This is a genomic window from Scandinavium sp. UTDF21-P1B (assembly GCF_040750395.1).
GTDB lineage: Bacteria > Pseudomonadota > Gammaproteobacteria > Enterobacterales > Enterobacteriaceae > Scandinavium.
The window spans coordinates 57672-172535 of the sequence record NZ_JBFLVD010000025.1; the positions used below are offsets into that span (position 1 = coordinate 57672).

Sequence of the window (114864 nt, forward strand, 5' to 3'; positions counted from 1 at the left end):
AGTTTCTTCCACGCCACTTCATTACGTAAATAAACAGGTTCAGCCTGTTCGACGGCAACGGTTTTGCGCGCGGCGAAAAGCTGACAAGCCAGCGGCAACATGTCTTCTGCTTCCGGCAACAGCGTATCGCCGTTTACCCGCGTCACAGCGGTGTCATTCGCCATATCCGGCCAGGCCTGCCAGCCTGTACCCACTGTAGCCCACTCGCCGTCAAGCTGCTTCAACCGGGCGTTAACGGCTTCAGGTTTCAGCACGGCTTCGGTCGCTTCGCCGTGCCAGACGCCTTGTTCATCACGCTGATACTCGGCCCAGTAGACTTCACCCATGCGGGCGTCAATGGCAGCCAGCACGCGGGTTGCCCCCGTTTTACGGAATGCACCCTGCGCCATAGTCGCCAACGTCGACACGCCAATCATCGGCAAATTTGCACCAAGCGCCAGTCCCTGGGCGATGCCGATGCCGATACGGACGCCGGTAAAGCTGCCTGGCCCACGGCCAAACGCCAGGGCGTCGAGGTCGGTCAGGGCAGTAGCGGTTTCGGTGAGAATATCCTGCACCAGCGGCAGAATACGTTGAGTGTGTTCGCGGGGGCAAAGCTCGAAGTGAGCCGTGGTGGCACCGTCATTCCACAAAGCCGCAGAACAGGCTTCTGTGGCGGTATCAATAGCCAGAATTCGCATAGGACGTCGCGCTCTCGCAATAGCGGGTCAACAAAATGGCGCGCATCTTATCACAGTTCGCCGTAAATTACCCCACAGAGAGACCGGCGAGAAAACGCACGGCCCGGCTGATATCACGGGTGCGCGGGGTCGGTGGCAGGCTGGATAAGAACACCGCGCCGTAGGGGCGCATCACCAGGCGGTTATCGCAGATGACCAGTACGCCGCGGTCGTCAATATCGCGGATAAGGCGCCCGACGCCCTGCTTGAGGGTAATCACCGCATCCGGAAGCTGCACATCATCGAACGGATCGCCGCCCCGCAGACGGCAATCTTCCATTCGCGCTTTCAGCAGCGGATCTTCCGGCGAGGTAAACGGCAGTTTGTCGATGATCACCAGCGACAGCGCATCGCCGCGTACGTCCACCCCTTCCCAGAAGCTGCTGGTCGCCACCAGCAGGGCATTCCCCGCGCTGACGAACTGCTGTAAAAGCTGACCCTTGCTGGTTTCCCCCTGCAACAGCACAGGCAGATCGAGTATTGAACGGAACTGTTCAGCAAGGTCACGCATCATGGCGTGCGAGGTGCAGAGCATAAAGCAGCGGCCGTTGTTGGCCTCAATCATTGGGCGCAGCATCGCGGCCAGCTGTTTCGCACCGCCGGGCTGATTAGGCAGCGGCAAATTTCGCGGCACGCAGAGCAGCGCCTGTTTTTCGTAATCAAACGGGCTCGGCAACAGCAGAGATTCAGCCTCATCAATCCCCAGGCGCGCCGTGAAATGGTGCAGATCGTCGTTTACCGACAGGGTTGCCGAGGTGAAGATCCAGCTCCCCTCTTTCTGCGCCATCACTTCTTTGAATTTATCGGCCACCGTGAGCGGCGTGAGCGCCAGGGTGAAATGCCGGGACGTACACTCATACCAGTAGCTGTAGCCCGGCTGGTTAATCTCTTTCAGTCGCTTGAGGCGGGCGCGGTACAGCGTGGCTCGCTCAAAGGCGGCGTCGAGCAGGGCCGAACGGCCAAGTGAGAGTTTTGCCACGTCATAGCAGAGCTCAAGCGCATCATCGAGCAGCAGCAGTGCGCGTTGAATGCCGCTATCTGCCAGCAGTTCACGCAGGTTGCCGCGATAGCCCGGTTCGCCGAGCTGCAGGCGGAAATCCTGCGTCGCCTGGGCCAGACGATCGGCACATTTTTGCAGCTGCTGGGTGTCTTTCACTTCGGTGCGGTAAGCGATAGTGATGTCTTTCGCCATGTCGAGCAACTGACGGCTGGAGAGCGACTGACCGAAATACTGGCTGGCGATGTCCGGCAGCTGATGGGCTTCATCGAAAATCATCACTTCCGCTTCGGGAATCAGTTCACCAAAGCCCCCCTCTTTCACCACCATGTCGGCGAGGAAGAGATGATGGTTGACCACCACCACGTCGGCATCCATCGCCTTTTTACGCGCTTTGACCACAAAGCAATCTTTATACAGTGGGCAGTCGCTGCCGAGGCAGTTGTCGTTGGTACTGGTCACCAGCGGCCACGCCTGGGAATCTTCCGCCACGCTGACGCAGGTGCTGATGTCGCCGTCTTCGGTCTGGTTCACCCAACTTCGCAGAATAATGACGTCGCTCAGCGTCTGGACGGGGAGATCGCCCCCGGCAATCGCCTGCTGTTCGAGACGCTCAAGGCACAGGTAGTTGGAGCGGCCTTTCAGCAAGGCCAGCCTGCCGGTAAATTTCAGGGCTTTGGCGACGGTTGGCAGATCGCGGCTGTAGAGCTGATCCTGTAGCGCTTTAGAGCCAGTGGAGATAATGACCTTCTTCTTTGCGCGCAGCGCAGGGGCCAGATAGGCGTAGGTTTTGCCCGTGCCGGTACCCGCTTCCACCACCAGCGGACGCGTTTCTTTGATGGCCTCCGCCACTGCCTGCGCCATCTGACGCTGCGGTTCACGCGGTTTAAAACCGGGTATCGCTTTGGCTAACTGCCCGTCTGTTGCAAAATCGTCCGTCACACTGCCCCCTGTAAATCTGGACAGTGATTATGTCAGCGCGGGGCGAGTTGTACCAGCCTGAAGGATGACGTGATGTCGACATTGTGGCAATCTTGCGGGCGTTTGAAGGAAAACCGACGAAGGAAACTAAGATGACAATCGTACGAATTGATGCCGAAGCCCGCTGGTCTGACGTGGTGATCCACAACCAGACTCTCTACTACACCGGCGTGCCGGAAAATCTCGACGCCGATGCGTTCGAACAGACCGCCAATACCCTAGCGCAGATTGATGCGATTCTGGAAAAACAGGGCAGCGATAAATCACGCATTCTGGATGCGACCATTTTTCTCGCCGATAAAGCGGATTTCGCTGCAATGAACAAGGCCTGGGACGCGTGGGTGGTTGCCGGGCATGCGCCAGTGCGCTGCACCGTGCAGGCCGGGCTGATGAAGCCACAGTATAAGGTTGAGATTAAGATTGTAGCAGCCGTATAAATCGCAGCCCTGTTGCCCGCAACAGGGTTTTATGTTTGCGCCCTCTCCCTGTGGGAGAGGGTTGGGGTGAGGGCATCAGGCCGCACGGTATTCTATTACTACTCGTCTTCGTCCTCAAAGCGCGCCACTATCCGCTCACCGGTGTGGCTGGCGCGTAGCTCTTCGGCCACTAACGTAATTGCCTGTCCGCTACTCATCCCCTGAGACATTAACTCCTGGATACGTTCGACCGCTTTCTGCTGCTGGTCGTGACTCAGTGAAGGTAATCCTGCAAACATGGTGAACTCCTGATACATTGTGGGCGCTTATTATTTCATGCCGCCTGCACATTAGCCAGCGGGCGGCGTCAGATGGATTGAGGTCGATGTTGTCCCCTGCTGTGATTACGCTGCCCTGGCGTGCCGACGCCGCTGAACACTATTTCACTCCCCTTTCCGCTCAGCCCTGGGCGATGCTGCTGCACTCAGGGTTTGCCGAACACGCTCATAACCGGTTTGATATTCTCGTTGCCGATCCGGTTGTCACGCTGGTAACGCGAGGAGCACTCACGCTGATTACCCACGATGGAGAGCAAACAGAGTCGCCAGCCGATCCGTTAGCGTTGTTAAAACAGACGCTGGCAGCCTGCGAATTACCGGTTGCCTCACATCCCGAGCGCCCCTTCCAGGGCGGCGCGCTGGGCCTGTTCGGCTACGATCTTGGCCGACGTTTCGAAACGCTGCCTGAAAGCGCAGAGGCTGATATTCACATGCCGGACATGGCCGTCGGCATTTATCGCTGGGCGCTGATTGTCGATCATCAGCGTCAGCGCGTGTCGCTGCTGAGTCACGATGACCCTCATGTCCGCCTCAAATGGCTTGAAGCACAGCAAGTCACCGATGCTAAACCGTTTACATTGACCTCGGCCTGGCGCTCAAACATGACGCGCGAAGCCTACGGCGAGAAATTTCGCCAGGTACAAGCGTATCTGCAAAGCGGCGACTGTTATCAGGTCAATCTGGCACAGCGCTTTGAAGCCCGTTATTCCGGTGACGAATGGCAGGCGTTTTGCCGGCTCAATCAGGCCAACCGGGCGCCATTCAGCGCCTTTATTCGCCTGAAGGAGAGTGCCATTCTGAGCCTTTCCCCTGAGCGCTTTATTCAGCTTGAAGGTCAGCAAATTCAGACACGCCCCATCAAAGGCACGCTGCCGCGCCAGGCCGATCCCGGCGCAGATGCTGAGCAGGCTGAAAAACTTCGCTCATCGCCAAAAGATCGGGCCGAAAACCTGATGATTGTCGATTTGATGCGCAACGATATTGGCCGCGTGGCGGTACCCGGTAGCGTGCGAGTACCGGAGCTCTTCGTGGTTGAGCCGTTCCCGGCAGTGCATCATCTGGTGAGTACGATTACCGCCAAACTGCCGGAATCGCTCCACGCCACCGATCTGCTGCGCGCGGCGTTTCCCGGCGGCTCCATCACCGGCGCGCCTAAGGTCCGGGCGATGGAAATCATCGATGAACTCGAGCCCCATCGCCGCAATGCCTGGTGTGGCAGCATTGGCTATATCAGCCTGTGCGGCAATATGGACACCAGCATCACCATTCGTACGCTGACGGCAACAGGCGGCAGAATCGTCTGTTCCGCGGGCGGCGGCATTGTGGCTGACAGCGACGAGCAGGCGGAATATCAGGAAACTTTTGATAAAGTGAACCGCATTTTGCAGCAACTGGAGTCGTAACCGATGGCACACCCGGACCTTAAGCTTGACGATTTTATCTCCCGCTTTCAGCTTCTGCGCCCACAGCCAACGAAAGCCTCGCTAAATCAGCGCAAAGCCGCGGTGCTGATCCCAATAGTGCGTCGTGAGGTACCGGGCCTGCTGCTGACCAAACGCTCCTCGCAGCTGCGCAAGCATGCCGGACAGGTTGCCTTTCCCGGCGGAGCCGTTGACAGCGGTGACGCCTCCCTGATCGCAGCTGCCCTGCGCGAGGCGCAGGAAGAAGTGGCGATTCCCCCGGAATCGGTTGAAATCCTTGGCGTACTGCCACCCGTAGACAGCGTGACGGGTTTTCAGGTGACCCCCGTCGTCGGCATTATTCCGCCCGATTTGCACTATCACGCCAGCGTCGATGAAGTTTCTGCCGTCTTCGAAATGCCGCTGGCCGAAGCCCTGCGCCTTGGGCGCTATCATCCGCTCGATATCCACCGTCGCGGTAACTCACATCGCGTCTGGCTCTCCTGGTATCAGCATTATTTTGTCTGGGGAATGACCGCCGGGATTATTCGTGAGCTGGCCGTGCAAATTGGCATGAAACCTTAACTATACTGTGGATAACGGCTTATGCGATCCACCCCACGCTATTAGTAAAATCGGGGTGAAGCATTAGTTTAATTCATGTGAATAGTTAAGCTGCGTTACCGGTTCCCTCTTACACTATGCGCAGTTATTACATCGTTATCGGAGCTTTCCGGTAACCCTGTCAGGAGTGTTAAAGTGATTAGTCTATTCGACATGTTCAAGGTGGGGATTGGCCCCTCATCTTCCCATACTGTTGGCCCAATGAAGGCCGGGAAGCAGTTCGTCGATGATCTGGTCGAAAAGGGAATGATCGATGACGTGACCCGCGTAGCGGTTGACGTTTATGGTTCACTGTCATTGACCGGTAAAGGCCACCATACTGATATCGCCATCATTATGGGTCTGGCGGGCAACATGCCGGACACCGTAGATATCGACGCTATTCCGGCGTTTATTCGCGACGTGGAAACCCGCGGACGTCTGCTGCTGGCGAACGGTCGCCGCGAAGTTGATTTTCCGCAGGACGACGGCATGCGCTTTCGAAGTGACAACCTTTCGCTGCATGAGAACGGCATGTCCATTCACGCTTTCGCGGGTGATAAGGTTATCTACAGCAAAACCTACTATTCCATCGGCGGCGGTTTTATCGTCGACGAAGAGCATTTCGGCAAGGATACCAGCGGTGATGTCACCGTGCCTTACCCGTTCAACTCCGCCAAAGAGATGCTCGACTACTGCAAAGAAACCGGCCTGTCGCTCTCCGGCATGGTGATGCAGAACGAACTGGCGCTGCACAGTAAGAAAGAGATTGAAGACTATTTTGCGAACGTGTGGCAGACCATGCAGGCCTGTATTGACCGCGGTCTGAATACGGAAGGTGTGTTGCCTGGCCCGCTGCGCGTACCGCGTCGCGCCGCTGCACTGCGCCGTATGCTGGTGAGCCAGGACAAGACTAACAGCGATCCGATGACGGTAGTCGACTGGGTCAATATGTTCGCGCTGGCGGTGAACGAAGAAAACGCCGCCGGTGGCCGCGTAGTAACGGCTCCGACCAACGGCGCCTGCGGCATCGTTCCGGCCGTGCTGGCTTATTACGATCACTTTATCGAACCCGTCAGCCCGGAAAGCTATATTCGCTACTTCCTGGCCTCCGGAGCGATCGGTGCCCTGTACAAGATGAACGCCTCTATTTCTGGTGCTGAAGTTGGCTGTCAGGGTGAAGTGGGCGTCGCTTGCTCAATGGCCGCTGCGGGTCTGGCCGAGCTGCTGGGTGCCAGCCCTGAACAGGTTTGCGTGGCGGCTGAAATCGGGATGGAACACAACCTCGGCCTGACGTGCGACCCGGTTGCCGGGCAGGTTCAGGTGCCGTGCATCGAACGTAACGCCATCGCCTCCGTGAAGGCAATTAACGCCGCGCGTATGGCAATGCGCCGCACGAGTGAGCCGCGCGTTTCGCTCGATAAGGTCATCGAAACCATGTACGAAACCGGCAAAGACATGAACGCCAAATACCGCGAAACGTCGCGGGGCGGCCTGGCCATCAAAGTACAGTGTGACTAATCCCTCCTCGCCCATCTCCTACAGATGGGCGATTTTTTTACCCTCCCCTCTTTTTTTATCCGCAGAGCACTACACTTGCTCTGTTGACGCTAACAATTGAGTTGGCGGTCGCCAAGTGAGCGTCAGTCATGCATACAGCCCAGAATCTGATTAAGGGATACCGCCGCAAGCGAATCATCATCTCTCTGATGGTGGCGCTGATCGTTTTGCTGCTGACGTTTGGCCTGCGATTTATTTCACAGCGCGACTTAAATCAGCTGCGCATTGATGCATACGCACGTCATGCCGTAGACAGCTTCGACAAGATTTTGATGCCGATTGCAGGCAAACGCCATGAGCTGGTCAGCCTCGTCGGTCAGCCCTGCGACAACGTTCATCTGCCGCTTCGTAAACAGGCGGCAGCCATGCAAACGCTGCGTTCCATTGCGCTGGTTAAATCCGGCGTTCTCTATTGCTCCAGCGTGTTTGGCGACCGGGACGTCGTCCTGCGTCAGCGCCAGCTTTCGCTGCCCGATCCGCAACCCAGACTGCTGCTGGCAACGGATGAAACGCTGCTTAAAAACTCCCCTATTCTTATTCAGTGGTATCCCGCCTCGCAGGACGGCGAAGATGGCGTCATGCTGACTATCAATATTCATCTGCTGAGCTCGCTGCTGCTGGAACCCCAGGAACCGATAATCCGTCGGGTGGTAGTGTCCGTTGGACACCGCTATTACAGCGAATCACAGGGCATCAGCGACACGTTTCGGCTGGCCGATGACGAGCAGATGGTCACACGTCAGTCTGAACTTTTTCCTTTCAGCATCAGCGTGACCACGCCCGGTGCGGGCATGCTCGCACTTGAAGACCTTCCTTCCCAGGCGCCGCTGGCGGTGATCCTTGCCCTGCTTTTGAGTTCCGTAGCATGGATTGCCACCGCCGGACGGCTCAGCTTTACCCGTGAAATCATCCATGGCATGGCACAGCGCGAATTTGAGCTTTATTGCCAGCCGCAGCTGGATACCCGTAGCCAGCAGTGCACCGGCGTGGAAATTCTGCTGCGCTGGAAAAACCCACGTCTTGGCTGGATTTCACCAGAGGTTTTTATTCCTGTCGCCGAACGCGAGAACCTCATTGCACCACTGACCCGCTATGTGTTCGTGGAAACGATTCGTCAGATCGATTATTTTCCGGCCGACCCGCAGTTTCATATCAGCATTAACGTCGCCTCCAGCCATTTTTTGCAAGGAGTGCTTCTGCGCGACGTGAACCAGTACTGGTTTACCGCTCATCCCAAACAACAGCTGGTTCTGGAAGTTACCGAACGTGACAGCCTGCAGGGCGTTGATTACCGACTTGTACGCGAGCTACACCGCAAAGGCGTGCGTCTGGCGATCGACGATTTTGGCACCGGGAACAGCGCCCTGTCGTGGCTGGAACAGCTGCGCCCCAACATCCTCAAAATCGATAAATCCTTTACCAACGCGATTGGCACCGATGCGGTGAATTCCACGGTAACGGATATTATTATTTCGCTCGGCCAACGCCTGAATATCGAGCTGGTAGCAGAAGGTGTGGAAACGCCGCAGCAGGCACATTATCTGCGTCTGCACGGCGTGCATGTTTTACAAGGATATCTTTATGCGAAGCCCATGCCGCTGGCGGAGTTTCCGCACTGGCTGGCAGGCGGAACTCTGCCGCCGAAGAAACATAACGGGCATGTGCTGCCCGTTATTCTTTGAGGATTACTCTTCTTCGTCGTACAACGAAGGTTGTTTCACCACCCGAACCAGATCCACGCGGTAGTTGTTCGCTTCGACGATGGTGATGTCCAGCGGGCTCAGACTCAGCACATCGCCCACCTGGGGAATATGGCCGTTGTGGGCAATCACCCAGCCCGCCACGGTGGCAATGTCATCGTCATTGCTGAGCAGCGTGTCCAGACCCAGTGTTTGCTGTAACGCATGGAGATCCGTTCCTCCCTTCACCAGCCAGCCATCGCCGTCAGTGACGATCTCAGGCGTTTCATCGGCATCAGGGAACTCACCGGCAATGGCTTCCAGGACGTCCAGCGGCGTCACCAGCCCCTGAATCATGCCGAATTCGTCGGTGACGATCACGAAGCTTCCACGGGCACGACGCAGCACGCCAAGCAGGTTAATCGGATCCAGCGTTTCCGGCACCACAATCGCAGGCGTTGCAGAGGCCATCGCGGCAACGTCTTCACCCGCTTCGAGCGCTACCAGCATTTCTTTGGCGCGTACGATACCGATAATTTCATCCAGTTCACCGCGACATACCGGGAACAGACTGTGCGGAGAGGAGAGCAACTGCTGGCGAATTTCATCGTCGCTGAGACTAATGTCCACCCAGCTGATTTCACCGCGTGGCGTCATGATACTGCGCAGTGAACGGGAAGCCAGGGTCAGCACGCCGTTAATCATGTAACGTTCTTCATCGGCAAACGCCCCTTCCGGCACGGGTACCGCGACCGGGTTTTCAGCATCATGCTGCACAACGGTCTGTTTGCGGCCGCCCATCAGGCGCAGGATTGCATCTGCAGTGCGGGCACGCAGCGGCACGTTCGACTGGTGCTTAATAAAGTTGCGACGGGCAATCTGATTGAACAGCTCGATGACGATCGAGAAGCCAATCGCCGCGTACAGGTAGCCTTTCGGAATATGGAAGCCAAAACCTTCCGCAACGAGGCTCAGGCCAATCATCAGCAGGAAGCTCAGACAGAGCACTACCACCGTCGGATGCTGGTTGACGAAGTTCGTCAACGGCTTCGAGGCAAGCAGCATCACGGCCATTGCGATCACGACCGCCGCCATCATCACCGGAAGATGGTTCACCATACCGACAGCCGTAATCACCGCGTCGAGGGAGAACACCGCATCAAGCACCACAATCTGTGCCACAACCACCCAGAAACTGGCATAGCCTTTGCCGTGGCCAGCGTCATGCTGACGGTTTTCCAGCCGTTCGTGCAGCTCCGTTGTGGCTTTGAACAGCAGGAAGATACCGCCGAACAGCATGATTAAATCACGCCCCGAGAAGGCATAGTCCCAGACGCTGAACAACGGCCGGGTCAACGTCACCATCCACGAGATAACCGACAGCAGAACCAGGCGCATGACCAGCGCCAGCGACAGGCCGATCAGGCGCGCTTTATCACGCTGCTTTGGCGGCAGCTTGTCGGCGAGAATGGCGATAAACACCAGGTTATCAATACCCAGCACAATCTCGAGGACGACCAGCGTCAGCAGGCCAGCCCAGATTGAAGGATCCATTATCAGTTCCATGAATGACTCCTGCTAAAGGCAATGCCTGTCATCGCCCTGTCAAAAACAGACGTGACTATCTCGGTGCGGTAAAAAAGGGGTGAATGCGTGGCAGCAGCGTGCCTGAAGGGAAGCTGGCGTCGGTGACGGTCCATATTGCGGGCTATGCCCTATACTCCTGAGTGTTTAAACGGAACGTAAACATATCAGACAGACCGGATAACTGGAAAAATATTTACGTCTTTTTGCATTCATCCGAAGGGTTTACGCGATGATTTTTTGCGCTCCAAAATTATCGTTTCCGGATGAGTAAATTACGGATCTTCATCACATTAATTATTTTTTCACTATCTAAAATAATTCACGGATGTAATGAGTTATTCATCTCTAACCCCTATCTGAATCGATTCGGTGAAAGCCAGCGGTTCATTAAACGGCAGTGGTTTTGTCGTAACGATAATAAAGGAGGTAGCAAGTGACGATTGCTATTGTAATAGGCACACATGGTTGGGCTGCAGAACAGCTTTTGAAAACGGCAGAAATGCTGTTGGGCGAGCAGGAAAACATCGGCTGGATCGACTTCGTTCCAGGCGAGAATGCAGAAACGCTGATCGAGAAGTACAACGCGCAGCTTGCAAAACTGGATACCAGTAAAGGCGTGCTGTTTCTCGTCGATACATGGGGTGGCAGCCCGTTCAACGCTGCAAGCCGTATTGTCGTCGATAAAGAGCATCATGAAGTTATCGCGGGCGTAAACATTCCTATGCTGGTCGAAACGCTGATGGCGCGTGACGACAACCCAAGCTTCGACGAACTGGTGGCGCTGGCGGTCGAAACCGGCCGGGAAGGCGTGAAAGCGCTGAAGGCAAAACCGGCGGTGAAAGCAGCACCTGTGGCTGCGGCCCCGAAAGCGAACGTGCCAGCTAAACCGATGGGCCCGAATGACTACATGGTCATTGGCCTTGCGCGTATCGATGACCGTCTGATTCACGGACAGGTTGCGACCCGCTGGACCAAAGAAACCAATGTGACCCGCATTATCGTTGTCAGCGATGAAGTTGCCGCCGACACAGTGCGTAAAACGCTGCTGACTCAGGTTGCGCCTCCAGGCGTGACGGCACACGTGGTTGATATCGCGAAAATGATCCGCGTATACAACAACCCGCAGTATGCCGGTGAGCGCGTGATGCTGCTGTTTACTAACCCGACTGACGTCGAACGCATCGTTGAGCAGGGTGTGAAAATCACCTCCGTCAACATCGGCGGGATGGCATTCCGCCAGGGCAAAACGCAGGTCAACAACGCCATTTCGGTTGATGAGAAAGATATCGAAGCGTTCAAGAAGCTGAATGCCCGTGGCATTGAGCTCGAAGCACGTAAAGTGTCTACCGACCAGAGACTGAAAATGATGGATTTGATTGGCAAGGTTGGCAAATAACCTGCCCTGTCGCTCGCTGAATTTTCTCACTTAAGGCTTACGTTATAGGAGAAGTACAATGGAGATTACCACTCTTCAGATTGTGCTGGTGTTCGTCGTCGCGTGTATCGCAGGTATGGAATCCGTACTCGATGAATTTCAGTTCCACCGTCCGCTGGTGGCCTGTACCCTGATTGGTGCAGTCCTCGGTGACATGAAAACCGGTATTATCATCGGTGGTACCCTGGAAATGATCGCCCTGGGCTGGATGAACATCGGTGCAGCCGTTGCGCCGGATGCAGCACTGGCGTCCATCATCTCTACCGTTCTGGTTATCGCGGGTCACCAAAGCATCGGTGCCGGTATCGCGCTGGCTATCCCACTGGCCGCAGCAGGCCAGGTTCTGACCATTATCGTGCGTACTATCACCGTTGCCTTCCAGCACGCGGCGGATAAAGCAGCAGATAACGGCAACCTCACGGCCCTTTCCTGGATCCACGTATCATCCCTGTTCCTGCAGGCGATGCGTATTGCAATCCCTGCAGTTATCGTCGCTATCTCTGTCGGTACCAGCGAAGTTCAGAGCATGCTGAATGCGATCCCTGAAGTCGTGACCGGCGGTCTGAACATCGCAGGCGGCATGATCGTGGTTGTTGGTTACGCAATGGTTATCAATATGATGCGTGCCGGCTACCTGATGCCGTTCTTCTACCTCGGCTTCGTTACCGCGGCATTCACCAACTTCAACCTGGTTGCTCTGGGTGTGATTGGTGCAGTTATGGCAATTCTGTATATCCAGCTGAGCCCGAAATACAATCGTGTTGCAGGTGGCCCGGTACAGGCTGCTAACAACGATCTCGATAACCAACTGGACTAACAGGTGAGCGAAATGGTTGATATGACAAAAACGACTCCTGAGAAAAAACTGACTCAGAGCGATATCCGTGGCGTGTTCATTCGTTCTAACCTTTTCCAGGGCTCATGGAACTTCGAACGTATGCAGGCGCTGGGCTTCTGCTTCTCCATGGTGCCGGCTATCAAACGCCTGTATCCGGAAAACAACGAAGCGCGTCGTCAGGCAATTAAGCGTCACCTGGAATTCTTTAACACCCATCCGTACGTTGCCGCGCCGGTTCTCGGCGTAACACTCGCGATGGAAGAGCAGCGTGCTAACGGCGCAGAGATTGACGATGGTGCCATAAACGGTATCAAAGTCGGTCTGATGGGTCCGCTGGCTGGCGTGGGTGACCCTATCTTCTGGGGTACCGTGCGTCCGGTCTTCGCCGCGCTCGGTGCGGGTATCGCGATGAGCGGTAGCCTGCTCGGTCCTCTGCTGTTCTTCATCCTCTTCAACGTTGTCCGTCTGGCAACCCGTTACTACGGGGTGGCTTACGGCTACCGTAAAGGTGTGGACATCGTTAAAGATATGGGCGGCGGCTTCCTGCAGAAGCTGACTGAGGGGGCGTCAATCCTCGGCCTGTTTGTCATGGGGGCCCTGGTTAACAAGTGGACGCACGTGAACATTCCGCTGGTGGTGTCGACCATCACCGGCCAAGATGGGCAAACTCGTGTGACCACCGTGCAGACTATCCTTGACCAGCTGATGCCGGGCCTGGTGCCGCTGCTGCTGACCTTCGCCTGCATGTGGCTGCTGCGTAAGAAAGTGAACCCGCTGTGGATTATCGTTGGCTTCTTCATCATCGGTATCGCGGGCTATGCTGTAGGCCTGTTGGGTCTGTAATTCTGCTGTCCATAACCGGGGCCTTTTTGGCCCCGGTTTTCATTTCTGGAGGGGTAATGACTATCACGGACTGGGTGCTTGTCCTGTTTATCGTGGCGCTGCTGGCCTGGGCCATTTACGATCAATTCATCATGCCGCGTCTGAAAGGTCCCGTTCTGCTGGCAATCCCCCTGCTCCGCCGCGGCCGCGTCGACGGGATTATTTTTGTCGGCCTGGTGGCGATTCTTATTTATCAGAACGTTAATGCCCACGGTCAATTAATAACCACATGGTTATTATGTGCGCTGGCGTTAATGGGGTTATATCTGTTCTGGATCCGCACGCCAAAAATCATTTTTAAACAGGATGGCTTTTTCTTTTCCAGCGCATGGATTGCGTGGCCACGCGTCAAAGCAATGAATTTATCTGAAGACGGTGTTCTGGTGATGCAATTAGAACAGCGTCGTTTACTGGTACGTGTAAGGAATATCGACGACCTCGACAGAATTTACAAACTTGTTTCAAATCAGTAAATTAAAATTATAGCAATGGCTATATATGCCGTTATTGTGCGCAGCGCGTATTATAGCCATGGCTATATCCCCTCCTTTTTCCACCTCATATTAATTAACGTTTTCATCACCGTTAAATTCAAATGAAAATCGTTATCACTTGACAATTTTAATAACCGTTTTTTGTTATTGTTTTATTTTCTCAAATTATGTTAAGGTTGCGCCCGTCGTTGGGGAGTAGCCGATTTCCTTTCCCGGAAATGTACGTGTCAACATACTCGTTGCAAAACGTGGCACGTACGGTTCATCACAAGATGAGCAGGCGAGACCATAGACATATCACTGCTATACGTCGGATGTGACGTATTTTTACTGGGGGCAGCGGTATGTCATATGGATATTTCCCCGGTCAGGACAAGCGATGAATCTCTCAGCCACTATCCTCTTAGCCCTCGGTATGTCGATGGACGCGTTCGCCGTCTCGATAAGCAAAGGCGCTTCGCTGCACAAACCCAAATTCTCCGAAGCACTGCGTACAGGCCTGATTTTCGGCACAGTAGAAGCCATCACGCCGCTTGTCGGCTGGGGTCTTGGCATGCTGGCCAGCCAGTTCATCCTGGAGTGGAACCACTGGATTGCCTTCGTGTTACTGGTCTTCCTCGGCGGGCGAATGCTGATTGAGGGCTGGCGCGGTAACGAAGATGAAGAAGAAAAAGCCCCAAGCCGTCACGGTTTCTGGCTACTGGTGACCACGGCCATCGCCACCAGCCTGGATGCAATGGCCGTGGGCGTCGGCCTTGCCTTCCTGCAGGTCAATATTATCTTCACCGCGCTGATGATTGGCTGTGCGACGCTTATCATGACGACCATCGGCATGATGGTCGGCCGTTTTATCGGCCCGCTACTGGGTAAACGCGCCGAAATTCTCGGTGGTCTGGTACTGATTGGGATTGGCGTGCAGATCCTCTGGAGCCACTTCTACGGTTAGTCCTTTCTCTGCCAGACCTGAATAAGAAAATCGGTCTGGCAGTCAAACGCCTCAAGCCCTGCCAGCTTTTCCCACACTTCTGGTTTTGCTCGCCATGCAAAAGGCGTCATCTGCAATAGTGCCACCGCCTCGCTGCCCGTTAATCGCATCGGATACGCCACCTGGTGCTGTGCGACTTTTTCAAACCCGGGCAACGTTTCGCTGTTCTCCTCATGCAGGCGGATTTCATCATAAATCAGTCCTTTCAGCTCCATCAGATGGCGCGGCCCAGGCGTTGCGGTGATGACCACTCCGCCCGTTTTGACAACGCGCTCAAGTTCCTGCGGGTTGCAAGGGGCGTAAATTCGCACCACGGCATCAATGCAGGCGTCGCTGAAAGGTAGGCGCTGGCTTGAGGCCACGCAAAAATCGACCTGCGGATAACGTTTCGCGCCATAGCGCACGGCGACCTTCGACACATCCAGCCCCCACGTTTGTTTGGCAATAGCCGCGAAAGCGTGAGTGTAATAGCCTTCCCCGCAGCCAATATCCAGCACCGATTCAGGCTCAGCCTCTCTGAGTATTTCGCAGATGGCTTCCCGCAGCGGCAGATAATGACCGGCGTCGAGAAACGCACGGCGCGCCTGCATCATCTCTGCGCTGTCACCCGGATCGCGCGACCGCTTATGCTGCACAGGCAACAGATTAATGTACCCTTCTTTCGCCAGATCAAACTGATGACGCTGAGGGCAAATATAGCTGTTGTTATGGCGAGCAAGGGGCGCGTGACAGAGAGGACAACTCCAGGACATGATGACTCCGGTCTGATTGAAAGGGCGAAAGTGTAACGCTATTCGCCCTTCAGGTGAATGAATTACAGCGCTGGAGCGAGCGAGTCGTTATGGTGCATGACGATTAAGTTGTCAGAGCCCGGAGCAATGCCGTCCGGCATAACATTTTCCAGGCGCAGAACATCCCCCATGATCTGGCTGAATACCGGAGCAGATACAGCCCCACCGTAATACTTACCGTTTTCAGGATCGTTAATCACCACGACCAGCGCATATTTCGGGTTACTGGCCGGTGCCACACCTGCCGTATAGGCGATGTATTTATCGATATATTTCCCATCAGGGCCAATTTTTTTCGCTGTTCCGGTTTTCACGGCGACGCGATAGTCATGAACCGCCGCCTTGGTACCGCCGCCGCCCGGAAGTGCAACACTTTCCATCATGTGTTCAACTTCATGCACGATTTCGTCCGACATCACGCGATGCCCCAACACTGGCGGGTCGATACGGGTAATCGACAGCGGGCGAGAAATGCCGAAGCCGCCAATCGTTGCGTATACGTGTGCCAGCTGGAGTGGCGTGACCATTAAACCATAGCCGAAAGAGAACGTAGCGCGGTCAAGCTGCCCCCAGTACCGGCGCTGCGGCAACAGCCCCTGGCTTTCGCCGGTCAATCCTAACCCCGTTGGTTGCCCAAACCCAAAGCCCTGATACGTGTCCAGCAGGCGCTGAATCGGCATGGCCAGCGATAAATGCGACACGCCGGTATCGCTCGATTTTTGCAGGATCCCCGTCAGGCTCAGTTCAGGGTAGAAACCGACGTCGCGAATGCGATGACCATCGAGAGTATAAGGATGCGTATCGACCACGCTGTCCGGCTGAACGATGCCCTGCTGAAGTGCCGTCATGATCACCAGAGGTTTCACCGTTGAGCCCGGTTCGAACGTATCGCTGATGGCACGATTGCGGAAATCGTCCAGCGTGGCTTTCTCCCGGTTATTCGGGTTGAAGTCGGGATAGCTCGCCATGGAGAGAATTTCGCCCGTATCAATTTTAATCAGCACCGACGCGCCGGATTCCGCTTTATTCCAGCGCACCGCATTATCGAGCGCATCTTCCGTGACCGTTTGCAGACGTTCATCGATACTGAGCTGAAGATTATGCGCGGGGACAGCGGCCTGCTCAGTAAGATTCTCAATCACGCTTCCGTGGCGATCTTTTCGCACCAGCCGAAGCCCGGGCTTGCCCTGGAGCTGGGTATTGAAGCTTTTCTCGACCCCTTCTATGCCCTGATCGTCGATGTTGGTAAAGCCAATCAGGTTTGCCGCTACATGTCCGGCGGGATAGAAGCGACGGGATTCATCGCGCAGATTAATACCCGGCAAATGCAGCTTATCGATCCAGTCCGCCTGCTGCGGATCGACCTGGCGGGCGAGATACAGGAACCGGGAATGCGGGTGTTGCGAAATGCGGGTCGTCAGATCGGCAAGCGAGGTGTGCAGCGCGGTGGCAAGAGCCTGCCAGCGGTCGTCGTAGCCGACGCCACCTTTTGACAGAAGCGTTTGGGGATCTACCCATATCGCGCTGACGGGTACGCTGACGGCTAAAGGTCGCCCTTCCCGATCGGTAATCATTCCGCGCGGTACTTCAATCGGCTCCTCACGAAGTGAACGCATATCCTCCTGCTTCACCAGGTTATCGGGGGAAATAATTTGCAGCCAGCCCACACGGGCCAACAGCAGCCCCAGACAACAACAAATACCTAAGCACACCAGTCCAAAACGGACGGGGGTGAAATGACGGCGATGGTTTTGCACTCCGGCTCCAGATTTTGAATTACAACCTGATGATTTAACGTGAAAAGAGGCCGGGATAACCGCGAAACAATGCTAATAATGATGTGGTTTTGCAACCAGGTGCGACCAGGAAGGGATACGGAAACATTTTGTTATAAACGTAAAAAGCCCCACAGATGCGAGGCTTTATGGCTGACGTCAAATGAGATCAGTGGATTCGTAATCAGATAGCAGTAACGTTAACCGCTGCAGGGCCTTTCTGGCCATCCTGAATTTCGAACTCAACGTTCTGGCCTTCAGCCAGAGTTTTGAAGCCATTACCCTGGATTGCAGAGAAGTGTACGAACACATCTTTGCTGCCGTCAGCAGGAGTAATGAAACCAAAACCTTTAGACTCGTTGAACCACTTAACTTGACCTTTAATCTTTGCCATTTGCAAAATTCCTTAGAGTGTTTTCTTCGCCCGTGGGCACTTACAGAGATAAAACTGAGACATTACTGCATGAGGCACTAATATAAGGTTCGGCAGAGAAGCGGTATTCAACGACAACGTGTTTACTCAGGACTTCTTTACTGAAAATGCCACACATAGACAGAACTGTACCTCGTTTAACCCAAAACGTGTTATCACATACAACGTTAATAATGGCAAGCCATTTTTAAACATGTCTCGATCGGTCGCACAGATCGCCGAACGGAGTGTCGATCGCCTGCACAATTATGCGAACGTTCAGGCCCCGCCTGCCTGCTAATGCCCAGAGTAAATACCACGCAGGCTGGTTACTTTTGCGACTTTTTTACGATAGCTCAACGGCTTCGCTTCCGCCAGATTACAGGCGCTTAAACGCAAGATTTTTCTAAACTCAGGCTTTTTGTGCATAACTATGCTTCATCTGAAGAACCAATAGCTTATAAATGGCAGTCTGGTCGTGAATATTAAATATAAATGACGCTGCGCCAGAATAATGAAAATATGCTGGTGCTGCCTCATCATGAGGCAATAAAAACGTTTCGCTGATTTACCGGAAGAGATTGTCAGATGATTCTTTAAAGAATTAAATTTTTTTGACAACTTTCGGGAGCAAATAGCAAGGAAAGTGTGAGATGAGTTTGTGCTAGCTCATAATAAACGGTTATAGCAGATGAGTATCCCGGCAGTAACCTGCGCTGCCGCCGGGAAGACGATCAGCGCTCCGCCACCAGACGGATAAAATCATCATCCTCGTCCTGCGCCTTATCCTGTTCCACCGCTTTCACCGGCTCTTCTTTATCCGGTTCATTTGCTTCACAAAGACGACGCAGTAAGGCGTTTTGACGTTTCTGCTGATCCAGCAGAGCTTCCAGAAGTTCAATCTGCTCGTCCGTTCGCGAGCTCGCCCGGTTAACAAAAAACCATAGCACCAAGCCAACAACCAGCACCAGCAGAGAGACCGCCAGGGAGGCCAGATTCAACATTCCGGCATTCATTAGATCAACCATTTCACCACCTCAAATTGGAGCCATCATTCTATCACTCGGCCTGAGGAAGGAAATGTCCTGTAAGAAAAAAGCTTACCAGGGAATGAATTTATTGATGGTGCAGATACCGCTGAAAAACTGGACATCCTGATCGCAAAGCACGTTGATCGTCTGAGTCCACAGCAAAAGACAAACAACCAGAACAACAACAATCAGAACAGCCCACCTTAATTTTTTCACTCCACGCTCCGCTTTACCTGTTTGTGAACAGATTAGCACGCTAACCTTAAACGGCGGCTAACTGTAAAGGAGTCAGTTCATTTTCGGAATCATCGACTTGTTTCAGAGCGTGAACAAACTAACCTAATGCCCATAAACAGCACTAATACTGAGGCTAATGATGCGCTTTACTCTTCGTACAATTATTGTACTGGCAATACTCTGGATCGGCTTACTGTTAACTGGCTACGGCATATTGATTGGCAGCAATGAAAATGTGGGCGGTCTGGGTCTGCAATGTAAATACCTGACGGCTCGCGGCACCAGCACTGCGCAGTATGTTCATAGCGACAGCGGTATCATCGGCCTGACCGATTGCCCATTACTGCGCAAGAGCAAAGTTGTGGTAGATAACGGTTAATCGTCATCGCTATCCCTAAAAAAACGCCGCTCACTGCGGCGTTTTTGCATTCTGCCTGCGAATCAGAACGGGTAGTGGTTATATCCCATTTGTTCAGAAATTTTACGCGCCGCCGTGTGCAGCATGCCGACATATTCGTGCAGTCGTTCTTCGGAGAAGCGCAGCGTCGGGAATGAAATACTCAACCCGGCAATCACCACGCCAAAACGGTCAAAGACCGGCACCCCAATGCAGCGCAGCCCTTCTTCCTGCTCTTCGTTATCTTCACCGTATCCCTGCTCGCGAACTTTATCCAGCAGCGGAAGCAGCTCTTCAGTGTTGGCAATGGTGCGCTCAGTGCTGCGCTTGTACTCAACATGTTCAAGAATTTGCTTCACTTCTTCGCGGTCACGCCAGGCCAACAGCACTTTGCCGATAGCCGTGCTGTAAAGCGGGTTACGACGACCAATGCGCGAATACATACGCAGGTTGTACATTGAGTCGATCTTATGGATATAGACAATGCTGTCTTCATCCAGCGCGCCCAAATGGATCGTCTCTTTAGTCAGGCGTGAGAGCTCACGCATCTGAATATCCGCACTGCGGATCAGGTCGACGTTTTGCAGTGAACGAGCACCCAGCTCAAACAGCTTAAGCGTCAGGGAGTATTTTTCAGACTCGCCTTCCTGCGCCACGTAACCCAAAGACTTCATGGTCTGCAAAAAGCGATAAACCGTACTTTTCGACATCATCACGCGCTGCGATAACTCAGTAATCCCTATCTCACGCTCTTCACCAAGCGCCTGCAGAATGCCAAAAACCTTCAATACAGAAGAGACAGAATCTGGCTGTTTATCCAAATCTGCAACTGCCATTAATCACCTCACCGTGACTGTTTTATAAAAATCAGAACTGGTTTTTATTATAATTTCACGCCCCTTCCACCGCAATCACTCTTCTGTCACTTCGTTACAAATCTGCGACATACTGCCGAATAATCAATGCTAAAATCATTACCTGCATAATGATTTCATCGAAGATGTATTTTTCACATGGATAAAACAGCCCCTGATGGCCTGCCGTTGCCGCAACGTTATGGCGCCATTCTGACGATCGTGCTCGGTATTTCGATGGCGGTTCTCGATGGCGCTATCGCCAACGTTGCGCTTCCCACGATCGCCAGCGATTTACACGCGTCTCCTGCAGCGTCAATCTGGATTGTGAACGCCTATCAGATAGCGATTGTTATATCGCTTCTGAGTCTCGCTTTTCTCGGCGATATGTTTGGCTACCGGCGCATCTATAAATATGGCCTGGTGGTGTTTACCTGTACCTCGCTTGTTTGTGCTTTGTCGCATTCGCTTGAAATGCTGACCCTGGCTCGAGTCGCGCAGGGTCTCGGCGGTGCTGCGCTGATGAGCGTGAATACCGCGCTAATACGCCTGATTTATCCGCAGCGCTTTCTGGGCCGCGGGATGGGCATCAACTCATTTATCGTTGCCGTCTCCTCAGCGGCAGGGCCGACTATCGCCGCTGCGATCCTCTCTGTGGCATCGTGGCAGTGGCTGTTTCTGATTAACGTGCCGCTGGGGATCGTCTCGTTTATTCTGGCGGTACGTTTTTTGCCCGCCAACCCGGCCCGCAGCCAGGCCTCACGTTTTGATCTGCCCAGCGCCATTATGAACGCCCTGACATTCGGGCTGCTCATCTCTGCGCTGAGCGGATTTGCTCAGGGTCAGTCAAAAGCGCTGGTTCTGGGCGAACTGGCCGTGATGCTGATTGTCGGATTCTTCTTCGTTCGCCGCCAGCTACGGCTCCCCGTTCCACTGTTGCCGGTAGATCTGTTGCGCATCCCGCTTTTCTCGCTTTCAATTTGCACCTCAATCTGCTCTTTCTGTGCACAAATGCTGGCGCTGGTTTCTTTGCCCTTCTTCCTGCAATCCGTGATGGGACGAAGCGAAGTCGAAACCGGCCTGCTGCTGACGCCATGGCCGCTCGCGACGATGGTGATGGCTCCGCTTGCCGGGTATCTCATCGAAAAAGTGCACGCGGGCCTGCTCGGCGCATTGGGACTGGCGGTGATGGCGAGCGGTTTGTTTGCCCTGGCGCTTCTGCCCGCTTCGCCGCACGATGTGGATATCATCTGGCGCATGATGCTCTGTGGCGCAGGCTTTGGTCTGTTCCAGTCGCCGAACAATCACACGATTGTCTCCGCCGCGCCGCGCCATCGCAGCGGCGGTGCCAGCGGTATGCTCGGTACAGCGAGATTGTTAGGACAGAGTACCGGCGCAGCGCTGGTGGCGCTGATGTTCAACCTGTTTGGTACTCATGGTACACACACATCGCTTTTGCTCGCGGGAACGCTTGCGGTTGTCGCGGCAATTGTCAGCGGGCTGCGCGTCACTCAACCCCGCGTATCTGCCTGAATACAAACGTAAAAAAAGCGCCTCAATTGAGGCGCTTTGCTTTAGTGTCGTGCTGTGAATTCGGTTATTTCAGGTATTCGCCGCTGCGCAGTGCTTCGATACGTTTATCCAGCGGCGGGTGCGTCATGAACAGTTCGCTCATGGACTTCGCTTTACCATTGATGCAAAACGCCATCATGCTGCTGGCTTCCTGCGGTTCATAGCTGGTTTTCAGACGCTGCAGGGCAGCAATCATTTTCTCACGGCCTACCAGCTTCGCCGAGCCTGCATCCGCATGGAACTCACGATGACGGGAGAACCACATGGTGATGATGCTGGCCAGGATACCGAACACCAGTTCCAGAACCGTGGCGACCGCGAAATAAATCAGCGGGTTACCATTGCTGCTCTCCCCATCATCGCGGTTTCCGCCAAGGAAACCTGCGGCAATCTGGGCGATAACGCGGGAAATGAAAATCACAAAGGTGTTCACGACGCCCTGGATCAGGGTCATCGTCACCATGTCACCGTTGGCGATGTGGCTGATTTCGTGTGCGATAACCGCTTCGGCTTCGTCACGGCTCATGTTTTGCAGCAGGCCAGTGCTGACCGCAACCAGCGATGCATCACGGCGTGCGCCGGTTGCAAAAGCGTTGATATCCGGCGCGTGATATACCGCAACCTGCGGCATGGCAATCCCCGCCTGGCGGGCCTGCTGTGCGACGGTATTCATTAACCAGCGCTCAGTTTCGTTGCGTGGCTGTTCGATAACTTCGCCGCCGACCGATTTCAGCGCCATCCATTTCGACATCATCAGCGACACAATCGAGCCACCAAAACCGAAAAGCAGCGCCATAATCAGCAGCCCCGTCATGCTGCTTGACTGAATTCCTGTCAGGCTTAGCACCAGCCCGAAGACGACCATAACCGCCAGGTTAGTCATCAGGAAAAGCGCGATTCGCATCATAATATTCTTTAACCTCGTTGTAACAAAACGCACTATGCGAGTACCCATATCGTATGGGTCTTACGAGGATTTTCAACTATCAGAGGGCGCTAAGTCACGAGAAAGACACAACTTTACATTATGTTGCAACTCGCTGACGCGTTTAAAAGGCAGATAAAAAAACAGGCACAATTTCTTGTGCCTGTAGGAGGTTATTTACTTGCGGGAGGGGTTACCGCTGGACTCTCTTTTTCCATACCGGCGAGGTCATCGGCAATATGAACGGTTTCATCCAGATACGGATCCGGCTCCTGATAATCCTTCGGCAGATCGTCGAGTTTTTTCAGCAGCGGCTTACCTTCACGCTTGTAGCGATCGTTGATGCGCGCCAGGCGAGTTTCGTCATCTTCCTCATTCTCTTTCTCACGCTGAGCGTAATTCAGTGAGGCGATATTGCGACGCGCTTTGAGCGCGTTAAAGCGTGCAATATCTTTGATGATGTACTGGAACTCCGGATCTTTGGCGATACGATCGTTATGCAGCTTCAGCAGTTCCGGACCAAACGGCGTCATATCACCCGTTTTGACGTAGGTTGCAGCATTGATGCTGTCCCACGGCAGAGCGTTATCTTCGAACTTCTCGCCGGTTTCCGTCTCTTCGCTGCCTGTCGGCATCATGATATCCGGCGTAACACCTTTACGCTGCGTACTGCCGCCGTTGATACGGTAGAACTTCTGGATGGTGTACTGTACGGAACCCAACGCCGGCCACTCAGGGCGCAGCATCTGATCGTAGATACGGTTAAGCGAGCGATACTGCTGCACGGTGCCTTTCCCGAAGGTTGGTTCACCGACGATCAGCGCACGGCCGTAGTCCTGCATTGCCGCAGCAAAGATTTCTGATGCCGAGGCGCTGAAGCGGTCAACAAGCACCACCAGCGGGCCTTTGTAATACACCACGCCATCGGTATCGCTGTCTTCACGCACTTTACCGTTGTTATCACGCACCTGCACTACGGGACCAGATGGAATGAACAGGCCGGAAAGCGAAACGGCTTCCGTCAGTGCACCACCGCCGTTGCTGCGCAGATCGATAACAATGCTGCTTACGTTCTGTTTTTCCAGCTTCTGAAGCTGAACTTTCACGTCGTCCGTCAGGCCCACGTAAAAGCCGGGAATATCCAGCACGCCAACTTTGTCTTTGCCGACATTTTTCACCGACATCTTCACGGCGCGATCTTCAAGACGAATACGTTCGCGCGTCAGCGTCACGATGCGGGTTTTGGTTCCTTTGCCAGCAGGCAACACTTCCAGACGCACCTTGCTGCCTTTAGGACCTTTGATCAACGCAACCACGTCGTCCAGACGCCAGCCGATCACATCAACCATCGCTTTACCGGTCTGGCCGACGCCAACGATACGATCGCCAACGCTTATCGCTTTGCTCTTCGCCGCAGGGCCGCCTGCCACCATGGAGTTAATGACCGTATAGTCATCATCCATTTGCAGTACCGCACCGATACCTTCCAGAGACAGGCTCATTTCGGTATTGAACTGTTCGGTATTGCGCGGGGAGAGATAGTTGGTGTGCGGGTCGATTTCGTGGGCAAATGCCGTCATTGCCAGGGAGAACACGTCTTCGCTGTTGGTCTGCGCCAGACGACGAATCGCGAACTTGTAGCGGCGAGTCAGCGTGTCACGGATCTCTTTTTCATCTTTTCCGGCAAGCTTGAGGCTCAGCTCGTCATATTTGACTTTACCGTCCCACAGCGCATTTAACTCTGCCTCGTCCTTCGGCCACGGCGCTTTGCTGCGGTCAAGGTTGTAGGTGTCATTGCCGGTGAAGTCCATCGGGCGCTCAAGCACCTTAAGCGCATACTGATAGCGCTCAAAACGGCGTTTTTGCGACAGATTGTAGAGATCGTAAAAAACGTCCAGTTTGCCGCTGCGCAGTTCGTCACCGACCTGCGATTTACGCGATTCAAACTGCGCGATGTCGCTGGCCAGCAGCACATTGTGGCTGTAGTCCAGCAGATTGAGATAGCGGTCGAAAATCTTCGCCGAGACCGCATTGTCGAGATCGAACTGGCGATAATGAGAACGGGTAAAGCGAGACGTTACACGCTCGCTGACCGTTGCATGCTGAGGCTCTTCCTTAAGAACTGGAATCTGGTCAGCACGAGTGATGTCGTCCACGGCGAACGACTGGCCTGCCAGTAACAGCATGCCAGCGAGCGCAGTGACCTTAAAAAAGTTGTTCATGCCAGGCCCGGCCTCCGTTTCAGAACACCAGATGTTCCGCGCGTACAATCATTGACAGACCAGAAGTCAGCTGTACACGAACGCCATCTTTGGTGATTTCCAGTACAGTGGCATCCATTGCGTTGTTGCCCGCTTTCACCTTCAGAGACTGGCCAACGTTCAGCTCGGAAATGTTTGAAACCGGCGTCAGACGCTCTTCACGTACTGGACGTGATGCTTTTGCCGCTGCTGGTTTAGCCGTGTTACGCGGCTTCGCGTTTTCTTTACGAGGTGCAGATGGACGTGGTTTACGCTCACGACGTGGTGCATCTACCGGCTCGCCTGCCGCAATGGCAGCTTCGCGTTTTTTAGCCAGCTGTTCTGCACGCTGTGCCTGAACGCGAGCCTTCGCTTCTTCAAGCTGCTGGCGTGCATGGGTCACATGCTGTTCGTCCAGCTCGCCGCACGGATTACCGTCGAGATCGACACGGGTCGCGCCCGCTTTAATACCGTACAGATAGCGCCAGCTGGAAGTATAAAGACGTAAGGCGGAACGAAGCTGGGTTTTGCTGAGGTTCATTTCCCCCTCAACGCGCGTCACCAGATCCTGAAAAATACCAATCTTCAGCGGGCGCGCCTCGCCTTCAGCGCTAAAACACTGAGGGAATCGTTCGGCCAGAAATGCGATAACTTCTTTACTGCTATTCAACTTAGGTTGATTTTCCATGAAATTTCCTGATTACAACGGACGTAGCCAACATACCGCAGGCATGAACAGGCGTCATTATAATGACGCCATCGGTAATTGCTACGTTATCCGTTGATTATCCTGCGACAGGCTGAAAGAATTTGTGATAATCGGTACCCGCAAGCAGCTGCTCAAGCTGGCTGACCAGCGTTTGCAGACCCTGCTCATCTTCAGGCGTGAAGCGGGCATGCTCGGGGCTGTCGATATCCAGCACGCCGATGATTTGGCCATTCACGGTCAGCGGGAAGACAATTTCTGAATTGCTGGCCGCATCACAGGCAATATGACCATCAAAGGCGTGAACATCTTCCACGCGCTGCACCCGATTTTGCGACACGGCAGTGCCACAAACCCCGCGCCCGACAGGAATACGAACGCAGGCGATTTTTCCCTGGAACGGTGCCAGTACCAAAGTGTCACCTTCAAGGAGATAAAAGCCGGCCCAGTTAACGTCTGCCAGCCGTTCAAAAAGCAGCGCACTGGTGTTGGAGAGTGTGGCTAAAAAACTGGTTTCACCTGCCATTAATGCCTGAAAATCGCGGTTAAGGTCCGCGTAAAACTCTGATTTGTTCATTATTCAATCGCTTATTGTCTTACTTCGAAGCCGGTCATCGCCGACGCATAACCTCTTAAAATAAACATTAAATGCGTTCGGGCTCAAGATGTATCGGTTCATAGGTTAAGATAGAGTTATACATTCATTTCTAAAGCGAATAAATGGCACTACGAGCTTCTCAAATAACGCCTGGCAAAAAAATCAGTATTCATGCGATAGGTAGTCCGTTATCACCCGCGGAGTACCATCGCTGCCCGCAGTGCGACATTCTGTTCAGCTTGCCCGTGGTAAAGGCCTCCCAGAGCGCTTATTGTCCTCGCTGTGACGCAAAAATTCGCGACGGGCGCGACTGGTCATTAACGCGTCTGGCCGCCATGGCAATTACGATGATGCTGCTGATGCCCTTTGCCTGGAGTGAGCCGCTGCTACGTCTGCACCTGCTCGGCATTCGCATTGACGCTAATCTGCTGCAGGGTATCTGGCAGATGACCGATCAGGGCGATCCCATCCCCGCAGCGATGGTGCTTTTTTGCAGCGTGGCTGCACCGCTGGTTCTGGTGGTTGCCATCGCCTGGCTGTGGCTCGGAAATATTCTTGGCATGAATCTTCGCCCGGTATTGCTGATGCTGGAGAGGCTTAAAGAGTGGGTCATGCTCGACATCTATCTGGTTGGCGTCGGCGTGGCATCAATAAAGGTGCAGGACTACGCCTTTCTTCAGCCTGGCGTGGGTCTGATCGCCTTTGTCTCCCTCGTGCTGCTGAGCATCCTGACGCTGATTCATCTGAACGTGGAACAACTCTGGGACCGTTTCTACCCACAGCGCCCGGCCCAGCGGCCCGATCCAGGCCTGCAGGTGTGTCTCGGCTGCCATCACACTGGCTTCTCTGATTCACGCGGTCGCTGCCGCCGTTGTCACGTGCCGCTGCGCCACCGTCGCCCTTACAGCCTGCAAAAATGCTGGGCGGCGCTGATTGCCTCGCTGATCTTCCTGTTCCCGGCAAACCTGCTGCCTATCTCGATTATTTATGTCAACGGCGCTCGTCAGGAAGACACCATTCTTTCCGGCATTATGTCGCTTGGTAACAGTAATATTCCGGTGGCGGCCGTTGTATTTATCGCCAGTATGTTGGTGCCGTTTACGAAAGTGCTGGTGCTGCTGACGCTGCTGGTATCCATTCACTTTAAGTGTGAACAGGGCCTCAGAACCCGCATTCTGTTGCTGCGTTTCGTGACCTGGATCGGCCGCTGGTCGATGCTGGATCTGTTCGTGATTTCGCTGATGACGTCGCTTATCAACCGCGACCAGCTGCTGGCTTTTACTATGGGACCCGCTGCGTTTTATTTCGGCGCTGCGGTAATATTGACTATTCTTGCTGTTGAATGGCTGGACAGCCGCTTACTTTGGGATGCACATGAGTCAGGAAACGCCCGCTTCACCGACTGAAGCGAGAATTAAAACCAAACGCCGTATCTCTCCTTTCTGGCTCCTGCCGGTCATCGCATTGCTGATAGCCGGCTGGCTTATCTGGAGCAGCTTTGAAGATCGCGGCACCACCATTACCATCGACTTCATCTCGGCGGACGGCATCGTCCCTGGGCGTACGCCCGTACGCTACCAGGGCGTGGAAGTGGGCACGGTGGAATCCATTAATCTTGCCAAAGATCTCAACCATATTGAGGTCAAGGCCAGCATTAAAGGCGACATGAAAGACGCACTGCGCGAAGAAACGCAGTTCTGGCTCGTTACGCCGAAGGCCTCTCTGGCCGGGGTTTCTGGCCTTGATGCGCTGGTCGGCGGCAACTACATCGGCATGATGCCAGGTAAAGGTGAAGCCAAAGATCATTTCACCGCGCTGGATACACAGCCGAAATATCGCCTGAACAACGGCGAGCTGATGATCCACCTTCACGCTCCGGATTTAGGCTCACTCAACAGCGGGTCGCTGGTCTACTTCCGCAAAATTCCTGTTGGGCGCGTCTACGATTACGCCATTAACGCCAATAAGCAGGGGGTGACCATTGATATTCTCATCGACAGGCGTTTCACCAACCTGGTGAAAAAAGGCAGCCGCTTCTGGAACGTATCGGGAATCAAAGCGGATGTCGGACTGAGCGGCGCCAAAGTTCAGCTTGAGAGCCTTGCCGCGCTGGTTAACGGCGCAATTGCCTTCGATTCGCCGGACAACTCGGCAGTGGCGACCCAGAACGACGAATTTGGCCTGTACGAAGACCTGGCACACAGCCAGCGCGGCGTCATCGTCAAACTGGCTCTGCCAGATGGCAACGGCCTGAAAGCAGGCTCAACGGCGCTGATGTATCAGGGTCTGGAAGTCGGTCAGCTTACCAAACTGGATCTCAATCCAGGCGGCGCCGTAAGCGGAGAGATGACGGTTGACCCGAGCGTCGTCAATTTGCTGCGCGAGAAAACCCGCATCGAACTGCGCAATCCTAAGCTCTCGCTCGATAACACCAATCTCAGTTCCCTGCTGACCGGGAGCACCTTTGAGCTGGTACCTGGTGAAGGCGAGCCGCGCGATCGTTTCGTCGTCGTCCCTGCCGACAAAACCCTGCTGCAGGAGCCCGGCGTTGCCACGCTGACGCTGAATGCTCCGGACTCCTACGGCATCGATGCGGGCCAGCCGATTATCCTCCACGGTATTAAGATTGGTCAGGTACTGGAGAGAACGCTGACGGGCAAAGGCGTGTCGTTTTCTGTTGCTATCGACCCACAATACCGTGACCTCGTTCACGGTGATACGAAGTTCGTGGTGAACAGCCGTGTTGACGTCAAAGTGGGCCTCGACGGCGTTGAATTCCTCGGAGCCAGCGCCACCGAGTGGCTGAGCGGTGGGATCCGCATTCTGCCCGGTGAGAAAGGCCCGATGAAGCAGGAATACCCGCTGTATGCCAATCTGGAGAAAGCGCTGGAAAACAGCCTCGGAGATTTGCCCACAACGACGCTGACGCTGACGGCGGACACGCTCCCGGACGTACAGGCGGGTTCCGTGGTGCTGTATCGCAAGTTTGAAGTAGGTGAAGTAATCACCGTGCGTCCACGCGCAAATGCGTTTGATATCGATCTGCATATTAAACCGGAGTATCGCCAGCTGCTGACGCCAAACAGCGTGTTCTGGGCTGAGGGCGGCGCGAAAGTGCAGCTCAACGGCAGTGGGTTAACGGTACAGGCCTCCCCGCTCTCCCGGGCGCTGCGCGGGGCGATTAGCTTTGATAATCTGAGCGGTGCCGGGGCCGGGGCGCGTAAAGGCGACAAACGCATTCTCTACTCTTCCGAGACGGCTGCGCGCGCCGTGGGCGGGCAAATCACGCTACATGCTTTTGACGCCGGGAAGCTGTCGGCAGGCATGCCAATTCGTTATCTGGGCATTGATATTGGTCAGATCCAGACGCTGGAGCTGATCACTGCCCGCAACGAAGTTCAGGCAAAAGCCGTGCTCTATCCGGAATACGTCAACACCTTTGCCCGGGGCGGGACCCGTTTCTCGGTCGTCACCCCGCAGATTTCAGCCGCAGGCGTGGAACACCTGGACACCATTTTGCAACCGTATATCAACGTCGAACCGGGTCGTGGTGGCAACCCACGCCGTGATTTTGAATTACAGGAAGCCACGATTACCGATTCCCGCTACCTCGACGGCCTGAGCATCATCGTCGAAGCGCCGGAAGCCGGATCGCTCAGCATCGGTACACCGGTGCTGTTCCGCGGCATTGAGGTCGGTACCGTCACCGGGCTGCAGCTGGGTTCTCTCTCCGACCGCGTGATGGTTGCGCTGCGTATCAGCCAGCGCTATCAGCATCTGGTGCGTAATAATTCGGTCTTCTGGCTGGCTTCAGGCTACAACCTCGATTTCGGCATCATCGGCGGCGTAGTGAAAACCGGGACATTTAACCAGTTCATTCGCGGCGGTATTGCCTTCGCGACGCCTCCGGGCACGCCGCTCGCGCCGAAGGCGCAGGATAACAAGCATTTCCTGTTACAGGATTCTGAACCGAAAGAGTGGCGCGACTGGGGCACGGCCCTGCCGCGATAACCCTCAGCGACGCTGGCTGTAAGAAGCTGGCGTCGCTGTGGTAAACTGCGCGACCGTTTCTGAATCTGGTGCGTTTCGTGGCTTATCTCCCTGACTCCTTTCTCGAGGTGATGCGTGCAGCAATGCCGTCTCACCTCTCCTTCGACGACTTTATCGCTGCCTGTCAGCGTCCTCTGCGTCGCAGCATTCGCGTGAATACGCTTAAAATTTCCGTTGCGGAATTCCTGCAGCTGGTCGCGCCTTATGGCTGGCAGCTGACGCCAGTGCCGTGGTGCGAAGAAGGATTCTGGATCGAACGCGATGACGAAGATTCTCTCCCGCTTGGCAGCACAGCCGAGCACCTGAGCGGGCTGTTTTATATTCAGGAAGCCAGCTCCATGCTGCCGGTAACGGCGCTTTTCGCCGACGACAATCAGCCGCAGCGCGTGATGGACGTGGCAGCCGCACCGGGTTCCAAAACAACGCAAATTGCCGCACGAATGAGGAACCGGGGTGCGATCCTTGCCAATGAATTTTCCGCCAGCCGCGTCAAAGTTCTTCACGCTAATATCAGCCGCTGCGGGATCGGTAACGTCGCCCTCACCCACTTCGACGGTCGCGTATTTGGCGCAGCCCTGCCAGAAAGTTTTGATGCAATACTGCTGGATGCGCCCTGCTCCGGTGAGGGCGTGGTACGTAAGGATCCGGACGCGCTGAAAAACTGGTCACCCGAAAGCAACAGCGAGATAGCCGGCACTCAGCGGGAGCTGATCGACAGCGCTTTTCATGTGCTGAAAACCGGAGGAACGCTGGTTTATTCTACCTGTACGCTCAACCGGGAAGAGAACGAAGACGTGCTGGCCTGGCTGCTGGCACGCTATCCACAGGCGGTGGAAGTCACACCGCTCAATGCGCTTTTCAGCGGGGCTGAACTGGCGCTGACGCCGGAAGGTTTCCTGCATGTGTTCCCGCAAATTTACGACTGCGAAGGTTTTTTCGTGGCTCGTTTACGTAAAACAGCCGCCATAGAAGCACTGCCTGCCCCGGGCTATAAGGTTGGCAAATTCCCGTTCATCCCAATGAAAGGCCGTGAGGCTTCAGCCGTTATCCAGGCCGCTGCCGCCGTGGGTCTGGAATGGAATGAAAACCTGCACCTGTGGCAGCGTGATAAAGAGATCTGGCTGTTCCCGGCTGAAATCGAACCGCTGATTGGTAAAGTGCGTTTTTCACGCATCGGCATGCGCCTCGCAGAAACCTTTAACAAAGGCTATCGTTGGCAGCATGAAGCGGTTATCGCGCTGGCGGGTGAAAAAAGTTCACGCTTTGAGTTAACGCTTGCCGAAGCGGAAGAGTGGTATCGTGGCCGCGACGTCTGGCCAGAAAACCCACCGTCCCGCGACGATGTTATCGTGACCTTTCAGGGACATCCGCTGGGGCTGGCAAAAAAAGTCGGCTCGCGGCTAAAAAACAGCTACCCGCGTGAACTGGTCCGTGACGGTAAACTCTTTGCTGGCAAGGCGTAGCGGGGAATAAAAATAAGCACGTTCTGACTGGCAAAATGCTCGTCGTTGTCTACGCTGAAAAATGGGCGGCTTAACTGGTCGTACCACAACAGAGCAGACAACCGGAGAGCATTATGACTAAAACCAGCGTACGAATCGGCGCATTTGAAATTGATGACGCCGAACTGCATGGCGACCAACAGGGCGAGCGAACGTTAAGTATTCCCTGTAAATCCGATCCTGATTTGTGCATGCAGCTTGATGCATGGGATGCCGAAACCAGCGTGCCAGCCATTCTCGACGGCGAGCACTCCGTCCTCTACCGTCAGCATTACGATCGTCAGTCCGACGCCTGGGTCATGCGCTTAGCCTGATGCCAATGTAACCCGCCTGCAGGCGGGTTAATTATTTCCCGTTTCGCTTATCTCTCTTACACTTAAAGTTCGCTCTTCAGGTGTGGGGAAGTCATGTTCGCTCTGGTATTGTTTATTTGTTACCTCGATGGCGGCTGTGAAGATATCGTTGTCGACGTCTATAACACCGAACCTCAATGCGTTCGGGCCATGTACGACCAGCGTATTCGCCATGGTGGCTGCTTTCCGATAGAGGATTTTATTGATGGATTCTGGCAACCTGCACAGGCGTACAGCGATCTGTAATTACTGAAGCTGCACCAGCGTCAGCTTGCCGCCAAAGACGGCGCCGGTATCGATATAGTGTTGATTCAACACATCGTAACGGTGCCTGAGCGGCGTGTGGCCAAACCAAAAATGATCGGCCCCATCAATGGGATGATGCTGACCCGCAAGATGATCGCTCAGGCGCTGTCTGTCCCAAAGCACCCGATGCCAGTCAACGGTCTGCTGCCAGCGGTAGTGTGCCGCCGGGTAATCCGCATGGGCAATCACGTGCGTCGCGGCGTCAGTGACCACCTCAATGATGAAAGGCAGCGCTTCGCAGGCCTGCAACAGCCGCCGGGCGGCGGCACGTTCAGACGGCGAACAGCGCTCAAACCATTCCCCGCCGTTAAGCTCCCACAGCGATAGCTGCTGATGCGTCAGCGCATCCATCGCCATCTGTTCGTGATTGCCGCGAATTGCCAGCACCCATTTCTCCTCAAGGAGTTCAAGACATTTCAGGCTGTCCGGTCCGCGGTCGATCAGGTCGCCAACGGAAATGAGTAAATCCTTATAAGGGTTGAACTGTCGGGCCTTTAGCGCAGACATCAGCAAAGCAAAACAGCCATGCAGATCGCCTGTTAGCCAGATATGTTGCCACGTATTACCTTCCACGCGCTGATACATATTTCCCCCTTCTACAAAGTATAGAACGCTGAATACGCTCAGGGCTTTTTCCGTAAACTTAAATAAAGGCTAAACACGCCGGGAATAAAACCTGCGGATGCGTTAGAGCCAGCCATTGTTGCCGCTAAAATAGCCTCTGAAACAAAATGAGGTTAATATCGTGACCGACAACTCCCTGCACTCCCTGTTATCATCAGCGCCACAGGCCCACATTATTTCCGAGTTGATCAAGGGCAACCTTGCTCCGGCACCTATCTGGAAAAAAGCAGATTACCGTCTTAAATTTTTGCTGCGCACGCTGATTTATTATCGTTCGACCCGGCTCATGCTCGACAGCCTCGGGCAGCGTCCCGATTTTATGCGCCTGCTGAATGCTCAGGTGACTTTGCCGAGTAAAACACATCGCCAATATCTCACTCGCGGTCTCTCTTCCACGCAGCGCGCAGAAGCCATTGTGGGTCACTATCAGTTTATTGATTCACTGAAAAGCCCAACGCTTGCCGCTGCCCTGACCGCCATAGACCCGACGCCCTTACTGACATTTACGGGTAAAGATGAAGCAAAATTCACGCTGTACGCTTCCTGCGCGTGCAAAGCTGAGCGTGAAGGTGAAAGCACGCTCTGGTTCTGTAGCGAAGATAATACCGTGCTCGCCAGCACCACTTTCTGCATCAGGCGCGATTCAGAAGGGTGGGAATTGATCGTCGGCGGGCTGCAGGGCCCACGCCGCTCCGTTTCACATGAGGTTATAAAATCCGCAACTCGCGCCTGCTATGGCTTATTCCCGAAACGCATTCTGGTTGAATTCTTTGGCCTGTTGGCCGCTGAATGTGACATTGTCCGCATCACCGGCGTGAGTGATAACGGGCATGTTTTCCGCGCCCTGCGCTATCGCTTCAGCAAAGGCCAGCATTTCCATGCCAGCTATGACGAGTTCTGGGCCTCCATCGAAGGCGTCAAAACCAGCGAATTCCGCTGGCAGCTGCCGCTTCAGCAGGAACGAAAGGCCATTGAAGATATTGCGAGCAAAAAGCGTGCAGAATACCGCCGCCGCTTTGCTCTACTTGATGAAATGGCCATACAGTTTAAGACACTTTTTCCACTGGCCTGACCCCCATAAAATGAGCTTGTACCTGTAATCAGGCACAAGCTTAGTGCTCCGCGTTTGCCGTGCCCCGTGGTGATCCGCTATCATCTTGCTGATAACATTCCGATTCCCCGCTGGCGGTGCCTCCAGGCTATGAGCAAAACTGAAATCTTCCTCATACTACTGATCCTGGTGATTCTGATCGTCGGCATCTGGTTTATCTTCAGCGATCAAATCTGGGTGCTGGTAAGCTACCTTGAAACGCTGATCTATCCCGACATCGTCACACCCGAATAATCACTGAGAAACCTGTTCAAAAATAAACAAATTGATGTTTGAAGCCTTCAGCGGCAATCTCTATTATGCATAGCGAAACGTGACGCAAAAAAACGGCTCGTTTCCAGTCAGTCTGAATCCATCCCCTTGATGAGAGATGTTCAGACCAGGCACTGGCGGCACTGCATACCCCTCTAAAATCGCCAACGTGAATCCGATATAATATTCATTGCAAGCTTTGTCCTCTTTACCCTGCGAAGTGAAGGGGATTTTTTTGCCGGTCCCACAGCGACTGATTTTTACCCGCAGCTACTACCAACAGAGCGTCCATCCACACCCACAGTGCAGTTTTCCTGTATAATGTCTCCGCACATTCTATTTTTATGGCGGTTCAGCTGACGTGAAAGAGAATGAATTGAATCGTGTACCTGAAAAATGCGCAAAACTGATGCGCAACATGAAAGAAAGATAAAAATGAAAACATTTATTATTAATTTAAAAAGCTCAGTAGACAGACGATTAAAAATAGAAGGCCAGCTTAACGCCCTGTCAATTGATCACGAATTTATAGAGGCTGTTAACGGTAAAGCCATGTCAACTGAAGAGTTAGCCGATAAGACAAAAAAAATAAATTATGCATTCTTACCCGGTGAGATTGGATGTGCATTAAGTCACCAAAAGATTTATAAAAAAATGATTGATGAAAATATTGACTCAGCCTTAATCCTTGAGGATGACGTAATCCTCCTTGATGGCTTTAGTGAAGTAATAAGAAAAATAACTCTTCCCGAAAATAGTCCAACCGTTATTTTACTTAGCAGAGTTAATAAACACTATAAAAAACCATTAAAAAACATTACTGTAAACCATTGTCTTCACAAAACCCAGCATGCAACCACAGCACATAGTTATATTATTAATAAATCCGGTGCTAAATCTTTACTTTCTGCTTTATATCCCGTGTGGATGACAGCAGATAAATGGAGCTTATTTGAGGATTTGTCACTCATTGATGTTAGTTCAGTTATTCCGCACCCTGTAGATTTATCGAATGATGCAATAAAATCAACAATAAACACCTCAAAAGGTGATACAAGCATCGATAAGGCTAAGCAAGAAATATGGGATATTTTAATGCAAGAGAGGTCAATACTTGCCAAATTTAAGCATAGGTACCGTAGGGCTATAACCCCCATATTCCATAAAATAGTAAATCAGGGCAAAGGTTAACAGTGAGAGTTCGGAAGTTTGTGACAAATTAGATCCTGGATAGGGCGGATCTGCAAAGCGACCGATGGAGAACGCCTGCCTAAAATTTTTCGCTCATACACCTTAGAAAATGACACGATGGCTCATAACAAATCCCGGAGACAATTCGTGCTGATCTGATTTTTTGGTGTAAAAAAAATGTTAAGAGCAGTTTTGATGTGATATAACAACAGTCAGGCCGATCTCAGTGGTGTGGTAAATTGTTGAGGTTGGTGCTATCAGCCGCAGCATAGCTGATAAAAAGAGACCGAATACGATTCCTGTATTCGGTCCAGGGAAATGGCTCCTGGGAGAGAGCCGTGCGCTAAAAGTTGGCATTAATGCAGGCTAAAGTCGCCTTGCCCTTTAAGAATAGATGACCATGCCAGGTTTTCCAGTCCGCGACGAAAGTGGTCAGAAAAAAACCGTGAGCAAAGCGTCACAAAACACAAAAACCGCAGGTTTTCAGCTGAAAACGTTGCGGTTTTTTATTGCCAGTCAAACGGTTAGCGCTTCGGTCAGCAGAGCTTCTCTGCGCGGGCGATAAACGGTGCCAAGCTCATCTTTTGACCCGGTTTTGCCGGATCGTCATTCTGAATCACCGAAATGGGCTGAGCCGTGGTTTTACCTGCTTTCACTTCCTGCTCGGCAACGGTATTCAGCGGATACTGCACCAGCGTACTCGGGTTAATGGCATACAGCGCGTTGCCTGGGCGGCAGGTCAGCATGACTTCCTCACGATTGAACGCCCATTTCGCTTTGCCGATTTCAAAGCGGCTGACGGTGATAATCTGAGGTGCCGCGAGAGCAGCTCCAGAAGTTGCCAATAACAGCATAGAAAGAACGAGTTTTTTCATAATAAAGCCACTTTTTTCAAAACGGTTCCCAGGTTGCAAACAGACTAACCACCGCTAATACCAGAGCCCCTAAGATCATTTCAGCCTGAGTGGTGCGCAAAAACAGCGCCTGCATGTGCGCCCCATCGGCCTTCAGGCGCGGCACCAGAACATACCTGTTCGCTAGCGCGATTACCACCATCAGCGCCACTAACGCACATTTCACCAACAGCAGCCGTCCATAAGCGGTATCGGCGATAAGCTGCCCCTGAATCAGCAAGGCGTTGGCAATCCCGCTCAGCACGACGCCCGCGACAGCCACATGGCCGTAGCGCGAATAGCGCATCATGGTGTGTATTGCCGACGCTCGCCAGTGCCCCCGAGTCAATCGCAGGCAGTACAGGAACGGCAGCAGCCCACCAAACCAGGCCCCGGCGCAGAGCAGATGCAGCGCATGATTGGTGCGCTGCAACGCGCCGACAATACCATCATGCATCGCGGCATGTCCTGTGCCCGCCATCAGTAAAAACTGAGCGACGCAAAGGATAAGCAGCAACGGAGCCAGTTTCGCAGGCCGAATCAACGCCACCAGCAACGCAACCCACGTCAGCAGAATTTGCCACAGCCAGACGCTGCCAAAACGCGTCTCCAGCACCGCCAGCCAGATATCCGGGCGCACCACATCACGCCAGCCGTTACCCATCAGGCCGCCCTGCACCATCAGTATCAGCGTGACAGAAACGGCATTCACCAGCAGAGCCCAGCGGAGAACCATGCTGAAACGCTGCATAATGAGGCGACGTAATGACGGCATGGCCCACCAGGCACCGTACATCACGACACCAAACGCCAGCATCACGGCGATAAAATGCAGGCCTCGTAGCCCGACATACGCAGACGCCAGCACGCTATTTCACGCTGAAGTGATACTGGCCTTGGGTTTTATGCCCGTCGACGGACACCACATGCCAGTCGACGGTGTAATCACCCGGCTTCAGAGATTGCTCTACCGGGACAATCAGCTCCTTACTGTCTTTCTCGTTGAGCTTCACGGCCCCTAATGGGACTTTGGCCTGCTGCGGGCCGGTGACGGTGATGCCGCTGAATTTCACTTCAATCCCTTCGGAGAAGCTGAGCGTCAGCGCCTGTGGGACCGTTGTCACCTGCGCATTAGCAGCAGGAGATTGCTGTTTGAGATGTGCGTGAGCGAATGCGGCAGCCGTGGAGAAAAGGCAGGTCAGTAGCACACCGGCGCACAAGGCACGGAAAGCGGTCAGGTTCATTCTCTTCATTCCCTTTTGTTATTTATCTGTCCCAAAGGATAACGCTGTATGATGTTTACGTCGAGATTCCACGCCGTCGTACTTGCTTTTTCCCGACACGCTTAGTACTTTCAGCCGCGATAACAGAAGGAGACCATGATGCACACCAATCTGGCAAAAATCCCCCAGGACGAAATGGACAAAGTGAATGTTGATTTGGCCGCCGCCGGGGTCGCTTTTAAAGAGCGCTACAATATGCCGATCGTCGCCGAAGTGGTTGAGCGTGAACAGCCTGCCCATCTGCGCGACTGGTTTCGCGAGCGCCTGATTGCCCATCGTCTGGCGTCGGTCAACCTCTCTCGCCTGCCGTACGAGCCCAAAGCCAAATAAGCCTTACTGAGAGTTACACTTCCTTACATTTACCCTGCTACACTTCAATGGAAAATTCTTAAGTGCGACTCACGGACGCTGAGTCAGGAAAGTGTTAAGGAAGCCACTATGCCTGCATGGACTATTGCCGCTGCACAGTACACGGCCTGCAACAGGAACGTTGCGGAAAATATTGCCCATCATTTACGGTTTATCGAAGCGGCAGCAAAACTCACCTGCCAGCTTATCGTCTTTCCGGAGCTGTCGCTGACTGGCCCGGATACCTCGTCGCCCCTTCCCCCTCCGCCCGACAGAGAACTGCTTGAGCCATTGAGCTATGCCGCCTCTCGCCACGGCATAACGATTGTCGCCGGCCTCCCGGTGGAACAAAACGGTGAACGGCATAAAGGCGTGGTCGTGTTTGTCCCCGGAAATACCGCCCCTCTCATGCTGTGTCAGGGCACCTGCCAGACGCCGCAGGCGCGCCACATCAGTATTCTTGCCCCAGAGGCCGAAGACAACGAACTGGATCCGCTGGCTTCCCTGCTTGCTGCAGGCACCTGCACCCGGGAGTTTCAGCAACAGCAATCAGTTCAGCAGCTGCAACGGCTGGCACACAAATACGCCATCGCCGTGCTGAAATCTAATTTTGCCGGCGGAAGTGCCCTATGGGATGAACACGGTCAGCTCATCGTACGCGCCGATAGCGGTGAACTGCTGCTGACCGGACGCAAATACGAGGGTGGATGGGAAGGAGAGATCATTCCCATGCGGGAAAGCCTTTACGCCATTGACGAAAGCCGCTGCGACGCATAACCTGCCTCTTTTTAGCCGGGAGAGCACCATGTTACGCGTTATCGATACGGAAACCTGTGATTTACAGGGAGGCGTCGTTGAAATTGCCTCGGTAGACATTGTTGACGGTAAGATAACCAACCCCATGAGCCATCTTGTGCGGCCGGACAGACCCATCAGCCCGCAGGCGATGGCAATCCATCGCATTACTGAGGAGATGGTCGCCGATAAGCCGTGGATTGAGGATGTGGTGCCGCATTACCAGGGCAGTGCGTGGTACGTGGCACATAACGCCAGTTTCGATCGCCGCGTGTTGCCGGAAATGAACGGGGAGTGGATTTGCACCATGAAGCTCGCTCGTCGCCTGTGGCCAGGCATCAAGTACAGCAATATGGCGCTGTACAAATCCCGCAAGCTAAGCGTCGCCACACCGCCGGGCCTGCATCATCACCGCGCCCTGTATGACTGCTATATCACGGCAGCGCTGCTGATTGATATTATGAACGTCTCCGGCTGGAATGCGGATCAAATGGTCGATATCACCGGACGACCTGCATTAATGACGACCTTCACCTTCGGCAAGTACCGCGGTAAACCGGTGGCGGAGATTGCTGAGAAAGATCCCGGCTACCTCCGCTGGCTGTTCAATAATCTCAACTCAATGAGCCCGGAGCTCCGCCTGACGCTGAAACACTGGCTGGGAGAATAGCTAGCGCGGCGCCTGGCCCGGCAGCGTCCCTTGGGCCAGCGCGATCAGGAACGTGTACTCGAGCGCCACACCTTCATAGCTTTTAAAGCGCCCCGATTTCCCGCCGTGCCCGGAATCCATATCGGTACAAAGCAACAGCAGGTTATCGTCGGTTTTCAGCTCCCTTAGTTTCGCCACCCACTTTGCCGGCTCCCAGTATTGTACCTGTGAGTCATGCAGCCCGGTGGTCACCAGCAGATGCGGATAGGCTTTCGGTCCGACGTTATCGTAGGGACTGTAACCCTTCATATACTCGTAATACTCAGGATCCTGCGGATTGCCCCACTCCTCGAATTCTCCGGTCGTGAGCGGGATGGACTCATCCAGCATGGTTGTTACCACGTCCACAAACGGCACCTGGGCAATGACGCCATGGAACAGCTCCGGTCGTTGATTAATTGCCACGCCCATCAGCATACCGCCCGCGCTGCCGCCCATGCCGTAGCAGAGCGACGGGTTGCCATAGCCCTGCGCCAGCAGCGCATCGCAGACGTCGAGATAGTCGTTAAAGGTATTATTTTTCAACAAGAACTTGCCGTCTTCATACCACTGCTGCCCAAGCTCCCCGCCGCCGCGAACGTGGGCAATGGCGAAGACAAAGCCGCGATCGAGGAGACTCAGGCGGCTACTGCTAAAGTCGGCATCCATGCTGGTACCATAGGAGCCATAGCCGTAGACCAGCAGCGGATTATTGCCCTGACGAAAATGCTCGCGGTGATACACCAGTGAGACCGGCACCTCAACGCCGTCGCGGGCTTTAACCCACAGATGCTCACTGCGATAGCGGCTGGCATCGAACCCTTTCACCTCCTGCTGCTTAAGCACCGTACGTTCGCCGGTATCCATGTTCAGCTCAAACAGCGTGTCCGGCGTCGTCATCGACGAATAGCCGTAGCGAAGCCGTGGTGTATCCGGTTCGGGGTTATAGGCAAGCCAGGTAACGTACGCCGGATCGTCGAAGGCAATTCCGAACGACTCCCGGGTTTTGCGGTTGATTTGGCGCAGGCTGGTTAAGCCGTGCTGACGCTCTTCCACCACCAGCCAGTCGGTAAACAGCGTAAAGCCTTCGAGCATCACCTCCTCACGCGGAGGGATAAGCGCCTCCCAGCGACTTTCGTCGCGGACTGACGATCGATAAAGACCGAAGTTTTTTCCCTCGCGGTTCGAGCGCAGATAAAAGTGATGCTGGAAATGGTCAAGGCTGTATTCATGATCTTTACGGCGAGGAAGGAAGCACAGCGGCTGCGCATCCGGCAGCTCCGCATCCAGCAGCAGCACTTCGCTGGTCGTCGCACTGGCAAGATGAACGATCACGTAATGTTTTGAACTGGTTTTGTGCAGGCTGACGTAAAACATGTCGTCCTGCTCCTCATACACCAGCTCATCTGCCGACATCGGCATCCCGACGGTGTGCCGCCAGACCTGGAAAGGCAACAGCGTGGTCGGATGCTTACGCACGTAATACAGCGTTTGCGAGTCGTTACCCCAGACAAAATCCGGCTCCACGTTTTCCAGCGTTTCCGGATACCAGTTCCCGTTTTCCAGATTGCGAATGCGTAAGCCGTACTGGCGGCGGGAGAGAAAATCTTCGGTGATTGCGAGCAGCGTATTGTCCGGTGAAACCAGGATCCCGCCAAGCGTATAAAACTCGCTATGAGCCGCTCGCTGATTGCCATCGAGCAGCACGTCCCAATCGTCCCATACTTCTTTCAGCACCGACTGGCGTTGAAAAATAGCGTATTCGCATCCGGGTTCGTAAACGCGTCGGTAACGGTAGCCGTTTCTGCTATAGGGCGCGGAGACTTCACGTTCAGGAATGCGATCGACAATCTCCTTGAGCACTTTATCCTGCAAGCTGCGCTGCGAGGTCATTACCTCGTGCCCGTAGTCATTTTCCTGCTTAAGGTAGTCGAGCACGGCGGGCTGCACGCGGTCGTCGTCGCGCAGCCAGTAGTAGTTGTCGATGCGGGTATCGCCATGAAGCGTCATGGCGTGCGGAATTCGTTTTGCTTTTGGTGGCATGTCGTTGTTCTTCTGCAAATTACCTCCTCTAAGGGTGGCAAAAGTGCAGTGCGATGCAAGCGAAACATGCTCAGAAAGGATTAAAGTGCCTGTTTTTGCGCCCTTAAGTCCGTTTCGATGCCGTCGCGTACCTCCTGCGGGATCGCCAGCGCGTCACCCAGCGCGTTCAGATAGCTACGCTCCATAAAGTGGTCAACGTCGATGGCTGCACAGCTCAGGAAATAGAGCTCAAGCGCTTCCTCCTCGTTGCGAACATCCTTTGCAAGTCGCTGAGGATCCAGCGGTTGAGCAATCGCTTTTTCCACCAGCTCTCGCCCCTGCGCTTCCACACCGGCCTCACGCAGCTGCCGATCGATAATGGCCCGCTCCTTGTCGTCGATATGGCCGTCGCTTTTGGCCGCAAAAACCAATGCCAGGATCAGACGCTCTGTCCGCAGATCCACGGGGCTGGTATGCAGACCATACTCAGGTTCGCTCTGATGCGCAGCGCGAACTTTCTCTTTGTATTTGTTCCATAACACGCTGCCAGCAACGGCACCGCCGCCAACAAGCAGCGCGCCGGTGCCGTATTTTGCCAGCAGCTTACGTGAGGATTTACTGGCGACCAGCAGCCCGGCAAGCCCACCAAGCGCGCCAGGCACCAGCAGTTTGTTAAGCCCCGAATCACCCGGCGATTTAGCAGAAGATTGTCCAAGCAGAGACTGAAGTTGATTGAGCCAGTTTGCCATATTGCCCTCCCGGCATTGCAAAGAATTCTCTCAGACTAAGCGAGGCGATGTCAGGAAATGTCTGTGACAACTAAAGATGCGCAAAGTATCGGACGTACGCCCTCAGAAGACACACGCAAACGTTTTCGTGTATACTGCAACCCTCTTTTTACTGTGGAAATGCGTTATGACTCAACTAGGCACCGCGCTGCGTCCGGCAGCAACTCGCGTCATGTTACTGGGCTCTGGCGAGCTGGGTAAGGAAGTGGCTATTGAATGCCAGCGTTTGGGCATCGAGGTGATTGCCGTCGATCGCTATGCAGATGCGCCAGCGATGCAAGTAGCGCACCGCTGCCACGTGATCAACATGCTCGACGGGCAAGCGCTGAAAACCCTGGTTGAGCAGGAAAAACCTGACTTTATCGTGCCAGAAATTGAAGCTATCGCCACTGATATGCTGATTGAGCTGGAGCAGTCTGGCCAACATGTTGTGCCCTGCGCACGCGCAGCAAAACTCACCATGAACCGCGAAGGCATTCGTCGCCTGGCGGCGGAAGAGCTTGGCTTGCCAACCTCCAGCTACCGTTTCGCCGACAGCGAGCAGAGTTTTCGCAAGGCGGTAAAGGAAGTCGGCCTGCCCTGCATCATCAAACCGGTTATGAGCTCCTCCGGCAAAGGGCAGAGCTTTATTCGTAGCGAAGCGCAGCTCCCCGCCGCCTGGGATTATGCTCAGCAGGGCGGTCGGGCAGGCGCAGGCCGTGTGATTGTTGAAGGCGTAGTTAACTTTGATTTCGAAATCACGCTGCTGACCGTCAACGCTGTAGACGGCGTCCATTTCTGCGCTCCGATTGGTCATCGGCAGGAAGATGGCGACTACCGCGAATCCTGGCAACCGCAGCAAATGAGCGAGCTCGCACGGGAACGTGCCGAAACCATTGCTCGCGAAGTTGTGCTGGCGCTTGGCGGCTACGGCCTGTTCGGCGTGGAGCTGTTTGTCTGCGGCGATGAGGTCATCTTCAGTGAAGTCTCTCCTCGCCCGCACGACACCGGCATGGTGACAATGATTTCACAGGATTTGTCAGAGTTCGCACTGCACGTCCGCGCTTTCCTGGGGCTGCCCATTGGCGCAATTCGCCAGTATGGCCCTTCGGCTTCGGCGGTAATCTTGCCACAGCTGACCAGCAGCAATGTCCGTTTCGGCAACCTTGATGCCGCCGTGGGCGCGGGCGTTCAGATTCGCTTATTTGGTAAGCCAGATATCAACGGCACGCGTCGTCTTGGCGTGGCATTAGCTACAGCAGAAGAGGTAGTAACGGCGGTGGAACGGGCGAAAGCTGCGGCTGGTGCCGTGAGCGTTAGGGCATAAAAAAAGCGCCGGATGGCGCTTCGCTTATCAGGCCTACGGGGTTTGTAGGCCTGATTAGGCGCAGCCGCCATCAGGCAGCCGCGCATAAGTACGGATATTACTTCGCGCCTTCCACCGCTTCACGAGCGATTTTAGTAATGCGTTCGTAATCACCGGATTCCAGCGCATCCGCTGGCACCAGCCAGGAGCCACCGATGCACAGCACGCTTTTCAGCGCCAGGTAGTCACGGTAGTTGGCCGGAGAGATGCCGCCAGTCGGGCAGAAACGGATGTGTGCAAACGGACCTGCAATCGCCTGCAGCGCTTTGGTGCCACCGTTGGCTTCAGCCGGGAAGAATTTGAACTCTTTCAGACCGTAGTCCATGCCAAGCATCAGTTCAGAGACGGTGCTGATACCCGGGATCAGCGGAATGGTACCTTCGGTGGCTGCTTTCAGCAGAGGCTCGGTCAGTCCAGGGCTGATAGCGAACTGCGCGCCAGCTTCGGTGACTTCTTTCAGCTGCTGAACGTTGGTCACGGTGCCTGCACCGACAATGGCTTCAGGCACTTCTTTGGCGATAGCGCGGATAGCGTCCATTGCACAGGCGGTACGCAGGGTCACTTCCAGCACGCGTACGCCGCCGGCAACCAGCGCTTTTGCCATTGGCACTGCGTGTTCCAGTTTGTTCACCACAATTACCGGCACTACCGGGCCGTTGGTCAGGATTGCTTCTGCACTTGTTTTCCAGTTTTTCATCAGAGTTTTTCTCTCGCCAGAATGAGTAATCTTGTCGTATTAAAAAGTGATGCAGGTCGCGCCCTGCTCTGCACCGGAGAGTTTCTCGCGCAGTGCGCTGAACAGCTCGCGCCCTGTTCCAACCCGTGATGCGCTCAGATTCGGCAGATGCGGCTTACGTGCAGCCAGTTCGGCTTCATCCACCAGCAGCGTCAGCTCGCCGGTCTGGCCGTTCACGCGAATCATGTCGCCATCGTGAACTTTTGCCAACAGCCCACCGTCGTAAGCTTCAGGCGTGACGTGGATTGCTGACGGCACTTTACCGGATGCGCCAGAGAGTCGACCATCGGTGACTAACGCAATTTTGAAACAACGGTCCAATAATACACCTAATGGCGGCATAAGTTTATGCAATTCTGGCATGCCGTTCGCTTTTGGCCCCTGAAGGCGCACCACCACAACACAATCCTTGTCCAGCAGGCCCGCTTCAAATGCAGGCAGGACGTCGTGCTGGCTCTCAAACACCACCGCAGGCGCTTCGATAATCTGGTTTTCCACCGGTACGGCAGAGGTTTTCATCACCGCGCGGCCCAGGTTGCCGCTCAGCACTTTTGTGCCACCGTGATGGGAAAAAGGTTTGTCGATGCAGGCGATTACCGCCTCATCCAGGGAGGCCTGAGCGCCTTCGCGCCAGTCCAGCTCGCCGTTGTTGAGCCACGGCTCCATGGTGTAACGCTTCAGGCCATGACCGGCAACGGTTTCAACATCTTCATGCAGCAGGCCGCCTTTCAGCAGTTCACGGATCAGCACCGGTACACCGCCCGCCGCCTGGAAGTGGTTGATGTCTGCCGGGCCGTTCGGATAGAGACGCGCCATCAGCGGCACCACTTCTGAAAGCTCAGAGAAATCATCCCAGTTGATGATAATCCCCGCCGCGCGGGCCATCGCCACCAGATGCATGGTGTGATTGGTGGAGCCGCCCGTTGCCAACAGCGCCACAATACCGTTAACCACCACTTTTTCGTCGAACATTTTGCCCAGCGGCATCCACTCGTTGCCGTTACCGGTCATGCGGGTGACCTGGCGTGCCGCCGCCGCGGTCAGTACATCACGCAGAGGCGCATCCGGATGAACAAACGAAGAACCCGGCAGCTGCATCCCCATGAACTCGATAACCATCTGGTTGGTGTTCGCGGTACCGTAGAAAGTACAGGTGCCTGGCGCGTGATAAGACGCCGCCTCGGACTCGAGCAGCGCCATTCGGTCAACCTTGCCTTCCGCATATAGCTGGCGAATACGCACTTTTTCTTTGTTTGGCAAACCGCTCGCCATCGGGCCAGACGGAATGAAAATGGACGGCAGATGACCAAAGGAGAGCGCCGCCATCGCCAGGCCCGGAACTATTTTGTCGCACACGCCGAGGTACAACGCGCCGTCGAACATATTGTGAGAAAGCCCTACTGCCGCAGACATGGCGATCACTTCGCGGCTCAGCAGGGAAAGTTCCATCCCGTCCTGGCCCTGGGTCACGCCGTCACACATCGCAGGCACACCACCGGCAACCTGGGCTACGGCATTCACGCCGTGCAGCGCTTTACGGATGATGTCCGGGTAGTGCTCGTACGGCTGATGGGCCGAGAGCATATCGTTGTAGGAGGTGATGATCGCAATGTTGTTGCGTAACATGCTTTTCAGAGAGGCTTTGTCGTCTGGCTGACAGGCGGCAAAACCGTGCGCCAGGTTACCGCAGGCCAGGTGAGAGCGCTGGACGGTGTCGGACTTCGCCTGATGAATGCGGGAGAGGTAGGCACTACGGGTCTCTTTCGAACGCTCGATAATGCGATTTGTTACGCGTAACAATGCAGGATTCATAAAAGCTCCTCAAATTCTGAGTGTCCGGGCTTTAGCATTAACACGGAATTCAGGAGTCATTAACAATGCTGAAACGCGCTTGTGCTGTAGCCCAGGGGCAAATTTATCTTGCGTCAGTGTAATAAAAAAAGCCCCGGCGGTGAACCACCCGGGGCTTAAAAGCATAATTATCACACGAGATGCTGTGTCAGATCATGTTACCGGTAAAATACCCAGATCGGAGTAGCGTCGGAACTTACTCAAACTCGTTCCAGGAGCGGCCGTCGCGGGTGATCATTGCGACTGAAGCAACCGGACCCCAGGTGCCTGCCTGATACGGTTTTGGCGCATCCTGATCGGCGGCCCAGGCTTCCGTAATCGAGTCGACCCACTTCCACGCCTCTTCCACTTCATCGCGACGCACAAACAGCGCCTGAATGCCGCGCATGGTTTCCAGCAGCAGGCGCTCATAGGCATCAGCCAGATGCGTTTCGTTGAAGGTTTCGGAGTAGCTCAGATCGAGCTTAGTGGTTTGCAGGTTGTGTTTGTGATCCAGACCCGGCACTTTGTTGAGGATCTGGATATCCACGCCTTCGTCCGGCTGCAGACGAATAGTCAGCTTATTCTGCGGCAGCTCCTGCCAGGACTCTTTGAACAGGTTGAGTTCCGGGGTTTTGAAATACACCACAACTTCAGAGCATTTGGTCGGCAAACGTTTACCGGTACGCAGATAGAACGGCACGCCCGCCCATCGCCAGTCGTCGATATCCACGCGGATAGCCACGAAGGTTTCAGTATTGCTGCTTTTGTTCGCGCCCTCTTCTTCAAGATAGCCAGGCACTTTTTTGCCCTGCGCGAAGCCTGCGGTGTACTGACCACGTACGGTTTTGTCGCGCACGTTGGAGCGGTCAATGCGGCGCAGGGATTTGAGCACTTTCACCTTCGCATCACGAATGCTGTCGGCGCTCAGATCGGACGGCGGCGACATCGCAATCATGCACAGAATCTGCAGCAGGTGGTTCTGGATCATGTCACGCATCTGCCCGGCCTGATCGAAGTAACCCCAACGGCCTTCGATGCCCACTTCTTCCGCCACGGTAATTTCCACGTGATCGATAGTGCGGGAATCCCAGTTGTTAACAAACAGGGAGTTGGCAAAACGCAGCGCCAGCAGGTTGAGCACCGTCTCTTTGCCGAGGTAGTGGTCAATACGGTAGACCTGGCACTCTTCGAAGTATTCGCCCACCTGGTCGTTGATTTCACGTGAGGTTGCGAGCGAAGTGCCCAGCGGTTTCTCCATCACAACGCGCGCCGGTTTGGCGTTGAGCTTCGCTTCGCCAAGGCCTTTGCAGATAGCACCGAAGGTGCTTGGCGGCATCGCGAAATAGTTAATCGTCACGCGCTCTTTCTGGTCGAGCATTTTGCCAAGACGGGTGAAGGCTTTGGTATCGTTAACGTCAAGATTGCAGAAATCGAGGCGACCGCTCAGGGTATCCCACAGACTCTCGTCAATCTTCTCCTTCATGAAGGTTTCCAGCGCCTCGCGCACCACTTTGGTGTATGCATCTTTATCCCAGTCGGCACGTCCTACCCCAAGGATACGCGTGTCCGGATGGATCTGGCCCGCTTTCTCCAGTTGGTACAGGGAAGGCAGCAATTTACGACGCGCCAGGTCACCCTTCGCGCCGAAAATGACCAGATCGCATGCCTGGGCCGTTTGCGTTACCGCCATGTCATTCTCCTCAGTTGGATTGCCTGGTACATCCGCCAGGCGCTATTTGTAATTTTCTTACGCTGCACTGTACTGTGTTTACGTGAATGCCGAAACCCCCGGGCCCGGTCGATGCCAGATAAAGGCATTTCTGGGAAAAAAAGCGCCATCAGCGCCGGGCAAGAGCCTCATTTTGTTCGTCATTTCGCCAGTCAGCGGCTGGCAAAAGTCGACTGCGATCATGTAATGAAAAAAAACAACGTAAATTGCCCTCTTTCCTCTGCATTGCAGAAATCCCAGGGGTATATTCTCACTAAATTGCACGTCGATTTCACCCCATTAATGGAATCGCTTTCACCGATGAGCGCCTGTTAACCATGAACATGCTGGAAAAAATCCAGTCCCATCTGGAAAACCTTAGCAAATCCGAGCGTAAAGTGGCGGAAGTGATCCTCGCCTCTCCGTCCCAGGCCATTCACTCAAGCATTGCGACGCTTGCCCTGCAGGCGGCGGTCAGTGAACCGACCGTCAACCGATTCTGTCGCAGTATGGACACCCGGGGATTCCCTGATTTTAAGCTGCATCTGGCCCAAAGTCTTGCCAACGGTACGCCATACGTAAACCGTAACGTCGATGAAGACGACAGCGTGGAAGCCTACACGGGCAAAATTTTTGAGTCCGCGATGGCAAGCCTGGACCACGTTCGTCACTCGCTGGACATGTCCGCCGTGAACCGCGCCGTCGACCTGCTGACTCAGGCAAAAAAAATCGCCTTCTTCGGACTCGGCTCGTCCGCCGCCGTGGCGCACGATGCAATGAACAAATTTTTCCGCTTTAACGTGCCGGTGGTCTACACCGATGACATCGTTCTGCAACGTATGAGCTGTATGAACTGCAGCGACGACGATGTGGTCGTACTTATTTCGCACACCGGGCGGACAAAAAGCCTGGTTGAGCTGGCGCAGCTGGCGCGTGAGAGCGACGCGATGGTGATAGCCATTACGTCAGCAGGTACGCCGCTTGCGCGCGAGGCATCGCTCGCCATTACGCTCGACGTGCCGGAAGATACTGACATTTATATGCCGATGGTTTCCCGGCTGGCCCAACTGACGGTTATCGATGTCCTTGCCACCGGCTTTACCCTGCGACGCGGGGCAAAATTCCGGGATAACTTGAAGCGGGTCAAGGAAGCCTTGAAGGAATCGCGGTTTGATAAGGAACTGCGGGTTAGCAGTGATAATCATTAAAAGTCTATAACAAGCTTGTAACCTATTTGCACATTCGGTTAAGTTCCAGCATTACGCTACGCACAGTGGGAACCGCCGAATTCCTGTTCACGCAACACCAAAATTGTTTCAGCAACGGAGTATTACATGTCCAGAAGGCTTCGCAGAACTAAGATCGTAACTACCTTAGGCCCGGCCACCGACCGCGATAATAACCTTGAGAAGGTGATTGCGGCGGGCGCTAACGTCGTCCGTATGAACTTCTCCCACGGCAGCGCTGAAGACCACAAACTTCGTGCCGATAAAGTACGCGAAATTGCAGCCAAACTGGGTCGTCACGTCGCCATCCTCGGCGATCTTCAAGGACCAAAGATTCGCGTATCCACCTTTAAAGAAGGCAAGGTTTTCCTCAACATCGGCGACAAATTCCTGCTGGATGCTAACCTCGGTAAAGGCGAAGGTGACAAAGACAAAGTCGGTATCGACTATAAAGGCCTGCCTGCCGACGTTGTGCCAGGCGACATCCTGCTGCTGGACGACGGTCGCGTTCAGTTGAAAGTGCTGGAAGTTCAGGGCATGAAGGTATTCACCGAAGTGACCGTTGGCGGCCCGCTTTCCAACAACAAAGGCATCAATAAACTCGGCGGCGGTCTCTCTGCAGAAGCGCTGACTGAGAAAGATAAGGCTGATATTCAGACCGCTGCGCTGATTGGCGTCGACTACCTGGCCGTCTCCTTCCCGCGCTGCGGCGAAGACCTGAACTACGCCCGCCGCCTGGCGCGTGACGCAGGCTGTGATGCTAAAATCGTTGCAAAAGTGGAACGTGCGGAAGCCGTCTGTAGCCAGGACGCAATGGACGACATCATCCTTGCTTCTGACGTGGTGATGGTGGCCCGTGGCGACCTCGGCGTTGAAATCGGTGACCCGGAGCTGGTCGGTATCCAGAAAGCCCTGATTCGCCGCGCCCGCCAGCTGAACCGCGCGGTGATCACCGCAACCCAGATGATGGAATCCATGATCACCAACCCGATGCCAACCCGTGCAGAAGTCATGGACGTGGCTAACGCCGTGCTGGATGGCACCGATGCGGTGATGCTGTCTGCGGAAACGGCTGCAGGCCAGTACCCTTCGGAAACCGTTGCCGCTATGGCACGCGTGTGCCTGGGCGCAGAAAAAATCCCAAGCATTAACGTCTCTAAACACCGTCTGGACGTACAGTTCGATAACGTGGAAGAAGCGATTGCGATGTCAGCGATGTATGCCGCCAACCATCTGAAAGGCGTGTCTGCGATCATTTCCATGACCGAATCTGGCCGTACCGCGCTGATGACTTCCCGTATCAGTTCCGGTCTGCCGATTTTCGCCATGTCCCGCCACGAGCGTACGCTGAACCTCACGTCACTGTACCGTGGCGTAACGCCGGTTTACTTTGACAGCGCCACCGACGGCGTAGCCGCGGCTAATGACGCAGTAAATCTGCTGCGTGATAAAGGCTACCTCGTCTCCGGCGACATCGTGATCGTCACGCAGGGCGACGTCATGAGCACGGTAGGCACGACCAACACAACACGTGTTCTGACCGTAGAGTAATTCAGCTCGCGGAAGCCTGTAAAAAAGCGCCTAACCGGCGCTTTTTTTATTTCCTGGGAAACAGTTCCTTTCGCTTGTACGGCTCGATTTCGCCCGGCTTGCGGGTTTTCAGCAGCTTGAGGATCCAGGTGTACTGTTCCGTGTGCGGCGTAACGAAAATTTCCACTTCTTCGTTCATGCGGCGCGCGATGGTGTTGTCATCAGCGACCATCAGATCGTCCATCGGCGGGCGGATTTCTACCGTCAGTCGATGCGTTTTGCCGTCATATACCGGGAACAGTGGCACCACGCGCGCACGGCAGACTTTCATCAGGCGACCAATCGCCGGTAACGTCGCCTTGTAGGTGGCAAAGAAGTCCACAAACTCGCTGTGTTCTTCTCCGTGATCCTGGTCCGGCAGATAGTAGCCCCAGTAACCCTCGCGTACGGACTTAATGAACGGCTTGATACCGTCGTTACGCGCATGCATACGTCCGCCAAAGCGGCGGCGGACGGTGTTCCAGATGTAGTCGAACACCGGGTTTCCCTGGTTGTGGAACATCGCCGCCATCTTCTGCCCTCTTGAGGCCATCAGCATTGCCGGAATGTCCACGCCCCAGCCGTGCGGCACGAGGAAAATGACCTTCTCGTTATTACTCTGCAGCTCCTCGACGATTTCGATGCCTTTCCAGTCGACTCGCTTGATGATCTTTTTGGGATCGCGCAGCCCCAGCTCGGCCATCATGACCATTGCCTGTGGCGCCGTAGCATACATTTCATCGATGATGGCTTCGCGCTCGGCTTCACTTTTTTCCGGGAAACAGTAAAGCAGGTTGATCTGCGCCCGGCGGCGGGAGCTTTTCGCCAGCCTGCCAACCTTTTTCCCCAATGCGCCCAGCAGCGGATCGCGGAACGAGGCGGGGGTCATTGCAACACCGGCGAACGCCAGCACGCCGAGCCACGATCCCCAGTAACGCGGATGCAAAAAAGCCTTTTCGAACTGAGGAATAAATTCACTGTTATTTTTTTTCGTTTCCATGCCTGTTCCAGAGTCGTGGCGGAAAAAAGGAATATGCAGATAGTTTAGCGACGTGCCAGACGCGACACAAAAGAAAAAGCCGACGCCCCTCAGGCATCGGCTTTAACAGGACAGGAATCAGTCAATCTGCAGTTGAGGAACCACTTCTTTAACCTGCGCCAGGTAGTCACGACGATCGGAGCCGGTCAGCCCTTCAGTGCGCGGCAGTTTGGCGGTTAGCGGGTTCACCGCCTGCTGGTTAATCCATACTTCATAGTGCAGATGTGGACCCGTAGAACGGCCTGTATTGCCCGAAAGCGCAATACGGTCACCACGTTTTACTTTCTGCCCCGGTTTCACCAGCAGCTTACGCAGATGCATATAACGCGTAGTGTATGTGCGACCATGGCGCAGCGCCACGTAATAGCCTGCCGCACCGCTGCGTTTCGCTACAACCACTTCACCGTCACCTACGGCCAGTACTGGCGTTCCCTGCGGCATGGCGAAATCGACGCCTTTGTGCGGAGCGATACGACCGGTAACAGGGTTCAGGCGACGCGGATTGAAGTTGGAGGAAACGCGGAACTGACGCGCGGTCGGGAAGCGCATAAAGCCTTTCGCAAGACCGGTACCGTTTCGATCGTAGAACTTACCGTCTTCGGCGCGGATCGCGTAGTAATCTTTACCATCCGAGCGCAGACGCACGCCCAGCAGCTGGCTTTGTTCACGCTTGCCGTCCAGCATTTCGCGTGACATCAGCACCGAGAACTCATCGCCTTTTTTCAGCTTGCGGAAATCCATCTGCCACTGCATGGCTTTAATCACCGCGCTCACTTCGCTGCTGGTCAGGCCTGCATTACGCGCGCTGGTGACGAAGCTGCCGCCGACGGTGCCTTTCAGCACGCTGTTGACCCAGTCACCCTGCTGCGTTTCGGCGCTCATTTTGAAACCGTTTGCAGCGCGGTCATAGGTGCGGGTTTCACGGCGGGACATTTCCCACGTCAGGCGTTGCAGATCGCCGTCGGCGTTCAGCGTCCAGGAAAGCTGTTGACCAATCTTCAGATTACGCAGGTCTTTATCGGCGGCGGCCAGCTGGCTGATATCGCCCATGTCGATGCCGTACTGGTTCAGTACGCTGCTGAGCGTATCGCCGGTCGATACAACGTATTCATGAACGCCAGCATCGCTGTCCGCTTTGTCGTCCAGCTCATCCTGAGGAATGGCTTCATCTTCCTGCGCCGCCTGATCGATAGGCTCGCTGGCTTCCGGTAACAGGGAACGGATTTCGCTCTTTTCGAGCTCAATGGTTCTGACAATGGGGGCGGAATCGGGATGGTACACGTACGGTCGCCATACAGCGACCGCTAAGGTGAGAACCGTCAGGGACCCCAGCATAACGCGGTGGGGTCGCGGCAAATTATTAAATGCCAGGGCGACAGAGCGGGCTATCTGTTGCACGTATTCACTTCCTCGTTAATCTCCTTTCAGGCAGCTCGAATACTGGTTCGCCAGTTGGGTCAGAAAAGCGGGATAGCTCGCTTTGCCCAACTGAATGTTGGTGCCTAACGGATCCAGCGTTCCCATACGAACGGTGGTTCCGCGGGCAACCGCTTCAACCACGGCTGGCCTGAATTGTGGCTCAGCAAAAACGCAGGCTGCTTTTTGCTCAACCAACTGTGTTCTTATTTCGTGTAAACGCTGCGCACCGGGTTGGATCTCAGGGTTGACGGTAAAATGCCCCAGCGAGGTCATTCCGTAGTGTTTTTCAAAGTAGCCGTAGGCGTCATGAAAAACGAAATACCCTTTACCTTTCAACGGTGCCAGCTCGTTACCCACCTGCTTATCGGTCGCGGCTAATTGTGCCTCGAAATCCTTCAGGTTGGCGTCAAGTTTGGCTCGACTTTGCGGCATAAGTTCCACTAATTTATCGTGGATTGCAACCGCCGACAGGCGCGCTATCTCTGGCGACAGCCACAGGTGCATGTTGTACTCACCATGATGGTGATCTTCATCACCTTTTTCCGCCGTACCATGGTCATGGTCGTGGTCATGTTCATCGTCATCAGCCCCTTTTATGAGCAACGGTTTCACGCCCGGCAGCATAGAAATCGTCACCTTTTTGGATTCAGGAAACGCAGTAGCCGTTTTGTCCATAAATGCTTCCATTTCCGGACCAATCCACACCACTAAGTCGGCGTTTCGTAAGCGTTTTGCATCACTTGGGCGCAGCGCATAGTCATGCTCGGACGCCCCGTCCGGCAGTAAAACTTCCGTTGGTGTGACGCCGTCGGCGATAGCGGAAGCGATGAATCCGAGAGGCTTAAGGGAAGCCACGACGGCAGCATTAGCCTGGGTCATTGTCGTGCTGAAAAATGCGGCGGAGAAGGCTGCGAAAAGAAGCGTCTTTTTATGTAACATAATGCGTCTTATGTTCGTAATGAATGAAAGAAGTGTGATATTATAACATTCACTGACTTGTGCAACCCCAAATTGTCATGACGAATCTCGTAACGCTCGAAAATATCTCGGTCTCCTTCGGCCAGCGCCGCGTGCTGTCCGCTATCTCGCTGGCGCTGAAGCCTGGCAAAATTCTTACTCTTCTTGGGCCAAATGGCGCAGGAAAGTCCACTCTTGTGCGCGTGGTGCTCGGGCTGGTAGCACCGGATTCCGGTACTATCAAGCGTGACGGAAAACTGCGGATCGGCTACGTCCCGCAGAAAGTACATCTTGATGCCACCCTGCCCTTAACCGTCAATCGTTTTCTGCGTCTGCGTCCCGGCACGCGCAAAGACGAGATCCTCCCGGCACTAAAACGTGTCCAGGCAGGCCATCTGATGGATGCGCCAATGCAGAAACTTTCCGGTGGGGAAACCCAGCGCGTGCTGCTGGCTCGCGCTCTGCTTAACCGCCCGCAGCTTCTTGTGCTCGATGAGCCAACTCAGGGCGTAGATGTCAACGGCCAGGTTGCGTTGTATGACCTTATCGACCAGCTTCGAACCGAACTCGACTGCGCGGTGCTGATGGTGTCTCATGACCTCCATCTGGTCATGGCGAAAACCGACGAAGTACTGTGCCTGAACCATCACATCTGCTGCTCCGGCACGCCGGAAGTGGTTTCGATGCATCCGGAATTTATTTCGATGTTTGGCCCACGCGGCGCACAGCAGCTCGGCATCTATCGTCATCAGCACAATCACCGCCACGATTTACAGGGACGCATTGTTCTGCGCAGAGGGAACGACCGCTCATGATTGAATTACTGTTTCCCGGCTGGCTCGCCGGGATCATGCTGGCCTGCGCCGCGGGCCCGCTCGGCTCGTTCGTGGTCTGGCGTCGGATGTCCTATTTTGGTGATACGCTGGCGCACGCCTCATTGCTCGGCGTGGCGTTTGGCCTGCTGTTAAACGTGAATCCATTTTATGCCGTGATTGCCGTAACGCTGATTCTGGCAGCAGGTCTGGTGTGGCTTGAGCGCCGCCCTCACCTTGCAGTGGACACGCTGCTCGGAATTATGGCGCACAGCGCATTGTCGCTGGGCCTGGTGGTAGTCAGCCTGATGTCCAACGTGCGCGTCGATTTGATGGCATATCTGTTTGGCGATCTGCTGGCCGTCACGCCACAAGATCTGGTATCCATTGCGCTCGGCGTGATTGTGGTTGTCGCCATTCTGCTCTGGCAGTGGCGAAATCTGCTGTCGATGACCATCAGCCCGGATCTGGCCTTTGTCGACGGCGTGAAGCTCCAGCGCGTTAAGCTGCTGCTGATGCTGGTGACCGCATTGACCATCGGTGTGGCGATGAAGTTTGTCGGCGCGTTGATTATCACTTCGCTACTGATTATTCCTGCCGCCACCGCACGCCGTTTTGCCCGCACGCCTGAGCAGATGGCAGGAATTGCCGTGGGCGTGGGAATGATTGCAGTCACCGGCGGCCTGACGTTCTCGGCGCTCTACGACACGCCCGCCGGGCCTTCAGTGGTGCTCTGCGCCGCCGCGCTGTTTATGCTTAGCATGAGCAAGAAAACGGCGCAGTAGCCTCCATTGCCCGGCGGCGCACTCGTTGCCGGGCATATCATTCATAACCATATCCCGCTAACACTTTCAGCGCATTGATGTCCATCTTCGCAATCCACAGGCAATACTCCCCCACACGACGCCGATCGAGTTCGTCCGGCTGAATAGCGTCGTATTCCCCCTGGCGATATTTATATTTTGAGAAGCACGTGCTGCCCGCTGTCGCGTGAATATGCAACGTCAGTCCGTCAATGAATCCATCGTTATTGCTTTCCATATCCAGAACACGTTCGCGACAATTTTGCAGGTAGTCGCCCCAGCGCTCATTGGCCGCTATCTCCGCGGCATACATTGATAAGACGCTTCTGTACCATCCCGGCCAGGTTCCCCAATTCGCTTTGTCCGGGCCAAAATCCTCTGCCAGCATTCTTGCCCAGTGCATCTGGCGATCGAGAAACGCAATCATCTTGTCGCTGTCGAGCATAACGGAATGACCACAGCCAAAACGGTGATCGTGTCGGACATTGTGACGCTTGCAAAAATCGAGCATTTTCTCTCTGAAATCTGCCCGGAAGTGATAATTTCCTCGCCCATGAACCGGGTAAATCGGCTCAAAATCAGCCAGATAATGCGTCAGAAAAACGTCCGCATCGGTTCTCAGCAGCCAGCGATACTGGCGCAGAAGATCGTTTATATGTGCTCCGCTCAGGCAGGCGATAGAGTTGATGAAGTGATAGTTTTCAAACAACGGTTCAGTCTGAGAGTAAGGCAGAACGGGAAGCGTAATCAGGCCCGGTTCATCCGGAAAGGTACCCCTCAGTGCCGGATGATGTGCGATGACCAGATCTGAACGTTTCCAGCATCCGCTGTAGATCCAGCTTTTATAAAGCCAGGTGAACTCCTCGCGCATTGCTGGCGTATCGTCAATGTAGGTGATGATACCGAGAGATTTACTGCCTGTTTCCATAATATGCTCCCGCCCACGGGGCGAATCTTTTCAGAAGGCGGGAATTATAATAACAATGCGCAGGCGACAGCAGGCATGAGCGAATTGCGCCGCAGAAATCAGATTTCAGCAGCAGCAGTATTCTTAGATGGGTGGCCCGTAGAGGCAGCTGAAAGCCGCCGTTAAGGCATTTCCGGGGGCGTGATGCCGAAGTGATTCCAGGCGCGGACAGTCGCCATACGACCGCGCGGCGTGCGCTGGATAAAGCCCTGCTGAATCAGGTACGGCTCCAGCACGTCTTCTATCGTTTCACGCTCTTCACCGATTGCCGCCGCCAGGTTATCCAGCCCCACCGGGCCGCCGAAGAATTTGTCGATCACCGCCAGCAGCAGTTTGCGGTCCATGTAGTCGAAGCCTTCCGCATCGACGTTCAGCATGTCCAGCGCCTGGGCGGCAATCTCCAAAGAGATGGTGCCATCGTGGCGTACTTCGGCGAAGTCGCGCACGCGCCGCAGCAGGCGGTTAGCGATACGCGGCGTGCCACGCGCGCGACGGGCGACTTCCAGCGCGCCTTCATCGCTCATCTCAAGCCCCATAAAGCGGGCGCTGCGCCCGACGATATGCTGTAAATCCGGCACCTGATAAAACTCGAGGCGCTGCACGATGCCGAAGCGGTCGCGCAGCGGCGAAGTCAGCGAGCCAGCGCGAGTTGTCGCACCAATCAGGGTAAACGGCGGGAGATCGATTTTAATGGAGCGTGCCGCGGGGCCTTCGCCAATCATGATATCCAGCTGATAATCTTCCATCGCCGGATAGAGCACTTCTTCGACAACCGGAGAAAGACGGTGAATTTCGTCGATGAACAGCACGTCGTGCGGTTCGAGGTTGGTCAGCATCGCCGCCAGATCGCCCGCCTTTTCCAGCACCGGGCCGGAGGTGGTGCGCAGGTTAACGCCCATTTCGTTGGCGACGATATTGGCAAGGGTTGTTTTACCGAGCCCCGGCGGGCCGAAAATCAGCAGATGATCGAGCGCTTCACCGCGCAGCTTCGCCGCCTGAATAAAGATTTCCATCTGCGAGCGCACCTGCGGCTGGCCGATATACTCTTCCAGCAGCTTCGGGCGAATCGCACGATCGACAACGTCATCAGGGGTAATACTGCCTGCGGAGACCAGGCGGTCAGCTTCAATCATCCGTTACCTCACATCGCGGCGCGAAGCGCGTCGCGGATTAGCGTTTCACTGCTGGCATCCGGCGTGGCAATTTTGCTCACCATCCGGCTGGCTTCCTGTGGTTTATAGCCCAGCGCCACCAGCGCAGCAACCGCTTCCTGTTCGGCATCGTCCGAAGCCTGGCTTGCCGGAGAGGTCAGTACCAGATCGGCGGCTGGCGTAAACAGGTCGCCGTGCAGACCTTTGAAGCGGTCCTTCATTTCCACCACCAGACGCTCGGCGGTTTTCTTCCCGATGCCCGGCAGTTTCACCAGCGCAGCGGAATCTTCACGCTCTACAGCGTTCACAAACTGCGGAGCCGACATGCCGGAAAGGATCGCCAGCGCCAGCTTTGGCCCAACGCCGTTGGTTTTAATCAACTCTTTAAACAGCGTGCGCTCTTGCTTGTTGTTGAAACCAAACAGCAGCTGCGCGTCTTCACGCACCACGAAGTGGGTGAAGATGATGGCCTCTTTGCCCTGATCCGGCAGCTCGTAGAAACAGGTCATCGGCATATGCACTTCATAGCCCACGCCGCCCGCCTCCAGTAAAACCAGCGGGGGTTGTTTTTCAATGATGATGCCTCTGAGTCTGCCGATCACGTGACGCTCCTGCGTATTGAGAGTTAAAGCCAATGCGCTATCATAAAAAAAGGCTGGATGAATATCCAGCCTCTATTCGCTTATTCTAGCGTAATCTTCCGCGCGCCAGGTTGAGCCTTGATTCACTCATCTGCATCGCATTCTGGCTGATGTGGCAATGCGTAATGGCAATCGCCAGCGCATCGGCGGCATCCGCCTGCGGGTTAGCCGGAAGCTTAAGCAAGGTACGCACCATGTGCTGCACCTGGCTCTTTTCCGCGCCGCCGTTGCCGACGACGGTTTGCTTCACCTGGCGGGCTGCGTACTCAAACACAGGAAGATCCTGGTTTACCGCCGCAACAATCGCCACACCCCGCGCCTGGCCAAGCTTCAGCGCAGAGTCGGCGTTCTTCGCCATAAACACCTGTTCGATGGCGAAAAAATCCGGCTGGAACTGGGTGATGATTTCCGACACGCCAGCGTAAATCAGCTTCAGGCGCGACGGCAGATCTTCCACTTTGGTGCGAATACAGCCGCTGCCAAGGTAGGTTAGCTGCCGTCCAACCTGGCGAATAACGCCGTAACCGGTCACGCGTGAGCCCGGGTCAATGCCGAGAATGATCGCCATCACGCGTCTCCGGTCAGGTCAGATTGACAGTGCGCCATTACAGCGTAGCCGCCACCTCATCAGAGATCTCGCCGTTGTGGTAGACTTCCTGCACGTCGTCACAGTCTTCCAGCATGTCGATCAGGCGCAGCAGTTTTGGTGCGGTTTCCGCGTCCATGTCCGCTTTGGTGGATGGAATCATGGAGACTTCAGCGTTGTCCGCTTTCAGGCCAGCCGCTTCCAGCGCGTCTCGCACTGCACCCATTTCTTCCCACGCGGTGTACACGTCAATCGCGCCGTCGTCGAAGGTCACAACGTCTTCCGCACCCGCTTCCAGCGCCGCTTCCATGATCGCGTCTTCGTCGCCCTGCTCGAAGGAAATCACGCCTTTTTTGCTGAACAGGTATGCCACAGAACCATCGGTGCCAAGGTTGCCGCCGGTTTTGGTGAAGGCGTGACGCACTTCGGCAACGGTACGGTTACGGTTGTCAGACAGGCATTCCACCATTACCGCGGTGCCGCCAGGGCCGTAACCTTCATAAATGATGGTTTCCATGTTCGCGTCTTCATCGCCGCCCACGCCGCGTGCGATTGCACGGTTCAGGGTGTCACGCGTCATGTTATTGGACAGCGCTTTGTCGATGGCCGCACGCAGACGTGGGTTAGAGCCCGCATCGCCGCCGCCCAGACGCGCAGCGGTAACCAGCTCGCGAATGATTTTGGTGAAGATCTTACCGCGCTTGGCATCCTGTGCCGCTTTGCGGTGCTTGGTGTTGGCCCATTTACTATGACCTGCCATAAAAATATTCTCCGAAAAGAGCGACCCTCAGGCCGCTTTAATTACAAATTCTTCAATCGCCTGCCGGTTGCTCCACGATTTGGTGAGTGCGGCGGCCTCAGCCGCGGCAACCCAGCGCCAGGCGAGATGTTCACTGATCTCTGGCTGACGTTCGTGAGGCAGCGCAAGACAGAACCACGATTCCGTATTGCGCTCAGTGCCCGGAGCATAGCGATGACGTAAATGCGTAAAGATTTCAAACTCCACCGTGCGCTGACAGTCGATTAAGGCCAGCTGCTCGTCGGCAACGTCAATGGCGACCTCTTCCTTTACTTCACGCACGGCGGCCTGCAACGCGGTTTCACCTTCTTCAAGGCTGCCGGTAACCGACTGCCAGAACGCTGGGTCGTCGCGTCGCTGCAACATCAGCACCCGCTTCGTGTCCTGGGCATAAATCACCACTAAAACAGAAACCGGGCGCTTGAATGTCATTTTACTTGTTCTCCGCAGACTCTTTTGCCTCTTTCGCCACAACCTGGATACCCAGTTCGCTCAGAGAAGCCGGATTAGCGAAGCTTGGCGCTTCGGTCATCAGGCACGCTGCCGCGGTGGTTTTCGGGAAGGCGATAACATCACGGATGTTGTCGGTGCCGGTCAGCAGCATGGTCAGACGGTCCAGACCAAACGCCAGGCCCGCGTGCGGCGGCGTGCCGTACTTCAGGGCGTCTAACAGGAAGCCGAACTTCTCGCGCTGTTCCTGTTCGTTGATGCCCAGAATGCCGAACACGGTCTGCTGCATTTCACCGCTGTGGATACGGACCGAACCGCCACCCACTTCATAGCCATTAATGACCATATCGTAGGCATTCGCCACGGCGTCTTCAGCAGAGGTTTTCAGCTCAGATGCCGTCATGTCTTTTGGTGACGTGAACGGATGGTGCATCGCGGTCAGGCCGCCTTCGCCGTCGTCTTCGAACATCGGGAAGTCAATAACCCACAGCGGCGCCCATTTGGCTTCGTCAGTGATGCTCAGATCTTTACCGACTTTCAGGCGCAGCGCACCCATCGAGTCTGCAACCACTTTTTTGTTGTCCGCGCCGAAGAAGATCATGTCGCCATCCTGTGCACCGGTGCGGTTCAGGATCTCTTCAATGATTTCAGCGTTGAGGAATTTTGCAACCGGGCTGGTGATGCCTTCCAGACCTTTTGCACGCTCGGTGACTTTAATATAGGCCAGACCTTTCGCGCCGTAGATCTTAATGAAGTTGCCGTAGTCGTCGATCTGCTTACGGCTCAGGCTCGCACCGCCAGGAACGCGCAGTGCGGCAACGCGGCCTTTGGCGTCATTTGCCGGGCCAGCGAACACGGCAAACTCCACGCTTTTCAGCAGGTCAGCAACATCGACCAGCTCCATCGGGTTACGCAGATCTGGCTTATCGGAACCGTAACGACGCTCGGCTTCAGCAAAGGTCATGATCGGGAAATCGCCCAGATCCACGCCTTTGATTTCCTGCCACAGCTGACGCACCATCGCTTCCATCACTTCACGCACCTGTGGGGCAGTCATGAAGGACGTTTCAACGTCGATCTGAGTAAATTCAGGCTGGCGGTCGGCGCGCAGGTCTTCGTCACGGAAGCATTTCACAATCTGATAATAGCGATCGAAACCGGACATCATCAGCAGCTGTTTGAACAGCTGAGGAGACTGTGGCAGCGCATAGAACTTGCCTTTGTGCACGCGGGATGGCACCAGATAGTCACGCGCGCCTTCCGGCGTGGCTTTGGTCAGCATCGGGGTTTCGATATCGAGGAAACCGTGGTCATCCATAAAGCGGCGCACGAAGCTGGTGATTTTGGCGCGAGTCTTCAGGCGGTTTGCCATTTCCGGACGACGCAGGTCGAGATAGCGGTACTTCAGACGCGCTTCTTCGGTGTTAACGTGGTTAGAATCGAGCGGCAGAGCGTCTGAACGGTTGATGATCTCGAGGTCAGATGCCAGCACTTCGATTTCGCCTGTCGCCATATCGGCGTTGACGTTTTTCGCATCACGCGCACGCACGGTGCCGGTGACTTTAATGCAGAACTCATTACGCAGTTCGGAAGCCAGCTTTAGGGCTTCGGCCGTGTCCGGATCGAAAAACACCTGCACGATGCCTTCGCGGTCACGCATATCGATGAAGATAAGGCTGCCGAGATCACGGCGGCGGTTGACCCAACCACACAGAGTCACCTGCTGCCCAACGTGGGACTGACGCAGCTGCCCGCAATATTCTGTACGCATGAGAGTTCCCTTAACTTAGCCGCAGGCACACCTGTCGCAGCTTTAGCTGAATGTCACAACTGGATGAAAAAAGGGGGCTATTATACTGGAAATTCTGGCTCAGGATAAGTCCGTCGCGCACCAGGCGCACGTTTGCTGTACGCTCTTCGTGCCTGCTCACAAAAATTAACAATTTTGTGACGCGGCCAGGACGCCTCTCAGCGTATGGTTAGCGGCCTAATCAAGTGATTTAACGGGGATGATGATGATTGAACTGAACGCAAAAAAAACCGCGCTGGTCGTGATTGATCTTCAGGAAGGCATTCTGCCTTTCGCGGGCGGACCGCACACGGCTGACGACGTGGTCGCGAAATCGGCGAAGCTCGCCGAGAAATGTCGCGCGCAGGGATCGCCCGTTGTCATGGTCCGCGTCGGCTGGTCTGCTGATTTCGCCGAAGCGTTGAAGCAGCCTGTGGATGCCCAGGCTGCCGCTCATGCGCTGCCAGACAACTGGTGGACATACCCGCAGGCGCTGGGTAAAAAAGAGAGTGATATTGAAGTAACCAAGCGTCAGTGGGGCGCGTTCTACGGCACCGACCTGGAGCTGCAGCTGCGTCGTCGCGGAATCGACACCATTATTCTCTGCGGCATTTCCACCAATATCGGCGTGGAATCCACCGCCCGCAACGCGTGGGAACTGGGCTTTAACTTAGTGATTGCCGAAGATGCGTGCAGCGCAGCAAGCGCCGACCAGCATCAGGGCAGTATGAAAAACATCTTCCCGCGTCTGGGTCGCGTGCGCAGCACAGAGGAAATTATCTCTTCCCTATGAGTAACTCTAAGATTTTCGCGTTGCAGAAAGGCGGCAAACCTGTACATCCCCGGGAGCTTACTGAAGTAAGTGACCGGGGTGAACAGGAGCAGCCAACGCATTTGCAGCGTGAAAAGCGACGAGTTTATATCGGCCTGCCGCAATGGTCGCACCCTAAATGGGTGCGCCTTGGCATCACCAGCCTCGAAGAGTACGCCCGCCACTTTAACTGTGTGGAGGGTAACACCACGCTCTATGCCCTGCCCCGCGCAGAAATCGTTCAGCGCTGGCGCGAGCAAACCACCGACGCGTTTCGTTTCTGCTTTAAATTCCCGGCAACGATAAGCCATCAGGCCTCGCTCAGGCATTGCGACGATTTAACGGCCGAATTTTTCGATCGCATGCATCCGCTGGCTAACCGCATCGGTCAGTACTGGCTGCAGCTGCCCGCCACGTTTTCACCGGCTGATTTGCCGGTGCTGTGGCAGTTTCTTGATACGTTACCGAAGGAGTTCACCTACGGGGTGGAAGTCCGCCATCAACGCTTTTTCACCAAAGGCGAAGAGGAGAAGCAGCTCAACCGCGGTCTGCACGAGCGCGGCGTGAATCGGGTGATACTCGACAGCCGACCGGTTCACAGCGCCGTTCCGCACAGTGAAGCCATCATTGAAGCCCAGCGCAAAAAACCGAAGGTGCATGTTCATGCCGTGGTGACGGCGCAAAATCCGATGGTGCGCTTTATCGGCAGCGACAACATGCTGCAAAACCGTGAACTGTTTGCCGTCTGGCTGAAAGCGCTGCCAAAGTGGGCGGCCAGCACTACGCCGTACCTTTTCCTGCACACACCGGATATAGCTCAGGCGCCAGAACTGGTGGACACCCTGTGGGCAGATTTACGGCAGGCTCTGCCGGAGATTGGCCCGGCCCCCTCCATCCCGCAGCAAACTTCGCTTTTTTGAGTTATTCTTCCTGCCAGAATCAGAGCCATCAGTCAGTAAAGGGAGTTTGTATGGTTAGCGCGCTTTACGCCGTATTAGGTGCGTTGCTGTTAATTAAGTTTTCTTTCGACGTGGTTCGCCTGCGCCAGCAGTATCGCGTCGCCTACGGTGACGGCGGCTTCAGCGAACTGCAAAGCGCCATCCGCATTCACGGTAACGCGGTGGAATATATCCCCATTGGCCTGCTGTTGCTGCTGTTTATGGAGATGAATGGCGCGGAAACCTGGATGGTGCACGTCTGCGGGCTGCTGCTGATTGCCGGACGCCTGATGCACTATTACGGCTTCCACCATCGACTGTTTCGCTGGCGACGCTCTGCGATGAGCGCCACCTGGTGTTCGCTTGTGCTGATGGTGCTGGCAAACCTCTGGTATCTGCCCTGGGAGTTGGTTTTCTCCCTGCGTTAGCGCACAATACGCCGTTTTTTATTTTCTGGAATCACGTTATGCCCCATCGCGACACGCTTTTTTCTGCTCCGATCGCAAGCCTGGGCGACTGGACCTTTGATGAACGGGTAGCCGAAGTCTTCCCCGACATGATCCAGCGTTCCGTACCGGGCTACTCCAATATCATTTCGATGATAGGCATGCTGGCGGAGCGTTTTGTTCAGCCCGACACGCAGGTGTATGACCTCGGCTGCTCTCTCGGCGCCGCAACCCTGTCGATTCGCCGCAATATCGCCGCTGAAGGCTGTAAAATCATCGGCGTCGATAACTCCCCGGCAATGGTCGAGCGCTGCCGTCGTCATATTGATGCTTATAAAGCCCCGACGCCGGTGGAAATTATTGAAGGCGACATTCGCGACGTTCAGATTGAGAACGCGTCGATGGTCGTGCTCAACTTCACCCTGCAATTCCTGGAACCCGCAGAGCGCCAGGCGCTGCTGACGAAAATCTGTCAGGGTCTCAATCCGGGCGGTGCGCTGGTGCTGTCAGAGAAATTCAGCTTCGAAGATCAGAAAGTGGGCGAACTGCTGTTCAACATGCATCATGACTTCAAGCGGGCGAATGGCTACAGCGAGCTGGAGATCAGCCAGAAGCGCAGCATGCTGGAAAACGTGATGCTTACCGATTCAGTGGAAACCCATAAAGCGCGCCTGCATACCGCCGGGTTTGCCCACAGCGAGCTATGGTTCCAGTGCTTTAACTTCGGTTCGCTGGTCGCGCTGAAAGCCGGAGCGGACGAATGATCGAGTTTGGCAATTTCTATCAGCTGATCGCCAAAGATCCGCTGCTCTCCCGCTGGCTGGAAACGCTGCCTGCCCAGATTGGCGCCTGGCAGCGTGAAGGCGTCCACGGTCTGATGAAGCAGTGGTCACGCGCCGTAGAGTTTATGCCGGAAATTCAGCCGTGGAAGCTGGATTTGCTGCACAGCGTCACCGCGGAAAGCGAAACGCCGTTAAGCGAAGGCCAGAAGACGCGCATGGAAGTGCTGCTGCGCAACCTGATGCCGTGGCGCAAAGGGCCATTTTCACTGTACGGCGTTGATATCGACACCGAATGGCGCTCCGACTGGAAATGGGATCGCGTGCTGCCTCATCTGTCTGATTTAACCGGCCGCACCATTCTCGACGTGGGCTGCGGCAGCGGTTATCACATGTGGCGCATGATTGGCGCAGGCGCGAAGCTCGCGGTCGGTATCGACCCGACTCAGCTTTTCCTCTGTCAGTTCGAAGCGGTGCGTAAGCTGCTGGGCAACGATCAGCGCGCGCACCTGTTGCCGCTCGGCATTGAACAGCTCCCTGCGCTTAATGCGTTTGATACCGTCTTCTCGATGGGCGTGCTGTATCACCGCCGATCGCCGCTTGAGCACCTGTGGCAGCTAAAAGACCAGCTGGTCAGCGAAGGCGAGCTGGTGCTGGAAACGCTGGTTGTCGAAGGCGATGAAAACACCGTGCTGGTACCGGGTGACCGCTACGCACAGATGCGCAACGTCTACTTCATTCCGTCGGCTCCGGCGCTGAAGCAGTGGCTGGAAAAATGCGGGTTTGTTGACGTGCGAATTGTGGACATGAACGTCACCAGCACCGAAGAGCAGCGACGCACCGAGTGGATGGTCACCGAGTCGCTCGCCGACTTCCTCGACCCGAACGACAACAGCAAAACCATTGAAGGCTACCCTGCTCCGCTGCGGGCGGTGATTGTGGCGAAAAAGCCATAAATTACCGGATGGCACTTTCGCTTATCCAGCCTACCGATTCGTACTTGTAGGCCCGTGCAAGCTAAGCGCCGCCGGGCATCAGATAAAAAAAGGCCCCTGTTAATGGCAGGGGCCTGGTACAAATAAGCATCACATTGGGCGACATGATGCACGGTAAAATCACTGTGGCTTGTAGCGGTCAACGATCGCCTTCATCTCCGCTACCGATTCGCCGTTGACGGCGTATCGTGAATACTCATCTGCCGTCGGGTCTGTCGACATCGATAATCCCGGATTGCGGTACTGCATCGCCGAAGGCACCCACTGCCCGGCAGAGCTGTGAACCTCTCGTATTCCTGCATCAAGGAACAACGCCAGATTACCGGCGCGCACGCCAGCACCTGCCATAATGATTGGAGCATCACTGCGGGTAATAAGTTCCCGAAGAAGTGAAAGTCCTTTTTCCGCCGACGGCTGCTGCCCTGAGGTCAGCACACGCGCCACCCCAAGTTCAGCCAGATTATCAAAGGCCTGCTGCGGATCCGCGCACATATCAAACGCGCGATGAAAAGTGACGGCCAGATCGCCTGCGGCTTCCATTACCTGACGCATACGTGATATATCCACACTGCCTTGCGCATCCAGAATACCGATCACCAGCCCCGGAAAGCCAAGCTCACGCACCGTACGGACGTCTTCGAGCATGGCGGCAAATTCGCCGTCGGTGTAGCAAAAATCGCCGCCGCGCGGGCGAATAATCGGGTGCACGGGAATCGTCACCTGCTGGCGCACCGATTTCAGCACGCCCAGCGACGGCGTCAGGCCCCCTTCCAGCGGCGCGGCGCACAGCTCAATGCGGTCTGCGCCTCTGTTCTGCGCCTCACGCGCACACTCCATGCTGTAACAGCACACTTCCAGCAAAGCCATTCCCTTCTCCTTTTCTGACGGGTGCGACATCATGACACACTCTTTTGGCGCAGATGCCGCGTAAGCTCACATTGTTGTATCGCCTGCTTCGCTGGCAACAATCTCTTCAATGGACCACGGGTGGAATTTGATCGTTACTTTGCCGTCTGTCACCGCAAGCGTTGGGTTCGGCAGGCGTTCACGTTCACCTTTTGGTGAACTGGTTTTGACGAAAATACCCGGCTGGCTTAATCCCTCATCGGAGAGCAGCGCCAGCGCCCGCGCGTTCAGCGTTTCCGGCTCACCGGGCAGAACGATTTCGATGTGTTCCCAGCCTTCATGCGGATAGCGCTTTTCACCCGGCCACGGCAGCTCAACAACCGTGAACTGCCAGTGCGCCACGCAAACCGGCTCATGCAATTTGAACAGGCAAATAGGACGACCGTTGATAATGTTCTCAGACAGCAGTTCGCCACACTGTTCAAAACCGTTACGCCAGCGTTCCGCCGTGGCGTTCTGGTGGCAGCGCAGCGAGATGTGGTCTGCGTTCAGCGGGCCGGTTTCCAGCCCAAGGCGGGCCGTCAGTTCATGCAGCGCCTGCTCAAAACGCGGCAAGTCCGCGTGAATATCCTGTAGAGCCTCGATTGTTTGCCAGTTCACATACTCACCTTTGCTTTGTTTTGCAGGCCGCTAATTTAACCTGTTGTACTGGCACAACCAACTGCTGATTAACCCACCGCGCCAGGGCTGACGGCATGGTGCAAATGCAGTATACTGTCGGGCTTAATTTCTCCCCATTTCGGCGCTGCCTGCGCTTTCGCGCAGCGCCATAACGTAAGGTATTCCGGTGAATATTCAGGCTCTTCTCTCAGAAAAAGTCAGTCAGGCGATGATTGCGGCAGGTGCACCTGCCGATTGCGAACCGCAGGTTCGTCAGTCAGCCAAAGTTCAGTTCGGCGACTATCAGGCCAACGGCATGATGGCCGTTGCCAAAAAACTGGGCATGGCGCCACGACAGCTTGCAGAGCAGGTTCTGACCCACCTCGATCTCAGCGGCATCGCCAGCAAGGTTGAAATTGCCGGTCCGGGCTTTATTAATATTTTCCTCGATCCGGCGTTTCTGGCCCAGGGCGTAAACGATGCGCTGAAATCCGATCGTCTTGGCGTGGCAAAGCCTGAAGCCCAGACCATCGTTATCGACTACTCTGCGCCGAACGTAGCCAAAGAAATGCACGTCGGTCACCTGCGTTCCACCATTATCGGCGATGCTGCCGTCCGTACTCAGGAATTCCTCGGCCATAAAGTGATCCGCGCCAACCACGTCGGCGACTGGGGTACCCAGTTCGGGATGCTGATTGCCTGGCTGGAAAAACAGCAGCAGGACAACGCCGGTGAAATGGCGCTGGCCGATCTCGAAGGCTTCTACCGTGATGCGAAAAAGCACTACGACGAAGATGAAGCCTTTGCCGAGCGCGCCCGTAACTACGTGGTGAAATTGCAGGGCGGCGATGCGTACTTCCTCGAGATGTGGCGCAAGCTGGTCGACATCACCATGACGCAAAACCAGATCACCTACGATCGCCTGAACGTCACCCTCACCCGCGACGACGTCATGGGTGAAAGCCTGTACAACCCCATGCTGCCGGGCATTGTGGCAGACCTGAAGGCCAAAGGCCTGGCGGTTGAGAGCGAAGGCGCGACCGTGGTGTTCCTTGATGAGTACAAAAACAAGGACGGCGACCCGATGGGCGTCATCATCCAGAAAAAGGATGGCGGCTACCTCTACACCACCACCGATATCGCCTGCGCGAAATATCGCTATGAAAACCTGCATGCCGATCGCGTGCTCTATTACATCGACTCGCGCCAGCACCAGCACCTGATGCAGGCCTGGACCATCGTACGTAAAGCCGGTTACGTGCCGGAAAGCGTGCCGCTGGAGCACCACATGTTCGGCATGATGCTGGGCAAAGACGGCAAGCCGTTCAAAACCCGCGCCGGTGGCACCGTGAAGCTCGCCGATCTGCTGGACGAAGCGCTCGAACGAGCCCGCAAACTGGTTGCCGAGAAAAACCCGGACATGCCGGCCGACGAGCTGGAAAAACTGGCCAATACCGTCGGTATCGGCGCGGTGAAATACGCGGATCTCTCCAAAAACCGCACCACCGATTACGTGTTCGACTGGGACAACATGCTGGCATTCGAAGGCAATACCGCGCCGTACATGCAGTACGCCTACACCCGCGTGCTGTCCGTATTCCGTAAAGCGGAGCTGGATGAGAGCGCCATCGTCAACGTCGGCGTAGTCATTACCGAAGATCGCGAAGCCCAGCTGGCTGCGCGCCTGCTGCAGTTCGAAGAAACCCTGAACGTGGTTGCCCGTGAAGGTACGCCGCACGTGATGTGCGCATACCTCTACGATCTGGCCGGTCTTTTCTCCGGCTTCTACGAGCATTGCCCGATTCTGAGCGCTGAAAGCGAAGAAGTGCGTAACAGTCGCCTCAAGCTGGCGCTGCTGACCGCGAAAACGCTGAAGCTTGGTCTGGATACCCTCGGTATCGAAACCGTAGAGCGGATGTAACAACCCATTACCCGGTGGCGCAGGCTTACCGGACCCGCAAAAAACCGGCATTCGTTGCCGGTTTTTTTATGTTCAGAAATACTTCCGCAAATATTCCGTCAGGCAAAGGATCGCCATCGCCTGACCATAGGGCATCGAGGTGAGCGGGATCTGGCGGTAAAAGTCCAGATTGCTACCCATCCCGGTGCCAAACGACGTCTGCAGCAGCTCCCCTTCCGGTGAGATATTCGCCACAATGCCGCGAATCGCTTTCTCAGCCACTTCCGCGTATTCCCCGGTCACGTAGCGCTTGCGCACCGATTTCAGAATGCCGTAAGCAAAGCCCGCCGTGGCGGAAGCCTCAAGATAGGAGTGCGGGTCGTCGAGCAGCGTATGCCACAGACCGCTGTCATCCTGGCACTTCGCCAGCGCGGCAATCTGTGCATTCAGCACCTGCACCAGGTAACGGTGCACGGCGTTGTTTTCCGGGAGATCCACAAGCTCAAGAAAATCCGGAATGACGATGGTCAGCCAGCTGTTGCCCCTGGCCCAGCGCGCATTAGCAAAGTTATGTTTCCCGTCGTAGCTCCAGCCGTGGAACCAGAGCCCCGTCTGCTTGTCCATCAGGTTTTGCACGTGCAGCAGAAACTGATAGACCGCCTCCTCCACGTATTCCGGCTTATTCAGCAGCTTGCCGATTTTCGCCAGCGGCAGAACGGTCATCATCAGCGTGTCATCCCACATCTGCTGATGGTTTTCTTCCGCCAGGGTGATGTGCTGCATCCCGCCGTGCCCGGTGCGCGGCATGTCGTACATCGCCCACTCCGCCCAGCTTCCGAGCCACGGCAGATACTGTGGATTTTTTGTCTCCTCGTAGCGCCAGGCCAGCGTCAGGAACGGCGCCATGGTATTGACGTTTTTGGTGGTTGCCCCTTCGGCAAAACGGTCAGCAAACCAGCCGTCGATGATGTCACGCATCTGCTCATCACCGGTTTGCTGAAAATACTGGTGAATGCCGTAGAGCCCGACGCCGTGGGTCCACTCCCACCCCGCCCAGCCTTTGGTGTCAATCACCCGCCCATCGTCAAGGCGCAGCAGGAACGCCCCACTCTCATCCTTGATGTTGACCAGATTGTGCGTGACCTTCTGGATCAGCGCTTTCAGTTCGTCCCGGGCGATAAAGCGCTCCGGCTGACGCAGTAATGGGCTGTGTTTGACAGGCCAGACTTTCATTTCGTTAACCTCTGTTATATGTCGAATTGAGTGGCGCACCCTGCTTCAGCCCCGGGGCCGCAGGCTTGTTGCGATTCAGATAGCCAATATTGTTGTTGCCCCACAGCGAGTCGAACGGCATACCGGCCAGCATCTCCACGGTAGCCCTTGCTTCAGGCGTTGCCGCTTCGGCAAAGGCATGCCCGGACGCGCGCATTTTGGCGGTCTCTTCGCGCAGGACGCTGTGGGTTTGCAGATTCAGCTTAAAGCGCAGCGAGACCAGGAAACCGCAAATCAGTACCGCGATGGTGCCAAAGCTCAGGATCATCAGAATGGTATGGCTGACTTCCGCAGGCTGCGTTTTCTGCCCGGAGACAAAACCGGAGAGCTGCATAATGATACCCACCAGCATGATGGCGCCGGCCTGCGAAGCCTTGCGGGTCAGCGTCATGATCCCGGCAAAAATGCCCTCGCGGCGCTGGCCGGTGATCACCTCATCCACATCCGCGATGTAGGTATAAGTGTTCCACGGCACATAGTTGATGCCGCCGCGCCCGAGGCCCGCAATCGCCGAAAGCAGCAGCATCAGCGACCAGATGTCGCTTAAGCCCGAGTAATAGAGCACGGCATAGGAGAGCGAACTCAGGCCGAACAGCACCACCACCATCCGGTAGGATGGCGCAGGCCCGAAACGGATGCACAGCGGCATCATGGCGATCACGGCAATGAACTGAAAAATGGCCATCGTGCCCATCAGGCTCGAGGCAACGGAAGCCTCCTGCATCAGCACAAACACCACGTAATAAGTGAACACCGCGTTGAACACGTCCTGGGCGATATAGCCACCGAGATACATGCCCAGATGCTGGCGGAAAATTTTGATGCGCAGCGTCGAAGTGAGCTCAATGATCAAACGATTAAGGCTCTGGCCAAGGCTGAGCTGTTTTTTCTCTTCTTCCGCCTGCAGCGCGGCTTCGCTCCACTCTTCACGCGGGCGCTCCCAGGTAAAGAACCAGACGAAGGTCAGCATCAGCGCGCAGAGCACCGAGAACACCAGGCTTGCGTAGAAGAAGGAAATGGCGTTGTCCTTACCGAACTGCGTCAGCAGAATACCCGGCAGGAAAGAGGCCAGAATTGCCGACATTTGCGCCATCGAAATGCGCGCGCCGGAGAATTTTGTTTTCTGTTTGAAATCGTCGGTCATCTCCGGTACCAGCGTTTCGTACGGCACCAGAATCATGGTGTAGACGATATCAAACAGCAGATAGGTCAGCAGGTAGTACCAGAAGCCCATGTCGCCAACCCACATAAAGGAGTAGCTGAATACGCAGGGAATACCGAGCAGGATAAAGAACTTGCGTCGCCCGAAGCGTTTTCCGGCCCAGGTGGAACCAAAGTTATCCGTCAGGAAGCCCATCAGCGGACTGACTACCGCATCCAGTACCCTGGCGGTGGCGAAGATAAAAGTGGCCTCGATAGGCGAGAGTCCGCAGAAGGTGGTGTAGAAATATAAAAGCCAGGCGGCGGTCAGCGCAGTGGTTCCTGCGCCGAGGAAATCGCCCGACCCGTAGGCGAGATAGTTTGCTAAGCCGATTTTACGTGTTTTCATTTGCCGTCATTCCCGTGTGTGATCAGGAAAACCCGCCTCATCAGTGCTGAGGATGTCCATACACGGCTACAGTAGAGCGTTGCTTTGGGTGAAACCTTTTCATTTTTGCCAGCCCATTGCTGCGGATGGCAAAAACGCAAAGAGTCAAAGAACCTGCCTCACCGATTTATAAAACGGAGTTTCGATTTATTCAAAAGATGAGGTCAAAAATGCGAACCTGCCAGCATAAACACCGCTGACAGGCCGTATGAAAGGATTAGCGGTAATTCACAATCACCTGATTGCTTTGCACGTTCAACGCCGGAATAAGCCTTCCGCCGCCCGGGACCTCCCAGACAAAGCGCAGCGGCTCAGAGGCCGGGATGTTCTGCAGGCCCCACGTATTGCCGCTCTGGCCGTCCAGCTCCACGCAACGGGTTTGCGAGCAGAGCCGCACCCGCAGCCCGGCGGGCGTCGGGCCAATCAGCGTGTAGCGCCAGGCGATCATCGTCACCAGACCGCTCGCAGGCTGAGAAGGCATCAGCGGCGGCGACGACATGGATTCGCCGCGATGGCTGAGAATGATTCCACGGCTGCTGGCCTGCCAGGCACCTTCACCCGTCGCCTGTACGCACAGCGGGAAAAGCAGCAGCCAGAGCAAACGGCGCATTACTTACCTCCGATAGTGGCGGTCATGCGGATCTGACGGTTATCCGACAGCTCCAGGTTCGACAACACCACCAGCTGCGGCAGATTACGGCGCAGGAAGCGGGAAAGCAGCGGCCGCAGCGCATGGTTGACCAGCAGCACCGGCGGCGCACCGAGCATCTCCTGGCGCGACAACGCTTCCTGGGTCTGCGCCAGCAGGCGATCCGCCAGGCCCGGTTCCAGGCCACCGCCGTTTTGCAGCGCCTGAAGCAGCAGGCGCTCCAGCGGCGTATCCAGCCCGATAACCTGCACTTCACCGTTGCCCGGGAACCACTGCTGGGTGATGGCGCGGCCCAGCGCCACGCGCACCACGTTGGTCAGCTCATGCGGGTCGGTCTGCACCGGCGCATGTTCTGCCAGCGTTTCCAGAATGGTACGCATATCGCGAATCGGCACTTTTTCATCCAGTAAGTTCTGCAGGACTTTATGCAGCGTGGTCAGCGTCACCACGCCCGGCACCAGATCTTCAGTCAGCTTCGGCATCTCCTGGGTGACGCGGTCGAGCAGCTGCTGCGCTTCCTGACGCCCGAAGAGTTCCGCAGAGTGCAGGCTAATCAGATGATTGAGGTGCGTGGCAACCACGGTACTGGCCTCAACCACGGTAAAGCCCTGAATTTGCGCCTGCTCTTTGAGCGCGCTTTCAATCCAGATAGCCGCCAGACCAAAGGCCGGGTCAACGGTTGGCTCGCCGGGCAGCGTACCTGCGGCGGTGCCGGGGTTAATCGCCAGCCAGCGCCCCGGATAGGCATCGCCGCTGCCGATATCGACGCCTTTGAGCAAAATACGGTAGCGCGCAGGAGGTAAATCCATATTGTCGCGGATATGAACGACCGGCGGCAGGAAGCCCATCTCCTGAGCAAACTTCTTGCGGATCGAACGAATGCGCCCTAACAGTTCGCCGTCCTGCTGAGAATCGACCATTGGGATCAGGCGATAGCCCACTTCCATCCCCAGCGTGTCTTCCAGCTGCACGTCATTCCACGTGGCTTCAACCGCCTGCGGGTTTTCCTGCGTGCGAACCGGCGCGGCTTCCGCCGGAGCCTGTTGCTCACGCCCGCGAAGCCACCAGGCCAGGCCCAGCAGCGCGGCGGTAAACAGCAGGAAGACAAAGTTTGGCATTCCCGGCACCAGCCCGAGCAAACCGAGCACGGCAGCGCTTAGCAGCATGACGCGCGGATTGCTGAACAGCTGGCCGACCATCTGCTCACCGACGTCCTGATCGGTCGCGACACGGGTGACGATGACGCCCGCAGCGGTGGAGATCACCAGCGCCGGGATCTGTGCGACAAGGCCATCACCGATGGTCAGCAGCGTATAAGACTCTGCGGCATGGCCTAAATCCATTTCGTGTTGCAGAACGCCCACCAGCAGACCGCCAATGACGTTAATCACCATGATCAAAATCCCGGCAATGGCATCGCCGCGTACGAACTTACTCGCACCGTCCATTGAGCCGTAGAAATCCGCTTCCTGGGTCACTTCCGCACGGCGACGTTTGGCGTCATCTTCGCCAATCAGTCCGGCGTTGAGGTCCGCATCAATAGCCATCTGCTTGCCCGGCATCCCGTCCAGCACGAAACGTGCGCCCACTTCGGCGATACGACCCGCACCCTTGGTGATAACCATGAAGTTGATGATAACAAGAATGATGAACACCACGATCCCGATGGCAAAGTTGCCGCCCACCAGGAAGTGGCCGAAGGCCTCAACCACCTTCCCCGCCGCCGCCGCCCCGGTATGCCCTTCCATCAGGATGATGCGGGTTGAGGCCACGTTCAGCGCCAGGCGCAGCAGCGTGGTGAACAGCAAAATGGTCGGGAAGGCGGCAAACTCCAGCGTGCGCTGGGTAAACATCGCCACCAGCAGCACCATAATCGACAGCGCAATGTTAAAGGTAAACAGCAGATCGAGGACGAACGCCGGCAGCGGCAGCACCATCATCGAAAGGATAAGCAGGATCAGCACCGGCCCGGCAAGAACCTGCCATTGGGTGGATTTGAAATTGCCGGGCAGGCGCAGCATTGCGACCAGATTAGCCATCAGTGTCAGTCTCGTTCAAAAAATCCAGTGCGTCAGGCACCGGTAAATTATCAGGTTTCTTCGGCGGCAGACCGCCTGCCAGGCGCCAGCGTTTGAGCTGCCAGACCCAGGCCAGCACTTCCGCTACGGCGGCGTAGAGCGTGCCCGGGATTTGCTGGCCAATTTCGGCATGACGGTAGAGCGCACGCGCCAGCGGCGGCGCCTGTAATACAGGAATACGGTTTTCCTCACCCAGGTCACGAATTTTTAACGCGATAAGCCCGGCCCCTTTGGCGACCACCTTCGGCGCGCTCATCTTGCTTTCTTCATACTTCAGCGCTACCGCGTAGTGGGTCGGGTTCATCACAATCACATCGGCTTTCGGCACGTCCGCCATCATGCGACGGCGCGCAGCGGCACGCTGCATCTGACGAATGCGCCCTTTCACGTGCGGATCGCCTTCGCTCTGCTTGAACTCATCGCGAATATCCTGACGTGACATACGCAGCTTTTTGATGTGGCTGTAAATCTGGAAGAAAACGTCAAAGCCCACCATCGGGATGACGCCCAGCGCCACCAGCAGCGCGCAAAGGCCCACCAGGTTGAGGGCATTGCCCATGGCGGTCATCGGCGATTCGCTGATAAGCCGCATCATGTCCGGCCAGTGAACCCAGACGAACAACCCTGCCACGCAGCCCACCAGCACCGATTTCAAAATGGCTTTCAGCAGCTCGGCCGCCGACTGGGCAGAAAACATGCGCCCAATCCCCGGCAAGGGGTTGAGCTTATCGAATTTAAACGCGAGCGATTTCGGGCTGAACACCAGCCCGCCGAGCATCACCGGGCCGAGGATAGCGACCACCACCACGCCGAAAATCAGCGGCATCAGCGCCAGCATTGCCTGCTTAATCAGCGAAATGATTTGCCCGAGGATCAGGTTTGGATCGCTGACAATGCTGTGGTCGAAGTGCAGGCCCGACGACAGCAGTCCCGCCAGCCTGCGCGCCAGCGCTTCGCCACCGAACCACAGCACGCAGACGCCAACCAGCAAAATTAAGAATGACGTCAGCTCGCGCGATCGCGGAATTTGCCCCTCCTCACGCGCTTTCTCAAGCCGTTGGGGCGTGGGGGCTTCTGTTTTGTCTTCGTTGTCGCTTTCGTCTGCCACAGACAGCATCCTGCAAATACAGTTCTGAGGACATAATGCCAGCGAAGGGAAAGGCCAATGGCCGGAAAAGGAGGTAAATGTGTGGGCTAATGACTGCATTAGCCCACGAAGAGGATTACTGCGCGACCCAGCCGCCGTCCATGTTCCAGGCAGCACCGCGCACCTGTTCGGCGGCGTCGCTGCACAGGAAGCAGGTCAGGCTGCCAAGCTGTTCAGGCGTGACGAACGCTCCGGAAGGCTGCTTCTCACCGAGCAGGCTGTCGCGAGCGGCATCCGGGCTTTCCCCTTTGGCAATTCGGGCATCAATCTGCTGCTGCACCAGCGGCGTCAGTACCCAGCCCGGGCAAAGCGCATTGCTGGTGATGCCCGTTTGCGCCAGCTCCAGCGCGGTGGTTTTGGTGAAGCCCACCACGCCGTGCTTCGCCGCCACGTACGCCGCCTTATTCTTTGAGGCCACCAGTCCATGCACCGAGGCAATGTTAATGATGCGGCCCCAGTTTTTCGCCTTCATGGCGGGCAGCGCAAGCCGCGTCGTGTGAAACACCGCCGATAAATTGATGGCGAGAATGGCGTTCCATTTGTCGACCGGAAACTCATCCACCGGCGCGACGTGCTGGATACCGGCGTTATTCACCAGAATGTCCACCCCGCCGAACTCTTCCCGGGCCCAGGCCATCATCGCCTCTATTTGCCCGGCCGAACTTAAGTCCGCAGGATGATAGCCATACCTCACGCCCAGCCCGTCGAGCTGTGCTTTCGCGCCATCCACGTCGCCAAAGCCGTTGAGAATAACCGCCGCACCCTGTTTTGCCAGCGCGACAGCAATCCCTAATCCAATCCCGCTGGTGGAGCCAGTCACCAACGCAGTTTTGCCTTTCAGCATGTGAAATCTCCTTAAACGATCCCGGTGGTGTAGTAGACGGCAATCACGAACAGCACCGCCAGACTTTTAATCAGGGTGATAGCAAAGATACCGCCGTAGGCCTGGCGATGGCTCAGACCAGTGATGGCGAGCAGAGTAATGACCGCACCGTTATGCGGCAGCGTGTCCATCCCACCGCTCGCCATCGACGCCACGCGATGCAGCACCTCCAGCGGAATATTGGCGGCGTGGGCGGCGGCGATAAACGTATCGGACATCGCCGCCAGCGCAATACTCATCCCGCCGGAAGCGGACCCCGTGATCCCCGCAAGGGTCGTCACGCTGATGGCCTCGTTCAGTAACGGATTAGGGATAGCCGCGAGCCCCTTCGACAGCACCAGGAAACCCGGCAGCGCCGCAATCACCGCGCCGAAACCATATTCCGATGCGGTATTCATTGCCGCCAGAATGGCCCCGGACACCGCCGTTCGGCTACCCTCGGCCATGCGGCCGCGAATATGACGAAAACCGCCAATCAGCACGACCAGAATGCCGATTACCAGAGCCGCTTCCACGGCCCAAATCGCGGTGATTTTTTTCACGTCAGTGTCAATGGGGGCGGCAAGCCCCGGCAGCACCAGTTGATGGGACGCGCCGTACCACTCGGGGATCCAGCGCGTGAACAGCAGGTTAAACAGCCCCACCAGAATCAGTGGCGCAATCGCCAACAGCGGATTGGGCAGATCAATGTTGTCAGGGGTTTCCGGTTCGTTTTGCAGATCCGTGCCATAGCCTTCTCCGCGCGACAGCGCTTTACGACGCTGCACATTGAGATAAAAAAGCCCGACGGCGATAATAAACAGCGAGCCAATCAGCCCAAGCCAGGGCGCGGCCCAGGCGTTAGTACCAAAGAAGCTGGTGGGAATGATGTTCTGGATTTGCGGCGTGCCCGGCAGCGCGTCCATGGTGAAAGAGAATGCGCCCAGCGCGACCGTTGCCGGAATAAGGCGCTTTGGGATGCCGCTCTGACGAAACAGCTCGGCGGCAAAGGGATAAACCGCAAAGGCCACCACGAACAGCGATACTCCGCCGTAAGTCAGCAGAGCACAAACCAGCACGATCGCCGGAATAGCGTGACGGCGCCCCAGAATACGAATGGCAGCGGCAACGATCGAACGCGAGAACCCCGACAGCTCAATCAGCTTGCCAAAAATGGCGCCCAGCAGAAACACCGGGAAGTAGAGCTTCACAAAGCCGACCATTTTTTCCATAAACAGGCCGGTGAACGCCGGGGCGACGGCGCTCGGTTCGGTCAGCAGCACCGCGCCAAGCGCCGCTATCGGGGCAAACAGAATCACGCTGTAGCCGCGATAGGCGGCCAGCATCAGCAGGGCCAGTGCGGCCAGGGCAATCAAAACGCTCATCATCACTCCAGAATTATTGTCATTGTGGGTACAAAGAAAGTGACTACGGCTTCAGGGCATGGCGCATCTGCCAGGCCCGTCGCTCACGAATGCGTTCCCTGCGTGCCTCATCCCAGTGATAAAAACCCTGCCCGCTGCGCTCGCCGGTCTGGCCCGCCGCCACTTTGTCGCGAACCAGCGCCATCATCTCTTCGCCGCTGGCGAGTTCCGGCAGCAGGTGGGCACAAATATCGGCAACGGTATTCAGCCCGGTCATGTCGGCGGCCTCCAGCGGGCCCACCATGCCGTAGCGACGCCCAAGCGAAGCGCGCATCACGCGGTCGACCTCCTCCGCCGTGGCGATCCCGTTCCCGACGATGTGCAGCGCTTCACGCAGCAGGGCAAACTGCAGCCGGTTGCCAATAAACCCCGGCGCGGCACGATTCAGGCGCACGGCTTCAAGGCCCATTTCGCTGAACAGCGTCTGGAGCACCTCAAGGTAAGCCGGGGCGGTCGCGCTGCCGGGTACCAGCTCCACCAGCGGAATAAAGTGCGGCGGATGCCAGAAGTGGGCGATCAGCAGGCGTTCAGGATGACGCATATTTTCTGCCAGCCTGTCAGGCAGCAGGCCGCTGGTGTTGCTGGCGATAATAGTCTGCGACGAAACGCAGTCCTCCAGCGTCGCGTAAAGCTTGTGCTTGAGCCCGAGCTGCTCAGGGATCGCTTCGACAATCAGTTCACAATCGCGCAGGCTGTCCATGGAGGACGTCGTTTCGATCCGGGCCAGTACGGATGCCTCGTCCTTCGGATCAAACTGGCCCGCATCGCTCAGCTCATCCAGGATCGCCGCCGCCGTTGTGTTCACTGCCGCCAGCCGCGCGAGGTCGTTATCGAGCAGCAAAACGGCTTTCCCCGTGCGGGCAAAAGCAGTGGCAATCCCCACGCCCATCAGGCCTGAGCCGATCACACAGTAACGATGCTGCATCAGCTCACTCCTCTCTCAACCGCCATCGCCACGCCCATTCCGCCGCCGACGCACAGCGTCGCCAGCCCCTTATGAGCCTCCCGGCGCTGCATTTCATACAGCAGCGAAACCAGAATGCGGCAGCCGGAAGCGCCAATCGGATGTCCCAGCGCAATCGCCCCGCCGTTGACGTTGACCCGCGCGGGGTCAAGCGCCAGACTTTTCAGGACCACCAGCGCCTGCACGGCAAACGCTTCGTTGCCTTCCACCAGATCGAGTTCATCAATATTCCAGCCCGCTTTAGCCAGACAAGCCTGCGTGGCAGGCACCGGGCCAAACCCCATAATTTGCGGATCGACGCCTGCACTGGCATATCCCGCGATGCGCGCCAGCACTGGCAACTTCATCTCGCGAGCCAAATCTTCACCCATCAGCATCACCGCCGCGGCCCCGTCGTTGAGGGTCGAGGCATTCCCGGCAGTGACCGTTCCGTCCTGCGGTAAAAAGGCCGGACGCAGCGACGCCAGGCTCTCCTGGGTGGTCTCTTTACGCGGCTGCTCGTCGGCGTCAATCACTCGCGTTTTGCCCTTTCCGACAGGCGCGGTGACCGGTGTGATTTCTGCGCGGAAGCGACCCGCCTCCTGAGCGGCAGCCGCTTTTTGCTGCGAGGCAACGGCAAAGGCGTCCTGCTGTTCCCGGCTCACCGAGTAGCGCGAGGCCAGATTTTCAGCGGTGATGCCCATGTGGTAATCGTGGAAGGCATCCCACAGGCCATCCTGAATCATGCTGTCCTGAATCTGCCGATGCCCGGCACGCAGCCCGGAACGGGCGTCAGGCAGGAGGTATGGCGCATTGCTCATACTCTCCTGGCCCCCGGCAATCACCACGCGGGCATCACCGAGCGCGATAGCTCTGGCACCTTCAATCACCGCCTGTAGCCCTGAGCCACAGACCAGATTCAGCGTCATGGCTGGCGTGGTAACCGGCAGTCCGGCCTTAAGGGCGCTCTGGCGTGCCGGATTTTGCCCGCAGCCCGCGGTTAACACCTGCCCCATCAGGACGCTGTCTATCTGCGCGGCATCGAGGCCGGTTTTTTTGAGCAGTTCGCTAATGACAATGGCCCCAAGCTCAGTGGCCGCCAGCGGAGCAAGGCCCCCCTGAAAAGCGCCAATCGGCGTGCGCGTAGCAGCCACGATGACGACGTTATGCATGATTTTTCTCCCCATCAAACAGCATTTCCGGCACATACTCAGGCACCACCAGCCGACCGGCAGTTTTACTGACGATCTCCTCAACGCTGACGCCCGGCGCCCGTTCCTTCAGCACAAACGCGCCGTTCCGAATTTCGAGCCAGGCCAGGTCGGTTAACACCTGACGAATACAGCCTGCGCCGGTCAGCGGCAGCGTGCAGCGCGAAAGCAGTTTGGATTCTCCGTTGCGTGCCGCGTGCGTCATTACCACGATGATGTTCTCTGCCCCCGCCACCAGGTCCATCGCCCCGCCCATCCCTTTCACCATTTTTCCCGGGATCATCCATGAGGCGATATTGCCCTCAACGTCCACCTCGAACGCGCCGAGCACGGTAAGGTCCACGTGACCACCGCGGATCATGGCGAAGGAGTCGGCGGAGTTAAAAATGGCGGCTCCGGGGCGTGCGGTGACGGTCTGCTTCCCGGCGTTGATCATGTCGGCATCCAGCTCGGCTTCGGTGGGAAAACTCCCCATACCGAGCAGGCCGTTTTCGGATTGCAGCATCACGTCCATGCCGTCTGGTACGTAATTGGCCACCAGCGTCGGAATACCGATGCCAAGATTGACGTAATAGCCGTCGCGCAGTTCGCGTGCCACACGCTGCGCCATCTGTTCACGAGTCAACATCCTGGCCCCTTATGCGCGCAGCGTGCGCTGTTCAATGCGTTTTTCGAAATGCCCCTGAATCAGGCGATCGACGTAGATGCCGGGAGTGTGGATGGCCGCCGGATCAAGCTCGCCCGGGGGCACAATCTCTTCCACTTCCACCACGGTGATACGCCCGGCGCAGGCCATCAGTGGGTTGAAGTTTTGCGCCGTGTGGCGATAGATAACGTTGCCGTACCAGTCCGCTTTCCAGCCCTTCACAATGGCGAAGTCGCCGCGTAAAGCCTGCTCCAGGATGTAAGGCCGACCGTCAAAATCGCGTACCTCTTTGCCCTCGGCGACAGGTGTGCCGTAGCCGGTGGCAGTGTAAAACGCCGGAATACCTGCCCCACCCGCCCGCAGCTTTTCCGCCAGCGTTCCCTGAGGCGTGAGCTCGGCCTCCAGCTCCCCGGAAATCACCTGTTGCTCAAACAGCGCATTTTCCCCAACGTAGGAGGCAATCACTTTGCTGATTTGTCTTGTTTCCAGCAGCAGTCCCAGCCCGAAGCCGTCCACGCCGCAGTTATTGGAGACCACCGTCAAATTCTTCACCGACCGGCGGCGAATTTCCGCAATCAGATTTTCCGGTATACCGCAGAGGCCAAAGCCGCCGGCCAGCACGGTCATGCCATCAGTTATGCCTTCCAGCGCGTCGGCGTAGCTGCCAACGCGTTTATCCAGTCCTGCCATTGCCTGCCCTCCTTTTGTGGTTGGGGCATCATCACGGGCAGGAACTCATCTGTTAATTTTGAATTTGTGAGCGATTAATGAGTTTTCCAAATCAATAAATTGTTAAATCAATGTTTTCATATCGTTAAGAAAAACAAAAATGAAAATGAGCATCAAACAGTTACGCGCGTTTTTAGCGGTAGCTCACACTCTGAACTTTGCTCAGGCGAGTGAAAAACTGAATATGTCGCAGCCTGCGTTGAGCCTGGCTATCCACGGTCTGGAAGAGGCTCTGGGCGGAATGCTGTTCACCCGCACTACCCGACGGGTGGCGCTGACCGCCGAAGGCGATGCCTTTTTTCCGATGGCGCGACGGCTGCTGGCCGACTGGGACAATACCGAAGAGGCGATGCGCCAGCGCTTTACGCTGCAAACCGGCAAAGTGTCGGTAGCGGCGATGCCCTCATTTGCCGCCAATGCCCTGCCGCCGGTGCTGAAAGCCTTTCGCGACCGCTATCGTGGCGTCAACGTGACCGTGCATGATGTGATTAATGAGCAAGTGATTGAGATGGTGAGCGAGGGGCGAGTGGAAATGGGGGTGGCGTTCGAGCCTGCGGCATCGTCCAGCCTGCAATTTACCCCATTGGGGGTCGATCGCTTTGTGGCCGTAGTGCCCCGTCTCAGCCCGCTGGCGCAGAAGCCGAACGTGACATGGCGGGAGCTGCTGATGTCTGATTTCATCACCCTTCAGCGCCCGTCCGCCGTACGTATACTGCTGGAAGAAACGCTGATTCAGCACGGCCATTCGCTGAAGGTGGCGTTTGAGAGCCATCAGCTGGTGACGGTTGGCAGGATGGTGGCAAGCGGGCTTGGGGTCAGCGCCGTTCCGGCGTTGTGCGAAGCACAAATGGGGGAGCTTGGTGCAGTGTGTGTCCCGCTGGGGAACCCGGTGATTGAGCGGCAAATTGGCGTGATTCGTACTGCCCACGGCCCGTTTTCTGCAGCAGCAGCCGCTCTGCTGAATACCATTCTTCAGCAGTTCAAGCTGCGATAAAAAACAACAGGAGGCCGTAGCCTCCTGTCACATTTATGCCCGGTTGCGGATGCGGTAATTTAAGGTGCGAACCGTAGGCCGGATAAGCGAAGCGTTATCCGGCACTTTGTCCGCTAAATCAGAACCCTAAGCTATCCAGCAGATCGTCCACCTGATCCTGGCTTGCAACCACGCCCGCTTTGCTGGTGTCCATCTGCGGGCCGTTCAGCAGGCTTTCGTTTTCCCGCTTCTGGCGCGTGCTCTGGTCAGGCATGTTTTCCAGCAGCACCATCAGCAGCTGACGCTCAATCTCCTGGATAACGTCCATCATCCGCTTGATCACCTGGCCGGTCAGATCCTGGAAGTCCTGCGCCATCATGATTTCCAGCAGTTGGGCGTTGGTGAAGCTGGTGTGCTTCGGCACGTCTGCAAGATAGCTGCGGGTGTCGGTCACCAGTTCACGGGCATCGCTCAGTTCAATTGGGTTCTCAAACCACTCGTCCCAGCGGCCAGAGAGCGCCTTGGCCTCTTTTTCCATCTGGTTCTGATGCGGCTGCGAAAGCTCCACGCAGTTCAGCGCGCGTTCTGCGGCCTGAGCTGTCATCTGCACGACGTAATCCAGACGATCGCGGGCATCCGGAATAGCCTCTGCCGCTTCGGCAATCGCCTGATCCAGGCCCAGCTCGCGCAGGCTGTCACGCAGCATACGGGTGAGGCTGCCAATCCGGGCGATGATGTCGCCTGCGGAATGCTCATCAGTCGGTTTTACGGGGTGTTGAGTCATCGTCATGGCCTCACATACCGAGCTTTTCGAAGATTTTGTTCAGCTTCTCCTCGAGGATAGCCGCCGTAAACGGTTTCACAACGTAGCCGCTGGCACCCGCCTGCGCCGCTGCGATGATGTTCTCTTTCTTCGCTTCCGCCGTGACCATCAGAACCGGCAAAGCCGCCATTGCGCCGTTGCCGCGAATGGTTTTCAGCAGGTCCAGACCGTCCATGTTCGGCATGTTCCAGTCTGAAATCACAAAGCCAAACCCGCCCGCCTGTAGCTTGTTCAGCGCATCCACGCCGTCTTCCGCTTCTTCAACGTTGTTGAATCCCAGCTCTTTCAGCAGGTTGCGCACAATGCGACGCATGGTGGAAAAGTCATCCACAACCAGAAACTTAAGCTCTTTATCCGCCATTTACTTTTACTCCCCTTAAATACGTATCGCCTGTCCGGCACTGATTTTCGCCAGCATCTGCTGGCTTACCTGGCTGAGATCGACCACTTCGCTGACGCCACCCATATTGATGGCCTCACGCGGCATGCCGAACACCACACAACTTGCTTCGTTCTGGGCAATGGTCCAGGCGCCCGCCTGGTGCATCGCCAGCATTCCGGCGGCGCCGTCGTTGCCCATGCCGGTGAGGATCACCCCCACGGCATTGCGCCCGGCGTTTTTCGCCACCGAATGAAACAGCACATCCACCGACGGACGGTGCCGGTTCACCGGCGGCCCGTCATGAATTTTGATTTGATAATTCGCCCCGCTTCGCGCCAGCTCCATGTGCTTGTCGCCCGGTGCGATGTAGGCATGGCCCGGCAGCACGCGCTCGCCGTCTTCCGCCTCTTTCACCGCAATCTGGCACAGCTTGTTCAGCCGTTCGGCGAACGAACGCGTGAAGCCCGGCGGCATATGCTGGGTGATAAGAATAGCCGGGCTGGTCAAAGGCAATGGCTGGAGTACATGGCGAATTGCCTCTGTTCCTCCGGTTGACGCGCCAATCACCAGCAGCTTTTCCGAGCTGAGCATTGGCCCGGCCTTCAGCGCTTTAGGCGCATCCAGCATCTTGTGAGCGCTCAGCTGGGCGCGCGAGGCGGCCCGCACTTTGTCGGCAATCATTTCGCTGTAGGCCAGCATGCCTTCGCGGATGCCAATCTGCGGCTTAGTGACAAAATCCACCGCCCCAAGCTCCAGCGCCCGCAGCGTCACTTCGGAACCTTTACCGGTCAGCGAAGAGACCATCACCACAGGCATCGGCCGCAGGCGCATCAGCTTTTCCAGAAAGTCGAGCCCGTCCATGCGCGGCATTTCGACGTCCAGGGTCAGAACGTCCGGGTTGAATTTCTTGATAAGATCGCGCGCCACCAGCGGATCGGGTGCGGTCGCCACCATCTCCATGTCGCTGTGGCTGTTGATAATTTCCGTCATTATCTGACGCATCAACGCCGAATCATCTACAGACAACACCCTGATTTTACTCATGCTTTATCCTTACTCAGCGCGTACACCGTCTGCCCTCGCAGACTGAACTCGCGCACGAGATTGCTGAAGTTCTCCGAGTGCCCGGCAAACAGTAATCCGTCAGGCTTAAGCAGGGGAACAAAGCGGCGCAGAATGTCCTGCTGCGTCGTCTTATCGAAGTAAATCATCACGTTACGACAAAAAATGGCGTCAAACGGCCCCGGTACGTTATAGGTCCGGTCAAGCAGGTTCATCGGGGAAAAGTCCACGTAGTTCGCCAGCTCCTGACGCACGCGCACCAGCCCGCTGTGCGGCCCGGTGCCGCGCATGAAGTAGTGCTGAAGCTGCTGCTGCGAGAGCGTTTTCAGTTCGTCCTGACGATAAACGCCGTTCTGCGCTTTGTTCAGCACCTCGGTGTCGATATCGCTGGCAAACACCTTCCAGCGACCCGGCGCGGTACCGAGCGTGTCGGCAAGCGTGATGGCTATCGAATAGGGTTCTTCCCCGGTCGAGGCCGCCGCGCTCCAGACCCGATACTCACCCTGGCGGCGCTTCGCGTGTTCGGCAAGCGTCGGGAAATGGTGCGCCTCCCGGAAAAACGCCGTCAGGTTGGTGGTCAGCGAGTTGATAAACGCCTGCCATTCGGCGCTATCCTGGTTAGCTTCCAACATGGCCAGATAGCGGCCAAAATCATCCAGTCCCAGCTGGCGCAGACGACGCACCAGCCGGTTGTACACCATGTCGCGCTTGTGGTCGGCCAGCACGATCCCCGCGCGCTGGTAGATCAACTGGCAAATCCGACGAAACTGTGCGTCGGAGAGCGCGAGGCGCTGTGTCATCTGCGCGAGGAGTGACGATTGCCCTTGAGGCAGAGTTGCTGTCATAGCGCCTTCTTATTACTTACGTCCAGTCAGGAAACAACGGGTACGGCCAGCGGCCGCCCACCTTCGTGCTGCGATGCGTACTTCTCTTCCAGTTCAAACACCGACACCAGCGCGGTCAGGTTATTGGCCTGCCCGGCCAGCTGGTCCGTTGCCGCGGCGGCTTCTTCTACCAGTGAGGCGTTTTGTTGAGTGACCTGATCCATCTGGCTTACCGCCAGCGCCACCTGCTCAATACCGCGGCGCTGTTCATCCGACGCCGATGCGATTTCGCCCATGATGTCGTTTACCTGCGTCACGGAGCGAACAATCTCATTCATCGTGTTAGCGGCGGTATCCACCAGCGTTGACCCTTCCTGCACCCGGGCAACTGACTCTTCAATCAGGCCTTTAATTTCTTTCGCTGCCTGGGCGCTGCGGCTGGCGAGGTTACGCACTTCACCGGCCACAACCGCGAATCCACGCCCCTGCTCTCCGGCACGCGCCGCTTCCACGGCTGCGTTAAGCGCCAGAATGTTGGTCTGGAAGGCGATGCCGTCGATGACGCTGATGATGTCGCCGATTTTCTGCGAACTGGTGGCAATTTCATGCATCGTTTCCGCTACGTGCGAGGCCTGCTCGCCGCCGCGCTTCGCGGTGCTTGCCGCGGTGCTGGCAAGGCCGGATGCCTGACGGGCGTTATCGGCGTTTTGCCCGACCGTGGCGGTCAGCTGCTCCATGCTGGCGGCCGTTTCGGCAAGCGAGGCCGCCTGCTGTTCGGTGCGCGAAGACAAATCGTTATTGCCTGCGGCAATCTCTGAAATCCCGGTATGCATGGCATGGCTGCCCTGGCGCACCTGGCTTACGGTGCCGCGCAGGGCGACCTGCATTGCCTTCAGCCCGGCGAAAATCGCCGAAATTTCATTTTTGCCATACACCGAAATCGGTCTGGCGAGATTGCCTTTGGCAATACTCTCGAAGTGGTCGCTGATGATGGCGAGCGGCTGGACAATCATTCGACGGGTCCACAGCAGCGCTCCACCAACCAGTACCACCGCCAGAATCACCACCACGCCAAAGATCAGCGCTGAGCGGTGATAATTGCTTTCCCCTGCCTCACGAGCCGCCTCAACGTGTGAACCGATATATTGGATCCAGTTACGCCAGCTGCCATCAAACCCCTCCTGAGCCTGCTGTACCGGTGCGGTCATGAAGTCTGAAAGCTGATTGCTTTCAAGCCACGCCACCTGATGCTCCAGCGCACCGTGCCAGTCGGCATAACTTTTCTTCGTTTGATCCTTCAGCACCTGTGCGTCTTCGCTCATTGCCGGGAAGGCCATGAACTCGGCAAACTCTTTATCCGCCTGCTTCAGGCTCTGATGCGCCCCGGCAATCAGCGCCTTAATGTCTTCAGGCGGATAGCTGAGCGCGGTCAGCGTGCCGGCCTTATTCAGCGACGTGCTGGCCTGCAACAGCACCACCCGGGCGTCGCCGAGGCTGTTTAATAGCTGATTTCCCTTTTCCACTTGCCCAAGAGCCTGCTGTCCATCGCGAAATGCCAGAAACGACAACCCGTTGCTGCCCACCAGCAACAGGCCACACACCACCAGAATCACAAACAAGGTGGTCGAGATACGAATACGATTGAACATCACCACTCCCGCCAGGCGGCAACAGGCCGCGTAAAGTTAAAAGGTTTCCCAGTTATCGTCCGTTCCGACGGTTGCGCGCGCACGCTGTGGCGCCACGCTAGCCGGAACCACGCTGGTTTTTTTGCTTACTGCATGGGTACTGACTGTTGCAATCTGAAACGCCGAGACGGCGCGGGTCAGGCTGCTGGACTGCTCTTCAAGCGCGGCGGCAGCAGCAGCGGACTGCTGCACCAGCGCGGCGTTTTGCTGGGTGACTTTGTCCATCTCGGACACGGCGAGCGCCACCTGATCGATACCGCGGCTCTGCTCATCGGATGCGGAGGAAATCTCACCCATGATGTCGGTGACGCGGGTCACGGCGTTGACAATGTCATTCATGGTTTCCCCGGCGCTTTCCACCAGCACCGAACCGGTATCGACCTTCGACACGGAATCTTCAATCAGGCCTTTGATCTCTTTGGCCGCCTGAGCGCTGCGGCTCGCGAGATTACGAACTTCGCCTGCCACAACGGCAAAACCACGACCCTGTTCACCCGCGCGAGCCGCCTCCACCGCCGCATTCAGCGCCAGGATATTGGTCTGGAAGGCAATGCCGTCGATAACGCCGGTAATGTCGGAAATTTTCTGCGAACTGGCGGCGATGTCGTGCATGGTTTTCACTACGCCATCAACCACTTTTCCACCGCGCTGGGCGGTCTCGGAGGCGCTCAGCGCAAGCTGCGAAGCCTGGCGGGCGTTTTCGGCGTTCTGCTTCACGGTGGCGGTCAGCTCTTCCATGCTGGCGGCAGTTTGCTCCAGCGCGGAAGCCTGTTCTTCAGTACGGGAAGAGAGATCGTTATTGCCGAGGGCAATTTCGCTTGAGCCGCTGTAAATCGCATCCGAGCCCTGACGCACGCGGGTAACGGTGTCGATCAGCGACTGCTGCATGTGGTTCACGGTATCAGCCAGTTCCGCAATTTCGTTGCGTCCGCTGACGTTCACCGTCTGGGTTAAATCTCCCTGCGCGATACGGTGCAAATGGTTCATCACTCCCGCCAGCGGGTTCAGCAGAATATGGCGAATGCCGTACCATGCCGCCGCCAGGAGAGTTACCAGCACCAGCGCGATAATGGCGAGCTGCCACTGCGCAAACTTATAGTCCTGCTTGCTGGTGGTGAACGCATGCTGATAGAGGGTTTCACTTTGTGCTGCATAGCCCGCCATCGCGTCGCTAAGCGCGTTCTGCATACCCTGGGTCGGCTGGGCAAAATAGGCATCCATATTGCCGTTTTGCAGGAAGTTCACCAGCTCGGTCAGCCCGGCGAAATATTTCTGATAGCTGGCATCAACCGCAGCGCTGACGTCAGTCAGTTCCGGCTGTGCAGCAATTTGTGTAAACTCCGTGTAGTGTTTGGCGGCATCGGCCAGCGACGTTTTCGCGTTATTAAGCAGATCCGTTTTGGCGCTGCTTTGCTGATTTGCCGTATCCATCATCATGCGAGCAGAGGAGCGGCTGAGGTTGATGCGCGTCTGCAACATCAGCTCCCAGGTTTTGCTCAGTTCAGATTGACGGGTACGCAGCTCGTTAGAGAGAGCGAAACTTTGCTGGTTTTGCTGGAGTGACGAAAAAAGAAAGCCACCGGACAGCAGCTGAAGCAGGGCAAAGACAACCAGCACCAGCATCAACAGGGTGACAACGCGCAGACGGTTCAACATACAACACCTTTTCAATAACGTGATAACGGTGTTATCGGCATTTCACTGTGGAACTTTACTTTGCGTTAGGTCACCTCATCAGAAGGCTATGTCCACCACCAGCGTGTCGGTGTAGGTCCCCGCAGGCGGCGTGCTCTGCCCGCTCAGGATCTTCGCGGTGTAGTTATAGGTGCTCAGAGTGCCATCAGTGCTGACCAGGCTTGCAGCGCTGCTGGCCCAGCGGTCGGTACCTGTCGGCCCCCAGCGATTGCTGGTGGTGCTTTTATAGATGTCGTAGCTTATTGAATTGCTGCCTGCGACCATTTTGCGCACCGTGCCGGTGCCAGCGTTGAGGCCATTATTGATGCCGACGGTATAGACGCTGCCTTTGGTGCAGGTGATACCGACCGACTGCGATACGGAGGAGAAACCGCTTATCAGCGGCGCACTACCAAAATTGACGTCCGGCGCGCTGATAGTAATGCAGTCAGTGGTGACGGTCATGGTGAGCTGCGTTGTCACCGGCACGGTGCCGGTTTGCGGCGTACCGAGGCATATTCCGAGGACGCCCGTTGGGCATACGTTATAGCTCACATTCAGCGTCACAGTCACCTGATAGGGCCCGGCGCTGACGCTCTGCCCGGATACCGTACGAAAATAGACAGGCAGCGTGTAGCTTTTGGAGGAAAGCAGCCCGAGCAGCGTATTGCCGCTCCAGGTGTAAGTTTGCCCGACGGGTGTTTCGGTGCTGTTAGAACATGAGTTCGTACCGCATACGCGGACAGGCACCACGTCAGGGATGGTGGCGTTATCCGTACGTTTCAGTGCGGCTCGCGTGCCGGAAGTCACCGTAGCGCTCTGAACATTCATTGAGACCGTATCGTTGGTGAGCAAATTCAGCACCGTATCGCAGGTCACCACCAGATTCGCGGACGTTTGTTGTTCGGTGTTTTTGACCGTAAAGGAGGAAAGGCTGCCGAACGAGGCATTATTCATCACCACCGTACAGGCCGCATACAGCGGCGCGCTCATCAGCCAGAACAGGATCGGTAGCCCGAAAGTGCGCAACATTATTGTCTCTCCCGACAGATCAGCGGCCCATAGGTCTGAAGTTTATGCTCCGGATTAGGCCGGGTAGTGAAGCTTGCCGCGCAGCGTTTGCCGCCCGGCAGGGTTACGGTCAGCGCGTTAGCGTCATTCAGGTTTTCCAGCCAGGCAATGCCGTCGTAGCCCACCGGCGCATCAGGTTTTCCGGGGCGCGACACAATGCTTGCCACCGGTATCGCGTCCCCTTCTTCATCATGCAGAATAACGCTGCCGACGCGCTCCTGTTCCACTGGGAACTCAAGCAGATAGCCGCTGTTACGCCGTAACGCAATGCGCTTTTCCGTCTCTTTAAGCTGCGTATCCGCTGGCAGATTCAGTGCGTTGATACTGTAGTTCGCCGGATACCAGGCGGAGACGCCGCTGATCAGCAGATACCCCTTGTCATCCGTTTCGCCGACCTGCTGATGTTCGTAATTAACGGGCACGGACGGCTGTCCGTCGGTGCTCACCACCACGAACGCATCATTAATCTTATTGGCGGCAAAAGCCTGACCGTCCATCAGCACCAGCGAGCCCATCGCCTCACCCCACCAGGTCATCTCATTTTCTTCACCATAGCCGCCGCCCTGCAGCTCGACGTTGTTGTTGCGCCAGCCGAGCGTGGCCTGCTGGTAGTTGCTCGACCGCGACTGCCGCGCCCAGGCCAGGTTCCAGCTGAAGCCGCCGTCGGAGGGCATGGTGTGGTTGTAGTTGATGCGCTGAGTGCTGCCGTAATCCGGCGTGTTTTCTGTGCTTACCGCCACGCTGTCAAGATCGCCGAGCGGAATTTGCAGCGACATCGCTACCGTCCAGTCGCCGCGCTGGCGGTCGTGACTCGCCGCCAGATAAACGCTGCTGGCCCCCCACAGGCTGCGGCTCCAGGAGAGGTTCAGCAGTTCCGTCTTCTGGCTGTCAAAACTTTGTACGCCGATCCACGCCGCCCCGATATTGCCGTAGTTCCCCATGTTCAGCGACAGCGAATACTGGTCGCTGCGCTGGCTGAGGCTGGCGATAGGGTTATTTTGTGAGTCATACATGCGCGGCACATCATAGAGCGCCAGGTTACCGAAGGTTTTATCGCGATGGGTGTGCTGCGTGATAAAGCTGAACGCGCCGGTGCTGTACTGATAGCCCCAGTTCAGCTGCTGGCCGCCTTCGCCGTACATTTGGCTGTGGGTGTAGCTGCCGTTGACGATGCCGAACTGGCCAATTTTCACCAGCGCGCCCGCTCCGCCCAGCGCCAGCGAGTCAGCGCCTTCGGCATGGCTTTCCAGCGTCAGAAAATCATTTACGCCGTAGCGATACGTTCCGCTGCCGACCGCCGGGCCGTAGTCAAAATTCTCAATGCCGTAGTTGCGCCGCAGCGCCCCGAAGGTGGCCGCCCCGTCGCTGAGCCCGGGCTTAAGCATCTGACTTGCGACATAAAAGGGCAACGTGGTGCTGACCTGGCGGCCCAGCGCGTCGGTGGTCACCAGTACCGCATTGCCCGCCCCGTTGATGTAAGGCAGATTGGTGAGCGTGAACGGACCGGGCTGAAGCTGCGTCGAGCCTGCCCGATAGCCGTCAATAAACAGATCCACCGAGGTCGGCACAGCCGCATCGCCGGAAAAAGCAGGAAGCGGCCAGGTCACCAGATCGGGCCGCAGAGTAAAGTCGCGCCCGATGCGTATTCCGCCCACGCGCACGCTGTTGCTCCAGCTCAGTGAATCACTGAGCGTGTCGCCCAGCGCCCACTCCAGAGCCGTGTCGTCATCGGTATAACTCAGCGTGGTGTCATAGCGCATATAGCCATCTTCCAGCGCATTATCGCCGCTGAGACTTTGCCGGACATAGCCGGTTGAAGAGAGGCTACTTTTGCCGCTAAATAAACGTAACTCATGCCAGATGGCCGCCTGGCCCATACCCTGTTCGGTCTGGCTGGTGTAGAAGTCGTAGTTGAGCAGCGCTCCGCTGCCGTCCAGCGGTTTCACCCGCATCACGCCGTCGCCAAACGCCGCTTCTTTGGCTGCAAACCAGTCAGATGGCACAGTCAGCAGCAGCCGCTGGCCGTTGCCGTCGTATTCCGTTTTAACCTGACTCTGCGTCGAGAGATCGACTTCTCCCGCCGGAAACTGCGCAGCTGGCAACCCGGCTCGCTGCAGGTCGCCGCCAGCGATAAGCCAGTGGTTATCCTTTTGCGTCACCGGCACGACCATCTGCGTATCGTAATGGTTAATCACCAGCCCCAGCTGATACACCGACTGCTGATTAATGGTCCGGGCATCCGGCGGCGGGGGCAGCAGATCGTCGCCCGATTCCGCCTGACAAAGACCTGAGCTTAACAGTAACGTGCACATGGCAAATTTAGTCAGTTGCCCGCAGCGGACTGCCATTTCGCGTCCTGTGCATTAATGGTCGCGCTGATGGCCGTCGGATGCGTGACGCCGTCAGGCAGCGGCCAGCTTCGCGTCTGCCCGGGCAGCACGTACCCCAGCAGGCCTGGCGCCACCTCCCGCTCGCGTCCTCCCTGGCGAACGGACACCTGGCTCAGGCGTACATGCACCCGATCCCGATTTCGCACAACGATGGCTGGTTTGCCATCAAGAGCAGTCGTGCTCCAGCTCAGATTACGGCTGTCGACCAGCACGTGGTTCGCCCCTTCCGCTTCCACCGGCATACCGCTGCCATACACAAATAGCGGGATCGAATAACGCATTTGCAGTTTGAGGCCCATCTGCGGCTTGCTGTTATCGGTGGGTTGAGGGATTTCATCAATGATAACGCGGTAGGCCAGCTCTTTGCCCTGCGGCACATCGGCTTGTTTGATCAAACGAATCAGCTGTTTACCACCGCGATCGACGCGCAGGATCGGCGGACTTGCCACCACATCCTGCTGCTGCTGGTAGCGTTCAAAACCGCCTTCCTGCTGCCAGCGCACAATACGCACCTGCATGGTCGTGGCGGCCAAGCCCTGGTTCTCAATCCACAGCTCGGTGGCCTTTTTGTCTGCCGTGAGAAAGGGATCTATTGGCCAGATAAGCACCGTCGCGGCGGCCTGTACGCCGGATGAAAACAGGCAGAAAGCGCTCAGACAGGCTGGGGCTAAAAAGCGGGGCAGATAACTTGAGTTCATGTGTTTCTCCCTGATTTACCATGACAACGTCACGGTCAGTTGATCGCTGTAAGTCCCTGCCGGGCTGAACCCGGTCAGTTGCGCCGCGCCATAAAGCGTCAGCGCGATATTATCGCCATTGCTGTAGGTCACCGACACGGGCTGGTTGACCAGGATTTCCGTATTGGCCGCAAGCCCACTGCTGCTGTAGAGCCTGTACGGCACTTTATCCGTCCCGCCGGAGCGCTGCATATTGCGCACGGTGGTGTAGTTTTTCCCGCCGTCAATGGTCATGCTGAGCGCAACGCCGGGCGTGCAGGCCAGCGACAGAGACGCAGCTGGCACAAACTGCGTACTTATCTGCCCCGACTTCACGCCGCTGTAGCTGCCGAAGTTCAGCGTGCCCATCGCCCCGCCGGTGCCCATCGCCATGGAACAGCCCGGCGTGATGGTGGCACTGACCTTGAATGACTGGGAAGTGACCGTCAGCGCACTCACCGGAAAGCCCTGAGCCAGCAGCACAACCAGTTGAACAAGGCGCAGCCATCCCCTGGCTGCCCGCAGGAAGCCCGTCACACCCAATGTCATTCGTGGGCTTAATAGTTGACGCTAACGTTAATCGTGTCGGTGTAAGTTCCCGGCACAACGGTCACACTGTTACCACCACCCTGAATGCGTCCGTACAGGGTGTAGCTGTCAACCCCATCCGTAGTGGAAGCAATTGGTAAAGCGGCGTTGTTAGCCACCACGTTGCTGTAACCGCTGTCGCTATAGAGGCTGTAGGCCACGCCCTGCGTGGCATCGGTGGTGCTGAGCAGGTAGCGGCCTGGTGTGCCTGGCGTACCGACCACGGTAGTCGGCGCGGTGCTGTTAGTGTTACCGGTAATGGTCACCGTATAGCTGCTGGTGGTGCACTGAACGGTAAACGTATTCCCGCCGCTGGCGCCGGTCAGCTGCGTGGTAAGCGTTGAGAAGGTGGCAGGATGCGTACCAAAATCGAGCGTACCGAAGTTGATGCCGCTCTGGCTTGGGGAGCCGTTTATCAGGCAGCCGTTGGTCAGCGTCAGGGTGGCGGCAATGGTCCCGAGGCTCGTAACGGCCTGGGCTGCCGGGCCGGTCAGCGCCAGAAAACTCGCTGCGGTCAGAAGAAGACGTGTTCTCTTCATGGGGCGTCTCCGGGGTCAGAAGTCCTGGCGCTTTTCTGTTTTGCGTCAGTCGGTTATCAGGCTGCCGTTGCGGCCACCTTAACTGAAATCTAGTTCAGGGTTTTTATTCAACCAACTTTGCTACACAAATTAAGTCTTTCGCGTTATTTACACGTTTAGTTTTTATTAATCAGCTAATTACCAGCGAGCCGGCAGGAAGAAATGACAAGTTGCAGAGAATATATTGCGGCTATTGTGATCTAAATCACACAGCATTTTCAGGGAGATATTAGCCGAGCTTACCGGGAGTTTAGAGGGGGTGAAATGGAGCGAAAATCCCCCGCCATTGCGACGGGGGAAAATCATTACGCGGCACTTATCGCCGCGTTATCAAGCAGGGCCATCTCTTCGCTGTTGAGCAACTTTTCGATGTTAACCAGAATCAGCATACGCTCACCGAGCGCGCCGAGGCCGGTGAGGTATTCAGTGGAGAGCGTCACGGCAAACTCCGGCGCAGGGCGAATCTGATCGGCGGCGAGCGACAGCACGTCGGACACACCATCAACCACAATGCCCACCACGCGCTGGCTCAGGTTCAGCACGATCACTACCGTATTGTCGTTATACTCTACGTCCTGCTGACTAAATTTCACGCGCAGATCGACGATCGGCACAATCACGCCACGCAGGTTAGTCACGCCTTTGATGAACGATGGCGTGTTCGCGATACGCGTCACCTGATCGTAACCGCGAATCTCCTGCACCTTCAGGATATCAATCCCGTACTCTTCATCCCCCAACGTGAAGACCAGGAATTCCTGGCCCGATGGCTCGCCCGCCAGTTTTGCTACGTTCGTCATACCGGTCATTTTTTTCCCTTCTTAAGCATCAGGCAGCGCTGTACGCCACACGTTGTTCACGATTCAAACCCTGCAAAGCCTGAACATCGACGATCAGCGCCACGCTGCCGTCGCCGAGGATGGTGGCGGCTGAGATGCCCGGTACTTTGCGGTAGTTGCTTTCCAGATTTTTCACCACCACCTGATGCTGGCCGATCAGTTGATCCACCAGCAGCGCGTAGCGGCGGCCTGCACTTTGCAGGATAACCACGATGCCCTGGGTCGCTTCGGTTTTGGCGCCCTGAACATCAAAGACTTTCCACAGCTCCACCAGCGGCAGATATTCACCGCGCACTTCCAGCACGCGCTCGCCGCCTGCCAGCGGATGTAAGTCTTCTTCGCGCGGCTGGAGGGATTCCATTACTGCGTTGAGCGGCAGAATAAACACTTCGCCGCTCACCTTAACGGACATACCGTCGAGGATCGCCAGCGTCAGCGGCAGCAGAATACGGATTGTGGTCCCCGCGCCCTGCTTCGATTTAATCTCAACGTGGCCGCCCATCTCCTGGATGTTCCGCTTCACTACGTCCATGCCTACGCCACGCCCGGAGACGTCGGTCACCTGCTCGGCGGTGGAGAAGCCCGGCGCGAAAATCAGCATGCCGACCTCTTCGTCGGTCATGTTTTCGTTCACCGCCATCCCCTGCGAAAGCGCCTTGGCCAGGATGCGCTCACGGTTAAGGCCTGCGCCGTCGTCGGTGACTTCAATGCAGATATTGCCGCCCTGATGCTCTGCGGAAAGGATCAGGTTGCCGACGGCAGATTTTCCTGCCGCCATGCGGTTTTCCGGGGATTCAATGCCATGGTCGAGGCTGTTGCGCACGAGGTGCGTCAGCGGGTCAATAATGCGCTCGATTAAGCTTTTATCCAGCTCGGTGGAGCTGCCCATCAGGGTCAGTTCCACCTGTTTATTGAGCTTGCTCGCCAGGTCACGCACCAGGCGCGGGAAGCGACTGAAGACGTATTCCATCGGCATCATACGAATCGACATCACCGATTCCTGCAGATCGCGGGCGTTGCGCTCAAGCTGTCCCATGCTGGTGATCAGGTCACCGTGCTGAACCGGGTCGAGTTCATTGGAACGCTGCGCCAGCATCGACTGGGTGATCACCAGTTCGCCAACGAGGTTAATCAGCTGATCGACCTTCTCCACCGCCACGCGAATGCTGGTCGACTCGCTGACGCGCGCCGGTTTTTCGCGATCCGCACGTGGGGCAGCAGCAGCCTCTTTTGGCACGGCTTTCAGTACCGGGGCGTTAACCACGGCAGGTGCTTCAGCCGTTTCCACTACGGTCACCGCCGGGGTTTCAGCCACCGCCTCTGGGGCGGTTTCAAACGCAATCTGGTCGGCTTCAATAACGAAGCACAGCACCGCCACGATGTCATCCTGCGACACCGCGCCGTCAAGATTCGCACTGAGAGAATCCGCCGTTTTCACCACCTGGCTAATTTGTGCGAGGTTGCTCAGCTCTTCCTGCAACATCTCCGGCTCACCGCTCTTCAGGCGGGAAAGCACGATGCGAGTCTGACCGCCGGGCTGCGCAGGCGCTATCGCCACTTCACTTTCTGGTGCTTCGTTTTCCACAACGCTCAGTTTTGCGCCTGATGCGGAAGGCACGGCTTCGCCTTTGGCTTCTAAAGCCAGCTGGCGCAGGGCCTGACAAATATATTCGAAGCTGGCAGCGTCCGGCTCCTGCGAGCTTTTATAAGCATCGAGCTGTTCCTGCATGATGTCTTTCGTTTCCAAAAACAGGTTGATAATGTCGGTATTGAGCTGCATCTCACCGCGCCGGGCGTCATCCAGCAGGTTTTCCATCAGGTGAGTGGTTTCCTGCAAGACGCTAAAGCCGAATGTGCCTGCGCCGCCTTTGATGGAGTGCGCCGCGCGAAAAATAGCGTTCAGCTGCTCGGCGTCAGGGGCTTCCGGGACGAGATCCAGCAGGTGCTGCTCCATGTCAGCCAACAACTCGTCGGCTTCATCGAAAAATGTCTGATAAAAATCGCTGATATCCATGCTCACGCTATCACCTCTGTAGAGATTGTGGCGATGTGGGACTGGCCGCCGGAGGCAGCGCCCCCGGTTGCTGTAATACGCTTAACGGTTCGTTCTGGCTTTCGGCGTTCTCATGGAGGATTGCCTGCTCAGCCTGTGAATTGAGCACCAGTAAACTGATGCGGCGGTTGATAGCGTCATCTCCGCCGTGCGGCTGTAACTTCATGGTGTTGGCCATGCCGATCACTCGCAGCACTTTGCCGTCGTCCAGGCCCCCAGCGACCAGCTCCCGACGCGAGGCGTTAGCGCGATCGGCGGAGAGCTCCCAGTTGCTGTAACCTCTGTCACCCGTAGCATACGGGTAATCATCGGTGTGGCCTGAAAGACTGATTTTGTTCGGCACTTCATTCAGTACCGGCGCAATGGCGCGCAGAATGTCGCGCATGTAGGACTCCACCTCCGCGCTGCCGGTTTTAAACATCGGGCGGTTCTGGCTGTCGATAATCTGAATGCGCAGTCCTTCCTGCACCAGATCGATTTTCAGGTACTGGCGCAGGGCTTTCAGCTTCGGATCGGACTCGATCAGTTGATCCAATTCACCGCGAACTTTCTTCAGCCGGTTCTGCTCCATGCGCTTTTTCAGCTCATCGATATTCGGCTCTTTTTTCACTTCGCCCTGGCGCTGGGTGTAGTCGTCCCCACCGCCGGGGATCGGGCTTTGGCTTTCGGATATGCGTGAGCCGCCGGTCACCGCAGTCGCCAGCGGCGTACGGAAATATTCGGCGATCTGAATAAGCTCTTTCGGGCTGGAGATGGAGATAAGCCACATCACCAGAAAGAACGCCATCATCGCGGTCATAAAATCGGCGTAAGCAATTTTCCACGAGCCGTGTCCGGCCCCGCTGTGGTTTTTGTGCTTGCGCCGCCTGACGACGACTATCGGGTGAGCCTGGTTTTTCATGCGTCCTCGGTCGTCGTTTGTTGTGCCGACGGATTACGCACTGCACGCACATGCTCTTCCAGCTCGATGAATGACGGACGTTCGCTGGAGTAAAGCGTTTTACGGCCAAACTCTACCGCGATCGGCGGTGCGTAACCGTTGAGGTTCGACAGCAGCGTGATTTTGACGCACTGCATCATCTTGGTGGTTTCGGCACTTTTCTGACGCAGCACCGTCGCCAGCGGAGAAATAAAGCCGTAGGCCAGCAATATACCGAGGAACGTCCCGACCATCGCATGGGCGATCATCGCCCCCAGTTCCGCCGCCGGGCGATCCGCTGAACCCAGCGCGTGCACCACGCCCATCACCGCGGCCACGATACCGAAAGCAGGCAGCGAATCACCGACGATGGCCAGGCTGTTGGCCGGAACTTCGGCTTCGCTTTCATGGGTTTCGATCTCTTCGTCCATCAGCGCTTCGATTTCGAAGGTGTTCATATTGCCGCTGATGATGAGGCGCAGGTAGTCGACGATAAACTCCAGCATCACTTTATCGGCGAGAATGCGCGGATAGCTGGCAAAGATTTCGCTCTCGGTGGGATTTTCGATGTCACGCTCCAGCGAGAACATCCCCTGCTGGCGCGACTTGGCCATCAGCCGGTACAGCAGCGCCAGCAGATCCATGTACATACTTTTGGTGTACTTCGAACGACGAAACAGCAACGGCAGCGCCTTCAGCGTGCCCTTGATGGCTTTCCCGTTGTTGCCAACGATAAACGCCCCTATCCCTGCGCCGGCGATAATGATCAATTCTGCAGGCTGATAGAGTGCCCCAAGGTGTCCGCCGGTAAATGCATACCCGCCGAAGACTGTACCAAGAACAACCAGGTAACCTAATAAGATAAGCACGACATCATCCTTCCGCTGTTGATAAGCCCGGGATGAACGACAGTGCATTTCACCGAAGCGGTGGCAAAAAAAAAGCAGCGGACCTGCGTCCGCTGCTGGAGTGTTTTGCCACACCTTACTTCGGTTAAACAGCTTGCTCTATCTGTTCATCCAGCAGTTGTGGAGATATATCGGCACCTTCGCCGGAAAGTTTACGTCTTTTTACTGCTCGCGATGGCGGCTGGCAAAGGCTGCACACAAAGCTCCCTACGGGCTGGTGAGCATGGGTGATGAAATTGCCGCCACAGCTGTTGCAGCCGCTGAGTTCCAGCATGCCGCTCTCCACAAAACGCACCAGGGTCCAGGCGCGGGTCAGGGCTAAAATTGGCCCATCTTCCTGCTGCGGGCACTGTTCGAGGTAGAGACGGTAGGCTTTAATTACGGCGTCGACGCCGTTGCACAAACCGGTTTTCAGCAAATACTGCCAGGCGTTACAGAACATGGAAGAGTGAATATTCTGCTCCCAGGTCATAAACCAGTCGGTTGAGAACGGCAGCATGCCTTTTGGCGGCGGGCTCCCGCGCAGCTCTTTATACAGCTTGATGAGGCGGCCGCGGCTTAACTGCGTTTCGCTTTCGAGCATCTGTAAACGCGCGCCAAGCGTGATCAGCTCCATTGCCAGTTGTATGTCGCGGGCTTCCTGAACAATGCTTTTTTCGCTCATGATCAGGCCCTTTTCTTCCGTGCAGAGCCGTCTGCCTGGCTGGCTTCTTTTAATAAGCGTGTCGAGAGCAGAATACCGGTATGAATTTGTTGCAGATCGTCAACCCGCGACTCCTGAGTGAGTCGGGTGATGGTTTGATGGCTATCAAAGCGGAATTGACAAACCAACTGGTTAGTCTCCGCAATCTTAACCATCTGAGGAAGCGTCAGTGCGCCGAGCGTGGTAGCCATCTCTTCGTTAATGCCGAGACGGAACATGGCAGAGGCTTTATCCTGACTAATCAAACGCTGTGCAAGTAATAAATAAGACAAATTAATGTCATAAATATGCTTTAGCAACTCGGATGTATGCATTTTTCCCATCCCGAATAACCAACCATTATTTTATGCGGCAAGGCCGCACCCCGTGATGTCGCCGGGTAAAAAACCCGGTAAAGAAAGAAACGGCCAAAATGCATAGTTGACTTAGGCGCTGCAATTTTAAACAATTCTTACAATTGACTAAGATTTTTCCTAATTCGACGCAACTCTACTCGCCAGTAATGACACATACAACGTGGCTTTACATTAAATTTGAAAATTATGTGACGCACGTCACATAAATGAGCCATTTCATAACACCAAACCCATCAATTCCCATTGTCATTTGTGTAAAAAACGGTCAAATGTCAATTCTTTTTATTCCAGATGAGTGAATAACGGTTAAGAACATGTTCTGTTGCTCTCTTTTTCAGCAACGAAAAATCCTTTCTCATGGGCAACGAAAAGATCACAAAATGAGCCATTCGCAATTTTGACCATGCCTATAAAAAACAGTAGGTTATCAGTTTATATATTCCTGATAATTACAAAGAGAAATCATTAGCATTTTGTTAATCAATTTAAGGAATTGGTTACGAGTTTATTATTTGCCTGGCGAATTTTAGATAAGTGCGTAAAAAATCAATGAACCCCGCCGGAAGCAGTTATTCTTAATATAAGAATAATTAATGAATATCAGAGCAGCCTCACATTTCCGGGCAATGCCCCCTCTTGCGGAGCCGGTCTAAACAGGGTAAGAGAAATGAATGGGCGTTTTTCGCCACGTTAAGGAGGCACAATGACCTACACGCATTTGTTAGTCGCCGTTGCACCGACACCGGAAAGTCATAAACTCGTGAGCAAAGCGGTGTCCATCGCCCGCCCCGTTAACGCCCGTATCAGCCTGATCACCTCCTCCACCGACCCGGAAATGTATAACCAGTTCGCGGCGCCAATGCTGGAGAACCTGCGGGAACTAATGCAGGAGGAAACCCGACAGTTCCTCGACGAGTTGCAGGCCCGGGCCGATTACCCGATAGCTAACGCCACCATCGCCTGCGGCGAATTAAGCGAACACATCAGGGATTTCTGCCTGAAGCAGCAGGTGGATTTGGTTATCTGCGGGAACCACAATAAAACGTTCTTTGCGCGGGCGACGTGCAGCGCCAAAACCGTCGCGGGCAACAGCGGTGTAGATGTTCTGCTGGTCTCGCTGGAAAATGAGTAACGGCTTCATCAACGATCGTGCCGGATGGCAGCTACGCCTGACATCAGCATGAGGCGCATATCTGACCACCAGGCCCGGCAAGCACAGCGTCACCGGGCGGCTATCATTTATTATGCAAGTTTAGGAAAGGCCGCGACTTTATTCTGCAAGTCACGCTCCGCCGTTCGCGGCTTTATCTGCTTTAGATCGTGAATAAAGCGCTCCTGCCAGTGGTTAATATCATTTTGCTTAATCACCTCCATCATCTCGGCATGGCGGGAAATCCTTTCCGTGAGCGGCATCGTTAATGCTCTGTCGAGTGCGGTCGCCACATCATCCCTGTCGTAAGGATTAACGATAAGCGCGGAGGTCAATTCATTCGCCGCCCCGGCAAACTGCGACAAAACCAGCACGCCAGGGTTGGCAGGATCTTGTGCTGCCACATACTCTTTGGCCACCAGATTCATCCCGTCACGCAGCGGCGTCACCAGTCCCACGTCGGAGTAGCGAAACACCTTCATCAAAAGCTTGCGATCGAAATGCTGATTCAGGTAGTAAAGCGGCGTCCAGCCCAGCTGCCCGTACTTACCGTTGATCCGCCCGGCTGCCGTTTCCAGCTGATGACGAATATCCTGATAAGCCTGAACGTCGCCGCGCGAGGTTGGTGCAATCTGGGTGTAGCGAATATGCCCATGATGCTGTGGATACTTTTCCAGCAGCGCCTCATAGGCCTGAAAGCGCTCCGGCAGCCCTTTCGAATAGTCCAGACGCTCCACCGAAAAGATGTTCTTCATGCTCTTGAGCTCCGCTTTAAGCTGTGCCAGCTTCGGCGGTAGCGGCCCCTGCGCCTGACGGATAATCTCTTTCGGATCGATCCCTATCGGGTAGACTTCCGTGCTGAAAGTCTGTCCCCATGCGCTGTGGGTTTTACTGCCCCGGCTGGTCAGCCGCGTCAGCCCGGAGACGCCATCAAGAAATGCCAGACGATCGTTTTCGGTCTGGAAACCCAGCAGATCGTACTCACACATCTGCTCCAGCAGTTCCGCGTGCGTCGGCAGCGCATTGAACACCTCCGGCGTAGGAAACGGAATGTGCAGGAAAAAGCCAATGCGGTTGTTCACCCCACGTTTGCGCAGTTCGCTGGCAAACGGCAGCAGGTGATAATCGTGGATCCACAGAACATCGTCTTTTTTAATCAGCGGCAGAAGCTTATCGGCAAGCGTGGCGTTGACGCGAAGATACCCTTCCCATGCTTCGCGCTGGAAGTTCACTAAATCCAGACGGTAGTGGAAGGCAGGCCATAGTACGGCGTTGGAAAACTGGTTGTAGTAGAGGTCATGGTCCTGCTCGTTGAGGTTGAAGGACGCCCAGGTGATGTCGCCTCGCGTCACTTTCCTGAGCGGTTCATCTTCGTTGCCGGTTTCCCCACTCCAGCCAAACCATAATCCTCCTGTGGCCTTAAGTGCCCCCAGAATACCCACCGCCAGCCCACCGGCGCTGGCTTTCTTATCATCCGGCGGAGCAATACGATTAGATACGACGATCAGGCGACTCATAGCCTTCTCTCCTGTCAGTTAGCGCATGAAGTTGTGCGAGCTGCAACAGCCAGTGATGGGTGTCCGCCACGCTTGCCAGACGCCAGTGCGCCTGCGTCTTTCCCTGTCCAACCTTGACCGAGATACCGCCTGCTGCGTTTACGACCGCAAATCCGGCCTCATCGGTCAGGTCATCGCCGACAAACACCGGCAGACGGCCAAGGAACGGCGCTTCCTGCATAAAGGCCGACACGGCGGCACCTTTATTAATGCCCTCTGGTTTAATTTCCACCACACATTTACCTGGCTGGAGCGCCAGCCCAGGAAAGCGCTTTACGGCTTCCTGGGCCAGGCTCTCAATGGCCCGCTGGTGCTGCGGTGCCTGACGGTAGTGCAGCGCGAATGCCATGCCTTTGTTTTCTACCTCGCAGCCCTCAAGCGGCGGCGCCTGCTCATTCAGCCAGTGGCGAAGCTCGGCGGCCAGCGTTGGCGGCAGCTCTACCCGGTGAAGCTGACCTTTGATATCGCGGCGTTCAGCCCCGTGAACGCCCGCCAGCGGGAAACGATACGGTGCGGCAAGCGCGTCAAGCTCAGACATTGAGCGCCCTGAGATCAAAGCCAGCGCCCCCTGCTGCTGCTGCGCCAGCTGGTGCAGCGTTAAGCGGATGGGCTCGGGAAGGGTAACCTGATCGGGATGCGGTTTGATCTCCGCCAGCGTGCCATCCAGGTCAAAGAAAAAAGCGTAATTTCCGCGAACAACCGGCGGAACGGTTAACGGGTCAGTCACCCTGTCTACCTCCTCAGTACTGCTGTTTTCAATCAGATGTTAATCAAACGTTAGCTGTGTAAGTATAGACAGTGTGACCGCCCTCGCCATTTTCAAACGAAAACGCCGGGGGAATTAGCCCCGGCGAAAGGTTAGGATTAAACTTAAAAGTTGGGGTGAAATCAGGCCGTACGCTTCGCTTTTTGCTTGTAGCGGTCGAAAATCACCGCCGCCAGCAAAATCAGACCACGCACCACATATTGGGAAAAAGGCGAGATGTTCAGCAGGTTCATCGCATTTTCCACCGTTCCCAGGATCAGGATCCCCGCCACCACATACGAGATCTTGCCGATCCCGCCCTTAAGCGACACACCGCCCAGCACGCAGGCGGAAATGACGATCAGCTCATAACCCATCGAGGTCATCGGCTGACCGCTGGTCATGCGCGAAGCCAGGATGATCCCCGCCGCCGCCGACACCAGTCCCGAAAGCACAAAGATGATGATTTTGGTGCGCACCACCGGCACACCCGCCAGACGCGCAGCTTCTTCATTTCCGCCTATGGCCAGCGTATTCCGGCCAAAAGTGGTTTTATTGAGCAGCAAACCGAACGCAGTCAGGCAAACGACGGTGAGCCAGATAGGCGCGGGAAGTCCGAACCAGTTGGCGTATCCCAAAGTGAAGAAGCGCTCGTCCTCAATCCCGACCGCTTTACCATCGGAAATGATATACGCCAGACCACGCACGATTTGCATGGTGGCAAGCGTGGTGATCAGCGCATTAATTTTCAGGCGGGCGATGACAAACCCGTTAACCAGGCCGCTCAGTGCTCCCAGCAGCAGCCCGGCGAACACGCCCAGCCACAGGCTTTCTGAGAGATTAATCACTACCGCCGTCGTTACCCCGGCGCAGGCAATCACCGAAGCAACGGAAAGGTCAAAATCCCCCGACGCCAGGCAAAACAGCATGCCGCACGCCACCATGCCGGACATCGAAATAGCGAGCCCCAGCCCCTTCATGTTGACGAAGCTTGCAAAGTTCGGCACAAAAATCGCACAGGCGAGGAACAGCACGGCAAATACCACCAGCATGCCGTACTGATCCCAAATGCGCCCGACGCTAAACGCATTCCGGCGCGGGCCGGATGTCGTTACTGAAGACATCATTCACTCCTCATCAGGCTACGGCCTGCGTGGTTTTAGGCATCGCCAGGCTCAGCGCCTGCTGTTCATTGGCACTCTCATGGAGCAGCTCACCGGCAATCTCACCTTCACGCATGACGATGATCCGGTCCGCCACGCCGAGCACCTCCGGTAGATCGCTTGAGGCAAATAGCACCGCTACGCCGGACGCCGCGAGCGCATAGATAACGTTGTAGATTTCATGTTTGGCCCCGACGTCAATGCCGCGCGTCGGCTCATCGAGCAGGATGACCTTCATCTCTTCAGACAGCCAGCGGCCAAGAATGGCTTTCTGCTGGTTGCCGCCGGAAAGATTCATGATGAGCTGCTCCACTCCCGGCGTTTTGATATTGAGCGATCGGATATGGTGTGCCGCGTTGTCCGCCTCCCAGGCGTTGTTGATCAGGCATCCGGCGCGAATGTGCCTGCGCCGGGCGCTGATGTTGATGTTGTCGCGCACCGAATGCACCGGAATAATGCCATCCGCCTTACGGTCTTCCGGGCAGAGCATCATGCCGACCCGGATAGCCTCAGCGGGTTTGCGGATATCAACCGGCTTGCCGTCAATGCTCACCTGCCCTCCGGTTATTCGCGTTCCGCCGAACAGCCCTTTCATCAGCTCGCTTCGCCCGGCACCGACCAGGCCGAACAAACCAACAATTTCGCCGCTTTTCACTGACAGGCTGATGGGCTGGCGTACACCCGGTGCTTTAACATCGTCCAGCCGCAGCCTTTCGACGCCGTATTCACGCGGCTGCCAGCCGTAGATATCACCGATTTCACGCCCCACCATCGCCTGCACCAGCAGGTCGTTATTGACCTGCGCCATGTCGTCAAACGTGCGAACGTAGCGCCCGTCTTTAAACACCGTAATGGCATCGCTGAGGGCAAAAATCTCCTCCATGCGGTGCGAAACATAAATAATGACGCGCCCTTCGTTACGCAGTTCGCGGATAACGCGAAACAGGTTGTCGATTTCCCGCGCTGAGAGCGAACTGGTGGGTTCATCAAAGGCGATCACCTTGGCGTTGCGCGCCAGCGCCTTGGCAATTTCCACCATCTGCCACTGGCCAATGGAGAGATACTTCAGCGGGGTTTGCGGATCGATATCCAGCCCCAGATGTTCAAGCTGCAGTCCCGCTTCATAGTTAAGCAGCGAGCGATTAACGATCCCCCCCTTGTGCGGCATCTGCCCGAGGTAAATGTTTTCGGCTACCGTCATCTCCGGCACCAGATGCAGCTCCTGATAGATGATGGCCACCCCGGCATTCAGCGCGGCGGTCGTGTCGGTGAAGCTGACCTCTTGTCCTTTCAGCGCCAGCGTCCCGGCGCTGGGCGCGTAGTTACCGCTCAAAATCTTCAATAGCGTAGATTTTCCGGCACCGTTTTCCCCCATCAGCGCATGAACCTGCCCGGCATAGCAGTCAAAGCTGATGTCGGTCAGAGCCTTCACGCCCGGGAAGGTTTTGCTGATGCCGCGAAACGAGAGATAAGGCTGCGACTGTTGCATATGCACTCCAGAGAACACGAATCCACTTCTGTATGGCTTCTTTTGTCGGGTGACGCTTCGCTTACCCGACCTACAAAGTCAAAAGATGGCGCTAATCCGTAGGCCCGGTAAGCGCCAGCGCCACCGGGCAATTCAGATCACAGTCCTTTCTTCGCCAGCTCTTCTTTAAAGTTGTCGCGGGTGATCAGCACCACGTCGGTCACTGCGGTAAACTTTGGCGGCTCTACCTTTTTCTGCACCCAGTTGTAGAGCATTTCGCTGGTTTTATAGCCGTGCACGTCCGGGCTCGGCAGCAGGGAGCCGTAGAAGCCGGTCGCCTGCGCCTTAGAGAGTTCGTTCACCGCATCCACGCCGTTAATGCCGATGCCAATCACGTCTGCCGCCTTAAAGCCCTGGCCTTCCGTTGCGCGCACGCCGCCGAGCACGGTGTTGTCATTCATGCCGAGGACCAGCCAGTGCTTCACGCCAGGATGCTGCACCAGCAGCGAGTTGCCGGCGTCGAACGCGCCAGGGATATCGTTGGATTTCGTCGGGACCTTATAGATTTGCGCTTCAGGGAATCCGGCTTTTTTCAGCGCGTCCATTGAGCCGGTGGTGCGGCGACGTGCAGTGTCGAGCTCATCGGCGGTAATAGCCATCGCGCCGGTATCCTTCACGTCCCAGCCGCGTTTTTGCATCTCTTTATAGAGTTCATCCCCCTGACGCGCACCAATTTCGCTGGCCGCCATCATTACCAGCGGCACCGTCTCCATCGGCTTGCCTTTGGCGTTGACGAACTGATCGTCGACGGTAATGACCTTCATGTCATAGCTGCGCGCTTTGGCCACGATCGCGGGCCCCAGTTTCGGGTCCGGCGTACAAATCACAAACCCTTTCGCCCCGTTGGCCGCCAGGCTGTCGATGGCGTTCAGCGTTTTTTCACCGTCGGGTACGGCAATTTTAATCACCTCGAACCCTAAATCTTTCCCGGCCTTATCGGCGAAACGCCATTCGGTCTGGAACCAGGGCTCCTCCGGCTGCTTCACCAGAAAACCGAGCTTCATGTTTTCAGCGATAGCTGATTGTGACATAACCGCTGCAAGGCCAATGGCCGCCAGCGCTTTAGTGAATTTGTGCATGGTTAACTCCGGCTCTAATGTTCTTTTCCACAGGGAAATTGAGAACAGCATTTTTTATTCAGCAGAAAAACAAGGCATTAGCGGCTTCGCCCGTCTGCGCATTTGTGCTGAACCATTAATAGCGGGAAATTAATTATCCATAGGAGAGCACCATCACACCGCAGAATTACAGTTAACGCGTACATAAACTCAGCGAAAAATGACATAAATAAAGGGCGAATTGTCAGACAATTCGCCCAGGGGATAGCAGAATAATCTATATCAGCAGTCGTGAGATCCTTATCTTACCAGCGGTAATAAATATGTTCCGCATGTTCCCGAACGAAAGCTTCCTCTTCCGCCCCCCAGGCAGCCGCAGACAGATTGCGCAGAGAAGCTCACCCGCCTTATCCTGCGTAGCAACAGGACGACAGCTTGCTTCACGGGTTTCTTTTTAATATCAAATTTGGCCGCGGCTGGCCGTTAGCTATTTTAAACGGATATTGTTCTGCCGCATTCTCTGCAAACAGCCTGAGAACGTCATTAACGAAATACGATCAAAACATATCATATTACGCTCATCTAAAATGACGAATGATAATCCGATCGTAATAATAAAACTAACAAAGCCATATAATGCTGTTAGATATAATGCCATTACCCGCTGTTTTTACGGATATTTTACTCGTTAATTACGAACTCATTAGCGCGTCATGTAACGAAGCGTAAATAATAACCTCCAGGCATTTTCTTATAATTATGGAGGGCGTATTCTGAAACCGGTCAGCGCACCAAAAGCGTTGTGGCCCGTAAAAAGTATTAACGCTGAATATCGTCGGGTTGTGTGGACAGAAAAAGTGTGAACCTTACGATTGCCGGCAGGTTTCGTAACTTCAGAAAATAAGGATATTGCTATGACGGTTCCGGGAATGGTTCAAAAACTCAATGTGCAAATGAACCTCGAGTTTTGCGCCTCAAATTTATACCTGCACCTGAGCGAATGGTGTGCCGATCACAAGCTGACCGCAACGGCTACGTTTCTGCGTTCACAGGCCCAGTCCAGCGTGACTCAAATGATGCGCGTGTTTGAATTTATGCGCAAAGCGGGTGCTTACCCGATGGTCAGAGAAACGGCCCCGGTGGATGACCGCTGTTCAACACTTGAAGATCTGTTCATTAAAACGCTGGAGGAACATCATCAGCGCCGCAGCACTCTGAGCGCGCTAGTGCTGGAAGCCAAGGCCATGCAGGATAACAGCACCCTGCGTTTTCTGACTCATCTTGAGAAAGAGCAATATCAGGATGGCGTGCTGCTGCAGGCAATCCTCGAAGAAGTGCGCAGTGCAAATAAGGCAGGCTTGTGTATGCATCAGACCGACCAGCACCTGCTGAACGTCGTCAATCACCAGCAACACTAACCCTTCAATGGGCGGCTTTAGCCGCCCGCTTCATGCTCGCATTTGTTAAACAAATGTAGCCAACAGTTTGTTTTTACAGCTGTTTATAAATCCGATCTCCCTCTCACTCAAAATCATTACAAAATGTAATGATTTAGCCTTTCTTTATGGATGAGACAGGTGAGACATGATTACTCTTGAATTTGCGGTCATTATTTTATGCCTGCTGGTTGGCACCCGCTTTGGCGGGATGGGCCTGGGGCTTATCAGCGGAATCGGCTTATTTATCCTGAGTTTTGTTTTTGGCCTCCAGCCCGGCAAGCCGCCGGTGGATGTGATGCTGACTATCCTTGCGGTGATTGGCTGTGCGGCCACGCTGCAAACCGCTGGCGGACTTAACGTCATGATGCAATGCGCCGAAAAGCTGCTGCGTAAGCATCCGCAGCACATCACGCTGCTGGCCCCGTTCACCACCTGGATGCTGACGTTTCTCTGCGGCACCGGGCATGTGGTCTACACCATGTTTCCGATTATTGCGGACATCGCGCTGAAAAAAGGCATTCGTCCGGAGCGCCCTATGGCCGTCGCTTCGGTAGCATCACAAATGGCGATCACCGCTTCACCCGTCTCCGTAGCTGTCGTGTCGTTAGTCTCCATTCTCGGCGCCCAGCACGGCATTGGCCATGCATGGAGCATTCTCGACATTCTGGCGGTGTCCGTGCCCGCATCGCTGTTTGGCGTAGCGATCGCCGCACTCTGGAGCCTGCGCCGCGGGAAGGACCTGGCCGACGACCCTGCTTTTCAGGCCAAAATTCAGGATCCGAAGCAGCGTGAGTTTATCTTTGGCAGTACTGAAACGCTGCTCGACCAGCGCTTTAACCGCGAGGCTTACTGGTCAACCTGGATCTTTTTCGCCGGTATTCTGGTGGTGGTATTGCTTGGCGCCCTGCCGGACCTGCGTCCGGCCTTTGAAGTGAAAGGCAAGCTCGCCCCGCTCTCCATGAATCTTGTGATTCAGATGATGATGCTGATCGCCGGGGCGGTGATGCTGGTGGTATGTAAAGTCAATGCGGCAGCCATTTCCAACGGCGCGGTGTTCAAAGCCGGGATGGTAGCGATTTTCTCCGTGTTTGGCGTGGCGTGGATGAGCGACACCTTCTTCCAGTCGCATCTGCCGGAGCTGAAATCGGCGCTGGAAGGCGTAGTTCAGAATCACCCGTGGACCTACGCGATCGTGCTCTTTTTGGTATCGAAACTGGTGAACAGCCAGGCCGCCGCGCTGACCGCCGTCGCGCCAATGGGGCTGATGCTCGGCGTTGAGCCGAAAATGCTGATTGCTTTCTTCCCGGCAGCGTATGGCTATTTTGTTCTGCCGACGTACCCAAGCGATCTGGCCTGCATCGGGTTTGACCGCTCCGGCACGACCCGCATCGGAAAATTTATCATCAACCACAGCTTTATCCTGCCGGGCCTGATTGCGGTGAGCTGCGCCTGCGTGGCGAGCTATCTGCTGGTGGAAGCGTTGTATTAGGGCGTTGCCCGGTGGCCTGACGGTGTCGGGTGGCGGCTTCGCCTTACCCGACCTACGGCTTTCTGTAGGCCCGTGCAAACGAGTGCCACCGGACATTTCTTACGAAGACTAGTGAGTACTGCTTTCCTGCGGGGTGAACTTCAGCTCAATCAGGGCAATGGCCTTTTGAATTGCACGCTGGGTGACCGGATCGGCCCCGGCGGCACTGAAATCAATTGCACGCAGCTGATTGGCCATTTTGTCGCGAACTTCAACCGGGGCGATAACGTCAATAACATCGAGGATTTGTTTGATCACCAGCTGGCAGGCGACAACGTCGGACACCAGCTCATCATTTGCAGTCAGGTTGTGAGACATAATTTACTCCTGTTTTTCAGAGCGCCATAGTAACCCGGTTTGCCGATGCCGAATAATAAAATCCCGCAAATCCGCCGTTGCGGTACGTTCCGCAATGCGCGTAAAGTGAGTAAAAATCCTGAAATGGCGTTTTATGATGAGTGAAAATATCTCCGTTAAGGAGAGCCGTGGCCTCTCTCCCGCTGCGCTGCTGGTGGCCGGAGCCTTCTTTATGGAGTTTCTCGACGGCACGGTGATCGCCACTGCGCTGCCGGATATGGCAAAAAGTTTTGGCGTGGAGGCCGTGGCGCTGAACGTGGGGATCAGCGCCTATCTGATTACGCTAGCGGTTCTGATCCCGGCAAGCGGCTGGATTGCTGACCGCTTCGGCGCCCGCAAAGTCTTTACCCTTGCGCTGTTCATTTTTACCCTCGCCTCCGTATTCTGCGGACTGGCGACCAGCGTCAACGGCTTCGTTGCGATGCGCATACTCCAGGGCGTTGGCGGCGCGCTGATGGTGCCCGTCGGGCGTCTCGCCGTGCTCAGAACCACGCCAAAACATCAGCTGATTACCGCCATCGCCACGCTTACCTGGCCCGCGCTGGTGGCGCCCATTATTGGTCCGCCGCTCGGCGGATTCATTACCAGCGTCGCCAGCTGGCGCTGGATCTTCTTTATTAATGTGCCACTCGGGCTTATCGCCATGCTGCTGGCGCTGCGCATCATTCCGGACATACGCGAAGAACAGCGTCGCCCGTTTGATCTGCCCGGCTTTGTGGCTACCGCTATCGCGATGGTAAGCCTGGTCTATGCGATGGAAGCTTTCGGCGCAGAGCATGCCCGCGGCGGCCTGCCGTTTGTGCTGCTCGCCCTCGGCGGGCTTACCTTCTGGTTTGCTCTGCGCCATTTCCGCCGCGTGGAATGGCCGATGATTCGCCTTGATGCATTACAGGTCCCGACGTTCCGGGTAACGATGTACGGCGGCTCGCTGTTTCGTGCCTCCATCAGCGCCGTGCCTTTTTTGCTACCGCTGCTGTTTCAGGTCGGCTTCGGGATGGATCCGTTTCACGCCGGGCTACTGGTGCTGGCGGTGTTCGTCGGCAACCTGACGATTAAGCCTGCCACTACGCCGCTCATACGCTGGCTCGGTTTTCGCAAACTGCTGCTGATTAACGGCACGCTCAACGTGCTGGCGCTGCTGGCCTGCGCCTTCCTCACGCCGAATACGCCGCTATGGGTAACGCTGCTGATTCTGTATCTCGGTGGGGTATTCCGTTCGGTGCAGTTTACCGGCGTCAGTACGCTGGCGTTTGCCGATGTGCCCTCTGCGCAGATGAGCTACGCCAATACGCTGTTCAGCACCGCAACCCAGCTTGCCGTCGGGCTTGGGATCACGCTTGGCGCGATCGGCATTCGGCTCGGGGAAAAGGTTGGCGACTGGCTACAGCTGACCGCCGTACCCGGTATCAGCTTCCGGCTGGCGTTTGTGTTTATCGCCCTGATTTGCCTGATGGGAATGATTGACACACTCCAGCTGACGCGGGATGCGGGCAGTTCGGTGTCGAAACGTAAATCGTAAATGCTCCGGCGGCGCAATGCCGCCGGAGCCCTGTATTTAAGCCAGAACCTCACGTACAAAGGCCTCGATAGCCTTATCCTGGCAGTTTTCAAAGAAGCACTGCTGGAAGCGCACCCCCGAGACGGCCGTTTTCACCAGTTCCGGATCGATGGCCCGCAGGGTGTCGAGATAGTTCTCTTTCACCACCGCCGCTTTCACCTGATTCAGGATGCCCGCGTTGCGCACCTGCGGCTCTTTTCGCTCTGGCGGATAGCCTTCGCCATTGCGGCCGGTGAACGCTTTTTCAAAGATGAAGCGGACGTTCAGCTCGGCCCCCCAACCAAAACCTTTGGCAAACGGCAGCGAAAGCGCATTTCCGTTGTTGATTTGGGCAAACAGGAACGCATCGGCCGGGTCAATGCAGTAGCCACACACCACGCCCGGATGGATATTCAGCGACATCAGTGCGCCCTGGCCAGTGCCGCAGCCGGTCACGACAAAATCCACGGCTTTGGCGTTCAGCAGAATACTCGCCATAATCCCAAGATGAATATAGGTCAGGTGATGATCCTGCTCGTCGCTCATGCCGACGTTATAGACAGGAAAGCCTTTTTCATCAGCCACGGCCTTCAGCTCACGATGGATAACGGCGTTTTTCGCGGCCTGACTGTTTTCCATCATCAGTGCAATCTTCATTCTTTACTCTCCTGAAATGTGCGGAGCGCTCCGCAGGGAACAGACACAACAGGCTCACCTTAGCGAGACTCAAACACACATTCAAATTTAATGAAATTATGTTTCATTATTTGCAACTGGCTTCACAGATTTCTCGCCAATAGTCGTAATGAATGATGATTCACATAATCAATAAAATCCTGTCAGGGATCCCGGCAGTTAGTTAGACTGAACACCAACGACACTATAAAAATCAGGAACCTTCTTGTGCGCTCCTTGCTAACAATGTCGCTCACTTTGCTCTGGCTCACGCTCACTATGCATGCTTATTCACTGCGGGCCGACCCCTTAACAAGCGTTAAAGATTCAACGCCCGTTCCGGTCTGGCTTTTTGATGCCGAAAACTTCGAATTCTGGCGTGACAGCAGTGGACACTATCAGGGCTATTACCCGGAGCTTATTCAGGAAATTAATAAACGCTACGGCTATCAGCTGGAACTGAAACCCATCAGCGGCGAAGAGATTGGCAAGCGCTTCAACGCTAACAGTTTTGGTGTTTACGCAGGCGTGTTAAGAACCGAGGCGCGCTCACGCAGCAAAGTGCTTTCTGCCCGGCTGTTCGATAACGAGGTTCTGGCGGCAAGCCTTAGTCGCACCGCCTCCGTGCCGGACGATCTCAACGATACCAGGGTGATTTTTCGTCGCGACGATGCCACACAGAATCAGGTGCTGACGCGCTACCCTTCCCTGCGCTTCAGCAAGATCATTCTGGTCGACAGCAGCACCGAAGCGTTTACGCTGCTGCACGATCGCAAGGCCGATTTCTACATCAACGACGACTCTGAAATGGACGACACGCTGCATTACTACACGCTGTCGCGTCCTTTCGCTGATTTACGCCTTCCCTGCGTGATGGGATTCAGCCCTGAGCTTCGCGGTATGCGCGACAACATCAATAAGGCGATCGCCGAGTGGCAGCAGAGCGGGAAGCTGTGGGAGCTGGAAAACCGCAGTAAACGTAATTATCTGGTCAGCCGCATTCAGATAACGCCAGATGAAGCTAAATGGATCCACGACAATCGCCTCACCGTCTGGCTGCCCAGGAACGAAAACTTCGCTCCGCTGCTGTGGCAGGACGAGCGCGGCTACCACGGCACGGTGATGGACATGATTAGCGACATGCGCGATCTGCTGCACCTTAATATCGA

111 protein-coding genes, 1 pseudogene and 1 riboswitch (2 of these 113 running past the window's edge) are annotated in these 114864 nt (G+C 55.8%); of the genes and pseudogenes, 41 read left to right on the forward strand and 71 right to left on the reverse strand.

Annotated elements, in window-relative coordinates:
- Both tsaB and AB1287_RS18125 read right to left on the reverse strand, forming a co-directional pair.
- Positions 1 to 680, reverse strand: the 5' portion of a protein-coding gene (gene tsaB, locus AB1287_RS18120) for a tRNA (adenosine(37)-N6)-threonylcarbamoyltransferase complex dimerization subunit type 1 TsaB (protein ID WP_435618679.1). Its footprint begins 16 nt before the window's first position; only the first 680 of its 696 coding nucleotides appear in the window; its start codon is at positions 678 to 680; its stop codon lies off the left edge, out of view.
- Between the two features lie 67 nt (positions 681 to 747).
- On the reverse strand, positions 748 to 2658 hold the full coding sequence (locus AB1287_RS18125; RefSeq protein ID WP_435618680.1) for an ATP-dependent DNA helicase: 1911 nt from the start codon (positions 2656 to 2658) through the stop codon (positions 748 to 750).
- 131 nt (positions 2659 to 2789) lie between these two features.
- Between AB1287_RS18125 and AB1287_RS18130 the strand changes: the two genes are divergently transcribed.
- Positions 2790 to 3134: a RidA family protein gene (locus AB1287_RS18130; RefSeq protein WP_319627893.1), complete on the forward strand. Its 345-nt coding sequence runs from the start codon at positions 2790 to 2792 to the stop codon at positions 3132 to 3134.
- Between the two features lie 98 nt (positions 3135 to 3232).
- Here the strand turns inward: AB1287_RS18130 and AB1287_RS18135 are convergent, their stop codons facing one another.
- Positions 3233 to 3412 carry a YoaH family protein gene (locus AB1287_RS18135; RefSeq protein ID WP_312625925.1) on the reverse strand — a complete coding sequence of 60 codons (180 nt, stop codon included), beginning with the start codon at positions 3410 to 3412 and terminating at the stop codon, positions 3233 to 3235.
- Positions 3413 to 3498: 86 nt separating this feature from the next.
- Between AB1287_RS18135 and pabB the strand changes: the two genes are divergently transcribed.
- From pabB to AB1287_RS18155, 4 genes are all read left to right on the forward strand, one after another.
- Positions 3499 to 4854, forward strand: coding sequence for an aminodeoxychorismate synthase component 1 (pabB, locus tag AB1287_RS18140; RefSeq protein ID WP_435618681.1), 1356 nt, complete (start codon positions 3499 to 3501; stop codon positions 4852 to 4854).
- A 3-nt stretch (positions 4855 to 4857) separates the two neighbouring features.
- Entirely contained in the window at positions 4858 to 5436 is a 579-nt protein-coding gene (locus tag AB1287_RS18145; RefSeq protein WP_312625927.1) for a CoA pyrophosphatase, read from the forward strand.
- A gap of 174 nt (positions 5437 to 5610) precedes the next feature.
- Positions 5611 to 6975 carry an L-serine ammonia-lyase gene (gene sdaA / locus AB1287_RS18150; protein ID WP_312625928.1) on the forward strand — a complete coding sequence of 455 codons (1365 nt, stop codon included), beginning with the start codon at positions 5611 to 5613 and terminating at the stop codon, positions 6973 to 6975.
- 128 nt (positions 6976 to 7103) lie between these two features.
- On the forward strand, positions 7104 to 8696 hold the full coding sequence (locus tag AB1287_RS18155; protein WP_435618682.1) for an EAL domain-containing protein: 1593 nt from the start codon (positions 7104 to 7106) through the stop codon (positions 8694 to 8696).
- A gap of 3 nt (positions 8697 to 8699) precedes the next feature.
- Here AB1287_RS18155 and yoaE read toward each other — a convergent pair whose 3' ends face one another.
- The gene (yoaE, locus tag AB1287_RS18160; protein WP_435618683.1) at positions 8700 to 10259 is read right to left on the reverse strand and encodes a CNNM family cation transport protein YoaE; all 1560 of its coding nucleotides are present in this window, start codon (positions 10257 to 10259) and stop codon (positions 8700 to 8702) included.
- A 454-nt stretch (positions 10260 to 10713) separates the two neighbouring features.
- On the opposite strand from yoaE, the gene manX reads away from it, so the two are divergent.
- The 5 genes from manX (at position 10714) to mntP (ending at position 14875) form a co-directional block, all read left to right on the forward strand.
- Positions 10714 to 11676 (forward strand): PTS mannose transporter subunit IIAB, encoded by a 963-nt coding sequence (manX, locus tag AB1287_RS18165; protein ID WP_312625931.1) that lies wholly within the window; start codon positions 10714 to 10716, stop codon positions 11674 to 11676.
- Between the two features lie 58 nt (positions 11677 to 11734).
- Complete coding sequence (locus AB1287_RS18170) at positions 11735 to 12532, forward strand: PTS mannose/fructose/sorbose transporter subunit IIC (RefSeq protein ID WP_312625933.1); 798 nt, start codon at positions 11735 to 11737, stop codon at positions 12530 to 12532.
- Between the two features lie 12 nt (positions 12533 to 12544).
- Positions 12545 to 13396: a PTS mannose transporter subunit IID gene (locus tag AB1287_RS18175; RefSeq protein ID WP_312625935.1), complete on the forward strand. Its 852-nt coding sequence runs from the start codon at positions 12545 to 12547 to the stop codon at positions 13394 to 13396.
- 56 nt (positions 13397 to 13452) lie between these two features.
- On the forward strand, positions 13453 to 13908 hold the full coding sequence (locus tag AB1287_RS18180; protein ID WP_312625937.1) for a DUF986 family protein: 456 nt from the start codon (positions 13453 to 13455) through the stop codon (positions 13906 to 13908).
- Between the two features lie 199 nt (positions 13909 to 14107).
- A riboswitch (yybP-ykoY riboswitch) is annotated at positions 14108 to 14303 on the forward strand.
- A gap of 5 nt (positions 14304 to 14308) precedes the next feature.
- Complete coding sequence (mntP, locus tag AB1287_RS18185) at positions 14309 to 14875, forward strand: manganese efflux pump MntP (protein ID WP_435618684.1); 567 nt, start codon at positions 14309 to 14311, stop codon at positions 14873 to 14875.
- On the opposite strand, the gene rlmA is transcribed toward mntP, so the two are convergent.
- From rlmA to mgrB, 6 genes and pseudogenes are all read right to left on the reverse strand, one after another.
- Positions 14872 to 15666 (reverse strand): 23S rRNA (guanine(745)-N(1))-methyltransferase, encoded by a 795-nt coding sequence (gene rlmA / locus AB1287_RS18190; RefSeq protein WP_312625939.1) that lies wholly within the window; start codon positions 15664 to 15666, stop codon positions 14872 to 14874. The genes mntP and rlmA overlap by 4 nt on opposite strands.
- 62 nt (positions 15667 to 15728) lie before the next feature.
- The gene (ftsI, locus tag AB1287_RS18195; protein ID WP_312625940.1) at positions 15729 to 17462 is read right to left on the reverse strand and encodes a peptidoglycan glycosyltransferase FtsI; all 1734 of its coding nucleotides are present in this window, start codon (positions 17460 to 17462) and stop codon (positions 15729 to 15731) included.
- Positions 17463 to 17664: 202 nt separating this feature from the next.
- The gene (gene cspE, locus AB1287_RS18200; RefSeq protein WP_001062678.1) at positions 17665 to 17874 is read right to left on the reverse strand and encodes a transcription antiterminator/RNA stability regulator CspE; all 210 of its coding nucleotides are present in this window, start codon (positions 17872 to 17874) and stop codon (positions 17665 to 17667) included.
- A 12-nt stretch (positions 17875 to 17886) separates the two neighbouring features.
- Positions 17887 to 18031: pseudogene (locus AB1287_RS18205) on the reverse strand (DUF2627 domain-containing protein).
- 595 nt (positions 18032 to 18626) lie between these two features.
- The gene (locus AB1287_RS18210) at positions 18627 to 18920 is read right to left on the reverse strand and encodes a YebO family protein (RefSeq protein WP_435618685.1); all 294 of its coding nucleotides are present in this window, start codon (positions 18918 to 18920) and stop codon (positions 18627 to 18629) included.
- A 72-nt stretch (positions 18921 to 18992) separates the two neighbouring features.
- Entirely contained in the window at positions 18993 to 19139 is a 147-nt protein-coding gene (mgrB, locus tag AB1287_RS18215; protein ID WP_312625942.1) for a PhoP/PhoQ regulator MgrB, read from the reverse strand.
- 160 nt (positions 19140 to 19299) lie between these two features.
- On the opposite strand from mgrB, the gene AB1287_RS18220 reads away from it, so the two are divergent.
- A complete protein-coding gene (locus AB1287_RS18220) occupies positions 19300 to 19539 on the forward strand; it encodes a YobH family protein (RefSeq protein ID WP_312625985.1) in 240 nt (79 codons plus the stop codon).
- A 62-nt stretch (positions 19540 to 19601) separates the two neighbouring features.
- Here AB1287_RS18220 and kdgR read toward each other — a convergent pair whose 3' ends face one another.
- Positions 19602 to 20393: a DNA-binding transcriptional regulator KdgR gene (kdgR, locus tag AB1287_RS18225; protein ID WP_312625943.1), complete on the reverse strand. Its 792-nt coding sequence runs from the start codon at positions 20391 to 20393 to the stop codon at positions 19602 to 19604.
- A 177-nt stretch (positions 20394 to 20570) separates the two neighbouring features.
- Here kdgR and AB1287_RS18230 point away from each other — a divergent pair, with 177 nt between their 5' ends.
- A complete protein-coding gene (locus AB1287_RS18230) occupies positions 20571 to 21944 on the forward strand; it encodes an MFS transporter (protein WP_435618686.1) in 1374 nt (457 codons plus the stop codon).
- A 64-nt stretch (positions 21945 to 22008) separates the two neighbouring features.
- Here AB1287_RS18230 and htpX read toward each other — a convergent pair whose 3' ends face one another.
- The 4 genes from htpX to AB1287_RS18250 all read right to left on the reverse strand — a co-directional run bounded on the left by htpX (position 22009) and on the right by AB1287_RS18250 (position 26431).
- Complete coding sequence (gene htpX, locus AB1287_RS18235; RefSeq protein ID WP_312625945.1) at positions 22009 to 22890, reverse strand: protease HtpX; 882 nt, start codon at positions 22888 to 22890, stop codon at positions 22009 to 22011.
- A 191-nt stretch (positions 22891 to 23081) separates the two neighbouring features.
- The gene (prc, locus tag AB1287_RS18240; protein ID WP_435618687.1) at positions 23082 to 25130 is read right to left on the reverse strand and encodes a carboxy terminal-processing peptidase; all 2049 of its coding nucleotides are present in this window, start codon (positions 25128 to 25130) and stop codon (positions 23082 to 23084) included.
- A 19-nt stretch (positions 25131 to 25149) separates the two neighbouring features.
- Positions 25150 to 25836 (reverse strand): RNA chaperone ProQ, encoded by a 687-nt coding sequence (gene proQ / locus AB1287_RS18245; protein ID WP_312625948.1) that lies wholly within the window; start codon positions 25834 to 25836, stop codon positions 25150 to 25152.
- 97 nt (positions 25837 to 25933) lie between these two features.
- Complete coding sequence (locus tag AB1287_RS18250) at positions 25934 to 26431, reverse strand: GAF domain-containing protein (RefSeq protein WP_435618688.1); 498 nt, start codon at positions 26429 to 26431, stop codon at positions 25934 to 25936.
- Between the two features lie 143 nt (positions 26432 to 26574).
- Here AB1287_RS18250 and yebS point away from each other — a divergent pair, with 143 nt between their 5' ends.
- From yebS to AB1287_RS18275, 5 genes are all read left to right on the forward strand, one after another.
- Entirely contained in the window at positions 26575 to 27858 is a 1284-nt protein-coding gene (gene yebS, locus AB1287_RS18255; RefSeq protein ID WP_435618689.1) for a membrane integrity lipid transport subunit YebS, read from the forward strand.
- A complete protein-coding gene (locus AB1287_RS18260) occupies positions 27827 to 30463 on the forward strand; it encodes an MlaD family protein (protein ID WP_435618690.1) in 2637 nt (878 codons plus the stop codon). Before yebS ends, AB1287_RS18260 begins: the two co-directional genes overlap by 32 nt.
- 77 nt (positions 30464 to 30540) lie before the next feature.
- Entirely contained in the window at positions 30541 to 31965 is a 1425-nt protein-coding gene (rsmF, locus tag AB1287_RS18265; RefSeq protein ID WP_436799851.1) for a 16S rRNA (cytosine(1407)-C(5))-methyltransferase RsmF, read from the forward strand.
- A 113-nt stretch (positions 31966 to 32078) separates the two neighbouring features.
- Positions 32079 to 32318 (forward strand): YebV family protein, encoded by a 240-nt coding sequence (locus tag AB1287_RS18270; protein WP_312625952.1) that lies wholly within the window; start codon positions 32079 to 32081, stop codon positions 32316 to 32318.
- A 93-nt stretch (positions 32319 to 32411) separates the two neighbouring features.
- Complete coding sequence (locus tag AB1287_RS18275; protein WP_435618691.1) at positions 32412 to 32603, forward strand: YebW family protein; 192 nt, start codon at positions 32412 to 32414, stop codon at positions 32601 to 32603.
- On the opposite strand, the gene pphA is transcribed toward AB1287_RS18275, so the two are convergent.
- A complete protein-coding gene (pphA, locus tag AB1287_RS18280) occupies positions 32604 to 33248 on the reverse strand; it encodes a protein-serine/threonine phosphatase (RefSeq protein ID WP_435618692.1) in 645 nt (214 codons plus the stop codon).
- Between the two features lie 160 nt (positions 33249 to 33408).
- Between pphA and AB1287_RS18285 the strand changes: the two genes are divergently transcribed.
- The 3 genes from AB1287_RS18285 to AB1287_RS18295 all read left to right on the forward strand — a co-directional run bounded on the left by AB1287_RS18285 (position 33409) and on the right by AB1287_RS18295 (position 35841).
- A complete protein-coding gene (locus AB1287_RS18285) occupies positions 33409 to 34359 on the forward strand; it encodes a VirK/YbjX family protein (RefSeq protein ID WP_435618693.1) in 951 nt (316 codons plus the stop codon).
- A gap of 129 nt (positions 34360 to 34488) precedes the next feature.
- Positions 34489 to 34632 carry an Ecr family regulatory small membrane protein gene (locus AB1287_RS18290; RefSeq protein WP_312625956.1) on the forward strand — a complete coding sequence of 48 codons (144 nt, stop codon included), beginning with the start codon at positions 34489 to 34491 and terminating at the stop codon, positions 34630 to 34632.
- 453 nt (positions 34633 to 35085) lie between these two features.
- On the forward strand, positions 35086 to 35841 hold the full coding sequence (locus tag AB1287_RS18295) for a glycosyltransferase family 25 protein (protein WP_435618694.1): 756 nt from the start codon (positions 35086 to 35088) through the stop codon (positions 35839 to 35841).
- Positions 35842 to 36377: 536 nt separating this feature from the next.
- Here the strand turns inward: AB1287_RS18295 and AB1287_RS18300 are convergent.
- From AB1287_RS18300 to yobA, 3 genes are read right to left on the reverse strand one after another with little or no spacing between them, the layout of a single operon-like run.
- Entirely contained in the window at positions 36378 to 36716 is a 339-nt protein-coding gene (locus AB1287_RS18300; protein ID WP_435618695.1) for a YebY family protein, read from the reverse strand.
- A 16-nt stretch (positions 36717 to 36732) separates the two neighbouring features.
- Entirely contained in the window at positions 36733 to 37602 is an 870-nt protein-coding gene (gene copD / locus AB1287_RS18305; RefSeq protein ID WP_435618696.1) for a copper homeostasis membrane protein CopD, read from the reverse strand.
- Between the two features lies 1 nt (position 37603).
- Positions 37604 to 37978: a CopC domain-containing protein YobA gene (gene yobA / locus AB1287_RS18310; protein ID WP_435618697.1), complete on the reverse strand. Its 375-nt coding sequence runs from the start codon at positions 37976 to 37978 to the stop codon at positions 37604 to 37606.
- Between the two features lie 138 nt (positions 37979 to 38116).
- Here yobA and AB1287_RS18315 point away from each other — a divergent pair, with 138 nt between their 5' ends.
- The 3 genes from AB1287_RS18315 to exoX all read left to right on the forward strand — a co-directional run bounded on the left by AB1287_RS18315 (position 38117) and on the right by exoX (position 39830).
- The gene (locus tag AB1287_RS18315) at positions 38117 to 38347 is read left to right on the forward strand and encodes a DNA polymerase III subunit theta (protein ID WP_312625987.1); all 231 of its coding nucleotides are present in this window, start codon (positions 38117 to 38119) and stop codon (positions 38345 to 38347) included.
- Between the two features lie 108 nt (positions 38348 to 38455).
- Positions 38456 to 39142 carry a nitrilase-related carbon-nitrogen hydrolase gene (locus AB1287_RS18320; protein WP_435618698.1) on the forward strand — a complete coding sequence of 229 codons (687 nt, stop codon included), beginning with the start codon at positions 38456 to 38458 and terminating at the stop codon, positions 39140 to 39142.
- A 28-nt stretch (positions 39143 to 39170) separates the two neighbouring features.
- Entirely contained in the window at positions 39171 to 39830 is a 660-nt protein-coding gene (gene exoX, locus AB1287_RS18325) for an exodeoxyribonuclease X (RefSeq protein WP_435618699.1), read from the forward strand.
- Here the strand turns inward: exoX and ptrB are convergent, their stop codons facing one another.
- Both ptrB and AB1287_RS18335 read right to left on the reverse strand, forming a co-directional pair.
- Entirely contained in the window at positions 39831 to 41891 is a 2061-nt protein-coding gene (gene ptrB / locus AB1287_RS18330; protein WP_435618760.1) for an oligopeptidase B, read from the reverse strand.
- 80 nt (positions 41892 to 41971) lie between these two features.
- A complete protein-coding gene (locus tag AB1287_RS18335; protein ID WP_312625963.1) occupies positions 41972 to 42619 on the reverse strand; it encodes a tellurite resistance TerB family protein in 648 nt (215 codons plus the stop codon).
- Positions 42620 to 42785: 166 nt separating this feature from the next.
- On the opposite strand from AB1287_RS18335, the gene purT reads away from it, so the two are divergent.
- Positions 42786 to 43964 (forward strand): formate-dependent phosphoribosylglycinamide formyltransferase, encoded by a 1179-nt coding sequence (purT, locus tag AB1287_RS18340; protein WP_435618700.1) that lies wholly within the window; start codon positions 42786 to 42788, stop codon positions 43962 to 43964.
- A gap of 97 nt (positions 43965 to 44061) precedes the next feature.
- Here the strand turns inward: purT and AB1287_RS18345 are convergent, their stop codons facing one another.
- The 3 genes from AB1287_RS18345 to zwf form a co-directional block, all read right to left on the reverse strand.
- Positions 44062 to 44700, reverse strand: coding sequence for a bifunctional 4-hydroxy-2-oxoglutarate aldolase/2-dehydro-3-deoxy-phosphogluconate aldolase (locus AB1287_RS18345; protein ID WP_312625965.1), 639 nt, complete (start codon positions 44698 to 44700; stop codon positions 44062 to 44064).
- Between the two features lie 39 nt (positions 44701 to 44739).
- Entirely contained in the window at positions 44740 to 46551 is a 1812-nt protein-coding gene (gene edd / locus AB1287_RS18350) for a phosphogluconate dehydratase (protein WP_435618701.1), read from the reverse strand.
- A gap of 235 nt (positions 46552 to 46786) precedes the next feature.
- Positions 46787 to 48262, reverse strand: a complete 1476-nt coding sequence (gene zwf, locus AB1287_RS18355; protein ID WP_312625967.1) for a glucose-6-phosphate dehydrogenase — start codon at positions 48260 to 48262, stop codon at positions 46787 to 46789.
- A 111-nt stretch (positions 48263 to 48373) separates the two neighbouring features.
- On the opposite strand from zwf, the gene AB1287_RS18360 reads away from it, so the two are divergent.
- The 3 genes from AB1287_RS18360 to pyk all read left to right on the forward strand — a co-directional run bounded on the left by AB1287_RS18360 (position 48374) and on the right by pyk (position 51057).
- On the forward strand, positions 48374 to 48616 hold the full coding sequence (locus AB1287_RS18360) for a hypothetical protein (protein WP_312625968.1): 243 nt from the start codon (positions 48374 to 48376) through the stop codon (positions 48614 to 48616).
- A gap of 2 nt (positions 48617 to 48618) precedes the next feature.
- Positions 48619 to 49488: a MurR/RpiR family transcriptional regulator gene (locus AB1287_RS18365; protein ID WP_312625969.1), complete on the forward strand. Its 870-nt coding sequence runs from the start codon at positions 48619 to 48621 to the stop codon at positions 49486 to 49488.
- 126 nt (positions 49489 to 49614) lie between these two features.
- Positions 49615 to 51057, forward strand: coding sequence for a pyruvate kinase (gene pyk / locus AB1287_RS18370; protein WP_312625970.1), 1443 nt, complete (start codon positions 49615 to 49617; stop codon positions 51055 to 51057).
- Between the two features lie 46 nt (positions 51058 to 51103).
- On the opposite strand, the gene lpxM is transcribed toward pyk, so the two are convergent.
- The 3 genes from lpxM to znuA form a co-directional block, all read right to left on the reverse strand.
- Positions 51104 to 52075 (reverse strand): lauroyl-Kdo(2)-lipid IV(A) myristoyltransferase, encoded by a 972-nt coding sequence (gene lpxM / locus AB1287_RS18375; protein ID WP_435618702.1) that lies wholly within the window; start codon positions 52073 to 52075, stop codon positions 51104 to 51106.
- 117 nt (positions 52076 to 52192) lie between these two features.
- Positions 52193 to 53512, reverse strand: a complete 1320-nt coding sequence (mepM, locus tag AB1287_RS18380) for a murein DD-endopeptidase MepM (RefSeq protein ID WP_312625972.1) — start codon at positions 53510 to 53512, stop codon at positions 52193 to 52195.
- 15 nt (positions 53513 to 53527) lie between these two features.
- A complete protein-coding gene (znuA, locus tag AB1287_RS18385; protein WP_435618703.1) occupies positions 53528 to 54472 on the reverse strand; it encodes a zinc ABC transporter substrate-binding protein ZnuA in 945 nt (314 codons plus the stop codon).
- A 77-nt stretch (positions 54473 to 54549) separates the two neighbouring features.
- On the opposite strand from znuA, the gene znuC reads away from it, so the two are divergent.
- Together znuC and znuB are read left to right on the forward strand one after the other, a co-directional pair.
- Positions 54550 to 55305 carry a zinc ABC transporter ATP-binding protein ZnuC gene (gene znuC / locus AB1287_RS18390; protein WP_312627479.1) on the forward strand — a complete coding sequence of 252 codons (756 nt, stop codon included), beginning with the start codon at positions 54550 to 54552 and terminating at the stop codon, positions 55303 to 55305.
- Entirely contained in the window at positions 55302 to 56087 is a 786-nt protein-coding gene (znuB, locus tag AB1287_RS18395; protein WP_312627477.1) for a zinc ABC transporter permease subunit ZnuB, read from the forward strand. Before znuC ends, znuB begins: the two co-directional genes overlap by 4 nt.
- Positions 56088 to 56124: 37 nt before the next feature.
- Here znuB and AB1287_RS18400 read toward each other — a convergent pair whose 3' ends face one another.
- The 7 genes from AB1287_RS18400 to aspS all read right to left on the reverse strand — a co-directional run bounded on the left by AB1287_RS18400 (position 56125) and on the right by aspS (position 62470).
- Complete coding sequence (locus tag AB1287_RS18400) at positions 56125 to 57033, reverse strand: DUF7164 domain-containing protein (RefSeq protein ID WP_435618704.1); 909 nt, start codon at positions 57031 to 57033, stop codon at positions 56125 to 56127.
- Between the two features lie 161 nt (positions 57034 to 57194).
- The gene (gene ruvB, locus AB1287_RS18405; protein WP_435618705.1) at positions 57195 to 58205 is read right to left on the reverse strand and encodes a Holliday junction branch migration DNA helicase RuvB; all 1011 of its coding nucleotides are present in this window, start codon (positions 58203 to 58205) and stop codon (positions 57195 to 57197) included.
- Positions 58206 to 58213: 8 nt separating this feature from the next.
- Positions 58214 to 58825, reverse strand: coding sequence for a Holliday junction branch migration protein RuvA (ruvA, locus tag AB1287_RS18410; protein ID WP_312627471.1), 612 nt, complete (start codon positions 58823 to 58825; stop codon positions 58214 to 58216).
- Positions 58826 to 58910: 85 nt separating this feature from the next.
- The gene (gene ruvC, locus AB1287_RS18415; protein ID WP_097163833.1) at positions 58911 to 59432 is read right to left on the reverse strand and encodes a crossover junction endodeoxyribonuclease RuvC; all 522 of its coding nucleotides are present in this window, start codon (positions 59430 to 59432) and stop codon (positions 58911 to 58913) included.
- A gap of 37 nt (positions 59433 to 59469) precedes the next feature.
- The gene (locus AB1287_RS18420) at positions 59470 to 60210 is read right to left on the reverse strand and encodes a YebC/PmpR family DNA-binding transcriptional regulator (protein ID WP_435618706.1); all 741 of its coding nucleotides are present in this window, start codon (positions 60208 to 60210) and stop codon (positions 59470 to 59472) included.
- A gap of 27 nt (positions 60211 to 60237) precedes the next feature.
- Entirely contained in the window at positions 60238 to 60681 is a 444-nt protein-coding gene (gene nudB, locus AB1287_RS18425; protein ID WP_435618707.1) for a dihydroneopterin triphosphate diphosphatase, read from the reverse strand.
- 1 nt (position 60682) lies between these two features.
- On the reverse strand, positions 60683 to 62470 hold the full coding sequence (aspS, locus tag AB1287_RS18430; protein ID WP_435618708.1) for an aspartate--tRNA ligase: 1788 nt from the start codon (positions 62468 to 62470) through the stop codon (positions 60683 to 60685).
- 244 nt (positions 62471 to 62714) lie between these two features.
- On the opposite strand from aspS, the gene AB1287_RS18435 reads away from it, so the two are divergent.
- From AB1287_RS18435 to cmoB, 5 genes are read left to right on the forward strand one after another with little or no spacing between them, the layout of a single operon-like run.
- The gene (locus AB1287_RS18435; RefSeq protein WP_312627491.1) at positions 62715 to 63281 is read left to right on the forward strand and encodes a hydrolase; all 567 of its coding nucleotides are present in this window, start codon (positions 62715 to 62717) and stop codon (positions 63279 to 63281) included.
- Positions 63278 to 64219 carry a DUF72 domain-containing protein gene (locus tag AB1287_RS18440; RefSeq protein ID WP_435618709.1) on the forward strand — a complete coding sequence of 314 codons (942 nt, stop codon included), beginning with the start codon at positions 63278 to 63280 and terminating at the stop codon, positions 64217 to 64219. Before AB1287_RS18435 ends, AB1287_RS18440 begins: the two co-directional genes overlap by 4 nt.
- A gap of 50 nt (positions 64220 to 64269) precedes the next feature.
- Positions 64270 to 64665, forward strand: coding sequence for an MAPEG family protein (locus tag AB1287_RS18445; RefSeq protein ID WP_312627461.1), 396 nt, complete (start codon positions 64270 to 64272; stop codon positions 64663 to 64665).
- 38 nt (positions 64666 to 64703) lie between these two features.
- The gene (cmoA, locus tag AB1287_RS18450) at positions 64704 to 65447 is read left to right on the forward strand and encodes a carboxy-S-adenosyl-L-methionine synthase CmoA (RefSeq protein ID WP_435618710.1); all 744 of its coding nucleotides are present in this window, start codon (positions 64704 to 64706) and stop codon (positions 65445 to 65447) included.
- Positions 65444 to 66418, forward strand: coding sequence for a tRNA 5-methoxyuridine(34)/uridine 5-oxyacetic acid(34) synthase CmoB (gene cmoB, locus AB1287_RS18455; RefSeq protein WP_312627457.1), 975 nt, complete (start codon positions 65444 to 65446; stop codon positions 66416 to 66418). Before cmoA ends, cmoB begins: the two co-directional genes overlap by 4 nt.
- A gap of 159 nt (positions 66419 to 66577) precedes the next feature.
- Here the strand turns inward: cmoB and cutC are convergent, their stop codons facing one another.
- Positions 66578 to 67324 carry a copper homeostasis protein CutC gene (gene cutC / locus AB1287_RS18460; RefSeq protein ID WP_435618711.1) on the reverse strand — a complete coding sequence of 249 codons (747 nt, stop codon included), beginning with the start codon at positions 67322 to 67324 and terminating at the stop codon, positions 66578 to 66580.
- Between the two features lie 66 nt (positions 67325 to 67390).
- Positions 67391 to 67963: a VOC family protein gene (locus AB1287_RS18465; RefSeq protein WP_312627455.1), complete on the reverse strand. Its 573-nt coding sequence runs from the start codon at positions 67961 to 67963 to the stop codon at positions 67391 to 67393.
- Between the two features lie 187 nt (positions 67964 to 68150).
- On the opposite strand from AB1287_RS18465, the gene argS reads away from it, so the two are divergent.
- Positions 68151 to 69884 (forward strand): arginine--tRNA ligase, encoded by a 1734-nt coding sequence (gene argS, locus AB1287_RS18470; protein ID WP_435618712.1) that lies wholly within the window; start codon positions 68151 to 68153, stop codon positions 69882 to 69884.
- Between the two features lie 72 nt (positions 69885 to 69956).
- Here argS and AB1287_RS18475 read toward each other — a convergent pair whose 3' ends face one another.
- The 11 genes from AB1287_RS18475 to AB1287_RS18525 form a co-directional block, all read right to left on the reverse strand.
- Positions 69957 to 71096, reverse strand: a complete 1140-nt coding sequence (locus tag AB1287_RS18475) for a glycoside hydrolase family 105 protein (RefSeq protein ID WP_435618713.1) — start codon at positions 71094 to 71096, stop codon at positions 69957 to 69959.
- 4 nt (positions 71097 to 71100) lie between these two features.
- A complete protein-coding gene (locus AB1287_RS18480) occupies positions 71101 to 72684 on the reverse strand; it encodes an MFS transporter (protein ID WP_435618714.1) in 1584 nt (527 codons plus the stop codon).
- Between the two features lie 256 nt (positions 72685 to 72940).
- Positions 72941 to 73333: a flagellar protein FlhE gene (gene flhE, locus AB1287_RS18485; protein WP_312627450.1), complete on the reverse strand. Its 393-nt coding sequence runs from the start codon at positions 73331 to 73333 to the stop codon at positions 72941 to 72943.
- Positions 73333 to 75411, reverse strand: a complete 2079-nt coding sequence (flhA, locus tag AB1287_RS18490; protein ID WP_312627449.1) for a flagellar biosynthesis protein FlhA — start codon at positions 75409 to 75411, stop codon at positions 73333 to 73335. Before flhA ends, flhE begins: the two co-directional genes overlap by 1 nt.
- The gene (gene flhB, locus AB1287_RS18495) at positions 75404 to 76558 is read right to left on the reverse strand and encodes a flagellar biosynthesis protein FlhB (RefSeq protein ID WP_435618715.1); all 1155 of its coding nucleotides are present in this window, start codon (positions 76556 to 76558) and stop codon (positions 75404 to 75406) included. Before flhB ends, flhA begins: the two co-directional genes overlap by 8 nt.
- 115 nt (positions 76559 to 76673) lie before the next feature.
- Entirely contained in the window at positions 76674 to 77441 is a 768-nt protein-coding gene (locus AB1287_RS18500) for a 3-hydroxybutyrate dehydrogenase (RefSeq protein ID WP_312627446.1), read from the reverse strand.
- A gap of 11 nt (positions 77442 to 77452) precedes the next feature.
- Positions 77453 to 78847 carry a GntP family permease gene (locus AB1287_RS18505; RefSeq protein WP_312627444.1) on the reverse strand — a complete coding sequence of 465 codons (1395 nt, stop codon included), beginning with the start codon at positions 78845 to 78847 and terminating at the stop codon, positions 77453 to 77455.
- A gap of 40 nt (positions 78848 to 78887) precedes the next feature.
- Positions 78888 to 79811, reverse strand: a complete 924-nt coding sequence (locus AB1287_RS18510) for a 3-hydroxyacyl-CoA dehydrogenase family protein (protein ID WP_436799853.1) — start codon at positions 79809 to 79811, stop codon at positions 78888 to 78890.
- On the reverse strand, positions 79808 to 80998 hold the full coding sequence (locus tag AB1287_RS18515) for an acetyl-CoA C-acetyltransferase (RefSeq protein WP_312627440.1): 1191 nt from the start codon (positions 80996 to 80998) through the stop codon (positions 79808 to 79810). Before AB1287_RS18515 ends, AB1287_RS18510 begins: the two co-directional genes overlap by 4 nt.
- The gene (locus AB1287_RS18520) at positions 80991 to 81665 is read right to left on the reverse strand and encodes a CoA transferase subunit B (RefSeq protein ID WP_312627438.1); all 675 of its coding nucleotides are present in this window, start codon (positions 81663 to 81665) and stop codon (positions 80991 to 80993) included. The genes AB1287_RS18515 and AB1287_RS18520 overlap by 8 nt, the downstream gene beginning before the upstream one ends.
- A 9-nt stretch (positions 81666 to 81674) precedes the next feature.
- The gene (locus tag AB1287_RS18525; RefSeq protein ID WP_435618717.1) at positions 81675 to 82373 is read right to left on the reverse strand and encodes a CoA transferase subunit A; all 699 of its coding nucleotides are present in this window, start codon (positions 82371 to 82373) and stop codon (positions 81675 to 81677) included.
- Positions 82374 to 82512: 139 nt separating this feature from the next.
- Between AB1287_RS18525 and AB1287_RS18530 the strand changes: the two genes are divergently transcribed.
- Positions 82513 to 83406: a LysR family transcriptional regulator gene (locus AB1287_RS18530; RefSeq protein ID WP_435618718.1), complete on the forward strand. Its 894-nt coding sequence runs from the start codon at positions 82513 to 82515 to the stop codon at positions 83404 to 83406.
- A 118-nt stretch (positions 83407 to 83524) separates the two neighbouring features.
- Here AB1287_RS18530 and cheZ read toward each other — a convergent pair whose 3' ends face one another.
- The 17 genes from cheZ to flhD all read right to left on the reverse strand — a co-directional run bounded on the left by cheZ (position 83525) and on the right by flhD (position 100917).
- Positions 83525 to 84169: a protein phosphatase CheZ gene (cheZ, locus tag AB1287_RS18535; protein ID WP_312627429.1), complete on the reverse strand. Its 645-nt coding sequence runs from the start codon at positions 84167 to 84169 to the stop codon at positions 83525 to 83527.
- Positions 84170 to 84179: 10 nt separating this feature from the next.
- Positions 84180 to 84569, reverse strand: coding sequence for a chemotaxis response regulator CheY (gene cheY, locus AB1287_RS18540; protein WP_312627427.1), 390 nt, complete (start codon positions 84567 to 84569; stop codon positions 84180 to 84182).
- 15 nt (positions 84570 to 84584) lie between these two features.
- Complete coding sequence (locus AB1287_RS18545; RefSeq protein ID WP_312627426.1) at positions 84585 to 85634, reverse strand: protein-glutamate methylesterase/protein-glutamine glutaminase; 1050 nt, start codon at positions 85632 to 85634, stop codon at positions 84585 to 84587.
- Positions 85631 to 86497, reverse strand: a complete 867-nt coding sequence (gene cheR, locus AB1287_RS18550) for a protein-glutamate O-methyltransferase CheR (protein WP_435618719.1) — start codon at positions 86495 to 86497, stop codon at positions 85631 to 85633. The genes AB1287_RS18545 and cheR overlap by 4 nt, the downstream gene beginning before the upstream one ends.
- A gap of 26 nt (positions 86498 to 86523) precedes the next feature.
- Positions 86524 to 88125, reverse strand: coding sequence for a methyl-accepting chemotaxis protein IV (gene tap, locus AB1287_RS18555; RefSeq protein ID WP_435618720.1), 1602 nt, complete (start codon positions 88123 to 88125; stop codon positions 86524 to 86526).
- Positions 88126 to 88161: 36 nt separating this feature from the next.
- On the reverse strand, positions 88162 to 89820 hold the full coding sequence (gene tar, locus AB1287_RS18560) for a methyl-accepting chemotaxis protein II (protein WP_435618721.1): 1659 nt from the start codon (positions 89818 to 89820) through the stop codon (positions 88162 to 88164).
- A gap of 78 nt (positions 89821 to 89898) precedes the next feature.
- A complete protein-coding gene (locus tag AB1287_RS18565; protein WP_312627418.1) occupies positions 89899 to 90870 on the reverse strand; it encodes a Csu type fimbrial protein in 972 nt (323 codons plus the stop codon).
- Positions 90870 to 93257, reverse strand: a complete 2388-nt coding sequence (locus tag AB1287_RS18570) for a fimbria/pilus outer membrane usher protein (RefSeq protein ID WP_435618722.1) — start codon at positions 93255 to 93257, stop codon at positions 90870 to 90872. Before AB1287_RS18570 ends, AB1287_RS18565 begins: the two co-directional genes overlap by 1 nt.
- Positions 93233 to 93997, reverse strand: a complete 765-nt coding sequence (locus tag AB1287_RS18575; RefSeq protein WP_435618723.1) for a molecular chaperone — start codon at positions 93995 to 93997, stop codon at positions 93233 to 93235. The genes AB1287_RS18570 and AB1287_RS18575 overlap by 25 nt, the downstream gene beginning before the upstream one ends.
- A gap of 15 nt (positions 93998 to 94012) precedes the next feature.
- Positions 94013 to 94564 (reverse strand): Csu type fimbrial protein, encoded by a 552-nt coding sequence (locus tag AB1287_RS18580; protein ID WP_312627415.1) that lies wholly within the window; start codon positions 94562 to 94564, stop codon positions 94013 to 94015.
- A gap of 8 nt (positions 94565 to 94572) precedes the next feature.
- Positions 94573 to 95142, reverse strand: coding sequence for a spore coat protein U domain-containing protein (locus AB1287_RS18585; RefSeq protein ID WP_312627413.1), 570 nt, complete (start codon positions 95140 to 95142; stop codon positions 94573 to 94575).
- A gap of 344 nt (positions 95143 to 95486) precedes the next feature.
- Positions 95487 to 95990 (reverse strand): chemotaxis protein CheW, encoded by a 504-nt coding sequence (gene cheW, locus AB1287_RS18590; RefSeq protein ID WP_312627411.1) that lies wholly within the window; start codon positions 95988 to 95990, stop codon positions 95487 to 95489.
- Between the two features lie 19 nt (positions 95991 to 96009).
- Positions 96010 to 98040: a chemotaxis protein CheA gene (gene cheA / locus AB1287_RS18595; RefSeq protein ID WP_435618724.1), complete on the reverse strand. Its 2031-nt coding sequence runs from the start codon at positions 98038 to 98040 to the stop codon at positions 96010 to 96012.
- A 4-nt stretch (positions 98041 to 98044) separates the two neighbouring features.
- Positions 98045 to 98974 (reverse strand): flagellar motor protein MotB, encoded by a 930-nt coding sequence (gene motB / locus AB1287_RS18600; RefSeq protein WP_312627409.1) that lies wholly within the window; start codon positions 98972 to 98974, stop codon positions 98045 to 98047.
- Complete coding sequence (gene motA, locus AB1287_RS18605; protein ID WP_312627407.1) at positions 98971 to 99861, reverse strand: flagellar motor stator protein MotA; 891 nt, start codon at positions 99859 to 99861, stop codon at positions 98971 to 98973. The genes motB and motA overlap by 4 nt, the downstream gene beginning before the upstream one ends.
- 124 nt (positions 99862 to 99985) lie before the next feature.
- A complete protein-coding gene (gene flhC / locus AB1287_RS18610; RefSeq protein WP_312627490.1) occupies positions 99986 to 100570 on the reverse strand; it encodes a flagellar transcriptional regulator FlhC in 585 nt (194 codons plus the stop codon).
- Positions 100567 to 100917 (reverse strand): flagellar transcriptional regulator FlhD, encoded by a 351-nt coding sequence (flhD, locus tag AB1287_RS18615; RefSeq protein WP_312627406.1) that lies wholly within the window; start codon positions 100915 to 100917, stop codon positions 100567 to 100569. The genes flhC and flhD overlap by 4 nt, the downstream gene beginning before the upstream one ends.
- A gap of 745 nt (positions 100918 to 101662) precedes the next feature.
- On the opposite strand from flhD, the gene uspC reads away from it, so the two are divergent.
- Positions 101663 to 102091, forward strand: a complete 429-nt coding sequence (gene uspC / locus AB1287_RS18620; protein WP_312627405.1) for a universal stress protein UspC — start codon at positions 101663 to 101665, stop codon at positions 102089 to 102091.
- Between the two features lie 110 nt (positions 102092 to 102201).
- Here the strand turns inward: uspC and otsA are convergent, their stop codons facing one another.
- From otsA to AB1287_RS18645, 5 genes are all read right to left on the reverse strand, one after another.
- Positions 102202 to 103626, reverse strand: coding sequence for an alpha,alpha-trehalose-phosphate synthase (gene otsA / locus AB1287_RS18625; protein WP_435618725.1), 1425 nt, complete (start codon positions 103624 to 103626; stop codon positions 102202 to 102204).
- The gene (gene otsB / locus AB1287_RS18630) at positions 103601 to 104392 is read right to left on the reverse strand and encodes a trehalose-phosphatase (RefSeq protein WP_435618726.1); all 792 of its coding nucleotides are present in this window, start codon (positions 104390 to 104392) and stop codon (positions 103601 to 103603) included. Before otsB ends, otsA begins: the two co-directional genes overlap by 26 nt.
- A 161-nt stretch (positions 104393 to 104553) precedes the next feature.
- On the reverse strand, positions 104554 to 105534 hold the full coding sequence (gene araH, locus AB1287_RS18635) for an L-arabinose ABC transporter permease AraH (RefSeq protein ID WP_312627488.1): 981 nt from the start codon (positions 105532 to 105534) through the stop codon (positions 104554 to 104556).
- 13 nt (positions 105535 to 105547) lie between these two features.
- Positions 105548 to 107062, reverse strand: coding sequence for an L-arabinose ABC transporter ATP-binding protein AraG (gene araG / locus AB1287_RS18640; protein WP_435618727.1), 1515 nt, complete (start codon positions 107060 to 107062; stop codon positions 105548 to 105550).
- A gap of 137 nt (positions 107063 to 107199) precedes the next feature.
- Positions 107200 to 108180 carry an arabinose ABC transporter substrate-binding protein gene (locus AB1287_RS18645; protein ID WP_312627401.1) on the reverse strand — a complete coding sequence of 327 codons (981 nt, stop codon included), beginning with the start codon at positions 108178 to 108180 and terminating at the stop codon, positions 107200 to 107202.
- 893 nt (positions 108181 to 109073) lie between these two features.
- Here AB1287_RS18645 and AB1287_RS18650 point away from each other — a divergent pair.
- Positions 109074 to 109577, forward strand: a complete 504-nt coding sequence (locus AB1287_RS18650) for a non-heme ferritin-like protein (protein ID WP_435618728.1) — start codon at positions 109074 to 109076, stop codon at positions 109575 to 109577.
- A gap of 166 nt (positions 109578 to 109743) precedes the next feature.
- Complete coding sequence (locus AB1287_RS18655) at positions 109744 to 111087, forward strand: anaerobic C4-dicarboxylate transporter (protein WP_312627399.1); 1344 nt, start codon at positions 109744 to 109746, stop codon at positions 111085 to 111087.
- 108 nt (positions 111088 to 111195) lie between these two features.
- On the opposite strand, the gene AB1287_RS18660 is transcribed toward AB1287_RS18655, so the two are convergent.
- Positions 111196 to 111444, reverse strand: coding sequence for a DUF2766 family protein (locus tag AB1287_RS18660; protein ID WP_312627398.1), 249 nt, complete (start codon positions 111442 to 111444; stop codon positions 111196 to 111198).
- Positions 111445 to 111580: 136 nt separating this feature from the next.
- Between AB1287_RS18660 and AB1287_RS18665 the strand changes: the two genes are divergently transcribed.
- Complete coding sequence (locus tag AB1287_RS18665; protein WP_312627486.1) at positions 111581 to 113002, forward strand: MFS transporter; 1422 nt, start codon at positions 111581 to 111583, stop codon at positions 113000 to 113002.
- Between the two features lie 36 nt (positions 113003 to 113038).
- On the opposite strand, the gene AB1287_RS18670 is transcribed toward AB1287_RS18665, so the two are convergent.
- The gene (locus AB1287_RS18670) at positions 113039 to 113677 is read right to left on the reverse strand and encodes an RpiB/LacA/LacB family sugar-phosphate isomerase (RefSeq protein WP_312627397.1); all 639 of its coding nucleotides are present in this window, start codon (positions 113675 to 113677) and stop codon (positions 113039 to 113041) included.
- 246 nt (positions 113678 to 113923) lie between these two features.
- On the opposite strand from AB1287_RS18670, the gene AB1287_RS18675 reads away from it, so the two are divergent.
- On the forward strand, positions 113924 to 114864 hold the start of the coding sequence (locus AB1287_RS18675; RefSeq protein WP_435618729.1) for an HD domain-containing phosphohydrolase. The gene runs 1231 nt beyond the window's last position; 941 of the gene's 2172 nt are visible here — the first part of the coding sequence; it begins with the start codon at positions 113924 to 113926; its stop codon lies off the right edge, out of view.

Excerpts from the sequence above, each read along its gene's own strand:
- AB1287_RS18130 (WP_319627893.1), top strand. The coding sequence starts at position 2,790 with ATGACAATCGTACGAATTGATGCCGAAGCCCGCTGGTCTGACGTGGTG.
- AB1287_RS18135 (WP_312625925.1), bottom strand. The coding sequence starts at position 3,412 with ATGTTTGCAGGATTACCTTCACTGAGTCACGACCAGCAGCAGAAAGCG.
- pabB (WP_435618681.1), top strand. The coding sequence starts at position 3,499 with ATGTTGTCCCCTGCTGTGATTACGCTGCCCTGGCGTGCCGACGCCGCT.
- AB1287_RS18145 (WP_312625927.1), top strand. The coding sequence starts at position 4,858 with ATGGCACACCCGGACCTTAAGCTTGACGATTTTATCTCCCGCTTTCAG.
- AB1287_RS18155 (WP_435618682.1), top strand. The coding sequence starts at position 7,104 with ATGCATACAGCCCAGAATCTGATTAAGGGATACCGCCGCAAGCGAATC.
- yoaE (WP_435618683.1), bottom strand. The coding sequence starts at position 10,259 with ATGGAACTGATAATGGATCCTTCAATCTGGGCTGGCCTGCTGACGCTG.
- AB1287_RS18170 (WP_312625933.1), top strand. The coding sequence starts at position 11,735 with ATGGAGATTACCACTCTTCAGATTGTGCTGGTGTTCGTCGTCGCGTGT.
- AB1287_RS18175 (WP_312625935.1), top strand. The coding sequence starts at position 12,545 with ATGGTTGATATGACAAAAACGACTCCTGAGAAAAAACTGACTCAGAGC.
- AB1287_RS18180 (WP_312625937.1), top strand. The coding sequence starts at position 13,453 with ATGACTATCACGGACTGGGTGCTTGTCCTGTTTATCGTGGCGCTGCTG.
- mntP (WP_435618684.1), top strand. The coding sequence starts at position 14,309 with ATGAATCTCTCAGCCACTATCCTCTTAGCCCTCGGTATGTCGATGGAC.
- rlmA (WP_312625939.1), bottom strand. The coding sequence starts at position 15,666 with ATGTCCTGGAGTTGTCCTCTCTGTCACGCGCCCCTTGCTCGCCATAAC.
- cspE (WP_001062678.1), bottom strand. The coding sequence starts at position 17,874 with ATGGCAAAGATTAAAGGTCAAGTTAAGTGGTTCAACGAGTCTAAAGGT.
- AB1287_RS18210 (WP_435618685.1), bottom strand. The coding sequence starts at position 18,920 with ATGGTTGATCTAATGAATGCCGGAATGTTGAATCTGGCCTCCCTGGCG.
- AB1287_RS18220 (WP_312625985.1), top strand. The coding sequence starts at position 19,300 with ATGCGCTTTACTCTTCGTACAATTATTGTACTGGCAATACTCTGGATC.
- kdgR (WP_312625943.1), bottom strand. The coding sequence starts at position 20,393 with ATGGCAGTTGCAGATTTGGATAAACAGCCAGATTCTGTCTCTTCTGTA.
- AB1287_RS18230 (WP_435618686.1), top strand. The coding sequence starts at position 20,571 with ATGGATAAAACAGCCCCTGATGGCCTGCCGTTGCCGCAACGTTATGGC.
- htpX (WP_312625945.1), bottom strand. The coding sequence starts at position 22,890 with ATGATGCGAATCGCGCTTTTCCTGATGACTAACCTGGCGGTTATGGTC.
- prc (WP_435618687.1), bottom strand. The coding sequence starts at position 25,130 with ATGAACAACTTTTTTAAGGTCACTGCGCTCGCTGGCATGCTGTTACTG.
- proQ (WP_312625948.1), bottom strand. The coding sequence starts at position 25,836 with ATGGAAAATCAACCTAAGTTGAATAGCAGTAAAGAAGTTATCGCATTT.
- AB1287_RS18250 (WP_435618688.1), bottom strand. The coding sequence starts at position 26,431 with ATGAACAAATCAGAGTTTTACGCGGACCTTAACCGCGATTTTCAGGCA.
- yebS (WP_435618689.1), top strand. The coding sequence starts at position 26,575 with ATGGCACTACGAGCTTCTCAAATAACGCCTGGCAAAAAAATCAGTATT.
- AB1287_RS18260 (WP_435618690.1), top strand. The coding sequence starts at position 27,827 with ATGAGTCAGGAAACGCCCGCTTCACCGACTGAAGCGAGAATTAAAACC.
- AB1287_RS18270 (WP_312625952.1), top strand. The coding sequence starts at position 32,079 with ATGACTAAAACCAGCGTACGAATCGGCGCATTTGAAATTGATGACGCC.
- AB1287_RS18275 (WP_435618691.1), top strand. The coding sequence starts at position 32,412 with ATGTTCGCTCTGGTATTGTTTATTTGTTACCTCGATGGCGGCTGTGAA.
- pphA (WP_435618692.1), bottom strand. The coding sequence starts at position 33,248 with ATGTATCAGCGCGTGGAAGGTAATACGTGGCAACATATCTGGCTAACA.
- AB1287_RS18290 (WP_312625956.1), top strand. The coding sequence starts at position 34,489 with ATGAGCAAAACTGAAATCTTCCTCATACTACTGATCCTGGTGATTCTG.
- AB1287_RS18295 (WP_435618694.1), top strand. The coding sequence starts at position 35,086 with ATGAAAACATTTATTATTAATTTAAAAAGCTCAGTAGACAGACGATTA.
- AB1287_RS18300 (WP_435618695.1), bottom strand. The coding sequence starts at position 36,716 with ATGAAAAAACTCGTTCTTTCTATGCTGTTATTGGCAACTTCTGGAGCT.
- yobA (WP_435618697.1), bottom strand. The coding sequence starts at position 37,978 with ATGAACCTGACCGCTTTCCGTGCCTTGTGCGCCGGTGTGCTACTGACC.
- AB1287_RS18315 (WP_312625987.1), top strand. The coding sequence starts at position 38,117 with ATGCACACCAATCTGGCAAAAATCCCCCAGGACGAAATGGACAAAGTG.
- AB1287_RS18320 (WP_435618698.1), top strand. The coding sequence starts at position 38,456 with ATGCCTGCATGGACTATTGCCGCTGCACAGTACACGGCCTGCAACAGG.
- exoX (WP_435618699.1), top strand. The coding sequence starts at position 39,171 with ATGTTACGCGTTATCGATACGGAAACCTGTGATTTACAGGGAGGCGTC.
- ptrB (WP_435618760.1), bottom strand. The coding sequence starts at position 41,891 with ATGCCACCAAAAGCAAAACGAATTCCGCACGCCATGACGCTTCATGGC.
- AB1287_RS18335 (WP_312625963.1), bottom strand. The coding sequence starts at position 42,619 with ATGGCAAACTGGCTCAATCAACTTCAGTCTCTGCTTGGACAATCTTCT.
- purT (WP_435618700.1), top strand. The coding sequence starts at position 42,786 with ATGACTCAACTAGGCACCGCGCTGCGTCCGGCAGCAACTCGCGTCATG.
- AB1287_RS18345 (WP_312625965.1), bottom strand. The coding sequence starts at position 44,700 with ATGAAAAACTGGAAAACAAGTGCAGAAGCAATCCTGACCAACGGCCCG.
- edd (WP_435618701.1), bottom strand. The coding sequence starts at position 46,551 with ATGAATCCTGCATTGTTACGCGTAACAAATCGCATTATCGAGCGTTCG.
- zwf (WP_312625967.1), bottom strand. The coding sequence starts at position 48,262 with ATGGCGGTAACGCAAACGGCCCAGGCATGCGATCTGGTCATTTTCGGC.
- AB1287_RS18360 (WP_312625968.1), top strand. The coding sequence starts at position 48,374 with ATGCCAGATAAAGGCATTTCTGGGAAAAAAAGCGCCATCAGCGCCGGG.
- AB1287_RS18365 (WP_312625969.1), top strand. The coding sequence starts at position 48,619 with ATGAACATGCTGGAAAAAATCCAGTCCCATCTGGAAAACCTTAGCAAA.
- pyk (WP_312625970.1), top strand. The coding sequence starts at position 49,615 with ATGTCCAGAAGGCTTCGCAGAACTAAGATCGTAACTACCTTAGGCCCG.
- lpxM (WP_435618702.1), bottom strand. The coding sequence starts at position 52,075 with ATGGAAACGAAAAAAAATAACAGTGAATTTATTCCTCAGTTCGAAAAG.
- znuA (WP_435618703.1), bottom strand. The coding sequence starts at position 54,472 with ATGTTACATAAAAAGACGCTTCTTTTCGCAGCCTTCTCCGCCGCATTT.
- znuC (WP_312627479.1), top strand. The coding sequence starts at position 54,550 with ATGACGAATCTCGTAACGCTCGAAAATATCTCGGTCTCCTTCGGCCAG.
- znuB (WP_312627477.1), top strand. The coding sequence starts at position 55,302 with ATGATTGAATTACTGTTTCCCGGCTGGCTCGCCGGGATCATGCTGGCC.
- AB1287_RS18400 (WP_435618704.1), bottom strand. The coding sequence starts at position 57,033 with ATGGAAACAGGCAGTAAATCTCTCGGTATCATCACCTACATTGACGAT.
- ruvB (WP_435618705.1), bottom strand. The coding sequence starts at position 58,205 with ATGATTGAAGCTGACCGCCTGGTCTCCGCAGGCAGTATTACCCCTGAT.
- ruvC (WP_097163833.1), bottom strand. The coding sequence starts at position 59,432 with ATGGCGATCATTCTCGGCATTGACCCGGGCTCACGCGTGACCGGTTAC.
- AB1287_RS18420 (WP_435618706.1), bottom strand. The coding sequence starts at position 60,210 with ATGGCAGGTCATAGTAAATGGGCCAACACCAAGCACCGCAAAGCGGCA.
- nudB (WP_435618707.1), bottom strand. The coding sequence starts at position 60,681 with ATGACATTCAAGCGCCCGGTTTCTGTTTTAGTGGTGATTTATGCCCAG.
- aspS (WP_435618708.1), bottom strand. The coding sequence starts at position 62,470 with ATGCGTACAGAATATTGCGGGCAGCTGCGTCAGTCCCACGTTGGGCAG.
- AB1287_RS18435 (WP_312627491.1), top strand. The coding sequence starts at position 62,715 with ATGATTGAACTGAACGCAAAAAAAACCGCGCTGGTCGTGATTGATCTT.
- AB1287_RS18440 (WP_435618709.1), top strand. The coding sequence starts at position 63,278 with ATGAGTAACTCTAAGATTTTCGCGTTGCAGAAAGGCGGCAAACCTGTA.
- AB1287_RS18445 (WP_312627461.1), top strand. The coding sequence starts at position 64,270 with ATGGTTAGCGCGCTTTACGCCGTATTAGGTGCGTTGCTGTTAATTAAG.
- cmoA (WP_435618710.1), top strand. The coding sequence starts at position 64,704 with ATGCCCCATCGCGACACGCTTTTTTCTGCTCCGATCGCAAGCCTGGGC.
- cmoB (WP_312627457.1), top strand. The coding sequence starts at position 65,444 with ATGATCGAGTTTGGCAATTTCTATCAGCTGATCGCCAAAGATCCGCTG.
- cutC (WP_435618711.1), bottom strand. The coding sequence starts at position 67,324 with ATGGCTTTGCTGGAAGTGTGCTGTTACAGCATGGAGTGTGCGCGTGAG.
- AB1287_RS18475 (WP_435618713.1), bottom strand. The coding sequence starts at position 71,096 with ATGAAAGTCTGGCCTGTCAAACACAGCCCATTACTGCGTCAGCCGGAG.
- AB1287_RS18480 (WP_435618714.1), bottom strand. The coding sequence starts at position 72,684 with ATGAAAACACGTAAAATCGGCTTAGCAAACTATCTCGCCTACGGGTCG.
- flhE (WP_312627450.1), bottom strand. The coding sequence starts at position 73,333 with ATGCGCCGTTTGCTCTGGCTGCTGCTTTTCCCGCTGTGCGTACAGGCG.
- flhA (WP_312627449.1), bottom strand. The coding sequence starts at position 75,411 with ATGGCTAATCTGGTCGCAATGCTGCGCCTGCCCGGCAATTTCAAATCC.
- AB1287_RS18500 (WP_312627446.1), bottom strand. The coding sequence starts at position 77,441 with ATGCTGAAAGGCAAAACTGCGTTGGTGACTGGCTCCACCAGCGGGATT.
- AB1287_RS18505 (WP_312627444.1), bottom strand. The coding sequence starts at position 78,847 with ATGATGAGCGTTTTGATTGCCCTGGCCGCACTGGCCCTGCTGATGCTG.
- AB1287_RS18515 (WP_312627440.1), bottom strand. The coding sequence starts at position 80,998 with ATGCATAACGTCGTCATCGTGGCTGCTACGCGCACGCCGATTGGCGCT.
- AB1287_RS18520 (WP_312627438.1), bottom strand. The coding sequence starts at position 81,665 with ATGTTGACTCGTGAACAGATGGCGCAGCGTGTGGCACGCGAACTGCGC.
- AB1287_RS18525 (WP_435618717.1), bottom strand. The coding sequence starts at position 82,373 with ATGGCAGGACTGGATAAACGCGTTGGCAGCTACGCCGACGCGCTGGAA.
- AB1287_RS18530 (WP_435618718.1), top strand. The coding sequence starts at position 82,513 with ATGAAAATGAGCATCAAACAGTTACGCGCGTTTTTAGCGGTAGCTCAC.
- cheZ (WP_312627429.1), bottom strand. The coding sequence starts at position 84,169 with ATGACTCAACACCCCGTAAAACCGACTGATGAGCATTCCGCAGGCGAC.
- cheY (WP_312627427.1), bottom strand. The coding sequence starts at position 84,569 with ATGGCGGATAAAGAGCTTAAGTTTCTGGTTGTGGATGACTTTTCCACC.
- AB1287_RS18545 (WP_312627426.1), bottom strand. The coding sequence starts at position 85,634 with ATGAGTAAAATCAGGGTGTTGTCTGTAGATGATTCGGCGTTGATGCGT.
- cheR (WP_435618719.1), bottom strand. The coding sequence starts at position 86,497 with ATGACAGCAACTCTGCCTCAAGGGCAATCGTCACTCCTCGCGCAGATG.
- tap (WP_435618720.1), bottom strand. The coding sequence starts at position 88,125 with ATGTTCAATCGTATTCGTATCTCGACCACCTTGTTTGTGATTCTGGTG.
- tar (WP_435618721.1), bottom strand. The coding sequence starts at position 89,820 with ATGTTGAACCGTCTGCGCGTTGTCACCCTGTTGATGCTGGTGCTGGTT.
- AB1287_RS18565 (WP_312627418.1), bottom strand. The coding sequence starts at position 90,870 with ATGTTGCGCACTTTCGGGCTACCGATCCTGTTCTGGCTGATGAGCGCG.
- AB1287_RS18570 (WP_435618722.1), bottom strand. The coding sequence starts at position 93,257 with ATGGCAGTCCGCTGCGGGCAACTGACTAAATTTGCCATGTGCACGTTA.
- AB1287_RS18575 (WP_435618723.1), bottom strand. The coding sequence starts at position 93,997 with ATGAACTCAAGTTATCTGCCCCGCTTTTTAGCCCCAGCCTGTCTGAGC.
- AB1287_RS18580 (WP_312627415.1), bottom strand. The coding sequence starts at position 94,564 with ATGACATTGGGTGTGACGGGCTTCCTGCGGGCAGCCAGGGGATGGCTG.
- AB1287_RS18585 (WP_312627413.1), bottom strand. The coding sequence starts at position 95,142 with ATGAAGAGAACACGTCTTCTTCTGACCGCAGCGAGTTTTCTGGCGCTG.
- cheW (WP_312627411.1), bottom strand. The coding sequence starts at position 95,990 with ATGACCGGTATGACGAACGTAGCAAAACTGGCGGGCGAGCCATCGGGC.
- motB (WP_312627409.1), bottom strand. The coding sequence starts at position 98,974 with ATGAAAAACCAGGCTCACCCGATAGTCGTCGTCAGGCGGCGCAAGCAC.
- flhD (WP_312627406.1), bottom strand. The coding sequence starts at position 100,917 with ATGCATACATCCGAGTTGCTAAAGCATATTTATGACATTAATTTGTCT.
- uspC (WP_312627405.1), top strand. The coding sequence starts at position 101,663 with ATGACCTACACGCATTTGTTAGTCGCCGTTGCACCGACACCGGAAAGT.
- otsA (WP_435618725.1), bottom strand. The coding sequence starts at position 103,626 with ATGAGTCGCCTGATCGTCGTATCTAATCGTATTGCTCCGCCGGATGAT.
- araH (WP_312627488.1), bottom strand. The coding sequence starts at position 105,534 with ATGTCTTCAGTAACGACATCCGGCCCGCGCCGGAATGCGTTTAGCGTC.
- araG (WP_435618727.1), bottom strand. The coding sequence starts at position 107,062 with ATGCAACAGTCGCAGCCTTATCTCTCGTTTCGCGGCATCAGCAAAACC.
- AB1287_RS18645 (WP_312627401.1), bottom strand. The coding sequence starts at position 108,180 with ATGCACAAATTCACTAAAGCGCTGGCGGCCATTGGCCTTGCAGCGGTT.
- AB1287_RS18650 (WP_435618728.1), top strand. The coding sequence starts at position 109,074 with ATGACGGTTCCGGGAATGGTTCAAAAACTCAATGTGCAAATGAACCTC.
- AB1287_RS18655 (WP_312627399.1), top strand. The coding sequence starts at position 109,744 with ATGATTACTCTTGAATTTGCGGTCATTATTTTATGCCTGCTGGTTGGC.
- AB1287_RS18660 (WP_312627398.1), bottom strand. The coding sequence starts at position 111,444 with ATGTCTCACAACCTGACTGCAAATGATGAGCTGGTGTCCGACGTTGTC.
- AB1287_RS18665 (WP_312627486.1), top strand. The coding sequence starts at position 111,581 with ATGAGTGAAAATATCTCCGTTAAGGAGAGCCGTGGCCTCTCTCCCGCT.
- AB1287_RS18670 (WP_312627397.1), bottom strand. The coding sequence starts at position 113,677 with ATGAAGATTGCACTGATGATGGAAAACAGTCAGGCCGCGAAAAACGCC.